The sequence below is a fragment of the Enterococcus sp. M-BR2 genome (assembly GCF_056612775.1).
In genome coordinates, this window is record NZ_CM152743.1 from 2,157,844 (window position 1) to 2,273,186 (window position 115,343).

The 115,343-nt window shown below is 38.4% G+C and carries 106 protein-coding genes, 9 pseudogenes and 1 riboswitch (2 of these 116 only partly in view); of the genes and pseudogenes, 83 read left to right on the forward strand and 32 right to left on the reverse strand.

The window, feature by feature from the left end; all coding sequences use genetic code 11:
* Both AC1F25_RS10525 and truA read left to right on the forward strand, forming a co-directional pair.
* Positions 1 to 485, forward strand: the 3' portion of a protein-coding gene (locus AC1F25_RS10525) for an energy-coupling factor transporter transmembrane component T family protein (RefSeq protein ID WP_002312339.1). The gene continues 313 nt to the left of window position 1, outside the view; only the last 485 of its 798 coding nucleotides appear in the window; its start codon lies beyond the left edge, outside the window; its stop codon occupies positions 483 to 485.
* 203 nt (positions 486 to 688) lie between these two features.
* Complete coding sequence (gene truA, locus AC1F25_RS10530) at positions 689 to 1,435, forward strand: tRNA pseudouridine(38-40) synthase TruA (protein ID WP_151668758.1); 747 nt, start codon at positions 689 to 691, stop codon at positions 1,433 to 1,435.
* Between the two features lie 182 nt (positions 1,436 to 1,617).
* Here truA and AC1F25_RS10535 read toward each other — a convergent pair whose 3' ends face one another.
* The 3 genes from AC1F25_RS10535 to rpmB all read right to left on the reverse strand — a co-directional run bounded on the left by AC1F25_RS10535 (position 1,618) and on the right by rpmB (position 4,859).
* Positions 1,618 to 1,755: a hypothetical protein gene (locus tag AC1F25_RS10535; RefSeq protein WP_002348066.1), complete on the reverse strand. Its 138-nt coding sequence runs from the start codon at positions 1,753 to 1,755 to the stop codon at positions 1,618 to 1,620.
* Positions 1,756 to 1,762: 7 nt separating this feature from the next.
* Positions 1,763 to 4,432, reverse strand: a complete 2,670-nt coding sequence (locus tag AC1F25_RS10540; protein WP_002313939.1) for a YfhO family protein — start codon at positions 4,430 to 4,432, stop codon at positions 1,763 to 1,765.
* Positions 4,433 to 4,670: 238 nt separating this feature from the next.
* Positions 4,671 to 4,859 carry a 50S ribosomal protein L28 gene (gene rpmB / locus AC1F25_RS10545; RefSeq protein WP_002290463.1) on the reverse strand — a complete coding sequence of 63 codons (189 nt, stop codon included), beginning with the start codon at positions 4,857 to 4,859 and terminating at the stop codon, positions 4,671 to 4,673.
* 269 nt (positions 4,860 to 5,128) lie between these two features.
* Here rpmB and AC1F25_RS10550 point away from each other — a divergent pair, with 269 nt between their 5' ends.
* From AC1F25_RS10550 to AC1F25_RS10605, 12 genes are all read left to right on the forward strand, one after another.
* Entirely contained in the window at positions 5,129 to 5,491 is a 363-nt protein-coding gene (locus AC1F25_RS10550) for an Asp23/Gls24 family envelope stress response protein (RefSeq protein ID WP_002290464.1), read from the forward strand.
* Between the two features lie 51 nt (positions 5,492 to 5,542).
* Positions 5,543 to 7,225: a DAK2 domain-containing protein gene (locus AC1F25_RS10555; RefSeq protein ID WP_002290465.1), complete on the forward strand. Its 1,683-nt coding sequence runs from the start codon at positions 5,543 to 5,545 to the stop codon at positions 7,223 to 7,225.
* A gap of 117 nt (positions 7,226 to 7,342) precedes the next feature.
* Positions 7,343 to 9,379, forward strand: coding sequence for an ATP-dependent DNA helicase RecG (gene recG, locus AC1F25_RS10560; RefSeq protein ID WP_151668759.1), 2,037 nt, complete (start codon positions 7,343 to 7,345; stop codon positions 9,377 to 9,379).
* Between the two features lie 48 nt (positions 9,380 to 9,427).
* Positions 9,428 to 10,429 carry a phosphate acyltransferase PlsX gene (gene plsX / locus AC1F25_RS10565; protein ID WP_002290467.1) on the forward strand — a complete coding sequence of 334 codons (1,002 nt, stop codon included), beginning with the start codon at positions 9,428 to 9,430 and terminating at the stop codon, positions 10,427 to 10,429.
* Positions 10,430 to 10,549: 120 nt separating this feature from the next.
* The gene (acpP, locus tag AC1F25_RS10570; RefSeq protein WP_002290470.1) at positions 10,550 to 10,792 is read left to right on the forward strand and encodes an acyl carrier protein; all 243 of its coding nucleotides are present in this window, start codon (positions 10,550 to 10,552) and stop codon (positions 10,790 to 10,792) included.
* Between the two features lie 267 nt (positions 10,793 to 11,059).
* Positions 11,060 to 12,064 (forward strand): ABC transporter ATP-binding protein, encoded by a 1,005-nt coding sequence (locus AC1F25_RS10575; RefSeq protein ID WP_002309832.1) that lies wholly within the window; start codon positions 11,060 to 11,062, stop codon positions 12,062 to 12,064.
* Positions 12,065 to 13,009, forward strand: a complete 945-nt coding sequence (locus AC1F25_RS10580; RefSeq protein ID WP_002309831.1) for an ABC transporter ATP-binding protein — start codon at positions 12,065 to 12,067, stop codon at positions 13,007 to 13,009.
* Positions 13,009 to 13,971, forward strand: a complete 963-nt coding sequence (gene opp4B / locus AC1F25_RS10585; protein WP_002290474.1) for an oligopeptide ABC transporter permease — start codon at positions 13,009 to 13,011, stop codon at positions 13,969 to 13,971. Before AC1F25_RS10580 ends, opp4B begins: the two co-directional genes overlap by 1 nt.
* Positions 13,972 to 13,997: 26 nt before the next feature.
* Entirely contained in the window at positions 13,998 to 14,912 is a 915-nt protein-coding gene (locus AC1F25_RS10590; RefSeq protein ID WP_002290475.1) for an ABC transporter permease, read from the forward strand.
* 26 nt (positions 14,913 to 14,938) lie between these two features.
* Positions 14,939 to 16,720, forward strand: coding sequence for an oligopeptide ABC transporter substrate-binding protein (locus AC1F25_RS10595; RefSeq protein WP_002290476.1), 1,782 nt, complete (start codon positions 14,939 to 14,941; stop codon positions 16,718 to 16,720).
* A 509-nt stretch (positions 16,721 to 17,229) separates the two neighbouring features.
* Positions 17,230 to 17,406: a hypothetical protein gene (locus AC1F25_RS10600; RefSeq protein WP_213385967.1), complete on the forward strand. Its 177-nt coding sequence runs from the start codon at positions 17,230 to 17,232 to the stop codon at positions 17,404 to 17,406.
* A gap of 62 nt (positions 17,407 to 17,468) precedes the next feature.
* Positions 17,469 to 17,615: an ATP-binding cassette domain-containing protein gene (locus tag AC1F25_RS10605; protein WP_280515148.1), complete on the forward strand. Its 147-nt coding sequence runs from the start codon at positions 17,469 to 17,471 to the stop codon at positions 17,613 to 17,615.
* A gap of 552 nt (positions 17,616 to 18,167) precedes the next feature.
* Here AC1F25_RS10605 and AC1F25_RS10610 read toward each other — a convergent pair.
* Entirely contained in the window at positions 18,168 to 19,385 is a 1,218-nt protein-coding gene (locus AC1F25_RS10610) for an IS110 family RNA-guided transposase (RefSeq protein WP_002334789.1), read from the reverse strand.
* Between the two features lie 497 nt (positions 19,386 to 19,882).
* On the opposite strand from AC1F25_RS10610, the gene rnc reads away from it, so the two are divergent.
* From rnc to gshAB, 5 genes are all read left to right on the forward strand, one after another.
* Positions 19,883 to 20,569, forward strand: coding sequence for a ribonuclease III (gene rnc / locus AC1F25_RS10615; protein ID WP_002287896.1), 687 nt, complete (start codon positions 19,883 to 19,885; stop codon positions 20,567 to 20,569).
* 19 nt (positions 20,570 to 20,588) lie between these two features.
* Positions 20,589 to 24,170 (forward strand): chromosome segregation protein SMC, encoded by a 3,582-nt coding sequence (gene smc, locus AC1F25_RS10620; RefSeq protein WP_479994094.1) that lies wholly within the window; start codon positions 20,589 to 20,591, stop codon positions 24,168 to 24,170.
* A gap of 8 nt (positions 24,171 to 24,178) precedes the next feature.
* Positions 24,179 to 24,988, forward strand: coding sequence for a Cof-type HAD-IIB family hydrolase (locus AC1F25_RS10625; RefSeq protein WP_002313942.1), 810 nt, complete (start codon positions 24,179 to 24,181; stop codon positions 24,986 to 24,988).
* An 11-nt stretch (positions 24,989 to 24,999) separates the two neighbouring features.
* On the forward strand, positions 25,000 to 25,998 hold the full coding sequence (gene ftsY / locus AC1F25_RS10630; protein WP_479994095.1) for a signal recognition particle-docking protein FtsY: 999 nt from the start codon (positions 25,000 to 25,002) through the stop codon (positions 25,996 to 25,998).
* Positions 25,999 to 26,184: 186 nt separating this feature from the next.
* Positions 26,185 to 28,452, forward strand: a complete 2,268-nt coding sequence (gene gshAB / locus AC1F25_RS10635) for a bifunctional glutamate--cysteine ligase GshA/glutathione synthetase GshB (protein ID WP_002329753.1) — start codon at positions 26,185 to 26,187, stop codon at positions 28,450 to 28,452.
* An 87-nt stretch (positions 28,453 to 28,539) separates the two neighbouring features.
* On the opposite strand, the gene AC1F25_RS10640 is transcribed toward gshAB, so the two are convergent.
* Entirely contained in the window at positions 28,540 to 28,992 is a 453-nt protein-coding gene (locus AC1F25_RS10640) for a YueI family protein (RefSeq protein ID WP_002316567.1), read from the reverse strand.
* Positions 28,993 to 29,141: 149 nt separating this feature from the next.
* Here AC1F25_RS10640 and AC1F25_RS10645 point away from each other — a divergent pair, with 149 nt between their 5' ends.
* From AC1F25_RS10645 to AC1F25_RS10660, 4 genes are read left to right on the forward strand one after another with little or no spacing between them, the layout of a single operon-like run.
* Positions 29,142 to 30,092, forward strand: a complete 951-nt coding sequence (locus AC1F25_RS10645) for an ABC transporter permease (RefSeq protein WP_002309823.1) — start codon at positions 29,142 to 29,144, stop codon at positions 30,090 to 30,092.
* A complete protein-coding gene (locus tag AC1F25_RS10650) occupies positions 30,085 to 31,044 on the forward strand; it encodes an iron chelate uptake ABC transporter family permease subunit (RefSeq protein ID WP_151668762.1) in 960 nt (319 codons plus the stop codon). Before AC1F25_RS10645 ends, AC1F25_RS10650 begins: the two co-directional genes overlap by 8 nt.
* Complete coding sequence (locus AC1F25_RS10655; protein ID WP_002312363.1) at positions 31,041 to 31,796, forward strand: iron ABC transporter ATP-binding protein; 756 nt, start codon at positions 31,041 to 31,043, stop codon at positions 31,794 to 31,796. Before AC1F25_RS10650 ends, AC1F25_RS10655 begins: the two co-directional genes overlap by 4 nt.
* 22 nt (positions 31,797 to 31,818) lie before the next feature.
* Positions 31,819 to 32,772 carry a siderophore ABC transporter substrate-binding protein gene (locus AC1F25_RS10660; protein ID WP_151668763.1) on the forward strand — a complete coding sequence of 318 codons (954 nt, stop codon included), beginning with the start codon at positions 31,819 to 31,821 and terminating at the stop codon, positions 32,770 to 32,772.
* Between the two features lie 139 nt (positions 32,773 to 32,911).
* Here the strand turns inward: AC1F25_RS10660 and AC1F25_RS10665 are convergent, their stop codons facing one another.
* Positions 32,912 to 33,208, reverse strand: a complete 297-nt coding sequence (locus AC1F25_RS10665; RefSeq protein WP_002290488.1) for a hypothetical protein — start codon at positions 33,206 to 33,208, stop codon at positions 32,912 to 32,914.
* 229 nt (positions 33,209 to 33,437) lie between these two features.
* Here AC1F25_RS10665 and AC1F25_RS10670 point away from each other — a divergent pair, with 229 nt between their 5' ends.
* From AC1F25_RS10670 to AC1F25_RS10680, 3 genes are all read left to right on the forward strand, one after another.
* Positions 33,438 to 34,019: a GNAT family N-acetyltransferase gene (locus tag AC1F25_RS10670; protein ID WP_002312367.1), complete on the forward strand. Its 582-nt coding sequence runs from the start codon at positions 33,438 to 33,440 to the stop codon at positions 34,017 to 34,019.
* Positions 34,020 to 34,082: 63 nt separating this feature from the next.
* Positions 34,083 to 34,439 carry an iron-sulfur cluster biosynthesis family protein gene (locus AC1F25_RS10675; RefSeq protein WP_002287910.1) on the forward strand — a complete coding sequence of 119 codons (357 nt, stop codon included), beginning with the start codon at positions 34,083 to 34,085 and terminating at the stop codon, positions 34,437 to 34,439.
* Between the two features lie 9 nt (positions 34,440 to 34,448).
* On the forward strand, positions 34,449 to 35,348 hold the full coding sequence (locus AC1F25_RS10680; protein WP_151668764.1) for a metallophosphoesterase: 900 nt from the start codon (positions 34,449 to 34,451) through the stop codon (positions 35,346 to 35,348).
* A 147-nt stretch (positions 35,349 to 35,495) separates the two neighbouring features.
* Here AC1F25_RS10680 and AC1F25_RS10685 read toward each other — a convergent pair whose 3' ends face one another.
* Entirely contained in the window at positions 35,496 to 36,281 is a 786-nt protein-coding gene (locus tag AC1F25_RS10685; protein WP_479994096.1) for a DeoR/GlpR family DNA-binding transcription regulator, read from the reverse strand.
* A 174-nt stretch (positions 36,282 to 36,455) separates the two neighbouring features.
* On the opposite strand from AC1F25_RS10685, the pseudogene AC1F25_RS10690 reads away from it, so the two are divergent.
* The 12 genes and pseudogenes from AC1F25_RS10690 (at position 36,456) to AC1F25_RS10745 (ending at position 49,145) form a co-directional block, all read left to right on the forward strand.
* A pseudogene (locus AC1F25_RS10690) lies at positions 36,456 to 36,767 on the forward strand (PTS sugar transporter subunit IIA).
* A gap of 15 nt (positions 36,768 to 36,782) precedes the next feature.
* Positions 36,783 to 38,444 (forward strand): annotated as a pseudogene (locus AC1F25_RS10695) (lactose-specific PTS transporter subunit EIIC).
* Positions 38,445 to 38,455: 11 nt separating this feature from the next.
* Positions 38,456 to 39,859, forward strand: a complete 1,404-nt coding sequence (lacG, locus tag AC1F25_RS10700; RefSeq protein WP_151668765.1) for a 6-phospho-beta-galactosidase — start codon at positions 38,456 to 38,458, stop codon at positions 39,857 to 39,859.
* 17 nt (positions 39,860 to 39,876) lie between these two features.
* Positions 39,877 to 40,305, forward strand: a complete 429-nt coding sequence (lacA, locus tag AC1F25_RS10705; protein WP_479994097.1) for a galactose-6-phosphate isomerase subunit LacA — start codon at positions 39,877 to 39,879, stop codon at positions 40,303 to 40,305.
* Positions 40,306 to 40,318: 13 nt separating this feature from the next.
* Entirely contained in the window at positions 40,319 to 40,849 is a 531-nt protein-coding gene (lacB, locus tag AC1F25_RS10710; RefSeq protein ID WP_002329748.1) for a galactose-6-phosphate isomerase subunit LacB, read from the forward strand.
* The gene (gene lacC, locus AC1F25_RS10715; RefSeq protein ID WP_479994098.1) at positions 40,846 to 41,772 is read left to right on the forward strand and encodes a tagatose-6-phosphate kinase; all 927 of its coding nucleotides are present in this window, start codon (positions 40,846 to 40,848) and stop codon (positions 41,770 to 41,772) included. The genes lacB and lacC overlap by 4 nt, the downstream gene beginning before the upstream one ends.
* 12 nt (positions 41,773 to 41,784) lie before the next feature.
* A pseudogene (gene lacD / locus AC1F25_RS10720) lies at positions 41,785 to 42,762 on the forward strand (tagatose-bisphosphate aldolase).
* A gap of 535 nt (positions 42,763 to 43,297) precedes the next feature.
* Entirely contained in the window at positions 43,298 to 44,026 is a 729-nt protein-coding gene (locus AC1F25_RS10725; RefSeq protein WP_002320687.1) for a WxL domain-containing protein, read from the forward strand.
* A 146-nt stretch (positions 44,027 to 44,172) separates the two neighbouring features.
* Positions 44,173 to 46,199: pseudogene (locus AC1F25_RS10730) on the forward strand (lectin-like domain-containing protein).
* A gap of 120 nt (positions 46,200 to 46,319) precedes the next feature.
* Entirely contained in the window at positions 46,320 to 47,417 is a 1,098-nt protein-coding gene (locus tag AC1F25_RS10735) for a WxLIP family cell surface protein (RefSeq protein WP_151669024.1), read from the forward strand.
* Between the two features lie 259 nt (positions 47,418 to 47,676).
* A complete protein-coding gene (locus tag AC1F25_RS10740; RefSeq protein WP_244843385.1) occupies positions 47,677 to 48,123 on the forward strand; it encodes a helix-turn-helix domain-containing protein in 447 nt (148 codons plus the stop codon).
* A gap of 107 nt (positions 48,124 to 48,230) precedes the next feature.
* Positions 48,231 to 49,145, forward strand: a complete 915-nt coding sequence (locus tag AC1F25_RS10745) for a hypothetical protein (RefSeq protein ID WP_002309805.1) — start codon at positions 48,231 to 48,233, stop codon at positions 49,143 to 49,145.
* Positions 49,146 to 49,237: 92 nt separating this feature from the next.
* Here AC1F25_RS10745 and AC1F25_RS10750 read toward each other — a convergent pair whose 3' ends face one another.
* Positions 49,238 to 49,972 carry an MIP/aquaporin family protein gene (locus tag AC1F25_RS10750; RefSeq protein WP_002290500.1) on the reverse strand — a complete coding sequence of 245 codons (735 nt, stop codon included), beginning with the start codon at positions 49,970 to 49,972 and terminating at the stop codon, positions 49,238 to 49,240.
* 325 nt (positions 49,973 to 50,297) lie between these two features.
* On the opposite strand from AC1F25_RS10750, the gene AC1F25_RS10755 reads away from it, so the two are divergent.
* The 6 genes and pseudogenes from AC1F25_RS10755 (at position 50,298) to AC1F25_RS10780 (ending at position 54,699) form a co-directional block, all read left to right on the forward strand.
* Positions 50,298 to 50,708 carry a CidA/LrgA family protein gene (locus AC1F25_RS10755; protein ID WP_002312390.1) on the forward strand — a complete coding sequence of 137 codons (411 nt, stop codon included), beginning with the start codon at positions 50,298 to 50,300 and terminating at the stop codon, positions 50,706 to 50,708.
* Positions 50,701 to 51,402: an LrgB family protein gene (locus AC1F25_RS10760; protein ID WP_002290504.1), complete on the forward strand. Its 702-nt coding sequence runs from the start codon at positions 50,701 to 50,703 to the stop codon at positions 51,400 to 51,402. Before AC1F25_RS10755 ends, AC1F25_RS10760 begins: the two co-directional genes overlap by 8 nt.
* Positions 51,402 to 52,982: pseudogene (locus AC1F25_RS10765) on the forward strand (helix-turn-helix domain-containing protein). The gene AC1F25_RS10760 and the pseudogene AC1F25_RS10765 overlap by 1 nt, the downstream one beginning before the upstream one ends.
* A 19-nt stretch (positions 52,983 to 53,001) precedes the next feature.
* A complete protein-coding gene (locus AC1F25_RS10770) occupies positions 53,002 to 53,223 on the forward strand; it encodes a DUF2829 domain-containing protein (protein ID WP_002290506.1) in 222 nt (73 codons plus the stop codon).
* Positions 53,220 to 53,981 carry a 3-oxoacyl-ACP reductase gene (locus AC1F25_RS10775; protein WP_002312393.1) on the forward strand — a complete coding sequence of 254 codons (762 nt, stop codon included), beginning with the start codon at positions 53,220 to 53,222 and terminating at the stop codon, positions 53,979 to 53,981. The genes AC1F25_RS10770 and AC1F25_RS10775 overlap by 4 nt, the downstream gene beginning before the upstream one ends.
* A gap of 208 nt (positions 53,982 to 54,189) precedes the next feature.
* Positions 54,190 to 54,699 carry a QueT transporter family protein gene (locus AC1F25_RS10780; protein WP_086311287.1) on the forward strand — a complete coding sequence of 170 codons (510 nt, stop codon included), beginning with the start codon at positions 54,190 to 54,192 and terminating at the stop codon, positions 54,697 to 54,699.
* Between the two features lie 74 nt (positions 54,700 to 54,773).
* On the opposite strand, the gene AC1F25_RS10785 is transcribed toward AC1F25_RS10780, so the two are convergent.
* Both AC1F25_RS10785 and rpsD read right to left on the reverse strand, forming a co-directional pair.
* Entirely contained in the window at positions 54,774 to 55,313 is a 540-nt protein-coding gene (locus AC1F25_RS10785; RefSeq protein ID WP_151669021.1) for a biotin transporter BioY, read from the reverse strand.
* A 139-nt stretch (positions 55,314 to 55,452) separates the two neighbouring features.
* Positions 55,453 to 56,064 carry a 30S ribosomal protein S4 gene (gene rpsD / locus AC1F25_RS10790; RefSeq protein ID WP_002294265.1) on the reverse strand — a complete coding sequence of 204 codons (612 nt, stop codon included), beginning with the start codon at positions 56,062 to 56,064 and terminating at the stop codon, positions 55,453 to 55,455.
* Between the two features lie 261 nt (positions 56,065 to 56,325).
* On the opposite strand from rpsD, the gene AC1F25_RS10795 reads away from it, so the two are divergent.
* From AC1F25_RS10795 to AC1F25_RS10830, 8 genes are all read left to right on the forward strand, one after another.
* Complete coding sequence (locus AC1F25_RS10795) at positions 56,326 to 57,177, forward strand: formate/nitrite transporter family protein (protein ID WP_002316577.1); 852 nt, start codon at positions 56,326 to 56,328, stop codon at positions 57,175 to 57,177.
* 28 nt (positions 57,178 to 57,205) lie between these two features.
* A complete protein-coding gene (locus AC1F25_RS10800; protein ID WP_002309795.1) occupies positions 57,206 to 57,841 on the forward strand; it encodes a DNA alkylation repair protein in 636 nt (211 codons plus the stop codon).
* A gap of 19 nt (positions 57,842 to 57,860) precedes the next feature.
* Positions 57,861 to 58,634, forward strand: a complete 774-nt coding sequence (locus AC1F25_RS10805) for a Cof-type HAD-IIB family hydrolase (RefSeq protein WP_002309794.1) — start codon at positions 57,861 to 57,863, stop codon at positions 58,632 to 58,634.
* A gap of 286 nt (positions 58,635 to 58,920) precedes the next feature.
* Positions 58,921 to 59,718 carry a TIGR00282 family metallophosphoesterase gene (locus tag AC1F25_RS10810; protein WP_002290518.1) on the forward strand — a complete coding sequence of 266 codons (798 nt, stop codon included), beginning with the start codon at positions 58,921 to 58,923 and terminating at the stop codon, positions 59,716 to 59,718.
* Entirely contained in the window at positions 59,693 to 60,109 is a 417-nt protein-coding gene (locus AC1F25_RS10815) for a YlbF family regulator (protein WP_002348044.1), read from the forward strand. Before AC1F25_RS10810 ends, AC1F25_RS10815 begins: the two co-directional genes overlap by 26 nt.
* Positions 60,093 to 62,738, forward strand: a complete 2,646-nt coding sequence (mutS, locus tag AC1F25_RS10820) for a DNA mismatch repair protein MutS (RefSeq protein WP_479994099.1) — start codon at positions 60,093 to 60,095, stop codon at positions 62,736 to 62,738. Before AC1F25_RS10815 ends, mutS begins: the two co-directional genes overlap by 17 nt.
* A 17-nt stretch (positions 62,739 to 62,755) precedes the next feature.
* Positions 62,756 to 64,864 (forward strand): DNA mismatch repair endonuclease MutL, encoded by a 2,109-nt coding sequence (mutL, locus tag AC1F25_RS10825; protein ID WP_002309791.1) that lies wholly within the window; start codon positions 62,756 to 62,758, stop codon positions 64,862 to 64,864.
* A 20-nt stretch (positions 64,865 to 64,884) separates the two neighbouring features.
* Positions 64,885 to 65,445, forward strand: a complete 561-nt coding sequence (locus AC1F25_RS10830; protein ID WP_479994100.1) for a Maf family protein — start codon at positions 64,885 to 64,887, stop codon at positions 65,443 to 65,445.
* Positions 65,446 to 65,529: 84 nt separating this feature from the next.
* On the opposite strand, the gene treP is transcribed toward AC1F25_RS10830, so the two are convergent.
* Complete coding sequence (gene treP, locus AC1F25_RS10835; protein ID WP_479994101.1) at positions 65,530 to 67,518, reverse strand: PTS system trehalose-specific EIIBC component; 1,989 nt, start codon at positions 67,516 to 67,518, stop codon at positions 65,530 to 65,532.
* Between the two features lie 222 nt (positions 67,519 to 67,740).
* On the opposite strand from treP, the gene treR reads away from it, so the two are divergent.
* The 10 genes from treR (at position 67,741) to AC1F25_RS10885 (ending at position 74,833) form a co-directional block, all read left to right on the forward strand.
* Positions 67,741 to 68,454, forward strand: coding sequence for a trehalose operon repressor (gene treR / locus AC1F25_RS10840; protein WP_002313961.1), 714 nt, complete (start codon positions 67,741 to 67,743; stop codon positions 68,452 to 68,454).
* A 76-nt stretch (positions 68,455 to 68,530) separates the two neighbouring features.
* The gene (gene msrB / locus AC1F25_RS10845; RefSeq protein WP_002309788.1) at positions 68,531 to 68,977 is read left to right on the forward strand and encodes a peptide-methionine (R)-S-oxide reductase MsrB; all 447 of its coding nucleotides are present in this window, start codon (positions 68,531 to 68,533) and stop codon (positions 68,975 to 68,977) included.
* A gap of 168 nt (positions 68,978 to 69,145) precedes the next feature.
* Positions 69,146 to 69,748, forward strand: coding sequence for a Holliday junction branch migration protein RuvA (gene ruvA / locus AC1F25_RS10850; protein WP_002309787.1), 603 nt, complete (start codon positions 69,146 to 69,148; stop codon positions 69,746 to 69,748).
* Between the two features lie 12 nt (positions 69,749 to 69,760).
* Entirely contained in the window at positions 69,761 to 70,762 is a 1,002-nt protein-coding gene (gene ruvB / locus AC1F25_RS10855; RefSeq protein ID WP_002309786.1) for a Holliday junction branch migration DNA helicase RuvB, read from the forward strand.
* 28 nt (positions 70,763 to 70,790) lie between these two features.
* Positions 70,791 to 71,369: a TetR/AcrR family transcriptional regulator gene (locus AC1F25_RS10860; RefSeq protein WP_002290530.1), complete on the forward strand. Its 579-nt coding sequence runs from the start codon at positions 70,791 to 70,793 to the stop codon at positions 71,367 to 71,369.
* A 52-nt stretch (positions 71,370 to 71,421) separates the two neighbouring features.
* Positions 71,422 to 71,904 (forward strand): low molecular weight protein-tyrosine-phosphatase, encoded by a 483-nt coding sequence (locus AC1F25_RS10865; protein ID WP_151669023.1) that lies wholly within the window; start codon positions 71,422 to 71,424, stop codon positions 71,902 to 71,904.
* Between the two features lie 116 nt (positions 71,905 to 72,020).
* The gene (locus AC1F25_RS10870; protein WP_002289815.1) at positions 72,021 to 72,395 is read left to right on the forward strand and encodes a hypothetical protein; all 375 of its coding nucleotides are present in this window, start codon (positions 72,021 to 72,023) and stop codon (positions 72,393 to 72,395) included.
* 697 nt (positions 72,396 to 73,092) lie between these two features.
* Positions 73,093 to 73,692: a hypothetical protein gene (locus AC1F25_RS10875; protein WP_047929629.1), complete on the forward strand. Its 600-nt coding sequence runs from the start codon at positions 73,093 to 73,095 to the stop codon at positions 73,690 to 73,692.
* 91 nt (positions 73,693 to 73,783) lie between these two features.
* Entirely contained in the window at positions 73,784 to 74,482 is a 699-nt protein-coding gene (locus AC1F25_RS10880; RefSeq protein WP_047929630.1) for a hypothetical protein, read from the forward strand.
* Between the two features lie 168 nt (positions 74,483 to 74,650).
* Entirely contained in the window at positions 74,651 to 74,833 is a 183-nt protein-coding gene (locus tag AC1F25_RS10885) for a hypothetical protein (protein WP_047929631.1), read from the forward strand.
* On the opposite strand, the pseudogene AC1F25_RS10890 reads toward AC1F25_RS10885, so the two are convergent.
* From AC1F25_RS10890 to AC1F25_RS10900, 3 pseudogenes are all read right to left on the reverse strand, one after another.
* A pseudogene (locus tag AC1F25_RS10890) lies at positions 74,789 to 74,999 on the reverse strand (hypothetical protein). The gene AC1F25_RS10885 and the pseudogene AC1F25_RS10890 overlap by 45 nt on opposite strands.
* Positions 74,993 to 75,104 (reverse strand): annotated as a pseudogene (locus AC1F25_RS10895) (AbrB/MazE/SpoVT family DNA-binding domain-containing protein); the annotation flags it as partial. The pseudogenes AC1F25_RS10895 and AC1F25_RS10890, both read right to left, overlap by 7 nt.
* Before the next feature lie 341 nt (positions 75,105 to 75,445).
* Positions 75,446 to 75,901, reverse strand: a pseudogene (locus tag AC1F25_RS10900) (transposase); the annotation flags it as partial.
* Between the two features lie 147 nt (positions 75,902 to 76,048).
* Here AC1F25_RS10900 and AC1F25_RS10905 point away from each other — a divergent pair.
* Positions 76,049 to 77,008: an IS30 family transposase gene (locus AC1F25_RS10905; RefSeq protein ID WP_002336308.1), complete on the forward strand. Its 960-nt coding sequence runs from the start codon at positions 76,049 to 76,051 to the stop codon at positions 77,006 to 77,008.
* A 511-nt stretch (positions 77,009 to 77,519) separates the two neighbouring features.
* Here AC1F25_RS10905 and AC1F25_RS10910 read toward each other — a convergent pair.
* The 10 genes from AC1F25_RS10910 to brnQ all read right to left on the reverse strand — a co-directional run bounded on the left by AC1F25_RS10910 (position 77,520) and on the right by brnQ (position 84,777).
* Positions 77,520 to 77,762, reverse strand: coding sequence for a hypothetical protein (locus tag AC1F25_RS10910; protein ID WP_479994102.1), 243 nt, complete (start codon positions 77,760 to 77,762; stop codon positions 77,520 to 77,522).
* Positions 77,734 to 78,087, reverse strand: coding sequence for a hypothetical protein (locus AC1F25_RS10915; RefSeq protein ID WP_479994103.1), 354 nt, complete (start codon positions 78,085 to 78,087; stop codon positions 77,734 to 77,736). The genes AC1F25_RS10910 and AC1F25_RS10915 overlap by 29 nt, the downstream gene beginning before the upstream one ends.
* Before the next feature lie 205 nt (positions 78,088 to 78,292).
* Entirely contained in the window at positions 78,293 to 78,445 is a 153-nt protein-coding gene (locus AC1F25_RS10920; protein ID WP_002335130.1) for a cyclic lactone autoinducer peptide, read from the reverse strand.
* A complete protein-coding gene (locus tag AC1F25_RS10925; RefSeq protein WP_002313964.1) occupies positions 78,417 to 79,016 on the reverse strand; it encodes an accessory gene regulator B family protein in 600 nt (199 codons plus the stop codon). The genes AC1F25_RS10920 and AC1F25_RS10925 overlap by 29 nt, the downstream gene beginning before the upstream one ends.
* A gap of 91 nt (positions 79,017 to 79,107) precedes the next feature.
* Positions 79,108 to 79,860: a LytR/AlgR family response regulator transcription factor gene (locus AC1F25_RS10930; RefSeq protein ID WP_002309780.1), complete on the reverse strand. Its 753-nt coding sequence runs from the start codon at positions 79,858 to 79,860 to the stop codon at positions 79,108 to 79,110.
* Positions 79,861 to 79,874: 14 nt separating this feature from the next.
* Positions 79,875 to 81,038, reverse strand: a complete 1,164-nt coding sequence (locus tag AC1F25_RS10935) for a GHKL domain-containing protein (protein ID WP_230078823.1) — start codon at positions 81,036 to 81,038, stop codon at positions 79,875 to 79,877.
* A 306-nt stretch (positions 81,039 to 81,344) separates the two neighbouring features.
* The gene (locus AC1F25_RS10940) at positions 81,345 to 81,923 is read right to left on the reverse strand and encodes a hypothetical protein (RefSeq protein ID WP_002309778.1); all 579 of its coding nucleotides are present in this window, start codon (positions 81,921 to 81,923) and stop codon (positions 81,345 to 81,347) included.
* A 104-nt stretch (positions 81,924 to 82,027) separates the two neighbouring features.
* A complete protein-coding gene (locus AC1F25_RS10945) occupies positions 82,028 to 82,417 on the reverse strand; it encodes a hypothetical protein (RefSeq protein ID WP_479994104.1) in 390 nt (129 codons plus the stop codon).
* A 68-nt stretch (positions 82,418 to 82,485) separates the two neighbouring features.
* Complete coding sequence (locus tag AC1F25_RS10950) at positions 82,486 to 82,887, reverse strand: hypothetical protein (protein WP_253736194.1); 402 nt, start codon at positions 82,885 to 82,887, stop codon at positions 82,486 to 82,488.
* 537 nt (positions 82,888 to 83,424) lie between these two features.
* The gene (brnQ, locus tag AC1F25_RS10955) at positions 83,425 to 84,777 is read right to left on the reverse strand and encodes a branched-chain amino acid transport system II carrier protein (RefSeq protein ID WP_479994105.1); all 1,353 of its coding nucleotides are present in this window, start codon (positions 84,775 to 84,777) and stop codon (positions 83,425 to 83,427) included.
* Positions 84,778 to 84,923: 146 nt separating this feature from the next.
* On the opposite strand from brnQ, the pseudogene AC1F25_RS10960 reads away from it, so the two are divergent.
* A pseudogene (locus AC1F25_RS10960) lies at positions 84,924 to 85,527 on the forward strand (TMEM175 family protein).
* 153 nt (positions 85,528 to 85,680) lie between these two features.
* Here AC1F25_RS10960 and AC1F25_RS10965 read toward each other — a convergent pair.
* From AC1F25_RS10965 to AC1F25_RS10980, 4 genes are all read right to left on the reverse strand, one after another.
* A complete protein-coding gene (locus AC1F25_RS10965) occupies positions 85,681 to 87,030 on the reverse strand; it encodes an amino acid permease (RefSeq protein WP_002293445.1) in 1,350 nt (449 codons plus the stop codon).
* Positions 87,031 to 87,198: 168 nt separating this feature from the next.
* Positions 87,199 to 87,939 carry an amino acid ABC transporter ATP-binding protein gene (locus AC1F25_RS10970; RefSeq protein ID WP_002293446.1) on the reverse strand — a complete coding sequence of 247 codons (741 nt, stop codon included), beginning with the start codon at positions 87,937 to 87,939 and terminating at the stop codon, positions 87,199 to 87,201.
* 12 nt (positions 87,940 to 87,951) lie between these two features.
* A complete protein-coding gene (locus AC1F25_RS10975) occupies positions 87,952 to 89,544 on the reverse strand; it encodes an ABC transporter permease subunit (protein WP_002293447.1) in 1,593 nt (530 codons plus the stop codon).
* A 137-nt stretch (positions 89,545 to 89,681) separates the two neighbouring features.
* Positions 89,682 to 89,856: riboswitch (Lysine riboswitch) on the reverse strand.
* A gap of 256 nt (positions 89,857 to 90,112) precedes the next feature.
* Positions 90,113 to 90,409, reverse strand: a complete 297-nt coding sequence (locus tag AC1F25_RS10980) for a hypothetical protein (protein ID WP_002293448.1) — start codon at positions 90,407 to 90,409, stop codon at positions 90,113 to 90,115.
* Between the two features lie 175 nt (positions 90,410 to 90,584).
* On the opposite strand from AC1F25_RS10980, the gene AC1F25_RS10985 reads away from it, so the two are divergent.
* The 8 genes from AC1F25_RS10985 (at position 90,585) to AC1F25_RS11020 (ending at position 99,791) form a co-directional block, all read left to right on the forward strand.
* The gene (locus tag AC1F25_RS10985) at positions 90,585 to 91,310 is read left to right on the forward strand and encodes an NAD-dependent protein deacylase (RefSeq protein WP_151668956.1); all 726 of its coding nucleotides are present in this window, start codon (positions 90,585 to 90,587) and stop codon (positions 91,308 to 91,310) included.
* Complete coding sequence (locus AC1F25_RS10990; RefSeq protein WP_025477129.1) at positions 91,303 to 92,145, forward strand: chorismate mutase; 843 nt, start codon at positions 91,303 to 91,305, stop codon at positions 92,143 to 92,145. The genes AC1F25_RS10985 and AC1F25_RS10990 overlap by 8 nt, the downstream gene beginning before the upstream one ends.
* A 2-nt stretch (positions 92,146 to 92,147) precedes the next feature.
* Complete coding sequence (locus AC1F25_RS10995) at positions 92,148 to 92,669, forward strand: transcription repressor NadR (protein WP_002341084.1); 522 nt, start codon at positions 92,148 to 92,150, stop codon at positions 92,667 to 92,669.
* Positions 92,670 to 92,818: 149 nt separating this feature from the next.
* The gene (locus tag AC1F25_RS11000; RefSeq protein ID WP_479994106.1) at positions 92,819 to 93,094 is read left to right on the forward strand and encodes a hypothetical protein; all 276 of its coding nucleotides are present in this window, start codon (positions 92,819 to 92,821) and stop codon (positions 93,092 to 93,094) included.
* 335 nt (positions 93,095 to 93,429) lie between these two features.
* Positions 93,430 to 95,508, forward strand: a complete 2,079-nt coding sequence (locus AC1F25_RS11005; RefSeq protein WP_479994107.1) for a hypothetical protein — start codon at positions 93,430 to 93,432, stop codon at positions 95,506 to 95,508.
* Between the two features lie 216 nt (positions 95,509 to 95,724).
* Positions 95,725 to 97,653 (forward strand): hypothetical protein, encoded by a 1,929-nt coding sequence (locus AC1F25_RS11010; protein ID WP_479994108.1) that lies wholly within the window; start codon positions 95,725 to 95,727, stop codon positions 97,651 to 97,653.
* 388 nt (positions 97,654 to 98,041) lie between these two features.
* A complete protein-coding gene (locus tag AC1F25_RS11015) occupies positions 98,042 to 99,292 on the forward strand; it encodes an IS110 family RNA-guided transposase (protein WP_119364931.1) in 1,251 nt (416 codons plus the stop codon).
* A 100-nt stretch (positions 99,293 to 99,392) separates the two neighbouring features.
* The gene (locus AC1F25_RS11020; RefSeq protein ID WP_479994109.1) at positions 99,393 to 99,791 is read left to right on the forward strand and encodes a hypothetical protein; all 399 of its coding nucleotides are present in this window, start codon (positions 99,393 to 99,395) and stop codon (positions 99,789 to 99,791) included.
* Between the two features lie 249 nt (positions 99,792 to 100,040).
* Here the strand turns inward: AC1F25_RS11020 and def are convergent, their stop codons facing one another.
* Positions 100,041 to 100,604, reverse strand: coding sequence for a peptide deformylase (gene def / locus AC1F25_RS11025; protein WP_002309767.1), 564 nt, complete (start codon positions 100,602 to 100,604; stop codon positions 100,041 to 100,043).
* A gap of 249 nt (positions 100,605 to 100,853) precedes the next feature.
* On the opposite strand from def, the gene rpsO reads away from it, so the two are divergent.
* The 5 genes from rpsO to AC1F25_RS11050 all read left to right on the forward strand — a co-directional run bounded on the left by rpsO (position 100,854) and on the right by AC1F25_RS11050 (position 107,548).
* On the forward strand, positions 100,854 to 101,123 hold the full coding sequence (gene rpsO / locus AC1F25_RS11030) for a 30S ribosomal protein S15 (RefSeq protein WP_002289282.1): 270 nt from the start codon (positions 100,854 to 100,856) through the stop codon (positions 101,121 to 101,123).
* A 187-nt stretch (positions 101,124 to 101,310) separates the two neighbouring features.
* Complete coding sequence (gene pnp / locus AC1F25_RS11035; protein WP_151668952.1) at positions 101,311 to 103,437, forward strand: polyribonucleotide nucleotidyltransferase; 2,127 nt, start codon at positions 101,311 to 101,313, stop codon at positions 103,435 to 103,437.
* Positions 103,438 to 103,629: 192 nt separating this feature from the next.
* Positions 103,630 to 103,896: a GlsB/YeaQ/YmgE family stress response membrane protein gene (locus AC1F25_RS11040; protein WP_002293441.1), complete on the forward strand. Its 267-nt coding sequence runs from the start codon at positions 103,630 to 103,632 to the stop codon at positions 103,894 to 103,896.
* A 143-nt stretch (positions 103,897 to 104,039) separates the two neighbouring features.
* Positions 104,040 to 106,031: a KUP/HAK/KT family potassium transporter gene (locus tag AC1F25_RS11045; protein WP_002309765.1), complete on the forward strand. Its 1,992-nt coding sequence runs from the start codon at positions 104,040 to 104,042 to the stop codon at positions 106,029 to 106,031.
* A 215-nt stretch (positions 106,032 to 106,246) separates the two neighbouring features.
* Positions 106,247 to 107,548 (forward strand): hemolysin family protein, encoded by a 1,302-nt coding sequence (locus AC1F25_RS11050; RefSeq protein WP_151668951.1) that lies wholly within the window; start codon positions 106,247 to 106,249, stop codon positions 107,546 to 107,548.
* Positions 107,549 to 107,676: 128 nt separating this feature from the next.
* On the opposite strand, the gene AC1F25_RS11055 is transcribed toward AC1F25_RS11050, so the two are convergent.
* The 3 genes from AC1F25_RS11055 to AC1F25_RS11065 form a co-directional block, all read right to left on the reverse strand.
* Positions 107,677 to 109,047 carry an MATE family efflux transporter gene (locus tag AC1F25_RS11055; protein WP_002293436.1) on the reverse strand — a complete coding sequence of 457 codons (1,371 nt, stop codon included), beginning with the start codon at positions 109,045 to 109,047 and terminating at the stop codon, positions 107,677 to 107,679.
* A gap of 181 nt (positions 109,048 to 109,228) precedes the next feature.
* Positions 109,229 to 109,552 (reverse strand): DUF960 domain-containing protein, encoded by a 324-nt coding sequence (locus AC1F25_RS11060; RefSeq protein ID WP_002289744.1) that lies wholly within the window; start codon positions 109,550 to 109,552, stop codon positions 109,229 to 109,231.
* A 325-nt stretch (positions 109,553 to 109,877) separates the two neighbouring features.
* Entirely contained in the window at positions 109,878 to 110,486 is a 609-nt protein-coding gene (locus tag AC1F25_RS11065) for a 50S ribosomal protein L25/general stress protein Ctc (protein WP_151668950.1), read from the reverse strand.
* 328 nt (positions 110,487 to 110,814) lie between these two features.
* On the opposite strand from AC1F25_RS11065, the gene AC1F25_RS11070 reads away from it, so the two are divergent.
* The 6 genes from AC1F25_RS11070 to AC1F25_RS11095 form a co-directional block, all read left to right on the forward strand.
* Positions 110,815 to 111,531, forward strand: a complete 717-nt coding sequence (locus tag AC1F25_RS11070; protein ID WP_002312433.1) for a 16S rRNA pseudouridine(516) synthase — start codon at positions 110,815 to 110,817, stop codon at positions 111,529 to 111,531.
* Positions 111,532 to 111,543: 12 nt separating this feature from the next.
* Complete coding sequence (locus tag AC1F25_RS11075) at positions 111,544 to 112,239, forward strand: YjjG family noncanonical pyrimidine nucleotidase (RefSeq protein ID WP_002313975.1); 696 nt, start codon at positions 111,544 to 111,546, stop codon at positions 112,237 to 112,239.
* 83 nt (positions 112,240 to 112,322) lie between these two features.
* Positions 112,323 to 112,952, forward strand: a complete 630-nt coding sequence (gene udk, locus AC1F25_RS11080) for a uridine kinase (protein ID WP_002289751.1) — start codon at positions 112,323 to 112,325, stop codon at positions 112,950 to 112,952.
* 338 nt (positions 112,953 to 113,290) lie between these two features.
* A complete protein-coding gene (locus AC1F25_RS11085; protein ID WP_002293431.1) occupies positions 113,291 to 113,893 on the forward strand; it encodes a TVP38/TMEM64 family protein in 603 nt (200 codons plus the stop codon).
* Between the two features lie 21 nt (positions 113,894 to 113,914).
* Positions 113,915 to 114,403, forward strand: coding sequence for a GNAT family N-acetyltransferase (locus tag AC1F25_RS11090; protein WP_002293430.1), 489 nt, complete (start codon positions 113,915 to 113,917; stop codon positions 114,401 to 114,403).
* Between the two features lie 324 nt (positions 114,404 to 114,727).
* Positions 114,728 to 115,343 carry the beginning of a hypothetical protein gene (locus AC1F25_RS11095; protein WP_025478031.1) on the forward strand. It continues 758 nt past the right edge of the window, so only the first 616 of its 1,374 coding nucleotides appear in the window; it begins with the start codon at positions 114,728 to 114,730; the stop codon falls past the right edge of the window.

Below are 115,343 nucleotides of genomic sequence, written 5' to 3' on the forward strand. Positions count from 1 at the left end.
TTGGTGTGATGAACGGTCTCTTTATTTTCTGCCGATTCGTGTTGATTATTTTTATGTCGACGCTACTCACGCTTACTACACCGCCTTTGGAATTATCTGATGCGATTGAGTACTTGCTTCGTCCATTGAAAGCCGTACGGTTCCCAGTCCACGAAATTTCTTTGATGCTGTCGATTGCTCTTCGTTTTGTGCCTACATTGATGGATGAAACAGAAAAGATCATGAACGCTCAGCGCGCGCGTGGTGTTGACTTTGGTGAAGGCAATCTAGTTCAGAAAATGAAAGCAGTCATTCCTTTGCTGATTCCTTTATTTGTCAGCAGTTTCAACCGAGCGGAAGATCTTGCGACCGCTATGGAAGCAAGGGGCTACAAGGGCGGGGAAGGAAGAACGAAATATCGTGTCTTGCATTGGCATAATAGAGACACGATGGTTATCATTGCTTTTATATTATTAACCGTGCTGCTGATCTTTTTAAGAGGATAAACGTTCAGTGGACCGCTATCTATCCTTTTCTTGCTAATCTATTTGCAAGAAAGTATGCGAGCAGTGTATGACAAGAAACATTAGGGTCTGTGGCAGACTAATGTCACAGGCCTCTTTCTTTTATTTGAAAAAAAGAACAAACAACATTATCTGGAAAAACCACTATTTCTAGACAACTTTTTAGAAACAAAGGAGAGAAAACCATGGTACGTTACAAAGCAATCATTGCATACGACGGAACAAATTTCAATGGGTTCCAGAAACAGCCAAATGGACGTACTGTTCAAGAAGAAGTAGAAAAAACATTACAAAAAATGGCAAATGGGAAAGAAATCACGGTCTTTGGTTCGGGAAGGACAGATGCCGGAGTACATGCAATCGGGCAAGTGATCCATTTTGATTATCCAGAAGAACGCCCGTTAGAACGAATGCGTTTTGCGTTAGATACCCAGTCACCAGAGGATATCGCTGTAAGACAAGTAGAAATCGTTTCAGAAGAATTCCATGCAAGATATTTGGTCAAAGAAAAAACTTATCAATTTCGAGTGGATATAGGGAAACCACGCAGTCCTTTTCGACGCCATTATGCAAGTTATTTTCCTTACCCTCTTGATTTGGAAAAAATTCAGCGGGCACTTCCTGATTTATTAGGGACCCACGATTTCACCTCTTTTTGTGCATCAGGAAGCTCGATAGAGGATAAAATACGTACGATCTACGAGGCTAAGATGGAGGTTAATGAAACAAAAGATGAATTGTTGTTTACTTTTAGGGGAAATGGCTTCTTGTATAAGATGATACGGATCTTAGTAGGAACGCTTTTGAAAATTGGCAATGGCCGATTGCCTGAAGATAGTATCCCAGATATTATTGCGAAAAAAGATCGTAATGCAGCAGGACCTACAGCACACCCTGAAGGACTTTATTTGTATGAAGTGAAATATGAATAAGAGGTTGTGAAAAAGCGGTTCTGCATCAAGTAATAAGAACAGCCAAACCAAAATAGTTTCTCATATTTTGCCATTTGTTGAGCTAATACCGAAGGACAGCTGATTGAACACTGTTTAAGGAAGAGGTTGTGAGCCTGCCATTTAGCTCTGAGTCACAAGAAACAATTTCAAAAAACAGCTTCTCACGTTTGATGAATATCACAACTTGTGAACGAAGCATGGATAAGTGAACCTTCTTTTTGCCACACTACTTTTTTGTAACTAAAAACGATGGAACGTTGTTTTGATTGCCCTTGGCAGACAGTCTGAACAGGTTCCATCGTTTCTTTATTTTCTTCGTCTTCTTCTGTGTGTATTTCGCGGTTTTTCTTCTATTGTTGGATCAATCGTGCCATAGAAGGGTTGATTGCGGTCAAGGTACCAGACATAGAGAATAAACAATGCAATGCATAGTACAAAAAGGATTGCACCTATTATAAATCCTTCAGGCAAGTAGCTGAAAGTAACCGTGTGTTTACCTGCTGGAACTTTTAGCATCAAGAATGCGTTTTTGAAGTTGCTGACTTTGACTGGCTTCCCATCGATTTCGGCTTTCCATCCTTTGTCGTAAGGAATAGTCGTCACCAACATAGAATCTTCTGCGGTATCTACAGTTCCAGAAGCTTTTCTGCCAGAGGCTTCCATTTCGACACCTTTTTCTTTGATCTGATTCATTGCGGCTTGATAGGCTACAACATCTAGACCAACGACTTTCGGCTCCATGAAACTTACTTCTTTCGTCCCATAAAAACTTGCAGTAAATGTCACCGTTGTCTCTTGGGGATAATAGCCAAGATCATAGTATTGTCCAGAAATATTGATTTGCGTTTTCCTCGATGTACCATTGACAGTAATCGTTGCACTAGAACTTTCTAATTGTGCAAAATTGGTTGGGAACAAACTTAAGTAAGCTTGTGTATTTGCAGGTACATGGACTTCCCATGTGAGCTCTTTCGGTTGATTGTCTGCCGTCTCTGAATAAGTCACACCAGTCGTTGTTTTTGTGATTGTCGTATTTAACTGATTCTTCAAAGTAGGCGTATAGAATGTAAAATACTGTTCATTTAGACCAGATAATGTATTGATCAAGTTTGTCTGACTAGTTAAATTATCTGTTACGGGCTGCTCAATATCATTAACGGATAACGGTGCGGTAAATGCCAGTGGCAATGCATTGACATTCTGATACAGTGTATAGTCGCCGCTTTGACCAGCTTGGCGGAAGCCATATTTGCTGAACGTGCTTTCGTTCTTAGAAATGTTGTATTTGATCCCTGTAAAGCCATCCATCAGCAAAGTATTATTATTGTAACGGATATTCAAATTTGTCCCTCTTGAACGAAACCCTAATGTATCCAGATAAGAGGAAGAATTACGATTTCTTATAGAAGAAAACAAGCTGATGCCACTGTAACCGTAGTTGATCGAATCGTTTGGCGATACCGGATCCAGATTTTCTAAGCGGTAAAACGAGTCAGAATCTTCTTTTGTTTCATTTACAAGAGCTTTCAAGTCAGGAGAAGGATCCGTATATAAACTGCGGGAAGCATAATTCCAATCATCAAGGATACCATGGATCATGCTGTTCGTATTGACTAGAGCCTCAGCAGACATGATCAATAACAACAATATACTTAGATGATTGAAGGAAAGTTTTTTATGCTGATAAAATCCCACAGCAAAAGCATAGATCCCTAAGAAAACAACTGTCAATACAAAGGAGGTCATCGTCACATAGGTGTAGCTTCCTTCAGGTTTGATGCCCCATGCCACCGCAAAGAGAGCAGCTACGACCAAAATGATTCCTAACAACAGCCCACGATCGTCTTGTTCTATCTTTTCCCATCCTTTTCCTGCAAGCAGGAGAACTAAGAAAGAGAACAGATAGGCATAACGGAATAAAAACATATTCGGTGCATGCATACCATGCCAGAACAAATTCAATGGGACAAGATAAAAACTTGCGATAAGTATGGCGAAAAGACCACCGTACAAAAACTTATTTTTCAACGGTACTTTCCGACTGGCAAAATAAAACAAGCAAAGGACCAACGGAAGTAGACCTGCGTAAATGAACGGAATCGAACCGTATTTTGTGGTGTCATAAACACCAATCATGTTTTTCATGATCAGATCCAGATAAGAAGTCGCTTCTGTTTTCAACGTAGTGATTTGACTCAATGCTTCGCCATTTGAGCGAAGATCCAGTACTGCTGGCAATACAATGATCATTGAAGCGCCGCCTGCCAGTAAAGAAGTGATCCCATAAGGAACAATCGATTTTTTGTATTCTGACCAGTTTGTCAATAGACGGGCAATAAAATATAAGAAAGAAAAGACACCAATCATGAAGCCCATATAAAAACTGGATAGAAACAAGAGCAAATAGCTGATGAATAAAAGTTTCGGCCGTTTCAGATCCATGACACGATGAATCCCCAAAATCACTAATGGAAGATAAACAAATGCATCCAGCCACATGATGATCTCCGAATGTGCAGTAATGAATGAGATCAATGCGTAACTGACGCTAAGTGCAACATGCCCCCAGCGAGGAATCTTGAACGTGCGTGCAAGAAACCAAAAAGCTAATCCGGCACAGCCGACTTTAAGCAAAGTCAGAACATAAAGTGCATCTGGCATCATCTGGTTTGGAAAGAAGAAAACCAGTGGCGTGAAGATCCCGCCGAGATAATAAGAAATCAAAGATAGATAATTCAAGCCCAGAGAAGCATTCCATGTATAGAAAATACTTTGCTTTCCAAGAAGGACATTTCGGAAGCTTGCATGAAAATTAGAAAATTGTGAAAAGGCATCACTTGCCAAAATACTTCTGCTGCTCCCGGGATAGATCCCGATACTTAAATAAACAAGTGCTAAAATCAAAAACGGAATCAGGAAACTAGCTGCTGCGTAGCGTCCGTTTTCTCTAAAGAATGACTTTAAGTTTTTTTTCATATTTATTTTCCACCAAATTTCTATGAAGTTGTATTTAGTTTATCATATCCTTGTTTTTCTCTGCTTAAAAAGAGTCTAGTTTTCATAAAAAAATAAAATTTGGGAATAAATAACTTCACAATTTGTTCGTATAACAAAAATAAACACAAAAAAAGGGGAGGAATCAAAAATTCCACCCACCAAAATTTTTATTAAATAAAAAACCGTTCACTATCTGAACGGTCCAAGTATCATTCAATTAAACGCGTTCAACTTTTCCTGATTTCAAAGCACGAGTTGACACCCAAACTTTTTTAGGTTTTCCGTCGACCATAACGCGAACTTTTTGTAAGTTAGGTTTAACAGTACGTTTTGTTGAGTTCATAGCGTGTGAACGGTTGTTTCCACTTTTTGTCTTGCGACCTGTAAAGTAACAAACTTTTGCCATGGTAATTTCCTCCTTTGCCTTGATTTGGAGCAATAGAATAATTCAGCTCATACCAGACTAACATATCATATAGATTGGAAATTTGCAAGTACATTTTCATGGATACAATTGACATTTGTGAAGAATAATTGTAAATTAAACAGGGTTATACCTGAAATTTTGCAAGGTTTTTGAGTACTTTGGGTAACTGCCTTTTATTTCAAGTTGCGCTATGATAAAATATGATAGAAGAAAAATGGGAGTATTTTACCCGTTAAGGAGGCTCATTCATGGCTGTAAAAATTCAAACGTCAGCTGGAACCATTGAAATTACCAATGATGTAATTGCAACAGTTGTTGGTGGCGCCGCGACAGATGTGTTCGGTGTTGTAGGAATGGCCAGCAAAAATCAAATTAAAGATAATATTACTGAGATTTTGCGTAAAGAAAATTACTCAAGAGGAGTAGTTGTCCGCCAAGAAGATAATGGTATTGCTGTAGATGTTTATACGATTATCAGCTATGGTACGAAAATCTCTGAAGTTTCTCGCAACGTCCAAGAAAAAGTGAAATACAATCTAGAGGCATTATTAGGTGTAGCTGCCAATTCGGTTAATGTCTTTGTACAAGGTGTTCGTGTACTGCCAGACTAGGCAGGAGACTGGCTGATAACTCAGCAGTCGATCTGAAGGAGGATTATCTAGGTGAGTGTAACAGAAATAAGTGCAAGCCAGTTCCAGGAAATGGTGCAGGCTGGTGCGAATCGTCTGCAAGTAAATGCAGAATACGTCAATTCATTAAATGTATTCCCTGTGCCAGATGGTGATACGGGAACAAATATGAATCTATCTATGACTAGTGGAGCGAAGGCAGTAGTAGATTCAACCTCAGAAAAAGTAGGAGAATTAGCAGCAATGCTTTCAAAAGGATTGTTGATGGGTGCGCGCGGAAATTCCGGCGTTATTTTGTCTCAATTGTTCCGAGGATTTTCTAAGCAAATTCCAGATGTTGTCTCATTAAATGCTTCTGATCTTGCTGCAGCATTCACTCATGGTGTTGAAACTGCGTATAAAGCAGTAATGAAACCAGTAGAAGGAACGATTTTGACAGTAGCTAGAGAAGCAGCAAAAGCTGGAGAAAAGAAAGCTAAGAGTACAGACGATGTCGTTGAAGTGATGACAGCTGTTGTAAAAGGAGCAAAGCGTGCTTTAGCTAAAACCCCAGACTTGCTTCCAGTCCTAAAAGAAGTCGGTGTTGTAGACAGTGGAGGACAAGGATTGCTGTTTGTTTATGAGGGCTTTTTAAGCGCATTGAATGGAGAATTCCAAGCGGATGAAACATATGAACCTTCTCCAGCAGAAATGGATGATATGGTCAATGCAGAGCACCATCGCAGTGTCCAAGGACAAATGGCGACAGAAGATATCCATTTTGGTTATTGTACAGAAATCATGGTGAAAATCGGTGAAGGACCTACTGTTGATAGCACGTTCGACTACGAAGAGTTCCGTAACTATTTAGATGGTATTGGAGATTCTTTACTTGTGGTCAATGATGACGAGATCATCAAAGTTCACGTGCATACAGAAAACCCAGGAGAAGTCTTGAACTATGGACAAAAATTCGGTTCATTAGTCAAAATCAAAGTCGACAACATGCGCTTGCAGCATGAGACGATTTTGGAACATGATGAAGAAGTGAACGAGTTTGCGAAAAAAGAAACACCACGTATCCCGTATGGTATCGTAGCAATCGCTGCTGGTAAAGGCGTCCAAGAGCTGTTTGAAAGTTTAGGCGCTAATTATGTTATCAGTGGTGGGCAAACAATGAACCCAAGTACGGAAGACATCGTTAAAGCGATCCAAGAAGTGAACGCAGATAAAGTGATTGTCTTACCGAACAACAAAAACATCTTCATGGCAGCTGATCAAGCGGCAGAAGTAGCAGATATCCCAGTAGCAGTCGTTCCTTCAAGAACGATTTCTCAAGGATTGACGGCTATGCTTTCATTCAATGATCAAGCTTCTTTAGAAGAAAACAAAGAAACGATGACAGAAATGTTGTCTAGCGTCGTAAGTGGTCAAGTCACTCACGCAATCAGAGATACCTCAATCGACGGTGTAGAGATCAAAGAAGGCGACTTTTTAGGCATGATTGATGGAAAAATCATGATCTCTAACCCAGATATCACAGCAACAGCGTTAAGTACACTAGAACAAATGATCAATGAGGACACAGAGATCGTAACGATCTTAGCAGGTGATGAAGGAACAGTTGAACAAGCAAATGAATTTGCTGAGAAACTAACAGAAAAACATCCTGATTTGGAAATCGAGATCCACCAAGGAGATCAGCCTGTCTATCCTTATCTATTTTCTGCTGAATAATTCCTGTGACAGAATATCTTTCTAACACAGTATTCATTCATAAAAGGCCTTCGGTTAGTGATCAGGTATGATCACTGACCAAGTCCTTTTTTTGTTAAAGGAGGGAGGAAAAAATATATGCGTTCTTTAGATGATCCAATCACTATGCTGGCAGGAGTCGGAGAAAAAAGAGCAGCTAGTCTTGCCAGCTTGGGTATCCAAACGATTGAAGACTTACTGACTTATTATCCTTTTCGCTACGAAGATATTCAGGAAAGAAATCTAAACGAGATCCAAGATCAAGAAAAGGTTACTTTGAAAGGAATCGTAGTCTCTCCTCCTGTGATGAATCGATTTGGTTATAAAAAAAGCCGATTGCAATTTCGTATGATGCAAGAACATGATGTGTTCAACGTTTCTTTTTTTAATCAACCTTATCTAAAAGAAAAAGTCATTTTATCGGAGGAAATCGCCGTATACGGTAAATGGGATGCAAAGCGTAAAGCCTTGAACGGGATGAAGATTTTAGGTTCTCAAACAATGGATGACTTTTCGCCGATATATCACGTCAATAAATCGATTCGTCAAACGACATTAGTTGATCTAATCAAAAAAGGGTTCCAAGAATACGGCACATTGATCGAAGAAAACCTGCCGAACAACCTTGTGGAGAAATATCGACTACTTGACCGAGCTTCCGCTGTAAGAAGTATGCACTTTCCGAAAAACCACGAAGAAAATCACCAAGCCAAACGACGTGTCGTTTTTGAAGAATTCTTTTTATTTCAAATGCGTCTTCAAGGATTGAAAAAAGCAGAAAAAGCAGAAACAAATGGCTTGGAGATCCTTTATGATGTCCAAAAATTAAAAGAATTTACTCAAAAGCTACCTTTTGAACTGACAAATGCCCAAAAACGAGTAACGAATGAAATCTGTCGGGATCTTCGCAGTCCTCAACATATGCAGCGACTTTTGCAGGGAGATGTAGGTAGCGGAAAAACAGTGGTTGCCGCAATTGCATTATATGCCACCGTTACAGCGGGTTTCCAAGGTGCGTTGATGGTGCCTACCGAAATCTTGGCACAACAGCACATGGAAAGTTTGCAACAGCTGTTTGATCCCAATGAAGTAACGGTCGCATTGCTTACAGGGTCAACGAAAACAAAAGAACGACGTGAACTCCTTGAAAAACTAGAACGAGGAGAAATCAACGTCGTGATCGGTACACATGCATTGATCCAAGATGGAGTTGAATTTCAGAATTTAGGTCTAGTTATTACGGATGAACAGCACCGTTTTGGTGTGAATCAGCGGAAAGTCCTTCGTGAAAAAGGCTGGCGACCTGATGTCTTGTTTATGACAGCCACTCCGATCCCTAGAACGCTAGCTATCACAGCGTACGGTGAAATGGATGTATCGATCATTGATGAACTTCCAGCTGGGCGTATCCCTATTGAAACACGCTGGGTAAGAACACCTCAATTAGACAGTGTACTGGATTGGACAAGGAAAGAACTGGCAAGAGGACATCAAATGTATGTCATCTGTCCACTGATCGAAGAATCAGAAGCATTAGACGTAAAAAACGCAGTGGAAATCTATGAAAAACTTCGTGAACTATTTGCGCCAAAATATGAAGTTGGCTTGTTACATGGTAAAATGAAGAATCAGGAAAAAGAAGTGATCATGGAAGCTTTCAAAGATAACCAGATGCAGATATTAGTTTCTACTACGGTAATAGAAGTAGGGGTAAACGTGCCAAACTCAACCGTCATGCTGATTATGGATGCGGATCGATTTGGTTTGGCACAGCTGCATCAGCTTCGTGGACGTGTTGGACGCGGAAGTGATGCTTCCTACTGTATCTTAGTTGCTAATCCCAAAAATGAACTAGGCGTGGAACGGATGAAAATCATGACAGAGACCACCAATGGTTTTGTACTAAGTGAAAAAGATCTGGAATTACGCGGTCCCGGTGAAGTATTCGGCTTCCGACAATCTGGTTTACCTCAATTTGCGATTGCTGACTTGGTGACGGATGGAAATGTTTTGGAGGTAGCCAGAGAAGAGGCTGCAGCTCTTTGGCAGATAAAGAATTGGCAGATGCTGCCTGAGTATCAGCCTCTAGCACAAAGCCTCCAGATAGAAAATCAGGATAATCGTTATTTCGATTAGCAGACTATGCTATACTTTATAATGATGATGGAAAAAGGAGTGGGAACAATGAAAATTGCCGTAGATGCAATGGGCGGAGATCACGCACCTCAAGCAATTGTAGAAGGCGTGGCTTTAGCTCAGCAAGATTTTCCAGAAGTAGAATTCTTACTTTACGGAAAAGAAGCAGAAATCAAGAAATACTTAACAAATGAAAAAAACATCACGATTATCCATACAGACGAAAAAATCAATAGTGATGATGAGCCAGTAAAAGCGATCCGACGGAAAAAGACTGCTTCAATGGTCCTTGCTGCACAAGCAGTGAAAAACGGCGAAGCGGATGCTATATTTTCAGCAGGGAATACAGGTGCGCTGCTAGCAGCGGGTTTGTTCATCGTAGGACGTATCAAAAATATCGAACGCCCTGGCTTGATGTCTACCTTGCCAGTAGTAGGAAAAGAAGGTGCCGGTTTCGATATGCTGGATCTTGGCGCTAACGCAGAAAACAAACCAGAACATTTGTTGCAATACGGTATTTTAGGTTCTTTCTATGCACGTAAAGTCCGAGGGATCGGACGTCCCCGCGTTGCTCTTTTAAACAACGGAACAGAAGCCACAAAAGGTAGTGAAGTGACGAAAAAAGCCTATGAACTTCTTCAGAATGAAACCAGTTTGAATTTCATTGGAAATGTAGAAGCGCGCGAGTTGCTCAATGGGGTGGCTGACGTAGTAGTCACAGATGGATTTACAGGCAATGCTGTTTTGAAATCCATTGAAGGAACGGCAATGAATATGATGGATCTATTAAAATCCGCTATTCTAAACGAAGGGATCAAAGGGAAAATGGGCGCCATGCTTTTAAAAGACGGCTTGCGTTCTTTAAAATCTGAAATGGATTATTCCAAACATGGCGGAGCTGTTTTGTTTGGCTTGAAAGCACCAGTCATTAAAACCCACGGAGCAACAGGTCCTGATGCTGTCCGCTATACGATCCGCCAAATCCACACGATGCTTGAAACAAATGTAGTAGGGCAGTTAGTCGAACAATTTGAAAAAAGCGAAGAATAATATTCAGATAGCTGAGGCAATCCGGTTCGTTAAAAAAAGGTGGACAATCCTGAAAAATGTCAGTAAAATTAGCCATGGTGTAGGTAATTGACAAGTGTATGATTCTTGGAGGTGAAAAAGTTGACTCGCGAAGAAGTATTTAACAAAGTAGCGAAAATTATTTCAAATCATTTTGAGATAGATACCGATAAAGTGTCGGATGAATTGAACATCAAAGATGATTTAAAAGCTGATTCAATTAGTATTATGGAGTTCGTTTTAGAACTTGAAGATGAATTCGGTACAGAAATTTCAGATGAAGACGCTGAACAAATTGAAACAGTTGGCGGTGCAGTAGATTATATCAGCAGCCATCTCAAATAATTTCAATAAAAGCAAAGAAGGATAAAAAGTTATATGCAACTTTTTATCCTTCTTTTTTTAATCTTTCTGACACGGAAAAGACATTTTTCTGATAATTCTGGCGATAATTAGAAATTATGTTGCAAAGTAAAGCGGTTTTCTATATAATTATTAATAATTCATTACACAAAGATAAGAATAACCTTTGTTATAAAACGCTTTATCCTGTGTAATGTTCTTTCTTTACTAAGAAAAACTTCCGTTTAGGAAGCAGAGAGGGGTATTCGATTGTCAGATAATCAATTATTAGAAGTTCAGAACCTACATACAGGCTTCCGACTCAAAGATGACTATTATGATGCAGTAGATGATGTTTCATTTACTTTAGACAAAAACGAGATCTTAGCAATCGTTGGGGAATCTGGGTGCGGGAAAAGTACATTAGCTACTACGATTATGGGATTACTTGATCCTAATAACACAAAAATTACAGGTGAAATTTTATATAACGATCTGAATTTAATCGAACTGAACGAAACGCTTTATAATAAAATCCGCGGAAATGATATCGGAATGATTTTCCAAGATCCGTTGTCTGCATTAAATCCTCTCATGAGAATCGAAGACCAGATCAAAGAAGGACTTTCCTATCACACAAAGATGAATGCAGAACAGCGTCAAGCTCGTGCACTGGAATTACTAGAACAAGTAGGGATTCCTAATCCAGCAAGAGTTGGACGTCAATATCCCCATGAATTATCAGGCGGTATGAGACAACGTGTCATCATCGCGATCGCAATCGCCTGCAAACCTCCAATCGTCATTGCAGATGAACCGACAACAGCCCTAGATGTAACCATCCAAGCACAGATTCTTGATTTACTGAAAGATCTTCAGGAAGAAACAAAAACAGGAATCATCCTGATCACTCATGATTTAGGAGTCGTAGCAGAAATGGCTGATCGAGTGGCAGTGATGTATGGCGGACAGTTTGTTGAAGTAGCGGGTGTAAAAGAACTGTTTGATCATCCGAAACATCCTTATACGCGCTCTTTATTGAACTCTATACCTCAAGAAGGAAATCATGATGCAGAACTCCATGTGATCGAAGGTGTGGTTCCTTCTCTGAAAAACATGCCTCGTAAAGGGTGCCGATTTGCTCCACGTATTCCGTGGATACCAGCAAGTGACCACGAAGAAGATCCTATCCTTCATGAAGTCGCTCCGAACCATTTGGTACGTTGCTCTTGCTACAAGCATTTCCACTTTAGAGACGAAAAAGGAGAGGTGTAGATGACAGAATTAATCACGATCAAAGACCTGAAAGTTCATTACCCTATTCGCAGTGGATTCTTCAATCGAGTAACGGATCATGTATATGCTGTAGATGGTGTGGATTTTATTATCGAAAAAGGAAAGACGTATGGTTTGGTGGGAGAGTCCGGTTCCGGAAAATCCACTACAGGAAAAGCAGTCGTTGGTTTAGAAAAGACGACAGCTGGACAAATCATGTATGAAGGAAAAGATGTAACGAAGCGAAGCAACCGAAAAAAAATGGGTTATAACAAAGACGTACAAATGATTTTCCAAGATTCAATGTCTAGTTTGAATCCTAAAAAACGAGTATTGGATATCATTGCAGAACCTATCCGAAATTTTGAACGGTTAAGCGATCAAGAAGAAAAGAAGAAGGTAAAAGGATTGCTAGATATCGTTGGGATGCCGGAAGATGCACTTTACAAATATCCTCATGAATTTTCAGGGGGACAACGCCAACGTCTAGGAGTAGCCCGCGCTGTTGCTACTAATCCAAAATTAATCGTGGCCGATGAACCGGTATCTGCTCTGGATCTATCTGTTCAAGCACAAGTATTGAATTTCATGAAACGGATCCAGCAAGAATACGGTCTCAGCTATTTATTTATTTCTCATGATTTAGGTGTAGTAAAACATATGTGCGACAACATCGCAATTATGTACAAAGGTCGATTTGTAGAAATCGGTACAAGAGAGGACATTTATAATGACCCGCGCCACATCTATACGAAACGTCTGCTTTCAGCAATTCCGCAAATCGATGTAGAAAATCGGGAAAGCCACAAAGAAAATCGCCGAAAAGTAGAACAAGAGTATATCCAAAACCAAAGAGAATACTATGATGCGACTGGCCGAGTCTACGATTTGCGTACGATCACAACTACACATAAAGTGGCGTTGAAAGATGGAGGTGCGAGCTAATGTGGAAAACGATTCTGCGACGTGTTTTATTGATGATCCCGCAAGTTATTATTTTAAGTGTTCTGATCTTCTTATTAGCCCAAGCGATGCCAGGGGATCCATTTACTGGTTTGATCAACCCAAACCAAGATCCGGCAGTGATCGAACAAATGCGACAATCAGCTGGATTGAATGACCCATGGTATGTCCAGTACTTCCGTTGGATCGGAAATGCTTTGCAAGGCGATTTTGGTCAAAGTTTCTTATACAAACGCTCTGTTGCTGACCTAATCGGTGAACGGATCATCAACACGTTATATCTATCGATCTTGACAGTTGTCCTTACTTATTTGATTGCTGTGCCTCTAGGGATGCTAGCAGGCCGGTATCAAAATTCGATCTTGGATAAGATCGTCGTGATTTATAACTTCTTTAGTTTTGCTGTTCCGTTATTCATCTTCGGCTTGATCATGCTGTTTGTTTTTGGTTATCGTTTAGGCTGGTTCCCAACAAGCGGTTCTCAAACACTAGGTTTGCAAGGGGGATTTATCACTCAGTGGATAGATCGCTTGAAATATATTCTGCTACCATCGATTACCCAAGCATTTCTGGCGACTGCCGTTACGATCCAATATCTGCGAAGCGAAGTAATCGATTCGAAGTCGCTTGATTTTGTCAGAACAGCCCGTTCCAAAGGGGTACCGACGAATAAAGTATTCAGTAGACATATCTTCCGGAATGCAGCGTTGCCGATGGCTTCGCAAATGGGGTATGAAATCACTTCGTTGATTGCTGGTTCTGTAGTTATCGAAAAGATTTTTGGCTATCCAGGAGTCGGGAAACTATTTATTGACTCTATTGGTCAACGAGACTACACCGTGATCACATCCTTAGTATTGATTTTAGGAATCGCGACGCTAGTGGGGACGTTACTGTCAGATATTATTATGAGTATCGTTGACCCGCGTATTCGGATTCAATAAAACCAATCAGAAAGGAGAATGGATCGATGAGTGAAAAAAACAATACAGCAGTTCAAGAAAGTATCCCTCCTATGGGGATACGAATGATTGCTCGAGAATTTAAAAAAGATAAAATCGCTATTTTTTCATTAGGTTTGCTAGTGGTTTTATTATTAGTGATTTTTATCGGTGCGATGCTGACCGATCAAGATAAAGTGATGTATGTTAGTATTTTTGACAAATATGCTGCCCCAGGAGCAGTTTCGACACAAGGACAAAAGTTCATTCTGGGAGCAGATGAAGGCGGACGTGATGTATTAGGTCAATTGATCATAGGTGCTAGAAACTCTGTCACGATCGGATTTGCGATCACGATCCTTACTTCGATCATCGGGGTTGGATTAGGGATCATCTCTGGCTACTACGGAGGGATCATTGACAACATCTTGATGCGAATTGTTGATTTTATCATGATTCTACCGATTATGTTGATCATCATCGTCTTCGTTTCGATTATTTCCAGATACAATGTCTGGTCCTTTATTTTCATCATGAGTGCATTTTATTGGGTAGCTAAAGCCCGATTATTCCGAAGCAAGACATTATCTGAAGCAAGAAGAGATTATGTCAGTGCCTCAAAAACAATGGGAACAAGTGATTTTAAAATCATGTTCCGCGAAATTATGCCGAATCTAAGTTCATTGATCATTACGAACTTGACAATGAACTTTGCGGCAAACATCGGTATCGAGACAACTTTGACTTTCTTAGGTTTCGGTTTGCCGGCAAATGTACCTAGTTTAGGTACACTGATCGGTTATGCAAGTAATGGAGAAGTCTTAGTGAATCGGCAATGGATCTGGTTACCCGCATCAATCCTCATTTTAGTTTTGATGTTGAGTATCAATTATGTTGGACAGGCATTCAAGCGTTCTGCAGATGCACGCCAACGGTTAGGCTAGTTATAGAAGCGAAGGGGGAAATAGGAATGAAGAAAACGATTTTTGGATTTGCAACGCTGATGTCTGCTGTTGTTCTTGCAGCATGCGGGGGCGGAGGTACAGATACTTCTGGAAATAACTCTGGAGGCAACAGCAATAACAAAGAGGAATTAACTTTTCCAATCGCAACAAAAAACAATGATGATGCAATCGAAGACGGTGAATTAGAAGCTGCGGTCGCAACGGACAGTCAGTTCAAAGGATTGTTCCAGTGGGAGTTTTATCAAGATTCTTTTGATGCAGCTTTCATGGCTCCTTCTCATGAAGCGTTATTTGCAAGTAACGATGATTTCCGAATCACCGATGATGGAGCAGCTACGCTTGACCTAGATCAAGATACGAAGAAAGCAACAATCAAAATAAAAGACAATGTCAAATGGTCAGATGGTGAAGACGTAACAGCTGATGACGTGATTTTCCCATATGAGATCATCGGTCATAAAGATTACACTGGTATCCGATACGACGATACGTTCCGTAATATCGTAGGGATGGAAGAGTATCATGATGGAAGTGCCGATACGATCTCTGGTATCAAAAAAGTGGATGACAAAACAGTTGAGATCGAATATAAAGATGTAAACCCAAGCATGCTGCAAGCTGGTGGCGGGATTTGGTCTTATGCAGCACCGAAACATACATTGGAAGGTATAGCAATCAAAGATATGGAATCTAGCGATCAAGTACGTAAAAACCCAGTAACTTTCGGACCGTACTACATGAGCAACATCGTAGCTGGAGAATCTGTGGAATACTTGCCAAATGAGCATTACTGGAATGGTACGCCTAAACTGAAAAAAATCACGATGAAATCTGTACCAACAGCCAGTGCAACTGAAGCATTGAACTCTAAATTATACGATATGATTTTCCAAATGCCAACAGACACATATGATACGTATAAAGAAATTTCCGGCTATACAAATTTAGGTCGTGAACAAACATCTTATACTTATCTAGGATTTAAACTAGGTAAATGGAACGCGGAAACAAAGAGTGTAGAATACAACCCGGATTCAAAAATGGCAGATAAATCATTACGTCAAGCAATGGGCTATGCTTTAGACAATGATGCAGTAGGCGAACGTTTCTATGCAGGATTAAGAAGCAATGCCACTTCATTGATCCCTCCAGTATTCCAATCTTATCATGATGATGAGTTGAAAGGATTCACGCAAGATTTAGACAAAGCGAAAAAACTATTGGATGATGCCGGCTACAAAGATGTGGACGACGATGGGTTAAGAGAAGACAAAGATGGAAACAAATTAACCATCAACTTTGCTTCGATGTCTGGTGGAGAAACAGCGCAACCATTGGCAGATTACTATATCCAACAATGGAAAGAAATCGGTTTGGATGTCCAATACACAACAGGTCGTCTGATTGAATTCAACTCTTTCTACGATAAATTAGAAAACGATGATCCTGAAATCGATGTTTACCAAGCTGCTTGGAATACAGGAACTGATCCAAATCCAAGTGGACTATGGGGACCGAATGCAGCATTCAACTACACTCGTTATGAATCAGAAGAAAATACAAAATTGATCAACGATATCAGTTCAAGCCAAGCATTTGATGAAGACTATTTGAAAGAAGCCTATCAAAAATGGCAACAGTATGCGTTTGAAGAAGCATTTGCGATTCCAACGTTGTTCCGTAACGAAGTATTGCCAGTGAACGACCGCGTCAAAGACTGGGATTGGTCTTATGATGTACCAAACCCATGGGCAAATGTTTCTGTTACAGCAGATTCACGTTCATAATCAATAAAAATGACCGAAAAAGGGCGATGTCCTTTTTCGGTTTTTTTAATTATCGTTATTTTTGATAGCAAATAAAAATAAATGTAGTTTTTTAAAACTTTATTTTAAAAACACGTTGAACATAAATGTGTTATTATATATAATTTAAATAGATTTTAAAGAAGGAAAATGTATAAAATGTGTGTTATTTAATTTAAGTTGAATAAAAATTATTGTTATTTTAAATTGATGGGAATTTTTCGCGTAGTTAATAAAAGAGAAGGTTCACACTTATCTCTTTTTAAAATAAAAAAAGGGGGACCGAACGACTGTCGCCTTTGCTTGTTCAAGTATGTTTCAATAGTCACTCGTGAGACACTTTAGGCACTCAAAAAAGGGAGCGGATACAAATGAAGAGAAATGTGAAAAAGATGATAGCAAGTTCATGTACACTTATTGCCTTGAGCAGCTGGATCGCACCAATCAATGCCGTTAGTGCGGCTGATCCAACCGCTTCTTTCTTCTAAACGATGAAAAAAATCTATCGCTTCTTTTTTCTATTCACAGTCACCAGTTTTTTATATGCTATTTCTTTTGTTGGAACCGAAATGATCAAATCAGCGATTCCAGAAATCCATTCATCGATCATCATCGAAGCAGCGAGTGGTGAAGAAAATCAGCAGGAAATGTACCAGACGATTACTTGACCTTGGTCTCAAAAGAGGAGCAGAAAATCAAAGAATCCCTCGAAAAATTTCAGGTAGACCATTTGATAGACAAAAAAATATTTCTCTTAAGCGGAGGAGAACAGCAGCGAGTTGCTCTTGCTCGTTTATTTTTGAAAGAACCAAAGATCATCTTTGCAGATGAGCCAACAGCCTCTCTTGATCAAAAGAACAAAGGAATCGTCCTTTAAGCATTACAAGAACTGAATGCAAAAGGAGCTACGGTCCTTGTGGTCACCCATGATCCAACATTGGCAGCAGAATTCGATTATGTGTTGGACATGAATGAATGGAAGAAATCAATCCAATAAACCTTATTTATGTGTTCATTCTGTTGGTTTTGTCTGATAGTTTACCAGTGATTGGACTGTTTTTTCAATCGTTTTATTGAAAAGTCATCAGCCAAAGATTCACCCACGATGGATAAAATGGTGTGTGTTCATTTCGCTCCTTTTTCAAGTGTTACTAACGGTGTTTCTTCTATTGAGCATTCATGTTTCAGAGGTTCAGCTAGGACCCGTCCAAGAAGTCATTGAAAACATACGAGAATAAGGGATTGTACAAAAAAAGGAATGTGACAATAGTCGTGTCACATCCTTTTTTCCTACGATTAGTCAAGTAAAAGATGTAATAAAAATAGCTCGTAAACAAAAGCGAAAAAATCAAGGCACACCAAATAAAGCCCCGTTCGTAAAAAAAATTTTCGATCTGGGCAAAGAAGTGGTATACTGTAAGTGGTTTAGTTAATGGTCCACTGAGACCGCGTACGCATAGTCGTACTCTGTATGTGCCCTAACCATAGCGTGCATACATTTCAGAAGCTTGTTCATACAAGCAACTGTGGCAACCTTCTCTTTCTTAGGGATAGGTTGCTTTTTTAATTTGTAGTAATAATCGACAATATGATTAGGAGCTGCGCGTTGCTGGCGAATCATATTTCGAATGGTGAAGAAAATAATTTTCCGTGCTTTGGGATTACCACGCTTATTGATGCGGTCTTGGCCAGTATACTTACCTGATTGATACCGTCGGATGTCGATTCCGACAAAGGCATTCAATTGTTTATGGGTTTTAAATCGTGTGATATCTCCTAATTCACCGAGCAATAAAGCGGCTGTGAGTGCGCCAATCCCAGGGAACGTTTGGTACAACAAAAAGCAAGGAGAGCCTTCGGCTTTTTTGATCATTTGTGTCGCTAGTGCTTCTTTTTGTTCGAGTAAATCTTGGAGAAGTTCGGCGTAATAGATCGTTTTTTGACAGTGGATACTGTCTTTTTCAACAGCTGGATAGGCACACTGTGCATAGTGGATGATTTGATCTGCCTTTTGCTCGGCACGATTCGCGGAGATTTTTTTCCGTGTTTCGTTGATCAGTTTATTTTTTATTTTTGTCCGAGTAGATGCCAATACAAAATCTGGATGGGGAAAAAGACGGATCAATGTCAATGCGTAAGGGGTCAGCCTGTTTGAAAAGAACTGTTCAAGCTCTGGAAAAGTCAACTGAAGGCAGTTGTGTAAATCCATGCGCAGACGAGTGATTTTCTTCTCAATTTCTTGATAAAAACGGGCTAAATCGCGCATCTCTAAGTAAAAATTGCTTTGTACTTCTTTTGGCTGACGTTGATTTTTAAGATGAGTCTGTGCGAGCCGATGGGCATCCGATTTATCTGTTTTCCAACTGCGTAAGGTGTTTTCTTCCATCTGCTTTTTCGCTTCTAACGGGTTTAACAAACAGTAAGAAAAGTGATGATCTTGAAAGAACTTTTCGACTGGTCTGGAATAAATCCCCGTTGCTTCAAAAACAATCAATGGACGTTCAGGCAAGTGCTGGATCTCTTCGAGTAATGCATGAAATCCTCTTTGAGTGTGTTCGATCTCGTCTTCAAATAAGCAGGTGTCGTCTTTGTATAGGACACTGTAGCTGTGTCCCATTGAAACATCTAATGCAAGAATGTAAGGCATTTGTATTCCTCCTTTTTAAGTGTTGAAAGAACTTTACTGCTTCATTTCGATTCCAATTTCCTATACACGGGCTCATGGCCCCAACATACGTAAATCTGATTCTAAAATGACAGTAAAGAAGTTCGGTTTTTGATAGGAACTCGTAGTCCTCAAGGCTTTGTTCGAACTTTCTTTCACTCTTCACTATAATCTAAAAATAGAAAATAGAGGAGAACATCATTCGTCAATGATGTTCTCCTCTAATCTTAGTATGTTTTGTATGAACAGTGTTCAATCAGCTATTCCACGGTATTCGTTCAAGAAACGGCAAAATATGAGAAGCTGTCTTTTTGTTTATTTCTCTAATACTCCGAACTAAACGGCTTTTTCACAACCTCTCGTCAATCACTAGGATTATTAAAGCTTTACTTACCTTTTACCCGAACCATTTCAAATTTAACAAAAAACCAGTATAATAAGGAAGTATCGAAAAAATATCCATAAAAGGAATGTGGAAAATGGACAACCAGCTGACAAAAGAACTAAAAGAAAATTATAACATCGTTTTTCACGATCTAAATTTGCTTGAACAAGCTTTTACCCATTCATCCTATGTGAATGAGCATCGCAATCTGCAATTATCGGATAATGAACGACTTGAATTTTTGGGAGATGCCGTTTTAGAATTGATGGTTTCTCAGTATTTATTCCGTTTATATCCTCATTTGCCAGAAGGAAAATTGACAAAAACACGAGCAGCGATCGTTCGCGAAGACAGCTTATCGAAATTTGCCAAAGAATGTCACTTTGATCAATATGTTCTGTTGGGCAAGGGAGAAGAGAATTCAGGAGGACGTACGCGACCAGCATTGCTTTGCGACCTATTCGAAGCTTTTTTAGGCGCGTTATATCTTGACCAAGGATTCGACACGACCCATGCGTTCATCGAAAAAGTGATTTTTCCTAAAGTCAAAGCAGGTGCTTTTTCACATGAGATGGATCATAAAACAAAATTGCAAGAAGTCTTACAAAAATCAGGTGATGTATCGATCGAATACCGATTGATCAATGAAGAAGGTCCAGCTCATGAACGAGTATTTTGGATCGAAGTTTATGTAGACGATCAATTGATTGGCACTGGACAAGGAAAATCGAAAAAATTAGCAGAACAAGCTGCGGCGGAAAATGCATTAGCAGCACTGTAAAAGTAAGTGAGGGAAAGCTTTGTATTTGAAACGAATTGAAATAGCCGGTTTTAAATCATTTGCAGACAAGACAGTCATTGATTTTGAAAACAGCGTCACAGCAGTGGTTGGACCAAATGGCAGCGGAAAAAGCAATATTACAGAAGCTATCCGCTGGGTATTAGGAGAACAATCTGCTAAAAGTTTGCGAGGCGGAAAAATGCCGGATATCATCTTTGCCGGTTCCGATACCCGAAAGCAGCTGAATATTGCAGAAGTCACAGTGATTTTAGACAATAGTGATCATTATCTGCCATTGGAGTACAATGAGATCAGTGTAACCCGCCGTTATCGACGGACTGGGGAAAGCGAGTTTTTCATCAATAAACAAAGCTGCAGATTAAAAGATATCCAAGAATTGTTCTTAGATTCTGGATTAGGAAAAGAATCATTCTCAATCATTTCTCAAGGAAAAGTAGAAGCGATTTTCAGTAGTAAACCGGAAGACCGTCGTGGGATCTTTGAAGAAGCAGCTGGTGTGTTGAAATACAAGCAGCGGAAAAAGAAAGCAGAACAAAAGCTTTTTGAAACAGAAGACAACCTCAGCCGCGTCCAAGACATCATCCATGAATTGGAAGAACAGTTAACTCCTTTGGCCGCCCAGAGTGAGGCAGCAAAGGAGTTTTTACAGCTAAAAGAAACACTGACTCAAACCGATGTTTCTTTGATGGTTGCTGAAATCAAGACAGCAAAAAAAGATTGGGACAACAAACAAGCACAGCTTGCGGAATTCAATCTAGAATTAGGTAAACTATCTGAGTCGATCCAAGAACAAGAATCCATTTTGGCGAAGCAGCGTAAAGAAAATGCGCAAGCCGACCGTCTGATCGAAAAAAATCAGCAAGTATTATTAGATCTTTCGGAAAAACTGAAGCAGACAGAAGGACAAAAAGATGTTTTGCAGGAGCGGACAAAGCATACACAAAAAAGCTCGCAAGAATATCAAACTTCATTAGCAGAAGCACAAAAAAAGGTTAAACATTTTGAAAAGCTTCAAGAAAGCTTGATGAAAGAAGCAGCAGAAAAAGAAACAGAGATCCAAAAAGCTGAAGCAAATCTCATAAAAACACAGCAAGAATTAGAAAAATACCAAAAATCAACGAAAGAATTATTGGCAGAATTAAGAGATCAATATGTTGATTTAATGCAAGAACAAGCAGCTGTAGGAAACGAACTGAAGTATCTGGAACGTCAATATGTACAAGAAACAGCAAAAAGCAAGCAGACGTTAGCCAAGCAATCGGAAGTAGAAGCATCAGTAGACCGATTGATCTTACAGAAAGAAGAATTGATACAAAAGCAGGCGCAGCTAAAATCATCTTTAACTGAAACAAAAGAGAAGTTAGAAATGATCCAACGAAACGGGAAAAAGTTCCAAGAAGCATTAGCAAAAGAACAGCCTAAAATGTATCAATTGATGAATCAAGTCCAGCAGCTGCGTGCTCGTCAGAAAAGCCTTCAAGAGATCCAAGAAAACTATTTTGGTTTTTACCAAGGCGTTCGATTGGTCTTGCAGCATAAACAGCAGCTTTCCGGTATTGTCGGAGCAGTAGCTGAACTGATCGACGTCCCTGCAGATTTCACGTTAGCCATCGAAACAGCTTTAGGTGGAGCAGCTCAACATGTTATCGTTGAAAATGAAAAAGATGCTCGGCAAGCCATCACGTATTTGAAACAGCAAAGAGGAGGAAGAGCAACATTCCTTCCGCTGACGACAATCAAACCAAGACAGTTACCAGCTCATATATTGACACAAGCGGCAGCTATAGAAGGGTTTATAGGGATTGCCAGTGAACAAGTTGCTTATCCTGATCAAATCCAAACAGTGGTTCAAAACCTGTTAGGAACGATCCTTTTAGCAAAAGACTTAACTAGTGCCAATGCGATCGCACAAACGATCCGCTATCAATACCGAGTGGTTTCCTTAGAAGGTGACGTGATGAATGCCGGAGGATCCATGACAGGTGGAGCGAACAAACGAGGAAACCAAGGCAGTTTGTTTGTACAAAACCAAGAATTGAAACAGTTGACTAGTGAATTCGAAGAAGCAGATAAACAACTTCAAGTGCAAGAAAAGAAAGTTCAGGAGCTGCAACAAGAAACAGCTCGTTTAGCCGAAGAACAAGAAGTTTTGCGTACACGAGGCGAACAATTACGTTTTGAAGAACAAGAAGCGACAAATCAGCTGCAAAACATCATAAACGAACTTGAACGTTTTGAAAAAGAAAAGCAAATCTCAACTTTTGAGACACGTGAGCTACAGCAGTTTATCGAAGATTACGAAAAACAAACGAACGAGTTGAAAGACAAACAAACAGATCTTGAAACGCAACGTCAACAAATCGACGAAGAAATCAAATCTTTAAGTCAAGAAAGTGACCAGATGGAAGCCAGAAGAGCACAAGTGCAAAGTCAAAAAGCACAAGAACAAGCAGATCTTGCTGTCTTGAAAGAGCAGTTTAATCATCTGCAGATCCAGCTCCGCGGTGCCCGAGTCCAAAAAGCAGAGGCAATCGAACGCCAAGAAGCGATAGAAAAACAGTTGGCGACATTGACAGCAGACTTTTCTGATCATGAAGTCACAGAAGAAAGTTTGGAAAAACAAATTAACGAATTATCTGCTCAGCGAGAAACATTAAAAGCCGAGTTGGCAAAAGCCAAAGAGCAGCGAGATAGAAGGCAAAGGGAGATCGATGAGCTTGAAGCAGTCTTGGCAGAGCGTAATCGTGAGCAAAAAGCACGACTGTCGGAACAATCCAAATTAGAAGTCCAAAAAGACCGAGCTGAAATGATTTTAGATAATCATTTGACCTATCTGCAGTCAGAATATCAGCTGACATTTGAGAAAGCTTCCCACGACTATCAAGAAACAACCAATATTGAAGACAGCAGAATAAAGGTTGCCTCCTTAAAAGAACAAATTGAAAAACTGGGGCCAGTAAACTTAAATTCAATCGAACAATACGAACAAGTCAGTGAAAGACATACCTTCTTAGCGACACAGCGAGATGATCTGTTAGCAGCGAAAAACCAGTTGTTTGAAACGATGGATGAGATGGATGATGAAGTGCGGACAAGATTCAAAGAAGTATTTGAAGCTATCCGTCAAGAATTCAAAATTGTCTTTCCCAATATGTTTGGCGGCGGTAAAGCTGAATTAGTACTGACAGAACCAACTGATCTGCTGAAAACAGGTATTGAGATTGAAGTACAACCTCCTGGCAAGAAACTGCAAAGTTTAAGTTTGCTTTCCGGAGGAGAACGAGCACTTACAGCCATTGCGCTGCTCTTTTCTATTATCCGTGTCTGTCCTGTTCCGTTTTGTATCTTAGATGAGGTAGAAGCAGCGTTAGATGAAGCAAATGTAAAACGTTTTGGTCGTTACTTAAGCGACTTCCAAGATGACACACAATTTATCGTAGTCACACACCGCAAAGGAACGATGGTCGCAGCAGATGTACTGTACGGAGTGACGATGCAAGAATCCGGTGTATCAAAAATCGTTTCTGTACGGATGGAAGATATCAATGAAGAGGCGAAAATCAACGAAACGAAAGTGTAGGAACGAAAATGATCAAATTAGTAGCAATCGATTTGGATGGTACATTATTAAATGAACAAAAGCTGATTTCAGATGAGAATAAACAAGCATTAGCACAAGCAAAACAGCAAGGGGTCAAGATCGTTCTATGTACAGGACGCCCCTTAGCGGCGATGGCGCATTATCTGCAAGAATTAGGGCTGGTAGATGAGGGTGATTACAGCATCACTTTCAACGGCGGTTTAGTACAAAAAAACGATACTGGTGAAATCATGGAAAAGAAAGTGATGGAAGTATCAGATATCCAACGCTTATACAAATTGGCTCAGCAATTGGATCTGCCACTAGATGTTTTGTCTGACAATGTGGTTTTACAGCTGCCTAGTGCCCCAAGAAAGCAATCCTTGTACAATGTGTTGAATAAGCTGCTGCAATTCCAACCAGCGGATATAAGCGATATTACAGATGAATTTGTGCTTAATAAGGCAGTAATCGCTTATGACCAAGAAGAATTAGATCCTAAAATCAAAGAAATACCAGTAGAATTCCATGAAATGTATGAGATCATCAAAACGAGAAGTATGCTTTTGGAATTTATGCCAAAAGGTGTCACAAAAGCTTATGGTATTTCTTTATTGGCAAAAGATCTTGGTTTGAAACAAGAAGAAATCATGGCAATCGGTGATGAAGAAAATGATTTACCGATGATCCAATACGCTGGTCTAGGCGTAGCGATGGAGAATGCTGTGCCTTTCGTCAAAGAAGCAGCAGATTTTGTGACAGTCAGCAATGAAGAAAATGGCGTAGCCAAAGTGATCCAAAAATTTGTATTAGATTAGGGGGGAGTCAAATGGGATTTTTTGATAAAATCAAGCGTGCTTTTACTGGCGAAGAGAAAACGGAAGAAGTTGAAGTACAGGAGAAGTATGACAAGGGTTTAGAAAATACGCGTAAAACATTTGGTGAACGGATGAATGAGCTGTTTGCCAATTTTCGAACAGTCGATGAAGACTTTTTTGAAGAATTAGAAGAAACACTTATCGGGGCAGATGTAGGTTTTGAAACAGCGATACGAATCACCGAAGCGTTACGTCAAGAAGTGAAACTCAGAAATGCGAAAAAATCGGCAGAAGTTCAAAATGCGATCATCGAGAAACTTGTGGATCTCTATGAAGCGGAAGGAATCAATGAAGTAAATGAACTAAATATCCAAGAAGACGGACTAACAGTTATTTTGTTTGTCGGCGTCAATGGTGTAGGGAAAACAACAAGTATTGGTAAACTTGCTCATCAGTTCAAAAACGAAGGTAAAAAAGTATTGATGGCAGCAGCAGATACCTTCCGTGCTGGAGCAATCGACCAATTAGTTGTCTGGGGCGAACGCGCTGGTGTTGAAGTTGTTCGTGGCAATGCAGGCGGCGATCCAGCAGCTGTCGTATTCGATGCTTTGGAAAGAGCAAAGACAGAGCAGGCAGATGTTTTATTAGTTGATACTGCAGGCCGACTGCAAAATAAAGTGAACTTGATGAACGAATTAGAAAAAATAAAACGAGTAATCCAGCGGGAATTACCAGAAGCACCCCAAGAAACACTACTTGTATTAGATGCAACAACTGGTCAAAACGCGATGGTTCAAGCAAAACAATTCAAAGAAACAACAGATGTGACCGGTCTTGTTTTGACAAAATTAGATGGTACAGCAAAGGGCGGTATCGTACTTGCTATCCGTAATGAACTGCATTTACCAGTGAAATTGGTCGGGTTGGGTGAAGGCATCGATGACTTGGAGCCGTTTGATCCAAACGATTTTGTCGTTGGATTATTCAAAGGATTACTAAAAGAAGAATAACCCATGTCTAAAAAGCAGGAGCTGTAACAAAAGTTGCAGCTCCTTGTTTGAATGATTGTTTTTAACATAGCTGTGTTTTTGATGCCTTCATTTTTATACTTATTTGTAAGCGGTTCTCAAACAATTTCGTTCTTTTTCTTAGACTTTTTGATTATAATTAGATTCATATGAATTGGAGGTCACTTAATGATGAATTTTAAGCAATTATTATTGCATGTCAATGCGCGCCCTTTTATCGACCAAGCTCGATTTGGTATAGAACGGGAAGGACAGCGGGTTGATCTTGCAGGAAATCTAGCAAAAACCGATCATCCAGCAATCTTTGGCGATCGATCCTATCACCCCTATATCCAAACAGATTTTAGCGAAACACAAACAGAAATGATCACCCCTGTTACCGATTCTATTCCCGAATTATTTCAGTATCTGGCTGCTGTTTATGATGTGACTGCTCGTTCTATACCGAAAGAAGAGATGATCTGGCCATTAAGTATGCCACCTGCCTTACCGGAAAAAGACGAAGAAATCATTATTGCAAAATTAAAAAATTTCGAAGATGTTTTATATCGACGTTACTTAGCAAAAGAATACGGGAAGCGAAAACAAATGGTGAGCGGTATCCATTTCAATTTTGAATTTGGCGATGAGTTGCTAAGAACATTGTTCAGCCATCAGGAAGAATTTCAAGATTTTTCTGAATTCAAAACAGAACTTTATTTGAAAACAGCGAGAAACTTTATGCGCTATCGCTGGATGATCACTTATTTATTCGGTGCTTCACCGATGAGTGAGAAGAACTATTTTATAAATGAATCACATCCGCAAGAACCTGTTCGCAGTATTCGCAACAGTGCGCTGGGGTATACGAATCATCCAAATGTGAAAGTTTCCTATGCTTCTATGAAACAGTATTTAGCAGATATTGAGCGAATGATCGAAGAAGGGAAACTTTCAGAGGAGAAAGAATTTTATACACCGCTTCGTTTCCGAGGTGGAAAGAAAGTCGCAGATTTAGCAACAACAGGCGTTCGTTATATTGAATTGCGGAATATCGATCTGAATCCTTATGCAAGGCTGGGAATCAATCCAGAACAAGTTCGTTTCTTACAATTATTCCTGATGTATATGCTATGGACAGAAGAAAAAGAAGACAGTGACCAATGGGTGGCAGAAGGTACGACTCGAAATAACAAAGTAGCACTAGAACAACCATCACATCAGACTGAATTTCATCAAGAAGGTAGAGAAATTCTTGAAGGGATGAAGCAAATGCTAGCTGAATTGGATTGGTTGGATTCTCTTTATTTAGTGGAGGAAGCATTGACTCAAATGGATCATCCCGAACAAACGTTAGCAGCAAAACTCTATCAAGAAGCACAGCTATCGAGTCAGCAAGAAGTTGCTGTGGCATTGGGGCATCAATATTATAAAGAAAGTCATGAACGTCCCTATCAGTTGGCCGGTTTTCGCGAAATGGAACTTTCTACTCAGATATTTATGTTCGATGCCATCCAAAAAGGCGTCCAAGTCAAAGTATTAGATGAGTCGGATCAATTTTTGCGTCTGCAATTCCAAGACCATGTAGAATATGTGAAAAATGCAAACATGACAAGTAAGGACAGCTATATCGTTCCACTTATCATGGAAAACAAAACAGTAACGAAAAAAGTTTTAAAAGAAGCTGGGTTCCGAGTACCAGGAGGCGCAGAATTTTCATCCATGGAAGAAGCCGTAAAAGCTTATCCAAGATTTGCCGATCAGGCATTTGTGATCAAACCTAAGTCCACAAATTACGGATTAGGTATCACGATTTTCAAGGAAGGGGCTGATCTGGAGGATTATCAAGCAGGATTGGCGATTGCTTTTCGTGAAGACAGCTCGGTTTTAGTAGAAGAATTTATGCCGGGAACGGAATATCGTTTCTTTGTAATCGGTGGAGAAGTCCAAGCCATCATGTTGCGAGTCCCTGCTAATGTTATTGGTGACGGTATCCGAACAGTGAAAGAACTTGTTGAAGAAAAAAATAGTGACCCTTTGCGTGGAACGAATCATCGTGCACCGTTGGAATTGATCCAATTAGGCGAATTAGAACAATTGATGTTGAAAGAACAAGGGTTAACGATCGAATCAGTTCCCCAAGCCAATCAAATTGTTTATCTAAGGGAGAACTCAAATATCAGTACGGGCGGTGATTCGATCGATATGACTGATGAATTTTCTGAAGCTTACAAAAAAATCGCCGTTTCTGCGGTAGAAGCACTAGGAGCTAAAATCAGTGGTATTGATTTGATCATACCAGATAAAGAAATCGATCCTACAACCGATAAAAAAGCATACGGGATCATCGAAGCAAATTTCAATCCAGCGATGCATATGCATGTTTATCCTTTTGCAGGAAAAGGCAGAAGATTGACGATGAATGTATTGAAATTGTTATATCCTGAAATATTTTAAACGAAAAAGCTTTTGACAGATTGTCCTATTTGATGTCAATCTGTTCAAAAGCTTTTTTGCATGTAAAAATTTATGTGTTTTTTCGTTTTAAAATAAACGATCCCAGAAGCTTTTTTTCTTTTTTGGTTTTTCTTTTTCAGATGGCGAAGAGTTTTCTTCTGGGTATTTTTTTTCGATATCGATCACAGGTTCATTTACTGCTTCTTTTGCTGTTAAGAGCAATCCGAATTCCTCAGGATTTGCAGTGACGTAATCGTTGACTACAGTAAATCGGCTATTGTTTTTCGTTGCTAGCTGGATATATTGGTTTTGGACAGAAAGGGGTAGAGCCCCATTCAAGAGTATGGAAGCATCTGGATGTTTTTTGAGTTCTTTTAAAAAGTTTTCTTTGTTTTTCGGGTGGATCATTTCAGCAACAGTCATACTAAGATAGCAACGTTCCCTGAATGTCCCTAAATATTTATGCTGTTCTTCAGGGTTCACTAAAGGTGTACCATAAAGTCCCTTATCCAAATGGCTTTTTACATCATCTTGTGCCATAAAAAATACCCTCCTTCTTCTCTTTGTCTTTCTTACGATTATAGCATATTCCCAATAATACCTAAAACATATGAAAAAGCGGTTGCTTTTGTTCAACGATTCACTTAAAATAAGAATGAAAATCATTCTCAATTAGAAAGGTGGATTGGATGCGCTACGGACGACTAGTAGCATTATTAGTTATTTTAAGTAGTATTTCATTGTTCATTGGAGTATCAAATGTACAATTGTCAGAATTGCTCCAGTTAAATGGGCAAAGTTTACAAATTTTGCTAGCGACTCGTTTGCCGCGAACGATTTGTTTGATCCTTGTGGGAGCGACTAGTAGTATTTGTGGGTTGATTATGCAACATTTGACCCAAAATAAATTTGTTTCACCAACGACTGCGGGCACGATGGATAGTGCGCGTTTAGGTATTTTAGTGGCCATGATTTTCCTACCTGGTGCATCCTTGATCGTCCGATCCTTGACTGCATTTTGCTTTGCTTTTGCAGGAACATTGCTTTTTTTATCCCTTACGCGATTGTTCCCCCAGAAAAATCAATTGATGCTTCCGTTGATTGGGGTCATGTTAGGGAATATCATTGGTTCAGTTGCTACTTTTTTTGCTTATCAATTCCAGTTGGTACAAAATATGACTTCGTGGCTTCAAGGGAATTTTGCGACTGTGATACGAGGAAATTATGAGTTACTGTATGCTGTTGTTCCATTGCTGCTCTTGGTTTGGCTATTTGCTTACCAATTTACGATTATTGGTCTGGGCGAATCGTTTGCAGTAAATTTGGGAATAGATTACCAGAAGATGCAGTTTTTAGGCATTGGCTTGGTTTCATTGGCTAGTGCAGTCATGTTGATCATGGTGGGAAGCATTCCTTTTATCGGAGTGATTATTCCGAATCTTGTCTCTAGAATATATGGAGATCAAGTGCACAAAACCATTGGCGTAACTGCTTTAGCAGGTAGTTTGTTCTTAGTATTTTGCGATCTTGTCGCTCGTGTGTTGATTTTTCCTTATGAAATACCAGTCAGTGTGATCGTTGGAATCATCGGTGGGGCTATCTTCCTTTGTCTTCTGATAAGGGGGCGACGATATGCTTAAAAAAAAGCCGTCTATTTTTATTGGTATGCTTGTTCTTGTTCTATTTGTTACAGGAGTGTACTTGATGATCTATACATATGGAAACTGGCATTTTGCGTGGGTATTGAGGAGCAAGAAAATTTTTGCATTTATCCTTGTCTCGCTAGCTGTCAGCAGTGCTACGATCAGCTTTCAGACAATTACGCATAACCAGTTTTTGACTCCTTCCGTATTGGGACTTGAGTCGTTATACGTCCTTGTCCAAACGGTCCTTTTCTTCTTTATCGGAGGAGTGACGATGCTTCAGCAGACAGGTACAGGTTTTTTCTTATTGAACGTTGGGCTGATGGTCGGGTTGAGTCTGTTGTTATTTTTCTTTCTTTTGAAAAAAATGAAAGCAAATCTTTTTTTGTTACTGATGTCAGGGATGATTTTAGGCACGCTTTTTGGTAGTGTCAGTACCTTTTTACAAGTCATCATGGATCCAAATGAATATGATTTGCTTCAAGGGAGATTATTTGCAAGTTTTGGCAATATCCAAAGCCAGTATCTTTTGCCTGCTTCTTTGATCATTATCGGCTGCTGGTTCCTGTTATTTCGATATCGACATGTGCTAGACGTTTTCCATCTTGGGAATGAACAAGCTGTAAACCTTGGGATAGACACAGATCGATTTGAATTTTTTATTTTATGTTGTGTCAGTCTTTTGACAGGAACAGCAACGGCTCTTGTAGGTCCAGTTACTTTTTTAGGGTTTATTGTCGCAAATGTCAGTTACCGTATATTTTCTACTTATCGTCATGGTCTGCTATTTATCGGAAGCTTTCTAATAGCTATGCTGTTTCTGACAGGCGGACAGCTCGCAGTAGAGCAGATTTTCGGCTGGAATACAACAGTGAGTGTCGTTGTTGAATTTGTCGGAGGAATTTATTTTGTCACAAAATTGATTCGCGAAAGGAAGAGTATCCTATGATCGATTTACAAAAGGTCAATAAACTGTACCATGGAAAATCAGTGGTCAAAGATGTACAGTTAACGATTCCTGAAAAGAAGTTGACTGCTTTTATCGGTCCAAATGGTGCTGGAAAGTCAACAGTGTTGTCGATGATCAGTCGTTTGATACCAAAAGATACAGGTGAAATCTATTTAGACCATAACGAAGTAAAGGCTTGGAAATCCAATGAATTAGCCAAAAAATTGTCGATCCTGCGACAATCGAATGAAATAAATGTCCAAATCACCGTGAAAGAATTAGTAGAATTTGGACGATTTCCTTATACGAAAGGAAAATTGACGACAAAAGATCAGAAAATCGTTCAGGAATCACTGGAACACCTCGGGCTAGAAGAAATAGCAGATCAATCGATTGACACTCTTTCAGGAGGTCAACTCCAACGTGCGTATATTGCAATGGTGCTAGCGCAAGACACGGATTATATTTTACTGGATGAACCTTTGAACAATCTAGATATGAATTTTGCGGTTCAAATCATGCAGATTTTAAAAAATTTAGTACAAAAAATCGGAAAAACGATTGTTATTGTTCTTCATGATATCAACTTTGCTGCAAGTTATGCAGACGAAATTATTGCAATGAAAGATGGGAAGTTATTCACGCAAGGAACGACCCAAGAAATGATAAAAAAAGATGTATTGGATGAATTGTACGAAATGGACATACGGATTTGTGAGATTGAAGGCCGCAGATTCTGTCTTTATTTCTAAAACTAACATTAGGAGAGAAGAGATGAAAAAATTAGTAGTAGGTATCTTGATTCTAGCATCATTTGGTTTAGCAGCATGTGGAAATAGTAACAATACCAGTCAGGCAGACACAAAGAAAAGCAGTACGCAAGCTGAAACGGCATTAACGATAAAAGACAGTAATGGTGATCAAATCGAGGTGCCAAAGAATCCTGAAAAAGTCGTCGTATTCGATAATGGTTCTTTAGATACGATGGATGCTCTTGGTGTTGGAGATAAGGTAGTTGGAGCAGCTACGAGCAGCCTTCCTGAGTATCTTTCCTCCTATAAAAAAGTGGAATCAGCAGGTGGGATCAAAGAACCAGACTTAGAAAAAATCAATCAACTTCAGCCAGATCTGATCATCATTTCTGGTCGGCAAAGAGATTTTAAAAAAGATCTAAGTCAAATCGCTCCGACCATTTTCCTTTCTTTAGATGCGAAAAAGCCATGGGAATCTTTCCAGCAAAATGTCACTACTTTAGGGGAGATCTTTGGCAAGCAAGAAGAAGCCAAAACTCAATTAGAGGAATTATCCAATGCAATCGATCAGACGAAAAAGAAAGCAGAAGCGTCTGACAAAAAAGCACTAGTCACACTTGTGAATGAAGGGCAATTATCAGCCTATGGATCAGGTTCTAGATTTGGTTTCATCCATGATTTATTTGGCTTTGAACAAGCAGATGATCAAATCGAAGCATCCACTCACGGTCAAAGTGTTTCTTATGAATATGTGCTAGAAAAAAATCCGGATATCTTATTTGTGGTAGACCGAACAAAAGCTATCGGTGGAGACGATAGCAAAGATGATATTTCTGCCAATGAACTGGTAGCACAAACGAATGCTGGTAAAAATCAGCAGATCATCTCCCTTGAACCAGATGTCTGGTATTTAAGCGGGGGCGGTTTAGAATCAATGAAACTGATGATTGAAGATGTGGATCAAGCATTTAAGTAGAATCAATAATAATCGAAAAAATTGAACCGACCTCTAAAAGTTAGATTTTCCAGCTAATTTTTAGAGGTCGATTTTTATGTGTTTGGGCAATCTTTTTTCTTTAATACTAAGGTCAGAGCGCTGATTTCATAAACTCTATTCACGCATGTGTCTCAGCAAGCGGTTGATAGTTGATGATCTGCATTTTTCGATAAAAATCGGCGGGAAGCTTACTCCAACGTTTTAATAATTGATAGAAATAACTTTCTTCTGCTTTGATCTTATACTCGCTTAATATCAATCCAAAACTATTCGTTTGTTTTGCAGCTAATTTTTTATAGATATCCAATGCTTTTGTTTTATCTTCATTGACAAAAAGTGTTTTTACTTCAATATAAGAACCCTCGATGTTTTGTGTTTCTTCGATAAAATAGATACTTTTTATATATTCTTTCATAGTGATTCCTCCAAAGAAGTCTTTTTATTTGATAAGTTTACTTTACCGAAGAGTTGTTAATAATCCGTGAACAAAAAGTTATTCTTTTTCCAATAGTTATTAAGGGATGTTTATTTTTTTGAATATATTTTGTTATTTAAGGAATGGATAAGGTTGGACAAATAACAGGTTGCTTTTTGGGGCCTGCTTCGCTATAGTAGATAAAAAATAACGAAAGAAGCGGATTTAGATGGGAGAAGAAATTAAAACAGACCTTGTACTGGCAGAAAATCAATGGATAGAAACAGAACGACTTATTTTACGACCCGTCACTTTAGCAGATACAGAGGATGTATATGAATATGCAAGTGATGAGGTAACGACACGGTTCCTCTTTCCCGCAAACCAATCATTAGCTGAAACAAGAGCAAATATTGCTACATCCTTTATAAAGGACCCTTTAGGAAAATATGGTATAGAACTAAAAAAATCAGGTAAACTGATCGGAACGACAGATATCCGTGTGAATGACCATAATGGGACTGCCGAAATTGGTTATGCGCTAAATTCTGCCTATTGGGGTAATGGCTATATGCCTGAAGCTACCGCTGCTTTGCTGAAACTAGGTTTCGAACAATTAGATCTTGTAAGGATCTTTGCTACCCATGACGTGAGAAATTCCAATTCGGGACGGGTAATGGAGAAGTTACATATGAAAAAAGAAGGATTGATCTCAGATGCTGAGCGAAGAAATGGTGAAGTGGTTTCTTTAGTGATAAGAGGAATCACAAGATCCGAATGGTTGGCTCTCCAACAAACAGAAAACAGCTAAAACCAGACAAATTAGTTGCATCTGATGAATAAAGTGATTATTCTATGACGTGAGGTGATACAGATGAAATTAGAAGTGACAAAAGAAGCACAAGAAGTATTGAAAAATAAATTAGAAGCAGATGATCAACTGTTATTAGATATCGAAAACGGCGACGGTCCATTTGCAGAAAGCCAAGTCAGTTGCCAATTAGACACGGCATTTCGATTGATCATTGTCAAAAAAGATACACAAACAGATCTAAGTCTTTATTCTGTAGTGGCTGATACACCAGTTGGACCAATCAAAATCAAAGACAGTGCAATACTTTACATGGATGATCCATCAACACTTGCTTTAGAACCAACTTATAATAGTTTACAATTAAAAGGACCCAGCGGCTTGAGAAAAGGCAACTTGCAAGTTGTTCGAAAAGACTAGAGGGATAAAATGGGAAAATTGGCAATCATCAGCGACTTACATGTGGACATCAATAAATTCGGCGAATCAGAGCTGAGGCAGCTTTGGCAAGTTTTGCAAAAGCACAAGATCACTCGGCTTCATCTAGCCGGAGATACGGCCAATAAAGTAGATCGTTGCCTAGCTGTTGTCGAATTTTTCGTCAATAAAGGATTATCTACGACCTTTCATTTCGGCAATCACGAGTTGGCAGATGTGCCCAATGAACAGATGATGGACCATTTTCCAGACCCACATTTTTTAAATGAACGGTATATTGCTTTAAATGAGCAGACCGTTCTTTTAGGGATGAATGGCTGGTACGACTATCAGTTTTCTGAATTGAAAGATTACGATGCAATCGTACGAATGAAACGTTTGTATTGGTATGATCGATTCATCCAGCGTGGGAAAACAGATCTCGAGGTCAATGCAGAAATGCTTGCAGCTGCAAAAAATTTGCTAGACCAGTTGGAAGCAAAAAAACTTGAGGTCATTCTATCCACTCATTTCGTTCCTAAACGAGCATTTATCGTGTATCAATCTGCTCCTTATGAGCGTTGGAACAAATTAAATGCGTTTTTAGGATCAGAATCATTCGGAAAATTACTAGACCATTACTCAAATATCAAACAAGTAGTTTTTGGTCATACGCATCGGCGGTTCGAAGATCAGTTGATCCATGGAGCAATTTATAGTTGTCGACCATTCGGTTATTATTATGAATGGCAACTGACTCGTGATTTTGTTTTGAAAGAACAGTTGTTAGACAGCTATGATCCTATGAAATTACGTGTACTCTTGCGTGCCCATCGCCCAGCTTTTCATGCCTATCAAACACAACATTTGCAAGAAGAATTTGAACAAGCGATGACAATCATTTCGTATTGAAAGAAACAGTTACACCTGTGTATGATTGATCGATAAACCATTCTAGAAAAACAAAAAAACTTGGTACACGAATGTTGTACCAAGTTTTTTTGTCTTTCTATATCTATGGCATCATGAGAGAAAGCAATAGCGGAAAATTCATTCTATTCAAGATAAATCAAGTCGTCCCTTAGAAGATAATATAGGGATCTTCTTTTCAAATATTTCTTGATCTTCCGCAGTAATCATTGAGTCAGTGATTAGGTAGTCAGCGTCTTTTAAAGAATAAAAACTGTAAAAATCTTTTTTATTTATTTTGTGGTGATCAGCAACAATAAATCTCTGTTCAGCAATATTCAACGCACATTTTTGAGTTAATCCTTCGTCTTCATTTGAAGTATAGATAGCAGATGTATCTAATCCATTTACTCCGATAAAGCTTTTCATCACATGGATTCCTGAAATAAAATCATTTGCAATCGTCCCCACAAATGCACCAGTTTTACTCCGATAAGAACCGCCAATCAAAATCAATTCAAATCTTGAATCATGTTTGAATTTGTCGAATACATGTATGGAATTCGTGATAATCTTGGCATGGTTCACGGTTAAAAACTCATAGACCAGTTCGATGGTTGTACCTGCACCCAAAAAAACAGTCTCGTCTTCGAATATATTCTCAGCAATGATCTTTGCACTCTCCAATTTTTCATTGAGATGGATATGTTGTTTTTCTCGATGGCTTAGCTCAGTAAGTATATCGTTCTTATTGTCTTCAATAATTCTTGCACCGCCATGTACACGAATGATCAGTCCTTTATCTTCTAATTCTTGAAAGTCTCTGCGAACAGTCATGTCAGTTATTTTAAGTTCATTGACGATGTCTCTTACTTTTAAGAATTTATATTGGCTCAATAAATCCATCAAATACTTTTGACGTTCTTCTTTTATCATTTTTTTCTTGCCCCTCGTTCAAGTCCTTCTTTTATGTCCGAATTAAACATATTATATTTTGAAAATAAAGTCAATTTTAAACAGTAAATCTGCTATTGACAGGAATGGATTCTTCTTTTATGATATGTTTGGAAGAAACAAAAACAAACAAAAATAAACAAAAAGGAGAAGTCGATGAATAAAGAAGAAGCAGCAATGATTGGATTTGAAGTAGTTGCATTTGCAGGAGAAGCACGATCCAAATTAATGGAAGCGCTTGAATAAGCGGAAAAGAAAAATTTTGAGCAAGCAGAGCGGCTAGTAGAAGAAGCTCATACCAGTTTGATGCAGGCACATAAATCTCAAACACAAATGTTAGCAGCTGAAGCAAACGGTGAATCAGTCGAAATCGGTTTTATCATGGTCCATGCACAAGATCACTTGATGACGACGATGTTGTTGAAAGATACGATCAGACATTTATTCAATATCTACAAAAAAGCGTAAGGGGGCAGAAGCAGTATGAAACAGCTGATACAAACAATCGAAAAGATGAAACCTCATTTTGAAAAGATTTCGAATAATCCTTACTTGAGAGCGATTAGAGATGGCTTTATCAGCCTTATACCAGTGATTCTTTTTTCAAGTTTCTTTTTGTTAGCTGCTTATGTTCCAAATGCTTTCGGTTTCCATTGGGATACATCAATCGAAACGATTCTAATGAAGGCTTACAACGGATCAATGGGTATTCTAGGTTTGCTTATGGCAGCTACTGTGACAAAAAGTTTGACGGAGACTTTTAATAATAAACTACCTAAAACCAATCAAATCAATCCTACTTCAACGATGATCGCAGCATTTATTGGATTTGTGATTATTGGCGTGGATGCGATTGAAGGCGGTTTCTCTTCTGATTTTATGGGAACAAAAGGATTGTTGACAGCTTTTGTAGTCGGATTTATTGTCCCAAACGTCTATCGTTTCTGTGTCAAAAACAATATCACTGTAAAAATGCCTGAAGAAGTTCCAGGGAATATTTCGCAGACATTCAAAGATCTTATCCCAATCACGTTAGCAACTGTCTTTTTTTGGTTATTCGACTTAGGGTTCAGGCATTTAGCAGGAACAGGATTCTCAGAAAAGATTATTGAATTGTTCCAGCCAATTTTTAGTGCTGCAGATGGATATTTAGGACTGGCATTGATTTTTGGGGCAATGGCTTTTTTCTGGTTTGTCGGTATCCACGGACCTTCTATCGTAGAACCTGCAGTTGCGGCAATCTATATTACAAATGTTGAAGCGAATCTTCAGCTCTATCAAAGTGGTGAACATGCACCACGGATTCTTTCTTAAGGGATCCAATATTTTGTCGCTACTTTAGGTGGTACAGGGGCTACGCTTATCCTAACATTCATGTTTGCTTTTTTGGCAAAGTCGAAGCAAATGAAAACGATTGGTCGTGCTTCTGCTATCCCTGTGTTATTTGGTGTGAATGAACCGATCCTATTTGGTGCACCAGTTGTTTTGAACCCGATTTTCTTTATTCCTTTTGTGACTGCGCCAATCTTAAATGTGTGGATTTTTAAGTTTTTCGTTGATACTTTAGGGATGGATGGATTTATTTATAATTTGCCATGGACAACGCCTGGACCAATTGGTTTGATTTTAGGAACAGGATTTGCTGGATTAGCAGTTTTATTAGTCATACTATTACTGATCGTTGATTTTTTAATATATTTTCCATTTTTCAAAGCATATGACAATGAATTAGTGGCAAAAGAAACCCTTGAGGAAGTAAAGGCTGAACCGATTTTTACAGAAGAACCTCCTATAGCTGAACAAGTGACTACAGGGTTAATGGAAGAAGGTGGTCAAAAAAATGTATTGGTTCTATGTGCAAATGGTGCAACAAGTTCTATGTTGGCTAATGCAATCAAAAAAGGTGCTAAAGCTCGAGCTATCGATATTGAATCTACAGCAATGGCTTATGGGCAACACAAAGATTTAATCAATGAATTTGATTTGATCGTTTTAGCTCCACAAATGGCTTCAATGTTTAAAGAATTGGAAGAAGATGTAAAAAATTACAAAACAAAAGCTGTTTCTACTAGTGGAGCGGAGTATGTGGCTTTAGCGAAAGCGCCGAATCAAGCAGTAGATTTTGTTTTTAAGAATTTAATTTAAGGAGGTAAAGAATGAATAAGTTTCCGGAACATTTTGTTTTTGGTGCTGCGACAGCTGCTTTTCAAGCAGAAGGTGCACTATTAGAAGGAAATCGAGGGAAGAATTATTGGGATGATTATTTAAAAGAGCAAGGTATGTTTGATCCAAGTCTAGCAAGTGATTTTTATCATAAATACCCAGAAGATCTAGAATTATGCCGTACATTCGGTATCAATGGTCTTCGTATTTCTATTGCTTGGTCACGGATATTTCCTTCAGGTGTCGGAAAATTTGATCCATCCGGTGTCCAGTTTTATCACAAATTGATTGATGAATGTATAGCTAATGGAGTGGAACCCTTTGTTACCTTGCATCACTTTGACACCCCTTTATCTTTGTTCGAAAAGGGCGATTGGCTTTCTCAAAAAACGATTATTGCTTATGTTGATTTTGCGGAGTTTTGTTTCAAAGAATATGGGAACAAAGTAAATTATTGGATCACGTTCAATGAGCCTTGGTCTGTAGTAGCTGGTCAATACATTATTGGTCATTTTCCACCGAATATAAAATACGATCTTCCAAAAGCAATCCAAGCTATGCATAACATGATGGTTGCTCATGCAAAAGTAGTTGAAAAGTATAAAAAGGCGGAGTACCTAGGAGAAATCGGTATTGTCCACATCTTGGAATCAAAATATGGTATCACTAATCATCTTGAAGATACACGTTCTGCAAGAAAAGAACATATTTTAGCAAATCAATTTTTATTAGACGCTACTTATAGGGGACATTACGCTGAAGATACTTTGGAGAACATTGAAGAAATTCTTCGCGAAAATGAAGGAGTGTTGAAGACTACACGTGAAGAATTTGAGATATTAGCTTATGCAGCTGATCAAATTGATTTTATTGGAGTCAATTATTATGCTAGCCATTTCGTAAAAGCTTATATTGGTGAATCTACTACCCATCACAACGGTACGGGAGAAAAAGGAAGTAGTCGTTTTGCATTGAAAGGGGTTGGAGAAAGAGTCAATAACCCTGAAGTTCCAACAACAGACTGGGATTGGCCAATTTATCCGCAAGGGCTAGAGGATATGTTGGTCTTTATCAAGGAACGGTATCCAAACTATAAAAAAATCTATGTAACAGAAAATGGAATGGGCGAAAAAGATGTGTTATGTGACAAGCAAGTGCAAGATGATTCTCGAATCGCTTATATTTTCGTACATTTGAAAGCCATTTTAAAAGCTATTGAGCGCGGGGTAAATGTAGAAGGTTACTTTGTATGGTCATTGATGGACGTGTTTTCATGGACAAATGGCTATAAGAAACGCTATGGTTTATTTTATGTCGATTTTAAAAATCAAAATCGATATGCGAAAAAAAGTGCCTATTGGTATAAGAAAATCAGCAACAGCAAATTGCTTGAATAAGGAAGAGAGGTAAGAAGATGCGTATAGTAATCGGTTCGGATAAAGATGGAATGCAACTGAAAGAAGTGATCAAGAAAGATCTAATCGAAAAAGGATTTATGATAGCAGATAAAAGTGAGACACCTTCTGAAGATTTTGTAGCATCTGCTTTAGCCGTCGCGAATGATCTAATGAATAATGAAGGAAGTTTAGGTATTACAGTAGACAGTTACGGAGTAGGAAGCTTCATCTCAGCAACAAAAGTCAAAGGGATGATTACAGCAGTAGTTTCAGACGAACGTAGCGCTTATATGACTAGAGAGCACAATAATTCTCGCATGATTGCTCTTGGGTCGAAGATCGTAGGAGAAGAGTTAGCGTTATCAATCGTAAAGGAATTTTTACAAGCAACTTACGCAGGTGGTAGACATCAAGTTCGTGTAGATATGTTGAATAAAATGGCATAAAAAAGGAGAAAGTATGAAAATCGCAATTGGTTGTGACCACATCGTCACAGATACTAAAATGGCTCTATCAGATTTTTTGAAAGCAAAAGGACATGAAGTATTAGACATAGGAACCTATGATTTCACACGGACTCATTATCCTATTTATGGAAAAAAAGTAGGAGAAGCAGTAGTGATGGGAAAAGCAGATCTAGGGGTCTGTTTATGTGGGACCGGGGTAGGAATCAATAATGCAGTAAACAAAGTTCCAGGTATTCGGAGCGCATTAGTGCGTGATATGACAACAGCTATCTATGCAAAAGAACAATTGGATGCAAATGTGATCGGGTTTGGCGCTCGGATTACTGGAGAATTTTTGATTTGTGATATTCTTGATGCTTTCATTCAGGCAAAATATCAAGAAACGGATGAGAACCAGCAACTGATTGCTAAAATCAAACAAATCGAAAAAGCTAATGAGTATCAAATTGATCCGAATTTTTTTGATGAATTTATCGAAAAATGGAATCGCGATGAATACCAAGATTGTGAGGCTAATCAATGATTCTAACGATTACGATGAATCCTTCAATCGATGTTTCTTATCCATTAACAGAATTTAGTTTAGATGCAGTCAATCGTGTGAAAAATGTGAAAAAAACAGTCGGTGGGAAAGGATTGAATGTCACACGCATTTTGAAACAATTAGATGCAGAAGTGATGACGAGTGGATTAATTGGTGGGGTTTTAGGGGAAGAAATCAAAGAGAGGTTAACACAAGATAATATCCTTCATGAATTTTTGTCCATCAAAAGCGAAACACGAAATTGCATCGCTATTTTACATGAAGGTCAGCAGACGGAAATCTTAGAAAGTGGACCAATTGTTTCTACACAAGAGGCTTCTGACTTTCTCAATCATTTAGGAAAATTGGCAGTAAAAGCTGATGTTATTTGTTTTTCTGGTAGTTTGCCTCAAGGACTTCCGATAGATTTTTACCAGCAAATGATACAAGTCTGCAGACCCAAGCCGGTCATGTTAGATTGTTCTGGCGAAGCATTGATGACAGTACTTAAAGGAGAGTCTAAACCGTATTTGATTAAGCTAAACATACAAGAACTAGCGGAGTTATTAGATCAGCCTATCACTACAGATGTGAAGCAACTGAAAGTAGCTTTATCGAATCCGTTATTTGCTGGTATTGACTGGGTTGTAGTCTCGATGGGTAGAAAAGGTGCATTTGCTAAACACTCGAATCGATTCTATCATGTGATGATTCCTTCAATCAAAGCCGTAAACCCTGTAGGTTCTGGTGATGCAATGTTAGCTGGTTTAGCGGTTGCTATTGAAAAAGAAAAATCAGTTGATGTGGTGCTTAAGCAAGGAAATGCTCTGGGAATACTAAATGCACAAGAAGAAACCACGGGTTATATTGAGTTAGTAAATTATCATACATTAATTAAGCAGATACAAATAAAAGAAGTCTAGGAGGATATCAATTTGAATGAAGAAAAACGACGATTTATCAATCGCTTATGTAGTAGCGAGGGGATAATTGGTGCTTTAGCAATCGATCAACGTGGTGCATTGAAGAAAATGATTGCTCAATTCAAGGGAAGTGAAGCAGAAGACACAGAGATTGTAGAATTTAAGAAAATCGTTGCCTCTGAATTAACGGAATATGCATCATCTATTTTATTAGATCCAGACTACGGGCTACCTGCTGCTGATGTAAAGAACGAAAATTCAGGATTATTGTTAGCTTATGAGAAAACCGGCTATGATACCTCCACTCCTGGACGCCTCCCAGATTTGTTAGCTTCTTGGTCAGTCAAGCGCTTGAAAGAAGCTGGTGCGGATGCATGTAAAACCCTGCTATATTATGATATTGATGAATCTGAAGAAATCAATCATCAAAAGCACGCCTTTATTGAACGAATTGGTTTGGAGTGCCAAGCAGAGAAGTTACCATTCTTTCTAGAATTGCTGTCTTATGATGCAACCATTCCTGATTAAACATCGAAAAAATATGCACGCGAAAAACCCCATAAAGTGATTGAAATGATGAAAGAATTCTCTAAAACACGTTACGGGGTGGATGCACTAAAAGTAGAAGTGCCAGTCAATATGAAATATGTCGAAGGGTATGGGATAGATGAAGCTATTTATACAAAATCAGAAGCAGCAGCTTTTTTCAAAGAACAAGCTGAATCTACTCCTCTGCCTTACGTTTTTTTGAGTGCTGGTGTAACCTCTGGATTGTTCCAAGAAACCTTACATTTTGCAAAACATGCCGGTTCTACTTTCAACGGTGTTCTTTGTGGTCGTGCCACTTGGGCTGATGGAATCAAACATTATGTCCTTGATGGAAAAGAGGCAGCAATTGAATGGATGAATACACAAGGACGAGCAAATATAGAAAGCTTAAATACCGTATTGAAGGAAACCGCGACACCTATTGATTTTAATAGGTTCTAATATTTTTTCTGTTATTACTACGGGAGTGATGGAATATCATCAACGACAAAGAAAATCCCTGTTAATTATAAGGATAAGTAAGAGCAGTAGATCCATTTATTGTGGATATGCTGCTTTTTTGCTGTGAAGAATAGTTAGCGAATGTTTATTTGATCGATCGATTCATAACATAGGGAGTACTAGATGCAAGCGTTTATTCTTTTTTTATCTGATACTGTCAAAAAATAATATAATATGTATTTTTTATTTACTTATAATAACTATTGATTGCAGTCTTGACAGTCAAGTCATATTTGATGGATGGGGGTGTGAGATGTACAAATGATTTTAAAGACTATGACAGCTACAGTTCTAATTTTAATTGCATCAAGCGGCAATAGAAAAATAAGAATCAAAACGGACTGATAATCATCTAACAACTAATCGACATATATGAGCAGATACGGAACGATATTCTTCTCTCTCATAAGTTCCGTAAAGCAAACATGTGCTATGGATCGATTGTATATTTATTAAAAAAGAAAGAGGAATGGCAATGATGAAAAAAGAAACTATATTAGTGGCAACGATGTTATTCAGTATGGCAGTAAGTACGACTTTCGTCTCTGCAGCTGAAGTATACCCAAAGGAATATAACACAGACGGAACAATCACATTTGAAGCAGGAGATGAGGGAATAACTCCTCCAGTTGATCCGGAAGATCCTGATCCCAACGTCCCTGTCGATCCAGTAGACCCTCCAAGTCCTGGAACAGGAGGAGCATTATCGATTGACTATGGATCAAAATTCAAATTTGGGACTCAAAAAATTTCTACTGCAGATAAAACGTATTATGCATCTGCTGATGAAATGACTGATGGTTCTAAAAAACCGACATATGTCCAAGTGACAGATAAAAGAGGAACACTATCTGGGTGGAAATTAAGTGTAGCCCAACCAGAACAATTTAAAACTGCCAGTGGGGACGAACTAGTTGGAGCACAGCTGAAGTTTACGAAAGGGCAAGCTGTTTCTTTGGTTGATCCAACATATACACCTGAAACGGTCAATTCTGAATTAACGCTGACACCAGGAGGAAATAATACGTTAGCAATCAATGCTAAATCAGGAACAGGTGTGGGGACTTGGGTCTATCGATTTGGTGCGAATGAAAATGAAAATAAAGATGCGGTACAGCTTTCGGTACCTGGTACATCTGTCAAGTTAGCGCAACAATATTCTACTAAATTAATTTGGACATTAGAAGATACACCCAATAACTAGTTTACTTACAAGAACAGTTGAAAATAAGCATGCAGTCAAACGGTTTTGTGAAGACAATCTAAACAAAGGTTGGTAAAGGCCAAGCTATATTAGTTTGGACAGGAACAGTTCATCTGGGAATTCAACAATCAGGAGGAAAAGATATAGTGAAAAAGAGAAGGATCGTGCTCATTTTAAGCAGTCTATTAGCGACTAATATCTTTCCGATTATAGGGTATTCTTTGGAATCGAATCAGTTGGTCAGTGATAATAGAAGAGTCGAAGAAAGCAAAGAGACTTCGACACTCGATCGTTTAACAGAATCCAGCCAGATCCAAGAAAGCAGTGAGAATTCAAGTACTACTGACAGTAAAGAGACCACTGACAAAGAAGAATCTGAAGAGTTAATCAAACAGCCATTGGAGAATGCCCCGACTTATCGAGTGGGGCTGCCTGATGATCCCAATATTATTTCTATTGATAAGATTTTTCAACAACCTATCGGTACTAGCACGTCCATATTGGAAAACGGGAAGCTATTGCAACTGAATCCAGCAGAGAGGTCTCAAAGAGGAGCTATTTGGTCAAACAATAAAATCGATTTACGCTCAGATTTTACATTTAAATGTTATTTATATTTAGGAAATCAACGAGATAAAGCAGGAGATGGTATGACTTTTACATTGACTGGTGATTCTAGAATGGCTAATGATCCCAGCCAAGTTATCGGTTCCCCAGGTATGGGAATTGGTTCTTATTCGACTCGATCAGGACAGCCTTATGTCGCAATGCACTCTCGATTGAGTTCGACACATATAAAAATAGTGGTTCTTCTGATCGAATGGATCGTGAAATAACTGCCGATAATAAGGGACATGGGCATGTCGCCTTTGTCACTCCTAAACCAAATAACAACAATTATTCCGGAGAGCATACTGGCGTAACAGTAGCACCTACCTTTCTCTCTGATGGTACATGGCGTACATTAATCATTCAATGGGACGCGTCTCAAAGAAGTCTCACCTATGATCTGGAAGGTGTCGGTCGCTCTTCTCACATTGTACCTGATCTCATCAGTCAATTCGGTTCTACACAAGTAAATTGGGGATTTACTTCTTCAACAGGTACATTTTTTCAAGAAAACGCTATTGCTATGACGCAACTTCCATCTAATGTGTCATCAACAGCTGATGTAAAAGTCAATGATAGTGATTATGGGGCCATCGCTGAAGTTGAAATAAACGATAAGATAACTATCAGAAATACATTGAAAGTTACTGGGAATTTTCTTGAAGATAAGAAATTGGAGACTAGTATAGACCTAGCACAAGAATTAAATATTCCTGAGCGTATCTTGATCAACGGAAATCAAGTTGATACCAAAGATATCCTGATAACAGGAAACCGAGTCACACTCAATCTAGGAGATTATTTTGTTCTTGGAGATACATTGATTATTGAGTTGGAAACAGATTTGCGAGAAGTCATTCCCGAAAAGGTACTCACTATGCACTTTGAATATCTTGAGGATGCAAAGTTAATTGAGCAGTCAAATGATATAAATCTGACGATTGCGAAGCTGAAGGAAATAGATGTCCATGTTTACTATAAAGAGAAAGAGAGTCAAAATGATCTCGCAGAAATGAAAACAATCACTGGAAAAATCGGAGAGAATTATAAAGAATTTCCTATTGATATTGAGGGATATGTTTTTGACTCTGATTCAGCGAATACAGAAGGTGTCTTTTCCGAAAATACAGCGGATATCTATTTTTATTACAGAAAAGGAAAGCTTTATCTTTCAGCGGCTCCTCAGTATGTTGATTTTGGGCAACACAAAATATCCAATAAACCATTAAGTGTATTTGGGCAGTTCTCAGGTGGATTGAAAATCATGGATGAACGGGCTTCTGGAGGTTGGACATTACAATTGAAACAAGAAAAAGTTCTTACAAATGGAACGTTTGAACTCCCGGAAGCTCTTTCGTTTGTTACTTCTGAAGAGACAACGGTTATAGGGTCATCTGCTGTTACGATTTTTGAAAGTGACCAAAAAGGCGAAAGTGATTTGTCTGCTATTTTAGATTCTACATCTCAACATGGAATCAGAATAGATATTCCTGTAGAAAATCAAAGGATTGGAACATTTGAGGGGAAACTATCCTGGATTCTTGCAGATGTTCCAGAAAATTAATAAAAAGAGAAGATGAGGACAAAAGCATGGTGCACCAAGGACAACAGGAACCATAAATACTTATTTCCTGCACAGCTTAAAATGGCAGAGACACGCTTTTGTTCCCATCTTTTCTTACATATGATGAAAGGAGCGATTTACTTGAAACCAAAACAGCAATTATTTGTAACACTCCTAGTTATTATAGGGACACTTTTTAACCATTTACCAGTGACAGCTAGTGCATTCAATTTTTCGGTGACGCCAATAACTTCGGAGGATCAAATCGATAAAAGAAAAACTTATTTCGATCTCCAACTTGTTCCAGATCAGGAAGTAGAATTAAAAGCAGAATTGAGAAATGATACGGAAAAAGAAGTGAAAATCGACATTTCTGTGAATAGCGCAACGACTAATTCAAACGTGATGGTTGAATATGGAAAAAATGAGATTGAAAAAGACGAAAGTCTAATCTTTGATCTGATCGACTATGTGAGTTATCCAGAGACAGTGACACTGGAACCTAAAAGCGTTCAAACCGTGGTTTTTCATGCTAAGATGCCAAAAGATCGATTCGATGGTGTATTGGCCGGTGGGATCACATTCAAAGAAATTGTGACGGAAAAGGATCAAACAGAAAACAAGGATCAAAGCTTATCGATTGAGAATGAATACGCCTATACTGTTGCCTTGTTAATGCGACAGACACTGAATAAAGTTGCTCCTAAATTAGTTCTCCATGAAGTTAAACCTGATCAAATCAATGCAAGAAATGTCATTTTAGCAAACGTTCAAAATGATCAAAAAACCTATATCAATCAGGTAGTTATTGAAACAAAAATTACAAAAAAAGGGCATTCTGAAGTTTTATATCAGGAGGAAAAAGAAGGATTGCAGATTGCGCCGAATACAAACTTTTCTTTTCCAACAGCTTTGAATGGTCAGCCACTAACTCCAGGCGAATATCATCTCACAATGACCATTCTAGGAAATGAAAATGAAAACGGAAAATTCTCAAGAAAAAAAGAAAATACCATCATCAACTATACCGACCAATGGATATTTGAAAAAGCGTTTATGATAGACGAGAAAGAAGCCAAGGAATTGAATACGAAGGATGTGACGATTAAAAAGGCCAATAATTGGATCTACATCTTAGAAGCGCTGATTTTCTTGTTGTTCGTTTTAATACTTATCCTTTGGTTTATTTTGAGAAAGAAAGAAGAGAAAGAAAAGTAAGATCAAAATAATAAATATTTTCCTTATTGCGTGATATTTACGTTCTTTTTCGATAGTATAAAACGCTTTTGTATTAGCGTAGATGCCTATAAGTAAATGATATAATCATTATAATAGGTCTAACAGCAAGAATGGTCAATAAACGGATCCTCCAGTTTGTGTAGCGTACAGTTGGGACGATGTAGGAAATACGAATAAGAAGGGATAGTAGCAGTGAAAGAATGGAAACAGCAATATACGTAGAAAGAGCTGATCGCTAATGAATTATGAGTTTTTTTTAAGCAAGGAAGATTATAGAAGTTATTCATTACTTAAATATTTAGAAGCAAGCTCAAATTTATCAGAATCAATCTCGGATATTCAAGAGAAACTATCGTTATCGACATTTCTCTTGAAAAAAACTATCGATAAGCTAAAACATGATTTACAAATGTTCGATTTAGAGAAAAACTTTCGTCTAACTGTTAGTGAATTGGTGATATGTTTGGAAATCAATGGTAAAAGTTCTAGTAATGCCCTATTATCTCGCTATATAACAGATTCTTTATCCATGAAAATGGTATTGGCTTTCTTTCAGGAAAAATATATCTCAATAGAAAATTTTGCTGAACAGCATCATGTGAGTTATTCTGTGGCTTATAAAGTATTGCAAGGGCTGAAAAGAAATCTAAAAAAGTATCAAATTTTTTTGAGAAGAGAAAGTTGACAGGAAATCCTAAAAACATCCGCCTTTTTTTATATAATCTTTTTAACTCAACAGAAATAAGTGTTGAAAAGTTGTATGCGCTACCTATAATTATAAAAACAGAAAAAATGGTAAAAAATTTAAATCGGTATTATCCTCTTTCCGCTTATGAAAAAAAGAAATTATTCCACTTTTTAGCAATCAATCTATTGTCTGAACAAGAAGATTCTTTAGATATTGCCAACAATCAGCCGCTGTTTTTCTCAGATATAGGATTTTTCTATCTAAAAGGAGTACTGGAGACAGAATCAGTTGTTTTTATCTGTAAGACACTCTCGTGGCTTTATCTCCATGATAAGTTAGATCAAAAGTATTTGAGGAAAAAAGAAGATGAAACAATCGAATGGTTGAATGAGCGGTTCATTGAAAGTTTTGAAAAACGGTTCAAACGGTTACCGAAAGAAACGAGAAAATCGATCCAAAATGAGTTAACCAAAATACATTTTAAACTTTTGCATTATACCCTTAATAAATCGGATGAATTTCCACTAGATATTTCTTTTTTTAATCAAAACTATCCTACATTTTATTGCTATCTGTTAGAGTATATGAATGATCTAATGTCAAAACACAAAGAGTTGCTTCAAGATAAATTTTTTCTTTTTTTCAGTTATTTATTGTTATTGATCAATCACATACCCGTTCAACTGGTTTCTGAGCCAGTAAAAATCATCATCGATTTTTCTTATGGTGCTGCCTATAATCGATTTATCAAGAAAAATTTAAGTTTGTATATTAATCTGAATACGGAAGTGATAGAGGCTGGAAAGTCTGATTTTCCGGATGTTATAATCACGAATAGAAACAATTTATATGAAGAAAGTGTGTCCCAAGTAGTGGTTTGGCTTGATCCGCCAAGAGCAGTAGACTGGGGGAACCTTACAAAGATTTTGTTGACTATCCAAGAAGAGAAATACAAAGACAGCAAAATTGACAAGCAAATAGACGATTTTCCTGAAGAAATCATCGACAGGATCGAATAGTGAATTTCTTTTAGAAAGTCCGTCTGCTTTTTCTAAAAATAAAAAAACTTGGTACGCAATCGCTGTACCAAGTTTTTTTATTTAGCTTTTAATTAAGCCATAAATAATAATTTATATAAGAATACTGCTACGACACCAGCACAGATAGGTGCAACAACGGGTACCCATGCATATCCCCATTGAGAAGAACCTTTATGTTTCAATGGAAGTAGTGCGTGTACAAGACGTGGTGCAAAGTCACGAGCTGGGTTCAGGCCAGGACCTGTAGGACCACCAAGTGAAGCAACTAATGTCCATACAAGGAAACCAAGTGCTAAGTGAGCTGTACCAAGGTTATCTTGGAAGAATGGTGCTTTTGTAATACCTAAAGCTCCAAAGAATAAAACGAATGAACCAAAGAATTCATTGACGAAACCATTGAATTTAGAACCAACACTGTTGATTGTTGAGAATGTACCTAACACATGGTTTACATCTTCTGTTTGGTCGTAGTAAGGTTTGTAACAAGCCACTACGATCAATTGTCCGATCGCTGCACCAATCAATTGTGCAATGATATAAGGAACAACTTCAGCCCAAGGGAACAATCCGTTAGACGCTAAGGCGATCGTAAATGCTGGGTTGATGTGGTTACCGCTGATTCCGCCAAAGATCATTGCCGGCATCATAACCCCAAATCCATATCCGACAGCAATCAGCATCCAGTCGCTGCCATATCCTTTTGTACCTTTTAAATCTACGTTTGCTACAGCACCGTTACCTAGCACGATTAGTAATGCTGTACCAATCATTTCCGCCGCAAGACGGGTCATTAGTGAGTAATCCATAAATACCTCCAAATGTTATAAAAATGCAAAAAAAAAGAAACATCAACACGAAAAGCCTCGGTGCAGTGTTTCGTGTCGGAAGGATTTCTGCAGTCTTAACAAATGTGAATAAAAAAATGATTTCCATTACGTATAAGAAACCAGACCAACAGCAAAACTCCAACTCTTTTTAAAAGTTCTCCACAAATCACCAAGCTTAACTATAAATATACCAAAAAAAAAACGTTTTTTTTCTCAAAAATTGTATCTTAGAAACAGCATGTTTTGAAACTTTCAGAAAAGGTTTGTTAGTAAAATGAAAGCTATACGTAAGGAGTGTTGTTTGATGAAATTTTTTCAAGAGTTTTTCATTATTATTTTCTTTTCTGTATTAGGAGAAGGTATCCGAATTTTTGCTCATTTACCTATTCCTGGGAGTATCTTAGGTATTCTTTTTTTATTTTTAGCATTTGAAATGCATCTTGTTGATCCTGAAAAAATCGGAGCAACTGGTGATTTTTTATTGAATAATCTAGCTATTTTATTTGTTCCAGCTGGTGTAGGTTTATTGGAATATTTCGATGATATCGCTTCGATATGGCCTATTTTACTGGGGGCAGTCGTCGTGTGTTCCATCGTCACGATGGTCGCAGCGGGAAAAACGGCAGAAGGGGTAGAAGCTTTGCTAGGCTATGTCCGTAAGAAAAAAGCAAGCAGGGTATCTGTAAACGAAATGGAGGAGAATCAAATTGACTGAGTTTTTTGTGAATCCATTATTTGGCTTAAGTTTGACTTTAGGAGTGTACGTATTATCTGACAAATTTTTGCGGAAATATAAACTGCCTGTTTTGAATCCTCTCGTATTATCGATTGTTGTTATTATCTTATTTTTGCATTTTTCTGGCGTCAGCTATAAAGAGTATAATATCGGCGGCAATTTTTTGACTATGCTGATTACTCCTGCGACAGTGGCACTTGCCATCCCGCTTTATAAAAACTTCCGTTTGCTGAAAGAAAATTTTTATCCTGTAATGGCTGCGATTTTAGCAGGAATAGTCGCAAATTGCTTGGTTAGTGTAGGGATCGGTTATTTTTTCTCTCTTCATAAAGAGATGGTCATCTCATTACTACCGAAATCTGTAACGACGGCTATTTCTGTCGATTTGTCTCATACGATGGGCGGGGTGAATGCCGTGACTCTTGCAATTGTTGTCTCTACAGGTATTTTTGGCTCGCTGATCGCTACTCATATTTTCCGCTTATTCAAGATTGAAAGTCCCGTTGCTCGCGGTGTGGCGTTAGGAAGTACTTCTCATGCTATCGGTACAGCAAAAGCAATCGAGATTGGCGAAGTAGAAGGGATCATTTCAGGGCTTGCGATATGCGTAAATGGGATATTGACCGTTTTGTTGCTACCGTTATTCTTTCAGCCTTTTGCTGGCTTGTTTTGATGCGAAAACCACTATTTTATGCTACAATAACCAAAACGTTCTAGCATAAAAAAGGAGGGAAAGACGTGTATTTGTCTTCCGAGTATCTTAAACAATTTGATAAAGATCTATATTATAAGATTCTCCTCCTAGAAAGTTTTGAGGATCAAGCTTGGCATACTGCTGCACAATTAGCGCAAGTTGTTCAGCTGGATGCCCGCAGTGTGTCGAAATACCTAAACGAGCTGTCTAAAAACTATCAGCAGTTTAGCGGTAAGACGCACCCTTTGTTTACAAAAAATCACCGTTCTGGTTATAACTTTTATGATGCGCTCGATTCGATTGAACATGAGCGTTTTTTGATCTATCTCGTGCAAAGTACGCTGAAATTCCAGCTGCTGCACGACATTTTTTTTGAAGAATTCCACACGATTTACCAATTTGCGCAAAAGCATTACATTAGTGAATCCACTGCTCATCGAAAAATCAATGAATGGAAACAGCAACTGCAAACTTATGGCATTCGTCTGCAACGAGGTACATATATCGCGCAAGGCGAAGAAGAAATCATTCGACTTTACTTGCATATGACATTCTGGCAGTTGTTTCGAGGGAAAATCTGGCCGTTTGAAACGATTTCTCAAATGGACGTAAAGAATATGGCAGAACATATCATGGCTTTTTTCAATGTTCGTTTGAATGAAATCAAAAAAAGACGTTTGGAATACATGCTAGGTGCCTTTTTTTTAAGAAAATCACAGAAGCATTATGTGGTATTGAATGAGAAAAAAAGACGGCTGATCGCAGACAATCTGTTGTTCCAACGATTCTGCCAAGTCATGGAGCCGGTATTTCCTAATTATTTTCAAGTAGAAGACGAATTAGGCGCATTATTTCTTGTTCTGATGACGCGTGAAGAATATTATAGTGATCCTAAGATACGGAAGAAAATTTTTGATTTCCATCAACAAGCAGAAACACCGCCTTTTGCAGCTCTTTCTGAAGCAAAAGCAGCTCTTTCTCTTTATCAAGAAGAGCAGGAGCTACCAGCGGAAGATCTGACCTTTGAGGCAGAAAACTATTTGTTCAGTAGTCATTTTTTCGCCTATCTTTTTCCTAACGCAAAAGAAACGATTGATGGAAACAGTAGTGACTTCATTAATCATTTAGTCATTGAAAACAAGGAATTAAAACAATGGTTAGTACGCTTTTTTGAAAGCAGACACAAACAGCCTAATCATCTGGCGTTTAAAAATCATGCGTTTTTGATGGGACGGTATCTGACTGTGTTTAAAACATTAGGAGCCTTTACTCCACAGCTTCCAAAGATCACGATCCTCTTGATGACAGATTTTCCATTATTTGAAGAGCAACTGTTAGAGGAGGGGTTACGGACGTTTTTCCGTAATGATTATCAGCTGATTTTTCTACCAACGGATTATCGGGGAAGAGAAGTAGATCTTCTGATTTCAACAAGTAAAGTTCATCGAAAACCGTGGGCGGATCTTGACTATTTTATTGTGACCGAAGAATTAAAATTGATAGATTACATTCAGCTATCTCAAAAATTTGAAATGATTCAAAAACAATCAAAACAATAACAAAAAAAGGAGAATAAAGATGACATTTGAAGAAATTTTACCAGAATTGAAAAAAGGTGCAAAGATTATTCGTAAAGGATGGAGTGGATTTGAGCTGTATGTTGTTCTCGTATCCGATGATGAATTTGATGGCTGTCCGGTGACGCCCTATTTATTGATCAAAACAAGTGATGAAGGTTTTTCTAGCTTTGCTCCTACAGTTTGCGATATTTTAGCAGATGATTGGGCGATCGTAGAATGAAAAACCGTTATCCAGATTTAGCTAAACAGGTCGTATTTATTACAGGAGCTGCTTCTGGTATTGGTGCCGCGCAAGCCCAAGCTTTTCTGGAACAAGATGCCTTTGTTTTTGGATTAGATCAAAAATTTGGAAAAATGGAAGAACTTTCTTTTCGATTTCCTGAAACTTTTGCCTACGCACTAGGGGATGTCCGACAGAGGAAGGAACTCCAACAAGCGGTATCGAAATGCCAGAATCATTTTGGTGAAGTTACAATTTTATTGAATACTGCGGGGGTACTAGATGCATACAAATCCTTGATGGAAACTGACGAATCGCTGTGGGATCTGATTTATGAAACGAATGTGAAAAGCATGTATCATCTAACAAACATCATCCTTCCTGATATGATCCGCCGAAAAAGCGGAACAATCATCAACATGGCTTCGATTGCGGGTTTGGTTGCTGGCGGAGGTGGGATTGCTTATACAAGTGCGAAACATGCAATCGTCGGTTTTACCAAACAACTCGCTCTGGATTACGCAGAGCAGGGGATCCGAGTAAAAGGAATTGCTCCAGGAGCCATCCAAACGCCGATGAATGCGGCTGATTTTGAAGGGAAAGGTGAGATGGCAGAGTGGGTGGCAAATGAAACACCAGTCAAGCGATGGGCACAGCCGGAAGAAGTAGCGGAGCTGACATTATTTCTTGCCTCTCCTCAAGCAAGCTATATACAAGGAACGATTATTCCAATCGATGGTGGCTGGTTGCTAAAATAACCTTGTGTTTTTTTCAAGCTTCTGTATGATAAGAAATAAAGAGAGAACCAAATGGTTGATGATAAAAGAAAGTCGATGATTGTTCCCGGCATTTGATGTCGGACAGCTTTTTCACAACCTTCTGCGGCACTTCAGTTGGAATTTTCTTCCCATCCTTTGGTCGCAGTCATTACCAAGATAAAATTATCTTGCAAAGGAGAAATAGAACATGGAAAAAAATAATACCCGTTCAGCCAAACGCTGGACAACGACAGATGTGACTCGGATGGCGCTAGTCACTGGTTTATATGTGGCAGTGACGCTGGTTTTGTCTGTTTTTAGCTTTGGAGTGATTCAGATTCGTCTCTCGGAGATGTTCAACTATCTGTCCTTGTATAACAAAAGATACATCGTCGCGGTAACAGCAGGAGTAGCTTTGGCTAATATTGCTTCTCCTCTTGGACTGATAGATGTTGTAGTAGGAAGCGTCAGCACGCTGATTGTATTGCTTATCAACTATAAAATCACTAGTCGCATCAAAAACATGAAAATCAAAATGGCAGTGACAGCATGCGTATTCGCTTTTTCCATGTTTACAGTAGCTGGTCAGCTAACGATTTTATATCAACTACCTTTTTTCTTGAATTGGTGGGTGATTGCTTTAGGAGAATTGGCATCAATGATTGTCGGTGGGATAATTATTTATTGGATCGGTAAAAAAGTAGATTTGACAAAATAAAGATCTGTTTAAATTAAAATATGGCAGCGTGGAAGAGACCGGATGTTGAGTCTTCTTCCATGCTGCTTTTTTGTTCAATTCGTTCGAAGAAATCGATTTAGCCGTTTCTTCAACAAGACACCGATATAGGCTGCTCCAGTTGATTTGATTGCTTCCGGCAGTAAAAAAGGCAGCAGCCCACTGGCAAATGCAGTTGTAAAAGTAAGGTCGCCACTTATCTTCAGCCAGATCATCCCACAGACTAATGCGGCAAGAGAACCCATTAGATTGGCAAAGATTGCGTACAAGTAATGAGCGTCTGTTTTTTCGATCATCCAGCCAGTTAGCCATGTTTGAAAGAGAAATCCAATCAAATATCCGCCAGTTGGACCAAATAAAACAGCTATGCCGCCAGTCATCCCTGAAAATACAGGAAGACCGATCAAACCCAGTAAAAGATAAACCGTAACAGATATCAATCCCAATTTTCTTCCGAGAAAAGTGGCTGTCAGTCCAATAGCAAATGTTTGCCCTGTCAAAGGAACCAAACCAAAAGGAATGGTCATCTGAGAAAGGACAGAAATAATCGCGGCAAATTCCGCAGCAAGTATCAATTCTTTCAATGTTCGGTTCATAATACCCTCTTTTCGTTAACTTAATATTTTTTCTTGGTTAACGAAATTGTAAAACAAAGTGATTGCTTTGTAAATAGAAAATAAAAAAAAAGACCAGCTATCCAATAGATAGCGGCCTTTTTCAAGAAAGCTTTTGAAATTATAAGCTTTGGTTGTAGTATTCAACGACAAGAGCTTCGTCGATTTCTGGATATAGTTCGTCACGTTCTGGTAAACGAGTTAATGAACCTTCCAATTTTTCAGCGTCAAAGCTTACGAATGCTGGACGTCCAACAGTTGCTTCTACAGCTTCTTTTACTGTTACGATGTTTTGTGATTTTTCACGAACTGAGATCACTTGACCCACTTCTACGTGGTATGAAGGGATATCAACGCGTTTGCCATCAACTAAAATGTGACCATGGTTAACTAATTGACGTGCTTGACGACGAGTCGTTGCAAGTCCTAAACGGTAAACAACATTGTCTAAACGTTGTTCTAGTAAGATCATGAAGTTAACACCGTGTTTACCTTCTTTGATTTTGCTAGCTTTTACGAACAAGTTACGGAATTGACGTTCGTTCATTCCGTACATGTGACGAAGTTTTTGTTTTTCAGTTAATTGCATGCCGTATTCTGATTGTTTGCCACGGCTGTTAGGTCCGTGTTGACCTGGTGCGTAAGGGCGACGTGCTAATTCTTTTCCTGTGCCTGACAATGAGATGCCTAAGCGACGAGAAATTTTCCATGATGGTCCTGTATAACGAGACATTAAAATTTCCTCCAATGAATATAAGTTTTTGGAGTAAAATAATCCGTTGAAAAATTCATAATCATATAGTTTGTTCTTCAATCTTCACCTTTGCAGCCGCGGTTACACAATCGAACCCGAGACGGGGCAACAAACTAGGGATGAGTTATTATTTTTCTGCTGCATTATTTTACACAAACTACAGTATATGATAGATCATCCATGAATGTCAAGATAATTAGTATGTAAAAACGCTTTACAAACCTAGGCTCTCTTTATAAAATGAGAAGGTATGTGCAAATGGAAAAAAGTGAAGGAAGTTTAAGGAGAAAATCAATGAATCCGGTATCACCATTATTTGAGAAAATCGATGCTTCAATTGAAAAGAAGGCGAACCTTTTTGAAAACAGCTTTTCACGTTACGCTGTTCGAGCGGTTCTTGCCTGTTTGTTTTTGACTTTAGGAACGGCTGTGGCATTTGCGATTGCGATGAAGGGGGAAGATATCGCGCACGGTCTAGGAAAGATTTTATACGCATTTATGTTCAGCTGGGGGCTGGTCATGATTCTATACATGAACGCCGAATTAGGAACATCGAATATGCTTTATATGACCGTGGGTGTTTTTCGGCAGAGACTTGCTTTAAGTAAGGCAGCCAAGATTCTATTTGCCTGTATTTTTTTCAATATGATTGGCGGTATGTTATGTGGATTTCTTATTTCTATGACTACGCCATTTCAAGATTTAACGTTGGACAACTTTATGTTAGAATCAATAGCAGTAAAACTAGCAAAACCTGCAACAACGATTTTGGTGGAAGGGATGTTTGCGAATATCGTTGTCAATACCGCTGTACTGATTAGCATGCGGATGAAAGAGGATGCTGGGAAAGTAATCACGGTCGTATTCATTATTTTCATTTTTGCTTTTTTAGGATATGAACACGTGATAGCGAATTTTCCTGCCTTTACGCTTGCTTACTTTGCTTCTCATGGTCAGATGGATGGAATGACAGCCAGTAATGTGTTACATAATTTGTTTTTTGCTTTGGCAGGGAATTATATTGGTGGCGGTTTAGTGATGGGACTGGGTTATGCTTGGCTGAATCAATCAAAATCATCCTATGTGGACTAAAAAGTCGTTCATTAAGGGAGGAAATACTATGGAAGTGTTAGTTTTTCCAAAAAATGAAGAAAAAGCGTTACAAATGGAAAAGTACATGAAAAATCTCTTTCCTTTTGCTGGAGTACCTAAGCCGGAACGCGCTCTTTTGCAACAGCCGTTATTGGATGAAAGCAAACATTTATCTGTTTCTGAAGTTTTAGCTTTTGTTCATTACTATTATGAACAAATCGAAAGAGAATATCAGTATGTGGCGATCGATTTAGTCCAAAAAAACATCAAACGGTTTACCTTTGAAGAGCTAGTTACATTGTTACCACTAGTCCAGAAAAAAGAATGGTGGGACAGCATCGATTCTTGGAGAAAAGTATACAGTACATGGTGTAAATCCCATCCAGAGCAACGTAAAGAAGTCTTTCAGTTGTTCGAAAAAAAGGAAGATTTCTGGTTGCGTCGAATAGCAATCACGTTGCAATTAGGTTATAAACAGCAAACAGACACAGCACTATTGATTCGAGCAATAGACGAAGACCGTCAAACAAAGGAATTCTTTATCCAAAAAGCAATCGGTTGGGCATTGCGTGATTATAGTAAGACCGATGCTGCTTGGGTAAAAAGTCAGCTGACAACAGATTTGAGCAAGTTAGCTGTTCGAGAGGCAAGCAAGTATTTATAAGAAAGCGAGACGACAAGAGATGAGACGCAAATTATTTGCTTTTGATATTGATGGAACGTTGTTAGATTCAAATAAACAAGCTTTAGATAGCACGAGAGAAGCATTGGAAAAATTACGCAAAGCCGGTCATCTGGTCACGATTGCTACAGGGCGGAGTCGATTCCATGCGCAAGAAGTCATTCGAGATCTGGATTTTACGAACTACATTTTATGTAATGGAGCGGCCGGTTTTTTAGACCATGAACAAGTATATAAGAATTTACTAGATCGCGAACAGTTAGATGCATTCGTCCAGGAAGCGCATCATGAACAGATCGACACAGCTTTTGTCAGCTTAGACAATATCAAACGTTCTTCTTCCAATGATGTAACGGTGATGGAAGAGGCGATGCATTCTTTCGGCGCTGTCTTGCCTGAACTAGATCAATTTTTTGCAGAGGAACAAGAAATCTATCAAGCGTTAGCATTTTTCGATCAAACCTATGATGGAAAATTCTCTTCATATGATAAGATCCGATTTGTCCGTTGGCATGAGAACAGTGTAGATGTCGTTCCCCAAAACGGTTCTAAAGCGGCGACGATCCTACACTTAGCAGAACAAGTAGGTATCCCGCATGAAGATATTATCAGCTTTGGTGACGGACAAAATGACCGTGAAATGTTGCGTATGTCAGGAATCGGAATAGCTATGGGGAATGCTGTGCCAGAAGTACAAGCAGAAGCCAAGATGGTCACTGATACAAATGATCAAGATGGCATCTGGAAGGCATTGAAAGAGTTAAGTGTGATTTAAAAGAGGTTGTGAAAAAGCTGTCCTGCATCAAGTAATAAGAACAGATTTATGAAAATTGTTTCTCAAATTTTTGAAAAATTTCGGCTTATTTCTGAAGAAGCAGCAGATGGAACAACGTTTATTCGGGAAATGGGACTGTGACAAGATTTTTGCCACAGTCCCATTTATTTATTTTATTTTTCAAATCTAAGAAATATCAGGAAAGTGTTCCTTTTGTTTGACCTTTTCTTTCTTATTGAAAACAACTATAATATAGAGTGATGTTAAAAGAGAAGAGGAATTTAGTGTGCGGGTATTGTTTATTGGTGATGTAGTAGGTTCAATGGGACGAGAGATGATTACTGAATATCTTCCTAGGTTGAAGAAGAAGTATCGTCCGCAAGTAACGATCGTAAATGGTGAGAATGCCGCTTCTGGACGTGGAATCACAGAAAAAATCTATAAAAAATTTTTGCAAGACGGTGTAGATGTCGTGACGATGGGAAATCATACGTGGGACAACCGCGGGATTTTTGAGTTTGTAAATGAAGCCAAAAAGATGGTTCGGCCGGCAAATTTTCCGGAAGGGACGCCTGGACAAGGGATGGTCTTTGTCAAAGTGAATCAGATCGAATTGGCAGTAATCAACATGCAAGCTCGTTCTTTCATGGTGGACTTGGATGATCCTTTTCGTAAAATGAAGGAACTAGTAGAAGAAGCTAGGAAACGTACGCCAATCATTTTTGTAGATTTTCATGGAGAAACAACAAGTGAAAAACAAGCGATGGGCTGGTTTTTAGATGGGAAAGTTTCAGCAGTGGTCGGTACACATACACATGTCCAGACAAATGATGCGCGAATTTTGCCAAAAGGTACAGCGTATCTGACAGACGTTGGGATGACAGGACCCTACGATGGTATTTTGGGTATGCGCAGAGAACCTGTGATCGAAAAGTTTCTGACCGCATTACCAAAACGTTTTGAAGTTGTCGAACAAGGCCGATCGATTTTAAGCGGCTGTATCTTAGAATTGGATGATACGACAGGTCATGCAAAAGAAATCCAGCTGATTCAAATCAATGAGGATCGACCGTTCATGGAGTAGAAAGAGAGGCAGTTTTTTGCAGCAGGAGCCGGAAATTCAAAAAGAAGTAAGGAAACTGACAAAACTTTTAAGAGAAAATGAAACGATCATTCGCTACAAAGCACTTGAAGAAAAGATCCAGCAAAACCAGTATTTAGCTGAGTTGAGAGAGAAAATCAAACAAGCGCAAAAAGAAGCTGTTCATTTTGCCCACTATGACAAACCAGCAGCAGAACAAGAAGCAATCAAGCGAGCGGATCAATTCATGAAAGAATTTGATCAGCATCCGCTTGTTATAGCTTATAGAAAACAGCTGTTGGAAGCAGATGATCTGCTTCATCATTTAACAACGATGATACAAGAAGAAATCAATGGACAAATAGAGGAGGAAAAACATGCCTCAAAAAACTAAAAACACTCCTATGATGGAACAATATCTAAGCATCAAGGCACAATACCAAGATGCTTTTTTGTTCTATCGTTTAGGAGACTTTTATGAATTATTTTATGAAGATGCGATCAAGGCATCACAGCTTTTGGAATTAACGTTGACGAGCAGAAATCGAAATGCAGAAGAACCTATTCCTATGTGCGGTGTACCTCACCATGCAGCACAAGGATATATCGATACCTTGATTGAAAAAGGCTATAAAGTAGCAATTTGCGAGCAGGTAGAAGATCCAAAGACGACTAAAGGGATGGTCAAGCGCGAAGTGATTCAGCTAGTCACTCCTGGTACAGTCATGGACAGCAAAGGATTGTCGGCAAAAGACAACAATTTTTTAACAGCTGTAGTTAGTCAAGGAAATGAATTTGGCTTTGCTTATGCCGATCTAAGTACGGGAGAATTGAAGACGGCTCGGTTGCATGATGAAGAAGCTGTTTTAAATGAAGCCTCTGCATTGCAGACAAAAGAACTCGTATTAGGTAGTGAGATCACTGATACCCTTCGTGAACAGCTAAGCGGGCGTTTAGGGCTAGTCTTTTCTCAACAAAATGAAATGGAAGAAAATGCCGAATTTAGCTTTTTGACAAGTGAACTAGTCGATCCGCTGGAAAAAGAAGCAACTGGTAAACTATTGACTTATTTAGCGGTGACACAAAAGCGGAGTTTAGCTCATATCCAAAAAGCAGTAGAATACCAACCAGATCATTTTTTGAAAATGGATTATTATTCAAAATTCAACCTAGAATTAAGCCAATCTATTCGGACTGGGAAAAAGCACGGCACCCTTCTATGGTTATTAGATGAAACAAAAACAGCAATGGGTGGCCGCTTACTAAAACAATGGCTAGACCGTCCGCTTATCCAGGCAAAACAAATTAAAGCAAGACAAGAAGTGGTCGCTTCTTTGCTAGACAGTTATTTTGAACGTATCGATTTGCAGTCAGCATTAACGAAAGTCTATGATCTGGAACGCCTAGCAGGTCGAGTAGCTTTCGGTAATGTCAATGGGCGAGACTTGATCCAGTTGAAAACTTCTTTAGAACAAGTGCCAATGATCAGAGGGTTGATTGAAGGAATTGATCAAGGTCAATGGCAAAGTCTGCTTTCAGAAATGCAACCGATGGACCATCTCGTCCAATTGATTGACCAAGCTATCCAAGATGATCCGCCGTTACAAATAACGGAAGGAAACATCATCAAAGATGGATTCAATGAGCAGCTCGATACGTACCGTTCTGCTATGAGAAACGGAAAGAAGTGGCTAGCAGAACTTGAAGCAAAAGAGCGTCAAGAAACAGGAATCAAGAACTTAAAAATCGGATTTAACCGCGTTTTCGGTTATTATATAGAAATCACAAAAGCAAATCTTGGGAATGCAGAACTGGAGAAGTATGAACGAAAACAAACCTTAGCAAATGCAGAGCGTTTCATCACACCAGAACTAAAAGAATTGGAGACACAAATCCTCGAAGCAGAAGAAAAATCTGTTGATTTAGAATATCAGTTGTTTTTAGCTGTGAGAGAAGAAGTCAAAAAGGCTATCCAACCGCTACAAGTACTTGCAAAAGCAATCAGCGCAGTAGATGTGCTACAAAGTTTTGCAACAATCAGCGAACGCTATCAGTATGTTCGGCCAGAACTTGTCAGTGACAAGCATCAGCTTCTGATCAAAGACGGACGACATCCTGTAGTAGAAAAAGTATTAGGACATCAGGAATATATCCCTAACAGCGTAGAAATGGCAGAAGACGAAATGATTTTGCTGATCACAGGACCGAATATGTCTGGTAAAAGTACGTATATGCGCCAGTTGGCATTAACTGTTCTGATGGCGCAAATGGGCTGTTTCGTTCCGGCAAAACAAGCAATTTTACCTATTTTTGATCGGATTTTTACCCGAATTGGTGCAAGTGACGACTTAATTGCTGGACAAAGTACTTTTATGGTAGAGATGATGGAAGCCAATCAAGCCCTACGTTATGCGACGCCAAACAGTTTAATTTTGTTTGACGAACTCGGGCGAGGAACAGCAACCTATGACGGAATGGCGTTGGCCCAAGCAATCATCGAATATATCCATCGTCATGTACAAGCAAAAACACTCTTTTCTACCCATTATCATGAACTGACGGTACTTGAAAAAGAACTTCCGCAGCTTAAAAATGTCCATGTTGGAGCTGTTGAAAAAGACGGAGAAGTTGTCTTCTTGCATAAAATGATGGATGGACCTGCGGATAGAAGCTATGGTATACATGTGGCAAAAATCGCAGGATTGCCTGCCAATCTACTTGAGCGAGCAGCAGATATCCTGCATACGCTAGAAAATGGCGATAACGGACACCATACTGTTCCAGCTGAAATAGGAGAGAAGACTAAAACAGCCAAACAGGAGCAAATAAAACCACCTGCAGAAAAAGTAAACCAAGACCCTATACAAGACAGTGTCAAAGAAGAAACCCAACAACTTTCTTTATTCGGTGAATTATCCGAAAATGAAACAGAAGTCATTGAATCACTGAAGCAAATAAATTTACTAGAAATGACGCCAATGGATGCACTAAACACATTATATGAATTACAAAAACAACTGTAGGAAGAAGGCGGATATCGATGGCCAAAATCCAAGAATTATCTGAACGTTTAGCTAATCAGATCGCTGCGGGAGAAGTAGTGGAACGACCAGCTTCTGTCGTGAAAGAATTAGTGGAAAATGCAATTGACGCCGGTAGTACTCAGATTGATATCTTAGTTGAAGAAGCGGGACTGCGGACGATCCAAGTGATTGATAACGGAGAAGGCATTTTGGCAGACGACGTAGAGAATGCCTTCAAGCGGCACGCGACAAGTAAGATCCATAATCGTGACGATCTTTTTCGCATACGAACGCTGGGCTTTCGAGGGGAAGCTTTGCCAAGTATTGCCTCTGTTTCTGAGATGATTCTGGAAACGGCGAATCAGGAAGAAAAACAAGGTACTTATCTTTTGCTCAAAGGTGGCGAGGTCATGGAGCATCGGCCAGCACCTCTGCGTCAAGGAACGAAGATTACCGTCAGCAACCTGTTCTTCAATACGCCAGCCCGCTTGAAATACGTGAAAACACTGCATACAGAATTAGCGAACATCGGGGACATCGTCAATCGTCTGGCATTAAGTCATCCAACAATTGCTTTTCGTTTAGTACATGATGGAAACAAAATGTTGGCAACTGCTGGAAATGGCGATCTGAAACAAACGATTGCGGGAATCTACGGATTATCTACCGCTAAAAAAATGTTGAAAATCGAAGGAAAAGATCTAGATTTTGAGTTATTTGGTTATGTTTCATTGCCAGAGGTGACTCGTGCCAGTCGGAATTACTTATCGACGATCATCAATGGACGTTTTATCAAGAATTTTTCCTTAAATAAAGCAATCGTTGCAGGTTATGGATCAAAATTAATGGTCGGCCGTTTTCCTATTGCTATATTGGAAATCAAGATGGACCCGCTTTTAGTCGATGTAAATGTCCATCCGACGAAGCAGGAAGTCCGGTTGTCGAAGGAAAAAGAACTAACAGAGCTAATTAGTAACGCTATTCAAAAAGCATTGTCACAAGAAAACCTGATTCCAAGTGCCGCGGATAATCTACGGTTCAAGAAAAAAGTACCAGATCAGCCTAAAACGGAACAAATCGAAATCGATTTGTCCTATGCTTTTGAAGAAGAAAAACCTAAAAAGCCAAGTAGTTTGAATTTTGACCGAGAGACAGGAACCTTTTTTGTAGAAGAACCAAAGAGCACATTTGTTGACAGATCTGTTGATAAGTCTGTGGAAAATGTTGAAAACTTTTCTGGCTTTTCTGAAGGAAACACTAGTTATCCAGAAAAAACAGCGAAAACGGTGGATAAGTTTGGTGAAAATGTTGATAACTTTGTAGAAAAAACAGTGGAAAAATCTGAAAAGAAAGAAATTCCTACTGTGGATAACACGAAAGAAACAAATAAAGAACAGATAGATATATCCTTAGAAGAGAATGAACAGATTTACGAGGAAGAATTGACACTGCATCCTGAATTTGATTTCACTCACGGAAACGACAAAACATTAGAACAAGCGATCAAGAAACTAGAAACGGAAACACCAGTTCAACGTTTTCCTCAATTGGAATATTTTGGACAGATGCACGGAACGTATCTTTTTGCCCAAAGTAGCGACGGATTGTACATCATCGATCAGCATGCTGCTCAAGAGCGTATCAAATATGAATATTTCCGGGAAAAAATTGGGGAAGTATCTGATGATCTACAAGAATTACTTGTTCCATTTGTGTTGGACTATCCAAACAGTGATGCTTTGAAACTAAAAGAGCAAAAGCATTTGCTAGAAGATGCAGGGATTTATTTAGAAGAATTTGGTCAAAACAGCTTTATTGTACGGGCCCATCCTACTTGGTATCCCAATGGTGAAGAAGAATCGATTATTCGCGAGATGATCGACATGCTATTGACGACAGGAAGTGTGAGCGTAAAAAAATTCCGTGAAGCAACAGCAATCATGATGAGCTGTAAACGATCGATCAAAGCCAACCATTATTTGAATGAAGCACAAGCACGTGTGCTGCTGAAAGATTTAGCACAATGCGAAAATCCATTCAATTGCCCCCATGGCCGCCCAGTATTGATTCACTTTACCAACTCGGATATGGAAAGAATGTTCAAACGGATCCAAGATCCGCATTAAGTCAGAGAGAAGAGGGAAACATGAAGATTATACTAGCGTCCCAATCACCAAGAAGAAAAGAGTTATTGGCTCACATCGTTTCAGAATTCGAGATCGAACCTGCTGATATTGATGAAACGCCATTTCCAGACGAACTGCCAGTCGATTATGTACGCAGAATGGCTGAAGAAAAAGCACGAACTGTTTGGGAACAAAAAGAAAAGAAAGACAGCTTAGTGATTGCTAGCGACACGACTGTTGTTCTCAACCAGGAGATCATGGGTAAACCAGAAGATATGGCTGAGGCTGAAGTCATGTTGAAAAAATTAAGCGGGGAAACACATACTGTATACACAGCAGTTGTTTTAAAAACAAAGGAGCGAGAAGAACGAATACTAGCAGAAGCACATGTCACTTTTTATCCACTGACAGATGAAGAAATCAATCGTTACTTGGAGACGGGAGACTATGCGGATAAAGCAGGGGCATGCGGCATCCAAAATGCTGCCAGTGTATTCGTCAAAGAAATTTCTGGAGATTACTACAGTATCGTAGGGTTTCCGATTGGTGCTGTCAATCAGGCACTGAAAACATTCAATTAAACAAAAAAAGCGGACTATCTGATTTTCGATTGAAATCCATGATAGCCCGTCTTTTTTATTGAAAAGATTACTTATCTACTCTGACTAAGATTTTACTTCAGCGTTACCGACTGCTTCGCCTGGGCGAACAAGTCCTGATTGGTCAAGGGATAGACCAGCAACTTTTTCGTTATTAGTTAAAGCAACAATAATGTCAGTTTTCTTACCAGCTTGTTCTATTTCTGGCAATTCCATTTCAGCAATCAGAGTTTCTGGTGTGACAAGATCTCCTTCTTTCACGAATACAGTGAAAGGAACGCCTTTTAGTTCAACGGTATCTAATCCCATGTGAACGAGTACTTCCAGCCCCTCATCAGAAAGAATACCAATGGCATGTTTTGTTTCAAAAACACTCGTCACTTTACCATTTACTGGTGCATAGACTTTGCCATTTGACGGTTCGACAGCATAACCGTCACCCATCATTTTTTGTGAGAAAACTGGGTCATTTACTTCAGTAATTTCCTTGATGTTCCCAGCAGCCACTGCGAATAATGTTTCTTTTGTTGCAACTGCCGTACCAGTTGCTGAAACAGGTTCAAAAGACTGTGGCATTGCTGTTGCACCATTCGCTGTTTGAAGCTGTACATCAGCAGCATTTTCAGGAACAGCAGGATCAATCTTATTCAAGATTCCCTGGCGTCTAAAGACGATCGTCAAGCCAAATGGAATGATGATAGCGATGATCATTGCGATGATGAAAGGTACCCATGTTTCTGCTTGGATAGCTAGTATTCCTGGTAACCCACCTACTCCGATCGCGTTTGCTCGAACATCCATCAAGTTGGCAAACATGCCAGCTAATCCAGAACAGACCATTGCTGCGACGAAAGGATAGACGTATTTCAAATTGATCCCGAACATAGCAGGTTCAGTTACGCCTAAGTAACAAGAAATCATTGCTGGAATCGAGATTTGTTCTTCTTTTTTGTTTCCACGATGCAAGAAGACGATGGCTAAGACTGCAGAGCCTTGGGCGATATTTGATAAAGCAATCATCGGCCATAAATTCGTTGATCCGAAATCTGCAATCAGCTGCATATCAATCGCATTGGTCATATGGTGGAGACCAGTAATTACTAAAGGTGCATACAGGAACCCGAATACAGCACTAAACAACCAGCTGATAGAAGACGTCAACCCGGTATTTACGATAGTTGAAATCCAGCTTCCGACTGTCCAACCGATAGGACCTAAAATAACGTGAGCAGCTAAAACAGTTGGTAACAATGAAAACAATGGAACAAAGATCATTGAAATCGACTGAGGGATATATTTGCGGAAGAAGATCTCTAGATACGCTAACATAAACCCTGCCAGCATAGCTGGAATAACTTGTGCTTGATAACCGATCATTTGGACTTGAGCAAAACCAAAATCCCAAAATGGAATATCTGCTGCAGCTGTGGAAGCTACACTATAAGCATTTAATAATTGCGGAGAAACTAATGTAATTCCTAAAACGATTCCTAATATTTGTGTAGTACCCATCTTTTTCGCAATACTCCAAGTGATACCTACTGGAAGAAAATGGAAAATTGCTTCACCTGGCAGCCATAAAAAGGCATTGACGCCATTCCAAAATTGCGAGTGTTCAACGATCGTTCCACCAAGACTTTCAAACTGGATACCTTCAAGTACATTTCTGAAACCAAGGATCAATCCGCCGACGATAATTGCAGGAATCAGTGGTGTAAAGATTTCTGCCAAGACGGCAATGGCGCGTTGTACGGGATGAAGGTTTTGTTTTGCTGCTGCTTTTCCTTGTTCTTTAGAAACCCCTTCAACTCCGGATACTGCAACGAAGTCGTTATAAAAAGTAGAAACATCATTTCCTATGATGACTTGGAACTGCCCAGCATTCGTGAACATCCCTTTCACACTAGGAATATCTTCGATTGCTTTTTGATCTGCTTTTCCAAGATCATTTAGGACAAAACGCATACGAGTTGCACAATGACTAACTGCAGCAATATTTTCTTTTCCGCCGATATCATGTAGCAGTTTCTCGGCATCTGCTTGATACTTTGCCATATCAATAAACCCCTTTCTTTTAACTTGTCTATGCAAGTTACTTCTTCGTTTACTATACTTTTTTTCGGGAAGAATTGCAAGCGTTTTATCCAAAAACGTCCAGAAAAATGATATCGTTTTAAAAAGCATAAAATAAGCTTTTCTTAAAAAGAGGAACATTGAAATACAAAAAGAGCTGTAGTATAGTGAAGAAATGATGGAAGAACGAGTGAGGGAAAAAACATGAACAAGTTCAATGAAATTTTTTTAGATTTGGAACAGAAAATTTTAGCGAAAGAATATCCTCCGCATTCGCTTTTGCCTAGTGAGAACCAATTGATCAAAATCTACGGTGTTTCACGAGAAACAATTAGAAAAGCACTGAATCTTTTGACGACGGAAGGATATATTCAAAAAAAACAAGGAAAAGGGTCGATCGTACTAGATCGAAACCGCTTTGATTTTCCTATTTCTGGGCTGACAAGCTATAAAGAGCTACAGGAAACCCAACGTATTCCAAGTGAAACGATCGTTCATACGTTAGAAGAAACAGAAGTAACAAAATCACTGAATGAGATTACTGGCTGGGAGATTGGTGCACCTGTCTGGCATTTGATACGCGAAAGAAAAATCGATGGTGAAGTGGTTATATTAGATACTGATTATCTATTAAAGGAGATCGTTCTTCATTTAACCCCAGTACAAGCACAAGGGTCGATCTATGAATATTTTGAAAATGAGCTTTCTTTAACGATTGCTTACGCACAAAAGGAAATCACAGTAGAAGAAGTAACAGATATCATGAAAACAACGATGGATCTTCACGATGACACTTACGCAGTAGTCGTCAGAAGTCTTGTTCATTTGGAAGATACCCGCTGTTTTGAGTATTCTGAGTCGGTACACCGATTAGATAAATTCCGTTTCGTTGAGTTTGCCCGGCGCCGAAAAGTGTAAATGATTCGAAAGAAAGCAAATTGTTGGCATCTGTCTGCTTTGGCGCTATGATAGGAACACAAAGGGGGCATTTTTAATGGATAAACCAACAAGACCAGAAAAAGAAGAACTGAAAGAAAAATTATCACCGATGGCTTATGCAGTCACACAAGAAAATGCAACAGAACGTCCATTTACCGGAAAATACGATGATTTTTACGAAAAAGGGATCTACGTCGATATCGTCAGCGGCGAACCGTTATTTAGCTCTGCGGAAAAATATGACGCTGGTTGTGGCTGGCCATCATTCAGCAAACCAATAGCGAAAAGACAAGTACGTGAAAAAGCCGATTTTTCTCATGGCATGCATCGAATAGAAGTCCGAAGCAAAGAAGCAAACTCTCATCTCGGACATGTATTTACCGATGGCCCAGTAGATAAAGGCGGTCTGCGTTACTGCATCAATTCTGCCTCACTAAAATTCATTCCCTATGAAAAGATGGATGAACTCGGTTATGGCGAATACAAATCACTGGTAGAATAATGAAAATATAAAAAGAGCGGTACAATACGGGGATTCACTCGATCGTCCGCTCTTTTTTATTCAAGCGATTGCTATTTGAAAGAAACGCTCCCCAGACTCCTTTTTTCACAAGGTGAAATGTGCTACAATAAAGGGAACGTATGTGTGCAAAAGAAAGAGGACTAGAATATGTATGAATATCTGACAGGTGTGGTTACCTTTATCAACCCCTATTACATAGTAGTAGAAACCAATGGTATCGGCTACCAGATCGCACTAGGAAATCCTTACCGCTACAGCAGCAAACTAAATCAAAAAATAAAAATTTATGTCCATCAGGTGATCCGCGAAGATGCACATCTTTTGTATGGATTTGATTCTTTAGAAGAAAAACAACTGTTTTTGCGATTAGTCAGTGTTTCAGGAATCGGTCCAAAAAGTGCTCTTGCGATCATGGCAAGTGAAGACCACTCCGGTTTGATCCAAGCAGTGGAATCCAGTGATGTCACTTATTTGACAAAATTTCCAGGGGTAGGGAAGAAGACGGCGCAACAAATGATCTTGGATCTAAAAGGAAAATTTGGTGAGCTGAGTATCGATACGCCCTTCAGTCTATTCGATGAAGCAACTACAAAAGACGCTACCGCTCTATCTGAAGCAATGGAGGCTCTCTCAGCTCTTGGTTACAGTGATAGAGAAATCAAACGTGTAGAAAAACAATTAAAAGAAGTCGATAATCAGACAACGGATGAGTATTTACGCCAAGCACTCAAGCTGATGATGAAAAAATAAGGAGGAGACCAAATGACAGATGAATACTTGTTATCACCAGAAACTGGCGAAAATGAACTGAGTTTGGAAAAATCTCTTCGTCCGCAGTTGCTTTCTCAGTATATCGGGCAGAGAAAAGTCAAACAAGAGCTTCAGATCTACATCGAAGCTGCCAGAAATCGGGAAGAACCATTAGATCATGTTCTGTTGTATGGGCCTCCTGGATTAGGGAAAACGACGATGGCTATGGTCATTGCTAATGAGATGAACGTGAACATTCGTACGACAAGCGGCCCCGCTATCGAACGTCCGGGTGATTTAGTAGCGATCTTAAATGAACTGGAAGCAGGGGATGTCCTATTTATCGATGAGATCCATCGATTGCCTAGAGTAGTAGAAGAGATGCTTTATTCGGCCATGGAAGATTTTTATGTAGACATCATGGTAGGACAAGGACCAACCGCACATCCGGTCCATTTTCCTCTTCCTCCCTTTACTTTGATTGGGGCGACGACGCGAGCAGGTATGCTTTCTGCACCTTTACGCGATCGATTTGGCATCATTTCACATATGGAATATTATGACGAACAGGATCTGCAGGAGATCGTTTTACGTTCTTCGGATATTTTTCAAACAGAGATCATTGAAGAAGGGGCATTGGAAATTGCTCGCCGATCGCGAGGAACGCCTAGAATCGCGAATCGCTTACTCAAACGGGTTCGTGATTTTGCACAAGTTCAAGGAGACGGGAAAATCGATCGTCCTATAGCAGATCAGGCTCTTACTTTGCTACAAGTCGATCAAGCTGGTTTGGATTATGTTGACCAGAAATTGTTACGGACGATGATCGAATTATATGGCGGCGGACCCGTAGGATTAAGCACGCTTTCCGTAAATATAGGAGAAGAACGAGAAACAGTCGAAGATATGTATGAACCGTACTTGATCCAAAAAGGATTTTTAAAGCGTACACCTAGAGGGCGAATGGCTACGGCTTATGCTTATGAACATTTCGGATACGACTATCATATGTGATTTTTGCTTTTAGATTGGAGGAAAATGAATGAGTGATACAACACGTACGAAACAATTGATCAAAAACGTATTGATTGATTTGTGCCAAACACAATCTTTTCGAAAAATCAGCGTCCAAAAAATCGCAAATGAAGCAAAAATCAATCGTCAAACATTTTATTATCATTTTACAGATAAATACGATTTGCTTCGTTGGGTCTATTGTGAGGATGCCTTGCATTATTTAGACCCGCAATGTCTTACTCTTGATAATTGGGAAGAGCAAGCATTGAAAATGCTGAAAGCAATTGCTGAAAAGAAAGAGTTTTACGCAAATACTGTGCTTTCTGACCAAGAAATTTTACAAAAAGAATTCTCTCAACTAATCCAAAAATCTTTTATCAAGATTTTTGAGCAAATGGATGAAGAAAGACAGCTTTCTGCAAAAGATAAACTATTTTATGCTCGTTTTTTTTCTTACGGTTGCAGCGGCGTGTTAGTCAATTGGATCACGAATGAATATGAAGAAACACCGATGGAAATCGCTATGCAGCTTTTCCGTTTAGCTAAGGATACGGAATTATACTCTTATCGTCTTTATGCAAAAGAAGAGTTGGAAGAACAGTAATAGAAATAATCTTTCGTTGAAAAAGCCATGATCGTTAAAAGGAGATGGGAAAATGACAAAAATTTTATTTGTTTGTTTGGGAAATATTTGCCGTTCACCAATGGCAGAAGGCTTGTTGAAGAAACGAGTAGCATCAGAAGGAAAGGAAGCAGAGTTTTTTGTGGATTCTGCTGCTACAAGTACGTATGAAGTTGGAAAGACACCGCACCCTGGAACGAAAAAAATATTAAACCAAGAAAATGTAGATATGACGAATATGGTTGCTCGTCAAATCACACCCCACGATTTTGAAACTTTTGATTGGATCATTGGCATGGATCAAGAAAATGTAGAAGAACTGAAAAGAAGAGCACCACGATCAGCACAGGAAAAAATCCATTTGTTTTTAAGTAGCATCCCTGGAAAAGAAAAAGAAAATGTTCCTGATCCATACTATACCAATAACTTTGATGAGACATATCAATTGATCACAGAAGGGTTAGATCATTGGTGGAACATTTGGATGGATGAAAATAAAATAACAAACACTTTCTAAGATTAGCGCTTTCTTTTTTTAGAGACGTTAGAGCATTTCCTTGTTTTTTTGTAAAATGTTAGGTAAAATAAGATTAATTAAGTAACACTTTCTTAGCTAAAGGAGGAGTGCATTCGATGAACGAAGAGACAGTATCACCAATGAAGAAGCTTACGAAATTAGTTACTCATACCTCGTATCAACTTTTTGATTCTTTTGTAAATGACACTGAAGAACATGCTAAGAATGTACGATTGCAAGGAAAGTTTATTCTTGAGCTGCAAAAAGCTGCGACTGAACATAGTTTAGTTATCTTACAAGTAAGAGCGAATCGTTTGAGTAGCAAGTATGAAACGATCTCAGGTTGGGTGGCGACAAAAACGGTCGAAAAAGACCGAGTAATGATCCGCCTACAAAACGAAGAGCAGCAGATCCGCATGGTTCCCGTAGAACAAATTGAAAAAATAACAATCCTTTCGCCAGCAGGAGAACAGGAACGGTTATCAAAATAATTTATACCAGATAGAAAAGCACGTATGAGCTTGTACCATCAATCATTACTAATCAAAAATAACCGAATGCTTTAAGCGGATATCGATAAAACGAAACGTTTTACGATGAGTATCACAGCATGAGAGCATTCGGTTGATTAGTTGAATCGATTGTATGGGACAAGTTTTTTTGATAAAAAAAGGTCCTGCTAGCCGGGGAGCTAGCAGGATAAGGAGTTAAAAATGAAAAAGTGTTGTTAGGGTTGTTTGTTGGTATGCTTATATAATAGTCATTAGTTGTGAATATTTTGTGACGAAAGTTTTCGAAAGTTGTTAAGTTTTTTTGCGAAATTTATTTTTATATCATGTATTTGTCTAAAATTTTATACTATAAAAAGATACGTTGTGCAATCAGCTACCCTTTGGTATTAGTGCAAAAAACGGTAAAATAGCTCCTTATATTTTGCTGTTTTGCTTTTCTAATACTTAAGCCAAGGCGCTGATTTCACAACCTTTTTTTACAAATCAAGCGATTCCCATGAGTCAAGAACTATCTTTTCTTCAAAAAGAAATAATAGGAATAGAAGCCTTGATAGTTGCGATAAAATAAAAATGGATAGATAAAATTCGAGAGAAACATGTATTGACGTAGCAGATGAAAGGGTCAGATTTGTTAGTGTATCAGGAGTGCCGTTAGAAGAACAAAAGGAGAGAAAAGATGGAATTATTAGAAAAAGAAAGTATTGATTTTTATTTGGAGCGTGATTGGACCGTGTTACGGTATGCTTTTTTCAAGGAAGAAGAGTATGACGGGCTAAATAGTCATCAGGAGGCAGTTTTAGAATTTCTCAATTACTCAAATAGATTGTGTGTTGCCAGGTCATGGCGGATTAGCGAAAGGCTTCTCGTAGTTTCTAAAAAAATATATGCACAAAAACTTTACGAATTCAGAGAAGAAAAAATCAACTATACGGATATCCGATTTTTTAACAAGATGAAAGAGTATCCTATTTATGTGAATAAAGAAATGATGAAGGCGGAAAGAATCACGCCTGAATCATTCTGGGCTGAGGATGGTATCTATCGGACTTCTTTTCTTGATGCGCCTCAAGGAGCGGCAGGAACGGAAGAAGAATTTAACCAGTTGAATGATCGTCTTTTCCCAGATAAAGATCATCTGCATATTTACCTTTGGAATAATGAATTTACGAATTATTATAATAATGGTCGTTATTGGGATGGCGCTTATGTGTGGTCAGTGTATGACGAAAAAAGAAAGCGATTTACTGTTTTTGATGCTATATTGGTATTGGATTGAATTACTTCATAATAGTGAGATAGCGAGAATCTACATCTTTAAAATCCTCATGTAATGAAACGAGAGGTAGTAAAAATCGGAGGAGGACAAAATGAAACTTTTGAAGGAGGTAACAGATCAATTATACAAGAAGTATATTCTAGATTTAGATTATGTTATTTTATCTGTATCAGATTATCAAGGATTAGATAGCCATCAAGAAGCTGCAATCATATTACTGAAATATGTAAATAATGAATGGTATAAAGGTGTTAGAGGGACAAAAACTATACGTAAACCTACGCCGTTTGTAGAGTTCATATTCCAAAAATGGTTACAGCAAAAAATGAAAGGTAAACCATCGGGTATGACTTTTCGTGAATATTTTCGTGAGCGTCGGAGTTTAAAAAGAACTGTAGATAACTATTGGCGAACGGAAAAGCCGATAAAAATGAGATTAGTACATACCGACTGGATATCTTTTGATCATGTGGCTGGTTACCCAATTTATTTGAATAAAGAGCGAATGATTCCATCGCCCATCGATTTTGAAGAAATGCTTCAGCCAGAAAGTCTTTATGAAAAGGTTTTTTTTGAAACGCCTTATGGACTTTATGTAACAAAAGAAGAATATTTAGAGCTGAATAATTATTTGTTCCCTAATAAAAAGAACTTAGTAGCCTATAGCTGGAATGACAGTTGGTCTAGTTATTTCACACCTGGGAGAGGATGCCGTGGAGCGCATATGTGGACGATTTATGACTCTTTAGAAAAGAGGATGGTTGCCATTGGTACTTCAACGACGGATTAGTTTATATTTGTAAGAGTTAGCTAATATTACTGAATATAAAATGTATCAAAATAAAAAACCCGCGTTGCGGGTTTTTTGTAGACTGTAGACAAAGAAAAAAATTTCTTTGTTCTACAGTTTTTCTGTTACAATTAAAGAAAACGTTTGCTTTTAGAGGAGGAATGTATAATGATGTCCAAACAAACAATGGATAGTCGGATGGAAGAAGCCAAAATTTCGCTAGATGCACTTGTTCCTAAAAATCATTTGGTCCGTAAAATTGATAAATCATTGTCATTTGATTTTATTTATCCAGCTGTCTTCTTTTTATTGGCTTACTTTTTGAAATACTGTTATAACTTTCACAAATAACTTCTCAACCAAACTCTCATGCACTCTTTCCAAAAAAATATACGCTCTGACTTTCATAAACAATTGTCGTTAGTTGATCTAACAGTAATTTTCCTGTTTGTTCATGTCCAAATTGAGGAACTGTATTCAATAATAGATTATCACCTTGTCTAGGTTTTCTCACCATTTTTCATTACCTATAGCTTCACCTAAATTTTTGAATTACCATGTGATTTCTTTCGTCAGTGTAATTTTCAAATAACTGTTCAATCGTTAGCTCATTTTCTAAATTTACTACGAGTATTGTGCCCTGATTAATTTGATTTATTAATAAAATTTAGTTAATAGAGTGATAGAAAAAAGCTTCTTACAAACCGATTTCTCCCTTAAATCCTCATTATACAATGATTCTTTCTAATCGACTTGAGGAACTATATCCATTGGAATAGAATAAACTACATCAAATATACTGATAAATTTTCTTGATAGAAATATATTAGTGATGTTAGTATCATATCTTAAACATCTTTTCGTAAAGACAGAAATAAATTAAACTTATCTACGAGAAGATGTTGTAAACGGCCAAGTTAAAATGTAGAAAAGGGGGTGCGGACGTTTTCTTGCACCTTTATTCTATAAAATACCTAACTGTTTACGATAATCTATCGAGCTAAGTCCAACCAGCGAGCATTTGATTTGTTTCTGATTGTACCAAAGAATATACTCGTCTAACTCAGCGATGAATTGATCAATAGAGACCAATTTCCAATCATGACCATAAAAAAATTCATTTTTAAGACGACCCAAAAATCCTTCACAGGCTGAATTGTCTGGAGAATATTCTTTCTTTGACATTGAACGAATTAAATTGCCTTGTTTCATTCGTTCAATCCATCCTGGCCAGCGATAATGTGCTGCCCCACGATCAGAATGAACAATAGGAGAGTTCCCTGGACTCAAAGTAGCCACGGCGTTGTCTAACATAGAATTGACCATTTCAGCATTCGGTTTTGTACTTATAGTCCAACTGATAACCGCACCGTCAAAACAGTCGATTATAGGTGACAGATACACTTTTCCTGAAGGAATGTATTGTTTATTTTTCTCTGTAGATAATTTATTTCTAGCTAAGTAATATAATGACGCCGATTGTAAAATTAAGCTAGACAACTAAAAAAGTCATTTGTGCTACACTCAAAATAGTTCCGACCAAAGAATTATAAGGAGTGAGTACAAATGACCTATACCCATCTTACAACGGATGAACTTGTAATAATAGAGTCTTATTTCAAAATTAATCAATCTGTTGCTAAAACTGCCCATTGCTTGAATCGTTCAAGACAAACGATCCATAAAGTATATCTGTTCTTCAAGCAAGGAAAATCAGCCTTAGAATATTATCAACAGTATAAGAAAAACAAATCAAACTGTGGTAGACGTCCGCTTGTTTTACCCGAGGAACAATCAGAATATATTCAAAGAAAGGTTGTTCAAGGATGGACACCCGATGTGATTGTTGGTCGTGCAGCGTTTCCTATTAGTTGTTCTGCTCGTACCATTTATCGTATGTTCAAAAAGGGGCTATTTGATTCTTCTGACTTACCGATGAAAGGCAAGCGTAAACCGAATGGACATCAAGAAAGACGTGGAAAACAAACTTTCCGCCGCTCTATTCATGAACGTGAAAAGGATTATAGCCAATTCTCAAATGAGTTTGGTCACCTTGAAGGTGACACTATCGTAGGTCTGAAACATAAAAGTGCTGTAATTACCTTAGTTGAACGATTATCAAAAGTTATCATCACATTGAAACCGTGTGGTAGACAAGCGATTGATATTGAAAAAAAATTAAATCAATGGTTTGAATCTGTACCGAAAAACCTATTCAAATCCATCACTTTTGATTGTGGAAAGGAATTTTCAAATTGGAAACAGATCAGTAATGTCAATGATATTGCCATTTATTTCGCTGATCCAGGAACGCCGTCTCAAAGAGGCCTAAACGAGAATTCTAACGGATTGTTACGTAGAGATGGTTTATTGAAATCTATGGATTTCAATTCAGTAGATGAATTTTTTATTCAATCTGTCGCATCTAAACGAAATAATATTCCTAGAAAATCACTGGATTATCGAACACCTTTGGAAGTATTTTTGAGTTACGTAAGTATTGATGATCTGTCTAACTTAATTTGACAATTAAGATGAATAAAAAATAGAGATCAAAAACTTAAAAGTTTTTGACCCTTTTGATTTATTTCTTTTACTTACTTCTTAAAACTATCTAAAATCATTTTTTTTACTTAGATGTCGCTCATTTAATGTGAACCCAATAACAGCAACTAATAGCGCTATAACTGAAAGTATAACATCGTAAGAAGTTATATCATGAAATCTAAGTATAGGTGAAACTAATGTAACAAGACTGCACAAAAATATTCGTTCGCTCCTATGAGATTGCGGATCATACGTCATACTTTTCCATGTTACATTTACGATATTTTTGCGTAGCAAATATGTCCACAAAACAATCACTAATAGGATAGTTACGACAATTAGAATCCACGCAATCAAACCATAATACTTAATTTGCTGTATTAGAGAAGATGCTATTACCAAAAGTACATATAGTCCAATCAACCCTATATATCTCTTTTTCTTATTATTAGCCATCGCTAAACACCCTCTCTTTAAATGCACCGATTAATTAGGAAGCTTTCCAAGTTACATGATCTAAATACATATAAATTGCACCACCTGAAGGATGCGCCTGAACAGCTGTAATGGATTCTTTACAACGACTTCTAAAGCCATTGAAGCCAAGTCCTACAAAACCGCCAACAATACTACCAGGTATTCCACCTAGAGCGCTTGAAAAGATTGCTATTGCATCTCCAATTGCTCCCATTCCATAAGTTTTATTAAACATTGCAATTAAATTTTTTACCATCTGCTGTTGATGTATATCTTATTTTAACACCAATATAGATAATTGACGAAGTATATCGAAGATTAGGACTGTTTGGATCAAGAATATGTTCATTTCCATTCTCGTCAATTCCTATAATTTCAAAATTTTGAAAATCATTTTGATCTAAAATAGAAGATGCTCCCAATGTTTGGTTCAATGTTACCGGTAATGTAGTTGAATTTGTAGTCGTAGCAGTGGATGTTGGAACCTCTGCCGCTGAAGCAGTTACAGTTGGAACAACTGTCGATCCAATAATAGAAACACCCAGTGTAGCAACAACAATTTTCGACACAGTTTTTAACATAAGTACACCTCTTCATTATATAATTTTTAACTAAATCTCAGGACTAGAAATTTCTTTTTCATTCCTCTTTTCACCTCAGTATTATCCTAAAAAATAGTATTTGATAAAGAATAAATATTTAATAAAATAGAACACAAGCTCAGAAAACAACCTAGTTTTTTAACAGATTATCTTTGCTTCTGATAAATTGTCGTTTAACCTATGTCTATTTAACTATCTCTTTTAACTCGTCAGGCATATCAGGTTCATAAGTCGCTAAAAAACAGCAATTTTGAATTGAATGACTGAAAATACTTAGTGCTAGAGTTGCTAAACATCCTAAAAGAACTCTATTCAACTTTAAAACTTTTACCAACACGATACCTCCTCTTTAATTCATTAAGTAATACCAATAAGTTACTGATAAAAACTCCCCAAACCATGAATACCGTTAGGTCTGTAAAAGGTGATAAAACACAAAGAATTAGAATATTGATAGTTGTTAAGAGAGGTTTTATGCGACTGTGATTTCCTACATCCTTACCAACGTATTTAGTATATGAAGGAGCAAACCGCCATGTCACAGCGATGAAAGTAATCGACACAATAACCAACCCCAATAAAGAGAACCTAAAATTCATCCAGTTTAAAAGAACAGCTGAGATAGGGAAACTAAAAATCCCAAAGAGAGTACATATCAAGCTGTTTTCAAAATGAAATCCATAGTTATTATGTCTCAAAATGCAAAAAGTAACATGAGATAAAAGCGTTTCCAAAAACACCCCGAAAATAATAGCACTTAGATATATGGCGAGCGCTTTAGATAAATTAACAATTAGAATTGTCAATCCATAATTAATTTTGAGAGAATCTTCTCTAGAGAATTCAAAATAGTTTACCATTTTTTTTAAAAGCAAATCAGATAATCTCTCTTCGATACTATTTCCCATTGGATTGCTCCTCTCTTACAAAAACAATGATAATACAGAAATTGAATCGACAACGAAACTTTCAAAAGAAACGGTTTTCATTTCATAAGTGTTAAGATAATGTTTTTTGCTTCTCTTTTAATTTAAATAGTAACCCTTTTAGATAACGTACTGATACATTACATTTTTGTCCATCAATCATTTGAATTAATTTTGTTTTAGTATTGACTACTTCAATATTGTTAATATTAACCACAGTAGACTGGTGACAACGATAAAATGCACTGTTGTAAGCAGAAATGTCCTTGATATTTGCATAAAATTCTAATTGCCGATTAAGCAAATGAACACTCAATTTATGAGCTACAGGTGTTGTTTCAAAAAATAAAATGTCATCTATTACAAGCTTGATGTCTGTGTAATTACTGCGTATCAGGATAAATTCTCGTTTATCAGGAGAAAACTTACTAATCCGATCAACGGTAGTATTTATTACTTCGATTATCTTTGGTTTAAGTTCCTCTTCACTCTTTTTCTGAATGAAGTCTAAAGCTTCAACTTTATGCAAAAAAGAAAGAAACGCCATCTCAGTATGGCTGGTGATGAAAACAATTTTTGCATGCGGATAACTTTCTCTTAACTGAGATGCTAAGATTATCCCATTCATTTCATGATTTAGTTCAATATCTAGTAAAAATAAATAATCATGTTGTTCCTGCGTTCTCCACTTTAGAATATCGTTTGGAAGATCAGTAGAAAGTTCTAATCGAGCATCTAAATCTACCATCATCAAATAATTCTTTACAATACGTTCAATTGATTGCCGTTGATCCTTATTATCCTCGCAAATAAATATCTTTAGCATTTGTATTCTCCTTCTTAATTAACAGTTAAAATTTGACAAAACTTATTGTCCTGAATAGATGTTTCTAGGGATAAATGGGCTTCGTGTGCAACAATAGAATCAAGGTTAGATAAACCCAAACCTCTATTCGATCCTTTTGTTGAATACCCTGAAACCTTCAACTGGTGAAGAGGTGGTAAATTTTCAGATACCGAGTTTGAGATAATAAAACTTACACTTCCCATATCTTTTAAAATGGCACATTCAATAAACCCTTCAGATTTCGCCATTCGGGTTGCTTCTACAGCATTATCTAAAATAATGCCAAGAGAGCGAACTAAAACTAATTCATCAACAGCAACAGAATCGACTTCATTAAAAACAAAAATTGATACCTTAGTTCTTTTTGTATCCACTGAATTGAGTTTAGATAAAAAAATGCTCTTTAAAGAAACTACCTTTAGATTTCCTAACTCCGATAGTTCTAATGAATTATCAAAAATTGTTTTTGATGTTTCCAAAATATTCTGTTTAAAGTATTTCGTAAGTTCTTCAAGATTACCTCGCTCGATATAATTTCCCATTGAAATTAACATATTCTTATAATCGTGTTTAAATGCTCGAAGGTCACTATACTTTTTTTCAATGTCAGTCGCATATTGTTTAAGATAGTGTAAATAATTCTCAATTTCCTTATTTTTATAATACTTTCTTGCACTGAAAACAAAAATTGAAGCAGAAAAAAGAGATAAAAGAGAATACACGATGACGAAGTAACTATTGATCATTTCCATTTCTCGTTGATTTGTAACATGGCGCTCCATCGTAATTACGATAAAGTGTATGAGAAACGTTCCTGTTGCAATTAATGAAATCATCGGCATGTACAAATCATTCTCAAACAAAGAAGTCGTATTTACAAGCTTTCTAAAAGCAAAAGAAAGTAATAAAGCTACAATAACCGTATAAAAAAATCGGGTATATTCTCCTACATTTACATTGAACATAGGATTGATAAATAAAGTTAGATAGTCAGAAAATATAACAATGAGAATTGCAGAACTACTTGAAATCAAAGATTTATGTACCGTTGATTTGGCAACAAAAAAGTTCATTGCAATTAAATAGACCCACAAAAGACCAGTTGCAAATAATTCGAACTGTAAGTACACAAGTGAAAAAATTACAGCACTAATCACACTTAAAACAATAAATTTTCTATTTTTTTCTCGAAGTATTCTAAAACTTAAACTACACATCAAAAAATATTGGACAGATAATAAGATAATAGTTATCAACACGATCCACCTTCCCTAACATAAAATATGCACCCATTTATTACTACCACTTTAAACAGTCAAAAAAAATAATGTTATTTAACTCTATTGCATTTCTTTTCTTCACTTTTTCTATAAATATTCGTTTTCATTACAAATAATACAGTATATTTAATTATATTGCGACATAAATTAAATACACTGTAGTTTTTTTTAGGGATTATATTGTTATCTAATAGACTTACCATTTGGTCCTGTATAAGAGTACCAACCGATACCTTCATACTTCCATCCGTATTTCGTGATATTGTCACGTTCAGCGGCATTCAGCGTGTAGAAATGTTCGCCGTTGTAACGATTGTATAGACGATAAACTGGATCGTCACTTGTTGGAGCTTGCCAACCAATACCTTCGTAATTCCAACCAATTCTTCTTAGATTATCTCGTTCTCCAGTATCTTGAGTGTAGAAGTGTTCTCCGCTATTTGGATTATACATGCGATACATAGGTATTGTTCTTACTGCACTACGAGCAAACCGACTCATTTGATCTTGTTGTAACTCTTCTTTTGGTGCTTGAGTCGCTTCAGCTTCAGACTGTCCTTCTTTTACTGGCGCTTCTAATTTTACTTCTTCTCCATTTACAATTGCTGTTTGCTCTTCGCTAGAACTATTGCTAGTTACTGTTTGTTGCGTAGTGTCATAAGTTGCATTATTCCCTGCTTCTTCCGCGAGGGCATTTTGTGTAGGAATCGTCCAAGTTGATAAAATAGTTGCACAAATCAACACTGTCCATTTATTTTTCATTTGATTTAATCCTCCGTCTTTTCATTAAAAAATTATATGATCAGAACCTTAAAAAATAAAACCGCATTATCGCTTGCTTTTTTTAGTATATCTTCTATAACTGACTAAAAAGGCATGCATAACATGCCATCAGACTGTAGACAAACCTTGACACGAACCATTTCCAGTAAGAAGAATTGATCTTCGATGAACATTCGATCAGCTACCGAGGCATCACGTCCGATTACGCCAGTCCGAGCGCTTTCAGTAAAAAGAGAACCATAAGAGATCAGTTTACGAAAAGCCGGATGGTCATTGATCGAAAAGCGATAAGTACCATGATCCGTTGTTCCTGTCAAATATTCCCGCATCAATGCATGACTGGTCACGTCTTGCGCGTATCTTTTTTGCAGACCTTGCGAGAAATTATAGGTACTAGTAGTAGAATCAATTCCCGAAGTGGCAAAAGCGGCCAATTCTTGTTGCAGGGGCAGGATTATTGGAAGATAATTCATACAAGCTCGCATTCGTTTTGAGTAAGTCTGCAGTGGCGACGCCTAAGGAGGAACCTAATTGGTAAAAACTATAACCAAGTCCTGCTCCTAGGATAGCAGAAACTACTGCAACAGAAGCAGGGAGGGAAACCAATGTAGAACTTAATGTAGCACCAACAGCAGAAAAAGGAGAGGAAAGAGGAGAAACTGACGCCACCGGTTAAAGGAACCAATGCTGCGTTGTGCGGATCTGGTTCTTGGGTAGTGACAGGGATACGAGAGATAGACGGGAGTTCAGGAACAACTTCCGTCGTCGCATGTTGTTCTGCTTTAATCGTATACGTTTCTTGGGCGTGCGTTTGGACAGGCGTGGCAGCAAATGGCAGAAGTGTCAACACAACAAAAAACAAATGAGTGAGTTTTTTCATGTTTTCTCCTTTCAAGAACACGTGCGGCTGATCGACAAGGGGGTCTTTTGCACCTCCGTTCATTCGTATTCGCTTACACATTTAATTATTCTTGAAAAAACGAAAGAGTACAAGGCGTAATAGAAAAAATCAATTTAAAAAAATGTTTTTTATATTATTGGTGTTTCCTTCGTGTATTCTCATGGAAGACAGTAGTTATGTCAAATAATCGTTTGTTTTGGACGCATAATCGTTCACGTAACTGATAAAGAAAAAGAAGGGAGGAATTTATTTGTTTTGAAATTAACGTTATTTAATGTTTGCTTTTTTAATATGTAAAAATAACTTTATTTATAAAAAAGAGGTTGTGACTGAAGTGGTCAGCTTCAAGAAATAAGAAGGAATTGACGAAAATTGCTTCTCAAATTTTTGTAAAATATCGGCTTATTTTTCGAAGAAGCTACTTCTGGAACACCGTTTATTCGGAAAAAAAGGTCTGTGACAAGACTTTTGTCACAGACCTTTTGCTTTTTATTGATCCTGCGATTACTCGTCGCAATTTTTGTGAGAGCTTTTTCGCAAACTCTTTCTTAAAAAGTGTTCAAGAGACAACCTCTTTTATCAATCCGCTACTTCTTCTTTCTTAGCGAAACTCCAAATCAGTCCGATAACAAAACCGATAACTGCTGGTACGATCCACCCCATCCCCAATTTGAAAAACGGCAAGTAGCTTTCCGCAGCATGTAAAAGATTTTGAACGATAGGGGTTTGCTTAATAGATTCGGGGCAGGCATTCAACCCATCAAAAATCGAAGCAATCAACGTAAAATAGGTAGTCATCCGATAAACAGCTGTACGCTGCTTAAACAAAGGACCAACCAACACTAACAGAATCAATGTCATTGCTAATGGGTAGATGAACATCAAAACAGGCAATGAAAATTGAATGATATTCGTCAAGCCAACATTTGCCGCTAAACAGGGAAGGATACTGGCAAGTGCAACAAAAAAGGCGTAATTTCTTTGTGGGAACAAATCTGTGAATGTTTCTGCAAAAGCTGTAATCAAACCAATACCAGTCTTCAAACAAGCTAATATAACGATGAATGCTAATAAGATACTACCATAAGTGCCTAAATAATGATCAGCAATCTGAGCCAGCGTGATTCCGCCATTTTCACTTAGAGCAAAGCTACCTAAGCTCATAGCACCTAAATAAGCGAGCAAAGTATAAATGATTCCCATCAATATAATGCTGATCGCACCAGATTTGATCGTGTCTTTAGCAATTTCAGCAGGTTTTGTTACACCCATGTTTTGGATCGTCGTAACGATGATGATTCCAAATGCTAAAGCAGCAAGCGCATCTAATGTGTTATATCCTTGAGTAAATCCTGTGAAAAAAGCATGGTCTTGGTAATTTGGCTGAATAGGCGCTTGATTGACAGAGCCTAGTGGATTCATAAAAGCAAGGAGAAGCAATGCCCCTAATAAAGCCAAAAATGCAGGATTCAGGAATTTTCCAACATAATCTAATATCTTTGTCGGTTTTCTTGAAAACCACCAAGCCAGCACAAAAAATACAATACTGAAAATTGCTAGATATAGCGTCTGTCTGCTAGGATCGATAAATGGTGCTAAACCAATCTCGAAAGATGTGGTTGCAAGGCGAGGTAAAGCAAAAAACGGTCCGATAACTAAGTAAAGCAAGATGGTAAAAACCATCGCATATGTTTGATTTATCCGTTTTGCTAATTCATATACACCTGAGCTTTTCGATACACCAATGGCAATCACTCCTAAGAAGGGAAGACCGATACCGGTAACCAAGAAACCTAGATTCGCCCAAAAGGTAGCAGCACCTGCTTCTTGACCCAAATGAACGGGAAAGATAAGATTTCCAGCACCAAAAAATAGACCGAAAAGCATGGAGCCTATAAAAAGATAGTCTTTAAATGATAATTTTTTTGTCATACATAACTCCTTTACGGTTTTTTTAAAAGTAACAAAATTTCGAAAAATATGCAACAATTTTCAGAAAATTTCCTATATAAAACGATGGTTATTTAATAACACAAGTGATAAAATAAAAGCGCTGAATCATCTGAGGAGGAAACATCGTGACAAAGTCGAGATTAGAAGCATTTACTGATGGAGTAGTGGCCATCGTTTTGACAGTTCTTGTATTAGACATCAAGATTCCTGATCCATCTGGTATCCATTCTTTATGGGCCATCCGAAATACATTATTAGCTTATGCAATCAGTTTTATATTTGTTGCGGTAATCTGGGTGAACCATCATCGTATATTCCAGATGGCAGAACGCATCAATTACCGAGTGGTCTGGTCGAATATCTTTTGGCTCTTCTGGCTGACTTTATGTCCTTCCGTTACAAGTTGGGTCGGGCGTAACCCTGAAGCTTTTTGGCCTGAGATGGCTTATGTCTTAGTATACACGATGTGGAGTTTTTCTTTTGGTATATTGATGAGGCAAATCATGAAAGCAAATAAACCAGATTCCCATGTCGTGAGAGTTTTGTCAAAGGACCATCGAAGTTTTATCTCTATGTTTATTAACTTATGTTTGATTGCCGGTATCTTTTTTGTACCGATGATTGGGTTATTCGGACGTTTTTTTCGTATCTGGTATTTGGATTTTTTCCTATAAAAAAGCAGATGCCTATTATCAGCGGTTGTTTCCGGGGAAACAAAAAGAGCTGTGACAAAAATATTGTCACAGCCCTTTTTCCGAATAAACGGTGTTCTCCTGCCAACTCCTCGGTCACAAGTCACAATATTCAACAAACATGAGAAGCTGTTTTTTTGAAATTGATCCTTGTGACTCAGAGTGAAACGGCAGGCTCACAACCTCTTTCTTACTTCTTACGTTCATATTTCATATGATAGATCAGTAAGAGAAGCAAGAACCACACAGGTGTCAGTAATAAAGCGATTCTCGTATCTTTTCCTAGGAACAAGACGACACACACAAAGGCCATATAAAGAAAGACCAAATAATTACTCAATGGGTACAGCGGCATTTTAAATGAATGAGCTTTTTTGCCGATGATACTTTTACGATATTTCATATGCGTGTAGACAAGCATACTCCAAATAAACAAGAAACAAGTAGTGGCAATACTGCTTACGAGTGTGAATACTTCACTAGGCATCACGTAATTCAAGATAACCGAAATGAAAATGACGATCGTAGAAAATGTCAAAGCATTCCCTGGAACATGATGTGTTGTTAACTTTTTGAATTTTTTAGGAGCACTTCCTTCTTGTGCTAAAGAACGAAGCATACGTCCTGTACTGTATATGGCGCTGTTGCAGGCAGAAGCTGCTGCACTTAATACGACTAGATTGATCAAGGATGCAGCAATCGTGATCCCAATTTCCGAAAATACCTCTACAAATGGACTATTATCTGGATTCAAGCTATTCCATGGATAGATGGCCATAATGACAAAAAGAGAGCCTAAGTAAAATAAGATGATCCGGATAGGAATATTATTGATAGCTTCCGGCAATACTTTTTCAGGATTTTCTGTTTCCCCAGCGACTAATCCAACTAATTCGATCCCAGCAAAAGCAAAGGTCACCATTTGGAAAGCCAAGATGAATCCTTTAGCACCAGTCGGAAAGAATCCGCCATGAGACCATAGATTCGTGATGCTGGCTGTGCCAATATCTGTCGTATAGTGGGTGAGGATCATATAAGCACCTACGAGGATAAAGGCAATGATCGCTACAACCTTGATCAAGGCAAACCAAAACTCTAACTCACCAAACAATGATACAGCCACCATATTCAAGCAAAGAAGAAGACCTAATGCAATCAGTTCAGGAAGCCACTGAGGAACACCAGGTGCCCAGTAGCGTACATACATCCCAATGGCTGTTAAATCTGCCATTGCAATCGATACCCAGCAGAACCAATACGTCCAACCAGTGATGAAAGCCGCTTTTTTGCCAAGATATTCTGCAACAAAATCCAGAAAAGAATGGTTATTAGTGTTTGATAACAGAAGTTCGCCTAACGCACGCATAATGAAAAAACAGATACATCCAGTGATGAGATAGGCGAGCAATATCGAAGGGCCAGCTAGCTGGATAGACTTTCCGGAGCCTAAAAACAGCCCCGTTCCAATCGCTCCGCCAATAGAAATCAGTTGGACATGTCTATTTTTCAGTCCACGCTGCAGTTCTTGCTCTTCATTCATTTTTAAATCATCCTAACTAAAAAAGTTTATATTACTTCCATATTAAGAGAGTTTTCTGAAAAACACAACTAAGATTCCAAAATTTTCAGAAATTTACTATTTATGAGTAGGCGCAAAAAAAGAACTGCGGTAAACACCGCAGCTCTCTGTCCCAATCAGCGATTGATCCTAAGCATTTAAAATACGTGAAAGGAATTCTTTTGTACGTTCTTCTTTTGGATGGACAAAGATATCTTCTGGTGTACCTTCTTCTGCAATCACACCTTTATCCATAAAAATGACACGGTCAGATACATCTTTTGCAAATTCCATCTCATGCGTCACGATAAGCATCGTCAAGCCAGTATGTGCTAAGTCTTTGATCGTATTAAGCACTTCACCAACCATTTCAGGGTCTAACGCCGAAGTAGGTTCATCGAATAACAATACATCTGGATTCATCGATAATGCCCGAGCAATTGCGACACGCTGCTTCTGCCCGCCAGACAATTGTGCTGGTTTAGCTTCGACATAACGATCCATACCAACTTTTTCCAGATTTTCGATTGCTACTTTTTTGGCAGTTTCTTTATCTCGTTTCAGGACAGTTGTTTGTCCAGACATACAGTTTTCCAAGACGTTCATATTGTTGAAGAGATTGAAGGATTGGAAAACCATACCTAGATTTGTTCGATATTTAGGTAAATTATATTTAGGAGCTAATACATTTTCTCCATTATAAATGATCTCGCCGCCTGTTGGTTTTTCTAGTAAATTGATACAGCGCAAGAAAGTAGATTTACCAGAACCAGAAGAACCGATGATCGTCACAACTTCGCCTTTGTTGACTGTCACGCTGATATCTTTCAATACTTCATTTTCACCGAAGCTTTTTCTTAGATGGTTGATTTCAATAATTTTTTCACTCATGATTCTTCCTCCTTATTCCTGCAAATTTGAATTGTCGATTTCTTCAAGCTTTGTGTAAGCAGAAGGTCCATCGATTTTCTTTTCTACCGCACGCAGGATTCTGGTGATCGTAAAGGTCATGACTAAGTAGATGATCCCGACGATCGTAAATGTTTGGAAGAATTGGAAATTCGCACCGGAAGCAGAGTTCCCTTGGAAGAACAAATCAGCTACGCCGATTACACTTAAAACGGCTGTATCTTTGATATTGATAACAAATTCATTCCCCGTTGCCGGCAAGATATTCCGTAAAACTTGTGGAATAACAACTTTTCTCATCGTTTGGCCATGGGTCATACCAATGGCTTGCGCAGCTTCGAACTGTCCTTCATCTACTGCAAAAATCCCCCCACGGACGATCTCTGTCATGTAAGCTCCAGTATTGAGAGAGACGATAAACAAAGCGGCAATCGTTCGATTCAACGAAATACCAAAAGCGAGTGCCAGACCGTAGAAGATGACCATTGCTTGTACCATCATCGGTGTTCCGCGGAATATTTCGACATAGATAGATAGAAGTGCATTTCCGATTTTTTGGAAGAAGCGGGTCAGTGCATTTCCTGATTCAGGTACCGAACGGAAGACACCAATCAGTAATCCAAGTGTGGTACCGACAACTGTCCCGATTAATGCGATGAACAAGGTAAGTCCAGCACCTCGTAAGAACATATTGCCGTATTGTTTCCAAATCGTAGTGAAGTCAGAAATGATGCCGGGTTTTTCTTCACTATCAGTTGCAGCAGGCTGATCTTTGACTGCTTGGTCCATGATTTTTGTTCGTTCATCGTTAGAGATGCCAGAAAGAATCTGGTTTACTTTTTGGATATCTGGGTCGCCTTTACGCATACCAACAGAAATCTGAACATCTTCCGGGTTTGTCTGGAAGCCATCTGCACCACTGAATTCGAGCATTTCCAAGTCTTTGTTCACACTAGTTGCCGTTACACCTTCCGGACGTTCGCTGACATAACCATCGATCATTCCAGAAGCTAACGCTGTTCTCATGGCTGAGAAATTATCCATTGCTTGTTGTTTCTGCACATCCGGTATCTGATCGATCACAGTATAATGGAAGGTATTTAACTGAGCAGTAATCTTTGCTCCAGAAAGATCTGCTAAACTTTTTGCTTTTGCGTATTTGCCATCTTTCTGGACTACTACTACTAATTGTGATTCATAATATGGATCGGTAAAATCAATTTCTTTTCGTCGTTCAGCAGTAGGGCTCATTCCGGCGATGATCGCATCGATCTTGCCTGATTGAAGGGCAGGAGCCAGACCATCCCATTTTGTTTGGACGATGACTAATTTTTTCCCTAAACCATCTGCTACTTTTTTAGCGATTTGAACATCATAACCGCCGGCGTAACTATTTTGGCCTTGGATTGGCAAGGCGTTATTCTCGTCTGTTTGTTGAGACCAGTTGAAGGGTGCATACCCAGCCTCCATACCTACGCGAAACTCATCGCTCGGTGTTTTTTCATCTGCATTTGCCAGAGATCCCACACTGAATAGTGAGAAGACAAAAGCAAATAGTACGGCAACTGAAACCATATTTTTTTTCATTTTTTTCTCCCTTTCTGATTATATGATACACGAGCGGTCTAGATGAAATGCGGTAAAGCTTTATCTGAAAAAATAAAAAGCGACCGATTTATAGATATAAAAAGGCCGCTAAAATTCCATAAGGTGATAAACCTCTCACAAAACATAGCGCAACTTAGCATCACTGCTAAGACAGTCCGCAAGCTCTTAACTTGCGTCCCAACATACACTTCAAGCAAAAAAGTGTACATTTCGGCGATCCTCCCTATTCCTGCTTCTCCATGTTTGCTTCACTCCACAGGGTTAATGATTCTCGCGACCTCTACCTCATTGATTGAGGCATCTCGTATTCAGTTATTTATACAAAAAAAAGTTTACGATACTCGAGAGGCTTTGTCAATCTATAACTGCTGTTTTTTGAAAATATACTGATAAATATAGAAATCTTTACTTTTACCGAAAAAACAATCAAAATGTGAATCATCTATCCATTGCAAACGATAGTATAATTATACACAAAAATGTATGTAACACAATAAAAAAAGAACTGAAACAGAAAATTTCCTGCATCCAGTTCCACCTCGATTATTTAAGCAGCCGCTTTCTTTGGCTCACGTCCTAGGATCGCTTGCAAAAGAACAACGACACCGTAAATGGCTAATATTAGATAAATCAAACTTGAGTATTGGGTGATTCCCCAGCCCCATGTTCGATAAACGGCTAATGTAATGGCTAAAACAATTGCGGCAATCACGTTGAATAAAGCAAAAGCCCAAAGATTTCCGTTTTCTTTGCGTACAAGGTAAAAAACAGAGAAATAAACACTTAACGCTAACCAGGCGATGCAAGCCAGAATAACGCCCCAGTAAATAAAGAATGGTAACATATCGATTCACCTCACTTTTATACAGCAGTATTGTAACACGTTTTCATTCTTTTGTCAGTGAGGATTGTGATAAATTGTTCAAATGTCCCTCACACTTTTTTATTCCTATTTTTCACACTTTTCAACAATAAATTTGTTTGAGTATGGGCTATAATGGAAAGTGAGGTGACAAAATATGAAACAAGGAACAGTAGACGAAGCAGCAAAAGAGATATTGACTCATCAGAAAATCACGTTTTTGACCGGTGCTGGGGTATCCACACCTTCTGGAGTGCCAGATTATCGATCACTGACAGGAATCTACCACGGAATGGAACAGCCGGAATACTTGCTGAGTCATCAAGCAATGGTGAATGAACCGGATAAATTCTATCAATTTGTCAAAAAGATCTATCATCCTGAAGCAAAACCAAATATTATTCATTTAGAAATGGCACATCTAGCGAAAGAAAAAAATATCTGGGTCGTTTCGCAAAATATCGACGGGTTGCACGCAAAAGCTAAGAGCCCGCAACTCGTCAATTTTCATGGAAGTTTGTATCAATGTCATTGTCGAAAATGTAAACAAACAGTAGACTGGAAAGAATATCTTCACAGCGACAAACATCAAGCATGCGGCGGACAAATACGCCCAAACATTGTGTTATATGGTGAAGGATTTCAAGATGAAGTCATTGAGCAGGCGGCTTACGCCGTCAGCCAAGCAGAGCTGGTCGTCATTGTTGGAACGAGTTTTCAAGTTCATCCATTTTGTGTTCTGGTACAATTTCGCCAACCGTCAGCCAAAATTTTAGTAATCAATCAAACGCCTGTTTATTTAGCGGAACCTTATACGTTTATTCAGGAAGACGGAGCGGTTGTTTTCAAAAAAATACAAGAATTAGGAGTAGACTATGACTGAATTCAAAACAGAAAAAGAAAAGATGATTGCAGGAGAGCTTTATTTTGCCAATGATCCTGAGCTGGTTGCCGACCGTATGTTTGCAAGAAGTCAAAGCCAAATTATCAACCAAGCCGAATCAGCGGAATTGCGATCCCAATTGTTGAAAGAAACATTTGGTCGTACAGGGAAAAAAATCTATATGGAGCCAGTTATCAATTTTGATTACGGATATAATATATTTGTCGGTGAGAATTTTTATGCAAATTTCAACTGTACATTTTTAGATGTCAGCACGATCGAAATCGGTGATAACTGCATGTTTGCTCCCAATGTCCAGCTGTATACGGCAACACATCCATTACATCCAGTGAAACGTAACAGTGGTTTGGAGTACGCAAAACCCATAAAAATCGGTGATAATGTTTGGTTAGGCGGAGGCGTGATCGTCACGCCGGGTGTCACGCTAGGAAACAATGTAGTGGTCGGCGCAGGTTCGGTTGTGACCAAATCTTTCCCCGACAATGTAGTGATTGCAGGAAATCCTGCTCGTATCATCAAGACAGTAGAGGAAGAACCGTTAGAAGAGTCTCTTGAAACATTACGTCAAAAGATTGATACGATCGATCGAGAATTAGTTGCTTTATTAGAAAAAAGAATGGATACAGTAACTAAAATAGGACAAGTAAAAAAAGAAGGAAACCAAGCAGTTTATGATGAAAAAAGAGAGCAGCAAGTATTGGATAAAGTTGCTAAACTGCTGAAAAATAAGGGATACAAGGAAACAATAACAAACACATATGTTGATTTGATGAAACACTCGCGCGAATACCAAAACAAAATGAAGGAGGAATAAGTGTGATCGAAGGAGAGGCACGACGAAAACAAATCATGCAAACCTTGGCAAATACAGAAAAACCAGTGAGTGCTAGCAAGTTTGCGAAAACTTTTGGAGTCAGCCGTCAGATTATTGTCGGTGATATTGCTTTACTACGAGCGGCAGGTAAAAGTATCGTGGCAACAGCAAGAGGTTATATCCTTGAAACAGAAGAAACCAATACTGGACATATCAGTAAAATCGCGGTCCAGCACGGAAAAGATCAAACAGAAGAAGAGTTGAGACTCATCGTTGAAAATGGCGGCGAAATCATTGATGTAATCGTAGAACATCCGCTTTACGGTGAATTAACAGGTACGTTGCACATTAAAACGCCACAAGACATCGATTCATTTATGAGACGTTATCAAAAGAGCAATGCTTCTTTATTATCCGAACTCACAGGAGGAATCCATCTGCATACGATCCGATACCCAGAAAAGCATATGCTGAAAACAATCAAGCAAAAACTAGCTGAAGCAGGTATCTTGTACGAAGGATGACTAGCTCCATAAAAAACAGTACCGAAGAACTGGCGAAATTTAAACGCCAGTTTTTTTATTTTCAAGAAAAAGGTGTTCGTTTTGTCTGCACAAAGTATTGTACGCTTTTTTTGTAACATAACTAGCAAGATAATGGGGGCGGATATGAAATGGATCCAAATAAGCAAGATCAAGGAGCGTTGGAAGCACAAAAAATCAAGCTGTATTATAACGAGGTTGGTGAGGAAAAGTTAGATCAATACATAGAGACGCTCGCGCACAGCCTAATTAAATTCATCCGAAACTTTGAGGACTCTGAATACGTATCTGAAAGATTAAAAAATTTTCTGAAAATTTTTCTGAGAATATTTACACTTACAATCGAAAGTGGCCATTATGGAATGACCTTTACAAAGCAACTCGCTCTTCTGAAGCACTCCATCTAGAAACAATTTTTAGAGATGCAGGATTTAACAAACCTTCCTTCGGTTCGCAAGACTTATCAGTAATATATAAGCAAGCAGAAGAGCTTTTAAATGAAAAAAAAGAAGAGCTGATAGTAGAGATACTAAAGGGAAATCCAAACGTTGAACTGTATATCTCTTATGATCCTAAGGCTGAACAAGGAAAGCTATTAAATAAGAAGCTGAAAAATGGCGAGTATAAAACAAAAGAAGAACGGATAGAAGCTTTAGCAGATGGGTATGAACATCGAGATGAAAAAGCGAAAGATATTGAGAAGGATATCATTCAAGGAGTAGATGAAACGGAAATAGGGGCTATGATACGGCTGATATATCCTCTTGAAAAAACAGTGAGAGATAGAGTGAATTTTTATAAAAACGACCACATAATTTTAGCACCATGGGCTAAAAACAAGGAACTTACTGATCTATGGAGCGGTGTGATTTCACCAAATGAAGAAAAATTCGTGGGATTAAAAGAAAGCCTGATCCATAAGAGTGAACAAGAAAAAATTTTATTGACTTATGGAAACGGAAAAGAATTCAACGCTACTTTTCATGATTTAGAAGAGAAGAATTACAAATGGGAAAGCTGTGAGAAGTATATAGAAATAATTGCAGAAATGTTAGAGGAGAAAAATGGGATACAAGGAAAGCTAAACCAAGATGTTTTTGAAAATTTCGACCAGTATATCCCTTCTACAAAAAGACAAGGACAACTATGGGGAGAATTTCAACGAGTCAGTCGTAAGTTTGAAGAATTCCATTTAGAGAATATAGTAGGATGGGATGAGTTCATGAAAAAAGCGTATCCTGAACAAGGGTTTAAGCATTCCTTGAATCAATGGTTTGGGAAAATGTCAGTAGAACTAGCAAAAGAAAACCCGAAAATAGAACTCGGTGTTTTTTATGATCCAGCTTGGGAAAGCGTAAAAAATTTAGAATTTTATACGCCAATTTCAAAAACAAAATGGAAAAAGCGTTTAGAATCGACAGAGAATGCTATTGCTAAAAAATTGCATCTGGCTGAAACTTCAGATACGTTACACCATTTATATCATAATGAGAGCTCATTAGGTGGTCGGATTTATTATTATGACAGAAAAAATGTGTTGACTAATGTAGCTCCTTGGGCCAAGTCAAAAGAGCTTGGTACAGTCTGGTCAAGAAGTAGTAGAGAAGAGACTTTGACATTTCTACTTCCACAGATGGATGGACAAAGTGATTTATCTGCTTCAATTAAACCGCAAGAGCACCGGAAAATCAGTTTATTTGTGTCAGAAACTGGAAAATATGCAGATGAGGATAATTTTCGACAGAAAAACCCTACAAAAGCAGAGCATACGATAGAGTCTATTGATGGCTATATTTCTGCTACGATAGGTGCAATCTTCAAAAAACAAAGGAAATTTTATGATCCAGATTTCAGACAACATTTTTATGAGAATTTTACAAAATATATCCCATCAGATAAAAAACATTGGGAGCTATGGGACGATTTCCAAAAAGTCAGTAGAAGCTTTGAGGAATTCAAATTAGAAAACATATATAAAAAATTAGATATCAATTTTGAAATACCAATGACGTGGTCTAAGGAATTAACCCTCATATCCTACTTGCATAAGATTAAAGGGGAGATAGCGGTAGAAATAGTAAAAAGAAATCCCATGACTGAATTGACACTTTTTTATGATCCGATACAAATTTATGCAGCATACGATGTTATTGGCTGGACTAATTCTGATTATTCTGATTATTCTGATAGTGATACTAGCAATTCTAGTGATAGTAGCAGGCGTAGCATAGATATCGATCAATATGCTGATAAGATAGAACGGCGTGGTACTGATAGAGCTGGTATATTAGATATTGAAGAAAAATTTGCAAAAGGAACGGAAAGGGAGAATGAAAAATGTCTCGGTAGGATACTCAGATATGCATTTCACAATAAATCAGAGTTAGAAGGAAGAATTGTTCTGTTTGATCGTCATAAACAAATTGTCGATAGATTACCATGGGAAAAAGAAGAGATTGCAGAAGCGTGGAGAAATGCATGCAAAAGTGTCGTTCTTACACCTAGCATTGATAATGAAAATAAACTTCATGAAAAGAAGGAAAGCGAAACAAGTTTACACCAATCAATAGACACTCAGGTAAAACATCGAAAGAGTCCAGAACAGTTGATAAAAAAACAGCCACAGCAGTTATCGAGTCTTTTAAAAACAGTGGGTATAAGGAATGAACAGCCATCAACAAGCACCGATCAACTAATAAGTGCTTCCACATCCCAAGTTGGACAACAAAGAATGGCACAAATCAGACAGCAAGAAGAGAGAGAAACTTCGGCTAATAAAAAGCCATGTGTACGAGAAATAATAAGATTCTATGAACGTTAAAAAGAGATAGACTTGAAAAAAATGCTAAAAACAATCAAGTAAAAACTAGCTGAAGCAGGTATCTTGTACGAAGAATAACAAGCACCATAAAAAAACACCGAAGAACTGGCGAAATTTAAACGCCAGTTCTTTTGTTTTCAAGAAAAAGGTGTTCGCTTTGTCTGTATGAAAGTAATGTATACTTTTTTATAACAAAATAATGGGGGCGGATATGAAATGAATCCTGAAAAACAAGAAGAACAAAGAATTGGCTTATGTATTGATAAGGAATCTGGGCGTAAGAGATTTGAAGGAGTATACTGTACTGATTATCTAACTGCTATAACAAATACTATGTTCGACCATGCGAAACAGCTTTCTGATAAGAAGTTCCAGCAGCACTTTTTTCAAAACTTCACGGAGTATCTTTCCCCTGAGATCAAAGGATGGGTTTTATGGGACGATTTCCAGAAGGTCAGCAGGAAGTTTGAAGAACTAAAACTAGAGAATATCTATAATAATCTAAATCTAACTTTTGATGGTACATCACAGCTTTCTGAGGAGGAAAGAGTCGAAAGAGTCGACGATTATTTGTACGACTTGAGAGGACAGATAGCCGTAGAAGTAGCAAAAACGAATCCAAGAATCGATTTATACCTTTACTATGATCCTGAACATACACATGCATTTGATGTGCGGACTTCAGATTCTATTTTTGTTAATCACTTAATGACTATAGTAGCAGAATGGAGCGATGGAGTAGCATTTGAAGAAAGACAAGTTGCTAATGGAGGTGAAGAGAGTTATCCCAGTCACACGCTCCGTTATGTTTATCATAACAAAGAAGAACTGGCAGGGAGGGTGTATTTATATGGAGAAGGGTATGATAACAGTATTGTTATGTACGATTTAAAAGGTAAGCTGACTAATATAATGCCTTGGGAAAGAGATAAGGATCTTGCTGTGACATGGAAAGAAGAATGTAGGATTACGAATCTTACGTTGGATCCAGCCTATGCAGCCAATCATTTACAGCAAAGCAGTACAGTAAGGCAAAACAGTGGAGAAGAAAAAGATATAAAAGAATTTGCTGATAAAAATCCAGTGTTTGAAAATGAACTTAGAGAAGGAGAGGAAAAGAATATTCCTTCCACTCCTGACGCTTCTGCTTCTGATCTTAAGATTGTAAACGAACAAGCCAAAAATTTAGAGAGTACTACCCCAAGCAGTACAGTAAGGCAAAACAGTGGAGAAGAAAAAGACATAAAAGAATTTGCCGATAAGAATCCAGTGTTTGAAAAAGAACTTAGAGAAGGAGAGGGAAAAAATATTCCTTTCATTTCTTACTCTTATAGTTTTGGTCTTAACTCTCTAGCTGAACAAGAACATTACAAAAGAATTGCCAGAATTGCCCCAAGCAGTACAGTAAGGCAAAGTGATAATCAAAGGATGTATATGATTTGTGGAGAAGAAAAAGATATAAAAAAATTTCTCGATAAGCACCCGATGTTTGAAAAAGAACTTAGAGAAGGAGAGAAAAAAAATATTCCTTTCACTCCTTACGCCTATGCTTCTGAATTTAAGTCTAAAAACAAAAAGCTTATTTTGTGGAACGAAATCAATTCAATTATAAATTCTCGTAGGGAATTTCAACCAGAAAACCTTACAATAAGAAAAAATATAGATGCCTGTTTTGAAAAGATAATGTTAGAAGTCGCAAAAGAACGATCTGATATAACGATCGTGATGTGTAACGATTACAGCATTGATAAAGATGTGAGAATTGTTAATGGAAGCCGGATAGACTCACGTGCTGCAGCTCTTCGTTATATTTATCATACGCCAGAGCTTAGGGAGAAAGTAGTTTTCTACAATGGAGCACAAAACAGAATGGCACCATGGGAGGCAAATCCCGAATTATGGAAAGCATGTGTCAAAGACTTTGGCATGGATCTAAGACCAAATGAACAGTTGACTCAGCCAAAAAGTACGGCAAAACAAGACAATAGTACGAGGACAGAGACGCTAGTAGAAATAAATCCTTTGGAAAATAGAGAGGAATCAAAGCAAAAGACAGATCAAACGATTCAGCCAAAAAATACACATCAAGACAAGCCGTCACAACTAAAGGATTTAGCTTCTCGACATAACCATCAATCCTCGTAAAATATATTTTGTCTAACAGTTTTCTTTCAAGGTGTCTATAAATCATAAAATTTATTGAATAACACATTCCTTCCGGAATTTGTTTCGATATTGTGTGATTTCTCAGAGTACAATGGATGTATGGAAAGGATCCAACGGGAATTTGCTACTCACCCCTGTAGTTTTGTCTACCTTGTAAAGTCTGTTACCCGTGCCACTGTTATCACTACCAACTCATTAGCTGTTTCGATAATGGACTAGACTTTCAAATAGTAGTTGGAAGGCAGCTTCTAGCTCTTTTATCACCGTATTCTATTAGGCGAGGTTGTGGCTATACAGTGAGTTTCTGGGGAATCCCACAGTATCGAAGCATTTTCCAAAATTTAAAATGAAAGGAGGTCCTTCTTCCATGAAATTATTTGTCGGTATTGACGTTAGCTCTGAAAAATTAGATGTTTGTTTTCTAACTGACGATGATCAACTCTCTATATTGTCTGAAATCCCTGTTACCAATGATATTGAGGGTGCCACATCCATACGAGATATGATTCTTGAGTTCAATGAGAATTATCACTTTAATCAGATTGTGATTGGTATGGAATCAACGTCCATGTACAGCTTTCACCCTTCCATGTTTTTTCACGAAGATGAGGAGCTGAAGAAACTCAATACACTTGTAACGATTGAAAATCCTTTTCGGATTAAACAGTTCAGTCGCATGTTTGATGAGGATAAAACTGATCGAAACGATGCATTAAGAATTGCTGACTTTTTGCGTATCCAACGATTCACAACTTCCCCTATCAAAGAAGAGAAATACATGGCTTTACAGCGTTTAACTCGTACTCGCTATCAACTCATTAAGCAATTAACTCGTACAAAACAACATTTTCTGGAAAATCTAACGTACAAATGCAATACGCTTGCTCGAGAAATGCGAGACGAATCGACAAGTCTTTTTAGTGCCACAGTCATTTCCCTTATGACAGAAGACTTCACCCTCGATGAGTTAGCTGAGCTTCCTTTGGAAGCCTTCTGTGACTTACTTCAAGAAAAAGGAAGAGGTCGGTTCAAGCAACCAGAAAAAATTGCCAAGGCGATTCAACGAGCTATCAGATCAAGCTATCGCTTAGGATCTGTAGCCCAAGAGTCTATTGATATTGTTCTGGGTGTTCTTGTCTGCGAAATACGGGCTCTTGAAAAGAACATCAAAGAACTAGATAAAGCAATCGAACAATTAGTGGTTGTTATTCCAGAATACCAATGCTTAACCAGTATTCCAGGCGTTGGTAAAGTCTACGCCGCTGGATTGATCGCTGAAATCGGTCAAATCGAAAGATTTGAAGATCAGACGAAATTAGCAAAATATGCTGGATTAAGCTGGAAAGTCAAACAATCCGGGAACTATCAGTCACAAAACACGCCTCTGACAAAACAAGGGAATCGATATTTCCGTTATTACTTAGTTGAAGCTGCCAACTCTGTAAAAAATTATCTTCCCGAATATAAAGCTTTTTATCAAAGCAAATATAAAGAGGTTCCAAAACATCAACACAAACGAGCTCTCGTCTTAACCGCAAGAAAATTTACGCGTCTGGTGGATACGCTACTACGTAACCATCAACTCTACACGCCCCCAAGGAGCGTGATAGATAAATAACACTTTGTTATTGACGCAAATCCTTGAAATGACCCGAAAAAATTTTGATTTTGGTCGGGTCTAGTTAAGTGCGCTTCAAAACAGGTGACTCAATAAAACTATGTTTCATTTTTATCTTGACTTATTACCATTAGACTTATCAGATATCATGCAAGCAGCTGATATACAGCATAAAGAAAATAATCAATCAAACAACTGGAAACAAGATAGTCCAACAAAGCAAAATGTAAGTACAAATACACAAAAAGAAATATCGTTGATAAAAGCAGAATCTTGGGCAGACAGCAATGAATCGAAGCGAGTGGGACAGTTAATAAAGACGTGGGAAACTCCCTCCCAAACGACGAGTGCAACCACATTAGATTCAAGAAAACAGGGGTTAGGGCAACTTCTAGAAGACGTAACGACACGTAAAAGTTATCCTTCTGGAGATAAAAAACAGGTAATTCCCAATAAAGCTTTATCTCTATCCAAGACACAGCCACATCTTGAATTTTGATTTCAGGAAATTTCATTTTAAATTTAGTAGCGAAACATAAAAAAGGGACTGTGACAAACGACGTGTCACAGCCCCTTTATTCCAAATATGTTCAAAAGCTTGCATCTGAGGTAATAAGCCTAACTAAACGAAAAATAGGAAGAGCTATTTTTGTTTGGCTGTTCTTATTACTTGATGCAGGACAGCTTTTTCACAACCTCTTTATAAAGCTTTCTTATGCCATTAGAATCGAAGGATCAATCCAAGTCTCTATTCGATCACCAATACGCCTTCTTTTAATGCAAATGGATTTTGATCGTTGATGTGGTCATAGAACATCACACCGTTGATATGGTCGATTTCATGTTGAACGACGATCGATTCATAATTCTTCAAACGAATCTTGTGTTTTTCACCATTCATATCATAATAAGACACAGTGATTTTGGCGTGGCGAACGACATATCCTGGTACTTCTCGGTCAACAGATAAACAGCCTTCGCCTTCCCCTAAACAAGCATCTTGAACAGAATGGCTCAAAATTTTAGGATTATACATAACAGTACTTAGAGAAGGTTCATCTACCTCTGGGTCTGCACTTGGTACGTGAACAGCAATGATTCTTTTAGAAATATCTAATTGAGGCGCAGCTAAGCCAACACCGCCTCGTAAGTGCAATTCTTCAGCTTTGATTGGATCTTGGCTGTTTTTTAAGAACTCAAGCATCTCTTTTCCTAAAGAGAGATCTTCTTCGCTTAATGGAAGAGAAACTTCTTCTGCAACTTCGCGTAAGGTCGGATTTCCTTCACGAATAATATCATCCATTGTAATCATGGAATATGTACCCCTTTCTTAGAAGACTATATTCAAGTCTATTTTCGCATTATAGTTTACCACAAAAATGGAAAAGTAGTAGTAAGATTGTTTGAAAACTACTTTTTCTTAATGATTAACCACTTGATTTCCAGCCCGGTTTCAGGTAAAGTATAGCTGTGTGCTCTAGGCGCACGGCCTGCCACTTGGTTAAGCGAATCACCAACGTTTTACTCAGTCGCAGGGGAATAATCGAAAGAGGTGAAAGAAATGGCAATTTCAAAAGAACGCAAGAATGAAATCATCAACGAATATGCTCGCCATGAAGGGGATACTGGTTCTCCAGAAGTACAAATCGCTGTATTAACTGAAGAAATCAACCACTTGAATGAACATGCACGCGTGCACAAAAAAGACCATCATTCATACCGCGGCCTAATGAAAAAAGTTGGTCACCGTCGTAACTTGTTAGCTTACTTACGTAAAACTGACGTTCAACGTTACCGCGAATTGATCAAACGTTTAGGCTTGCGTCGTTAATTTTAGTCAAAAAGAGTGGGATTCACATGAATCTCACTTTTTTTACTCGTATATCAATTAAGCAAAATTCCGTGATCAAGCTAGATGGACTCCTACTAACCAAATGAAAGCTGCTCAAAAAACGGCTTTCGGCAGTTTTCATTTGTTTAGTAGCGTCTTGCTTTCACGAGAAGGAAAAGGAGAAGTTATGTCAGAAAAACAAGTATTCAAAACGACATGGGGCGGCCGTCCCTTACAAATCGAAGTCGGTCAGCTAGCAAAACAAGCAAACGGAGCCGTTTTAGTCCGTTATGGAGATACAGTGGTCTTAAGTGCAGCTGTGGCCTCTAAAGAAGCAAAAGATACAGACTTTTTCCCATTAACGATCAATTATGAAGAAAAAATGTATGCAGCAGGGAAAATCCCTGGAGGTTTCATCAAACGAGAGGGTCGTCCAAGTACAGAAGCAACATTGACTGCCCGTTTGATCGACCGTCCGATCCGCCCGATGTTTGCGGAAGGCTTCCGTAATGAAGTCCAAGTAACGAACATCGTGATGAGTGTAGAAACTGACTGTTCACCAGCTATGGCAGCGATGTTAGGTTCTTCTTTAGCACTATCAATCTCAGATATCCCATTTGATGGTCCAATCGTGGGTGTAGAAGTTGGTCGTGTAAATGGTGAGTATGTCTTGAATCCAACGGTAGAGCAAGCAGAACAAACAGATATCGAATTAACTGTTGCTGGTACGAAACAAGCGATCAACATGGTTGAAAGTGGCGCGAAAGAAGTTTCAGAAGAAGACATGCTTGGTGCATTGCTGTTTGGTTTTGACGCTATCAAAGAATTAGTTGCTTTCCAAGAAGAAATCGTTCAAGCAGTAGGAAAAGAAAAAATGGAAGTCACTTTACTGCAAGTTGATGAAGTATTGAAAAAAGAAATTTTTGATGCTTCTTACGCTACAATGAAAGCAGCAGTAATGACCGAAGAAAAACTTGCTCGCGAAGAGAACATTGAGCAAGTGAAACTCGATATTCGTGAAGCTTACGCTGAGAAATTTGCAGGTCACGAAGATGAAGATCACTTATTGAAAGAAGTCAAACAAATCACGGAAGATTTAGAAAAAGATGTCGTACGTGAATTGATTACCATCGATAAAATCCGTCCTGACGGGCGTAAATTGGATGAAATCCGTCCATTGTCATCAGAAGTCAGCTTATTGCCACGTGTACATGGATCAGGATTGTTCACACGAGGACAAACACAAGCTTTATCTGCTTGTACACTCGCACCTTTAGGAGAGCACCAAATCATTGACGGTTTAGGGGTTGAAGTCAGCAAACGATTCATCCACCACTACAATTTCCCTCAGTTTTCTGTTGGTTCTACAGGACGTGCAGGATCTCCAGGACGTCGGGAAATCGGACATGGCGCATTAGGAGAACGAGCATTGGCACAAGTAATCCCTTCAGAAGAAGAATTTCCTTATACGATCCGCTTGGTAGCAGAAGTATTGGAATCAAATGGTTCTTCTTCCCAAGCAAGTATCTGTGCTGGCACGTTAGCATTGATGGACGCAGGGGTACCAATCAAAGCACCTGTTGCCGGTATTGCGATGGGACTTGTTTCTGATGGTGAGAACTATACGATCTTAACAGATATCCAAGGGCTGGAAGATCATCTTGGCGATATGGACTTTAAGGTTGCCGGTACAAAAGATGGTATCACTGCTTTGCAGATGGATATCAAGATCCAAGGAATCACAGAACAAATCCTAACTGAAGCATTGACTCAAGCAAAACAAGCACGTATGGAAATCTTAGAAGAATTGACTTCAACGATTGCTGCTCCACGTGAAGAATTAAGCCAATATGCACCAAAAATCGAAATGATCCAGATCGAACCTGCTAAAATCAAAGATGTCATCGGTAAAGGCGGAGACACGATCAATGGAATCATCGATGAAACGGGTGTAAAAATCGATATCGATCAAGATGGAAAAGTAAGTATTGCTTCTGCTGATGCAGAAATGATCAAAAAAGCCATCAAGATCATCGAAGATCTGACAAAAGAAGTCAAAGTCGGTGAAGTTTATCTAGGGAAAGTTGTCCGTATCGAAAAATTCGGTGCATTCGTCAACTTGATCAAAGGAAAAGATGGACTTGTCCATATTTCTCAATTGGCAAACGATCGTGTCAATAAAGTCGAAGATGTTGTTAAACTAGGTGATGAGATCCTTGTGAAAGTAACGGAAATCGATAAACAAGGACGCGTAAATCTGTCAAGAAAAGCAATGTTGAATGAAGATGGTTCAACGAAAAACGAAGCAAAATAATTTTAATTCTTATGAATATTGTGTTTTGTGATCAAGAAGTTGACAGGAGAACAACAATTATTCGAAAAAAAGGGAGGTGACGATTTTTGTCATCTCTCTTTTTTACTGAAGTTTCTTGGTGCATATTTTTGGAGTCCTTCTAAATAAAGCGTAAAATAAAAGTGAGATAAAAGGACGAAGGAGGGGAAGGCTATGCTGAACTTTTTATGGTCGTTGTTTATCGGCGGTGTGTTAGGTTTGATAGCTGGTGCCATTTTGGGAAAGGAGGTCCCAGGTGGTGTATCTGGAAATATCATTATCGGCTTTTTAGGCAGCTGGCTTGGCGAATTTTTACTAGGACCGCTAGGACCGGAACTTGGCGGTTTTTATTTGATCCCAGCACTATTGGGTGCAATTTTTTGCCTTGCGCTTTATTCATTTGTGGCAAGACGTATCAGGGAACGACCAAAGAAAGAATAATTTTATTCAAATAAGTTGACACTTCAGTGTGTTACTTGGATAATTAGAAGCAATTTAGGAAAGCGGGTGTCATGGATAAGAATATCGTCTATCATTCAAGCTTACCTAAAGGATATCCATATAACAAGAAATGAGGGGAAAACGTGGCAACAACGCACAATACCAAAAAAATATCAATGGCTGGCCTGCTTGTAGCGATGGGAGTCGTCTACGGTGACATCGGGACAAGTCCGCTTTACGTGATGAAATCGATTGTTGAAGATAATGGCGGATTGACAGGAATTAATCCTGATTTTGTTATCGGATCAGTCTCATTGATTTTTTGGACATTGACTCTACTGACAACGATCAAATATGTCGTGATTGCACTAAATGCAGATAACCATGGGGAAGGTGGAATTTTCTCACTCTACACACTTGTCCGAAAAGGTGGGAAATATTTGATTATTCCTGCAATGATCGGAGGAGCTGCCTTACTAGCAGATGGGGTATTGACCCCTGCTGTGACGGTAACGACTGCGATTGAAGGATTGCGGGGAATTCCGCAGTTTTTTGACCGGTTCGGTAATAACCAGAACGTGATCGTCATTATCACTTTAGTTATTATTTTTGTCTTATTCATGGTCCAACGCTTTGGTACAGATATTGTCGGAAAAGCATTCGGACCAATCATGTTCGCTTGGTTTACTTTTTTAGGAGTAATGGGGTTGCTGAATTTTAGCCAGGATTGGACAGTTATCCGTGCATTGAACCCTTATTACGCAATCCAGCTGCTTTTTAGTGCAGATAACAAATTAGGCTTGTTCATTCTTGGAAATATTTTCTTGGCTACGACAGGTGCAGAGGCGCTTTATTCCGATCTTGGACATGTCGGCAAACGAAATATTCGTTTGAGCTGGCCTTACGTCAAAATTTGTTTGGTCATCAATTATTTTGGGCAGGCTGCATGGTTATTGAATGTTTATCAAAACCCTGAAGCACAGCAAATCAAGAACTTGAATCCATTCTTCCAAATGATGCCTCAAAGTTGGATCGTGATTGGCGTTGCTTTTGCAACAGTTGCTGCGGTGATTGCTTCGCAAGCATTGATTACAGGCTCGTTTACGCTGGTTTCGGAAGCCATCAAGTTGAAACTGCTGCCTCGATTAAAGATCATGTATCCTGGGAACAGTATCGGGCAAATGTATATCCCAGCAGTCAATCTGATTCTATGGATCGCCTGTTCTCTAGTGGTCGTCACATTCCGAACTTCCCATCATATGGAAGCTGCTTATGGTCTGTCGATCACGGTGACCATGTTGATGACGACGGCATTGCTTTACTTTTATCTTATCCAAAATGGGCATTCTCGTTGGTTTGCATATTTAGTTACCTTTTTCTTTGGTGCAATAGAAGTCGTTTTCTTTATCTCAAGTGTCGTCAAATTCTTCCGTGGCGGTTTTGTAGCCGTTCTGATTGGTTTGATCATCTTAGTCGTGATGTTCATTTGGGAACAAGGGAACATTATCCGCGAATCGTCAACAGAGGATGTGTCTTTGAGGGATTATATCCCACAGCTTAAAGAATTACGTGATGATGCTTCTTTACCAATCTATCAGACGAATGTTGTCTTCCTAGTTCCTGATATGGCTGAAGATAAAGTGGGACGACAGTTCATCTATTCGATTTTAGATAAGCGACCTAAAAGAGCAAGAGTCTATTGGTTTGTTCATGTGGAAGTGACGGATGAGCCATATACGAAAGAATATCAAGTAGATATGATGGGCACCGACTTTATTGTCCAAGTGAATCTGTTCTTAGGTTTCAGGGTCCAACAGGAAATTAACGTATATGTTCGCCAAGTCATCCATGATTTGATGAAACAAGGTCGTTTGCCAAAACAGCCACAAAGATACTCTTTGACACCAGGACGGGAAGTTGGCGATTTCCAATTTGTTCTGATTGATGAAGTAGTCTCAAATGTGACAACTCTAGGAAAATGGCAACGTCAAATCATGCAGGCAAAACTGGCAATCAAAAAAATCGCTACCTCGCCAGAAACATGGTTTGGGCTAGAGTACAGCGAAGTAAAACATGAAACTGTTCCGCTTATCATTGGAAATACTCGGAAAACATGGTTGAAAGAGCGGTTGTGAAAGTAGCGCTTTGATCTAAATTCAGCTTTTGAATACCGTTTTTATCAGAGATCATGAAAAAGCTGTTTAGCAACAAGTAACGCAATGCTTTTAATAGGAAGGAGATGTGGCATTTTTCAGCCACATCTCTTTTTTTACTCCTAATATAAATACGCATTATTTTCAATTTTTTTGTAGAAAAAGGGTACAATAGAAAAAGAGAAAGGCGGGAGAATATGGTTATCAATTTCATTATTTTATTTTTGATGATCGCAATTACTTCATTTTTTGTAGCAAGTGAATTTGCTTTAGTGAAAATCAGACGATCAAAATTGGAACAATTAGAAAAGGAAAACGTGAAGAACGCCAAGCTAGCTCTTCATGTTACACACCATTTAGATAATTATTTATCAGCTAGTCAATTAGGAATTACGCTAACCGGGTTGATCATCGGGTGGGTCGGTGAAGGCTCTGTCGCGGCTCTACTGGAACCAGTGATCGGTAAACTACCTTTCAGTTCGGCTATCAGCAGTACAATCTCTGTGGCGCTAGGATTTATTTTAGTGACGTATATCGATGTGGTTATTGGCGAACTGCTTCCTAAGAGCTATAGTATCGTCAATACGGAGAAGGTCGTCTTGTTCGTAGTCAAACCGCTTCATTATTTTTATAAAGTAATGTTTCCTTTTATTTGGGTATTGAATCATTCAGCAGCGGGTCTAGGAAAGCTTTTAGGTGTGCGCCTCGTATCTGAAGGAGAAGAAACCTTGTCTCAAGAAGAGCTGACACTAGTCGCATTGAATTCTTATGAAAAAGGTGAGTTAACCAAAGAAGAATATCATTATTTGGAAAACGTGTTTGAATTTGATGATACCTTGGCAAAAGATATACAAGTAGATCGTACGTCTATGCAAGTATTCGAAGCTTCGGAAACAGTAAAAGAAGCGATAAAAGCTTCGATTGAGCAAGGACATACTCGCTATCCGGTGATTTTAGAATCCAAAGACAATGTTCTAGGTTATGTTACCTTACCAGATTTGATCAAGCAATCTTATAAAGATGATCAACTGACAGTAGAACATTTGATTAAAGAGCCAATCGTAACAACTGAAACAATCCCTATAAAAAAATTATTGACGATCATGCGAAAAAAAGGAAAACATATTGCTATCTTAAAAGATGAATATGGAGGGACAAGCGGCTTAGTAACGATTGAAGATATTTTAGAAGAAATCGTCGGGGAAATCCGGGATGAGACAGATTTGGACGAAGCGTTGATAGCGGAACAGTCAGATGGCTCTTATATCATCTCCGGCAAACTAACATTAGATGATTTTCAACGTTATTTTCATGTAGAGATTCCAGAGTTTGAAGAAACGAATTTTACTACACTTGCGGGATTTGCTTCTAGCCGATATAAAGAAATAAAAGCAGGTACGATCATTGAGATTGCCTCATTCCGTTTCACGGTATTAGAATACCAGCATGCGCATATCGATTATTTCAAAGTAGAGACCATGGAAAGAGATGCAGAATAAAAGAAAAAATGCTGTGACAAAAAATGTCACAGCATTTTGTTATCTAAAAAAACTGTTTTCGGTAAACGAAGAAGATATTTTCAATAAAAGTTTTCATTTTTAGCCGCACCGATTTCTTTTAATCAAGGTTACCTTGCTTCGGCATGTTCTAACGTGAAATGTTCCTCTTCACCCATATGTTTCAATTGTTTCATCGAACGCATGTAAGAGTAAAGCAACACTGCAACAGAGCCGATCCAAGCTAGAGGAGAAGCTGCTGCGGCTCCTGGATACCCCCACATTCCTGTAAGAACGATAGCTGCAAAAGAACGCATAAGCAATTCCATCATACCGGCGATCGTAGGAATCTTGCTTTGTCCAAGACCTTGAAGCGTGTAGCGTAAAATGAACAGGACTGCTAAGATCCAGTAAAGAGACCCATTGATATTGAAGTAGGTTTGTGCTAATTCAAATACATGTGTTTCTGATGGGCTAACAAACAGTTGAACAAAGAAATGTCCAAAGAAAATGACGATAGCACCTGCTAAAAGACTAAATCCGACACTCATCAATAAAGTTTGTCGTACACCTTGCAAGATTCGACCATATTCTTTTGCACCATAGTTTTGTGCAGTGAAAGTCGCCATTGCGATACCAAATGACATCATCGGTTGATTGGCAAATTGATCAATACGACCAGCAGCGGCTTGAGCAGCCACAACATCTGTTCCTAAGCTATTTAGTGCCGCTTGTAATACGATAGCACCGACAGCGATGATTGAAGACTGGAACGCCATTGGCAAAGCTGCATTTAGATGTACACGAAACTCTTCTTTATCAAAATTGAAATCTTTTTTGCGTAACTGTAACAAAGGCATTTTTTTCTTGATATACACAAGACACAGTACGCTAGAAGAAACTTGTGCGATTACGGTAGCAATAGCTGCACCTTCCACACCCATACCAAAATAGATAATAAAAATCAAATCAAGTACGACATTGATGATAACCGCAATGATCAGAAAGAATAATGGTGTGCGGCTGTCACCAAGTGCGCGAATGACATTAGAAAGCAAATTGAAACTGACGGATGCAAAGATTCCTAACAAAATAATTGAAATAAACGTTTGTGCTTGATCAATTATTTCAGGAGGAGTTTGCATCAACTGAAGCATCGGACGAATAAACAGGAGACTCAGGACGGTTAAAATCACAGTGACGACAAGACTAATAACAACACTAGCAGCAAAACTTTTCTTCAGACCCCGATAATCTTTTGCACCGTAACGTTGTGCAGTAATAATGGCTAAACCAGCTGTTAACCCTTGGGCAAAACCAATGATCAAAAATGTCAGGCTTCCAGTTGCACCAACCGCTGCTAGCGCATTTTTACCTAGTGTCTGACCCACGATGATCATATCAATCATATTATAAAACTGCTGAAAAACGTTTCCGATCAGTAAAGGAACAGTGAACAGCAAAATCAGTTTAGCGGGGCTTCCTTTTGTTAAATCGCGCATCTTTTAAACTCCTTATATCTTTAAAATTTAGTTAGTAGTATATAGCGTTTATCCTGAGAATACCAATTAGAAATCAATGATAATTGATGAAATTCCATAAAAAGAAGCCAAGAATTGAGTCAAAGAATCAACAACTTGGCCTGGTCTGTAAAATAAGGGACATCCACGTTTATCTATCACCTTAATATTGTCTGATCTCACTTGGTAAAAGGATCGTTTCTCTCGTACCGTCATCATAGGCGTATACTTGAGCAGGAAATTGGTTCGAATAGGCAAACGGCAAATCAATATCCATTTCCACATTGCTTCCTGCTTGAGAAAAATGCATCGTCACTTTTCCACGATTTTCGATCAAATCAAAGGTTAATATATTTTCTAATGGAATGACTCCCTTAAGATCTAGGTCAATAATAAACCATATACTGTCAATCAATTCATCTGGCAAACTTGATACTACACCAACTGAAGCGTAACGGTTGCGGCTGCTATCAAAACTTTCAAACATCTGGTTAACCTCCTTCGAATCAACGAATGTTTTTATTTTTATAATCAATCATAGGATAAACTAGAAATACTTACTTTAACGAGGGTTCATTCTAATAAAGAATCAGGAAAAATGCAACAATAATTGAATACTTTTTTTCAAAGTATAAATTTTTATAAAGGTACGATAAAAATATGCGAGGGAAAGCTTGGTAAATCAGGATTTTTCGTTTGCAAAGCTATTTACAAAAGTGGAAGCCCCATATGAAAATAAACGATTAGAAATAAAAAAGGCGTGTTAAAAGCTGCTGACCCGCCACTTCTAACACCACCTGATTGTTTCAGTATTATTCTTCTTTTGAACCGATTACTTCTGGTTCGCCGCCTTCACCTGTGCTTTCTTCTTCTTCACTTTGAGCGACTACAGCAGCAATTTGTTCTTCACTGTCGGTCACGAACTTGTAATCGTCGTTTTTTGGAAGATCGGCTACTGTAATAGAATCGCCTAATTCCAAGTTTGTCACGTCGACTTCAATTCGTTCAGGCAATTTGTCTGGTGTAGCAGACACGACTACTGTATACAAGTTTTGAGCTAACACTCCACCCGATTTAACACCAATTGATTCGCCAACAAGAACGACTTCTGTTTCGACTTCTGTTTCTTCCGACATGTTGACAGATAGAAATTCTGCATGTTCGAAATGATTAGTAAAAGTGTTCGTTTGAATCTTATGAACCAATGTATTGATTTTTTGTCCGTCAATGTCCATCGTGATAACTGTGTTTGCTCCATGTTCACGCAACAATTTGCTTAGTGTCAAACCATCGAATGAGATAGGGGTACTTTCTATTTTATACCCATAAACAACAGCTGGAACTTTCCCTTCGTGACGAAGTTTATTTCTTAATGAACGAGGACGTACTTCTCTTTTACTTACTTCTAATGATACTGACATAACCAAAATTCCTCCTTAAAATGTGACTGTCTGCTTTGGTAACGGACAGATTTTATTTAAGTGAATTCTAAAGGCTAATCTCGTGCACATCATCGAAGGCAGGGCGCTTAAAAAAACGCAAAAGGAGAGATGTGCGCATCTCCCCTTAGAAAGTCAGGATTCAACTTTTCTCCACCAGGTCATTACGCTGTGTATGAGAAATCCAATTCACTTTACTCTTTAACCGTAACGCGAACTACTGGTTAAGTCAAGGAATAACGCTGCTGATTTATTTGCAAGCAAACATATTCAAGGTATAATTCTTATTAGTAATAAGAAAGGAAACGGTATGCGCTTAGATAAATTAATAGAAGAAAAATTAGAAACGACACGTAAGGAAATGAAGCGGCTGTTTGCTTTGAAGCAAGTGATGGTCGATGGCACAGTCGAATTTCGACAAAATCGAAATGTAGACAGTTTGCTGCATCGGATTGAAGTAGCAGGTGAACATTTAGAAACAAATGAGTCCTATTATCTTCTCAACAAGCCTAAAAAAGCTGTGACTGCCGTGTCAGATCCAGAAAAGACGACGGTAATCGATCTGATTGCAAGTGCCGATCGTTTTCAGCCGCTCTATCCGGTGGGAAGACTGGATAGAGATACAACAGGACTATTGCTGATTACTTCGAATGGCCAATTGGGATATGAAATGCTCCTTCCTGAAAAAAAGGTCTCAAAGACTTATCAAGCAGTGGTGAACGAAAGGGTGACATCAGCAGACGTAGCAGCATTTGAAAAAGGAATCGTATTCGCTGATGGGTACCAGTGCCAGCCGGCTAATCTAAAAATACTCAAAGCAGACAAGCACCAAAGTACTGTTTTATTGACGATCCAAGAAGGAAAATTCCATCAAGTCAAAAAGATGTTTTTAGCCCAAGGAAAGAAAGTGATCGCATTGAAGCGGTTAAGCATGGGACCATTGGAATTAGATGAACAGTTGGCAGTAGGCGAGTACCGATCGTTGACGCTAGCAGAGATGAAAAAGTTAAGTATTTATTTTAAATAGGAGATCAAAAAGATGAGATATAATACTTTATTGTTTGATGTTGATGATACATTACTAGACTTTCAACAAACTGAAGCAAATGCTTTAAGTGCTTTGTTCGCAGAGCAAGGAATCACGTTGACACCAGAAATCAAAACGAGTTATAAGGCTTTGAATCATCATTTATGGCAGGAATTTGAAAAGGGCAGACTATCACGAGAAGAAGTAACAGGCAGTCGTTTTGGATTACTCTTCCAACAATTTGGGAAAACAGTAGATAGTCGCCAAATGGAGAAACGCTATCGTCACTACTTGAACCAAGGACATGACCTTGTTCCAGGGAGTCTAGAACTTCTGAAAAAGGTCCACCCTCACGCCGAACTTTATATTGTAACGAACGGTGTATCGCATACTCAATATCAGCGTTTAACAGATGCAGGAATGCTTGATTATTTTAAGGATATATTTGTCTCAGAAGCTGTCGGAGCGCAAAAGCCGATGAAAGAATTTTTTGATCATGTATTTTCCCGCATTCCTGATCTTGATAAAAAGCAGACGGTGATCATTGGCGATTCACTGACTTCTGATATCAAAGGAGGGAACATGGCAGGGATCGATACGATTTGGTTCAATAAAAACAAATTGCCGGAAATCGAAGAGATCCAACCCACTTATCGAATCGATTCTTTAGAAGAACTTTACTCATTATTGGAAATTGAAAAGGATTAATTTTCAGAAAAATATAGCATTTTCGTGTTTTTTCGCTATAATAGATTAGAATGAAAAAACGGATACGAAAGAGGTTTTAGTCAATGACAAAAAGCAAGCCAATTATCATTGGTGTGACGGGTGGGTCAGGAAGCGGAAAGACAAGTGTCAGCCGTGCGATTTTCAACAACTTCCCGGATCATTCCATCATGATGCTTGAACAAGATTCTTATTATAAGGATCAGAGCCATTTGAGTTTTGAAGAACGATTGAACACAAATTACGATCACCCTTTTGCCTTTGATAATGATCTGCTGATTCAGCATGTAGGCGACTTACTGAACTATAAAGCCATTGAAAAACCCGTGTATGACTATGTAGCGCATACAAGAAGTCAGGCAACGATCATTCAGGAACCAAAAGAAGTGATCATTCTAGAAGGAATCCTGATCTTAGAAGATGAACGTCTGCGTGACTTGATGGATATCAAGGTATACGTAGATACAGACGATGATATTCGTATTATTCGTCGTATCAAACGGGATATGGAAGAACGGGGACGCACATTGGACTCCGTGATCGAGCAATATTTGACAGTTGTTAAACCGATGTATCATCAATTTATCGAACCAACGAAGCGCTATGCGGATATCATTGTTCCAGAAGGCGGAGAAAACCACGTTGCTATTGATTTGATTACAACAAAAGTGGCTAGTTTCTTAAACCATAAATAGTGCGCAGTGAAACAGTTGAACGGACTGCGACCGTTTGAAAAGCAAGGATCCTGCTTTTTGAACAGTCACCAGTCAACTGTTTTTTTATTTATAACAAGAGGTTGTGAAATCAGCGTCTTGACTTGAGTATTAGAGAGAAAAAACGGAAAAATAGCTACTTATATTTTACCGTTTTTTGAGCTAATACCGAAGGTCAGCTGATTGAGCACCGTGAATCAGAGGTTGTGACAGAAGTAGTCAGCTTCAATAAATAAGAAGGAATTTTCCGAAGAAGCTACTTTTGCATCACCCCCTAAGGAGGCAGTTTTAGCAAATGAAAAAAGATATGAGGAAGAAAGATGTCTAAAAAAGCATCAGTTTTACAAAAATGTCTTCAGATCATGCCAATCATCGGTCTGTTGTTTTTCTTTGTGTTGATTCTCTATGCTTATCATCATGGGATTTTTCGTTCAAGCACCTCTTTGCAAGCGTTTATCCAGGAATTCGGCAAGTATGCAGTGATAGTATTTGTTCTGCTGCAAGTGATCCAAGTGATCATTCCTATTTTGCCGGGAGGGATCTCTTCGGTAGCTGGCATGCTGATGTTTGGCAATGGATTTGGGCTTTTATATAGTTGTATTGGTCTAGTGATTGGGGAAGCAATCGGATTTTTGCTTGTCCGTTACTATGGTGTAGCCTTTGTCCAGCTTATTTTATCGCCAAAAAAGTATCAAAAATTTGATGAATTGCTGACAAGAAAAACGAAAGATATCAAAAAAGTATTAGTCGTTACCTTGCTGCTTCCCTTTGCGCCAGACGACTTGATCTGTCTAGTAGCTGGTTTGACGAAATTATCTTTTAGAGAGTTTATGCAGATCGTGATTTTCTTGAAGCCGTGGTCGGTAGGTGTGTACAGTATGATCATGCTCTTTTTATTCCATCAAGCGCAAGGTCATTTATAATGTAAAAAAGGACGTGGGTGTATGGAAAAAATAAAAGTAACAGAAAATGAACTGGATGAGCTGATGGCAGTCATTCAAGAAGTATGGCCGGAAGCTTTTGTACCAATTATTGGTCAAAAACAAGTCGATTATATGCTGAAAACTTATCAGTCAAAAAAGCAGATCCAAAAAGAACTGGCAGAAGGCGTTTCTTATTTTTTATTAAAAAGTGAAGGAAAGACTGTCGGTTACACTGCTTATGAAGAGATAAAAGGTAAAATCTATTTAAGTAAATTATATTTGCTGAATAAAGCCCGTGGCCAAGGATTGACTTCTTCGGTTTTTCGCTGGTATGAAGAACTTGCTGCGCAAACAAAGGAAAAAGAGATTTTTTTACGAGTGAACCAGGGAAATCACCAAGCAATCGAGGTTTATAAGCATGAAGGGTTTGAGATTACAGAAGAACTTGTTTCAGATATCGGTCAAGGATTTCAAATGGTCGATTATAAAATGAAAAAAGCTCTCGCATAATCTTAGGAACTGTGTTAAAGTAACTTCATGCGACGGGTCGAGAAGGACTCTGGTTTACAGAGCTCCTAATTGATTTTGGAGGCACAGGATAATTGATTTCTATCTTTATCACCTGCCGGATGCAGGGGTGTCGGGCAAGACTTTTGTGGAGAAGGGCTTGTCTGCTTGAGTAATCAAGTACCGTAAAAATGCGGAAAGAAGCTTATGCTTCTTTCTGCATTTTTTTTTTTACAAGAATATATTCTGTAAAATTGGTTTATTTCCCCTTTAATGCTAAAATCGAAGAGCAGATTAGTTATAAGACTGTTTAAGGGAGCCATTGTCATGTTCGAAAAACTCAAACGATTTGGGCGCAATTTTACGCAAACAACGCCCTTTATTTTAAGCAATACGGTTATTTTGATTCCTTATCTTTTATTTTTGGGAATAACAGATTCGCATAATTGGCTGACGATTTTGCCATTTACGCTGTTTTATGCCTTTCGGATGACTGGGCTGTTTTTAGTCAATAGTCTACGATTTGGTCTAGATAGTTACACGTTGCTGATGATCGCTCTGCTGATGGGTGGTACTGGTTCATTACTTGGAATACTAGGCGTATTTTATTTTCCTTTGTTTTATTTTTCAAGTGTTCTTCTAGGGCTAAGTGCAGCATGGCTTGTACCTGCTAATATCACGGTCAATTTCCATGAGAAGACGCAAGGCTTTATCAATATGGATGGGAAAAAGTACTTATTTGCAGCTATCTGGCTATTCCTCCTGTATCAAGCAATCGGACTGCCTGCACCGACTCAGATTGCAGCAAGCTTTACGATTTATACACTTTTTTACGTCATGGCCTACCACACGGTCAGTCATTATCCGCGTTACGAACTGGATTTCAAAGATATGAAAAGAAATCTAGTGGCTACGCGGGAGCTTGTTTTATTTTTGGTGTTCT

Bases quoted from the DNA above. Each gene is read 5' to 3' on its own strand.
- truA (WP_151668758.1), top strand. From the start codon at position 689: ATGGTACGTTACAAAGCAATCATTGCATACGACGGAACAAATTTCAAT.
- AC1F25_RS10535 (WP_002348066.1), bottom strand. From the start codon at position 1,755: ATGGAACCTGTTCAGACTGTCTGCCAAGGGCAATCAAAACAACGTTCC.
- AC1F25_RS10540 (WP_002313939.1), bottom strand. From the start codon at position 4,432: ATGAAAAAAAACTTAAAGTCATTCTTTAGAGAAAACGGACGCTACGCA.
- rpmB (WP_002290463.1), bottom strand. From the start codon at position 4,859: ATGGCAAAAGTTTGTTACTTTACAGGTCGCAAGACAAAAAGTGGAAAC.
- AC1F25_RS10550 (WP_002290464.1), top strand. From the start codon at position 5,129: ATGGCTGTAAAAATTCAAACGTCAGCTGGAACCATTGAAATTACCAAT.
- recG (WP_151668759.1), top strand. From the start codon at position 7,343: ATGCGTTCTTTAGATGATCCAATCACTATGCTGGCAGGAGTCGGAGAA.
- plsX (WP_002290467.1), top strand. From the start codon at position 9,428: ATGAAAATTGCCGTAGATGCAATGGGCGGAGATCACGCACCTCAAGCA.
- AC1F25_RS10580 (WP_002309831.1), top strand. From the start codon at position 12,065: ATGACAGAATTAATCACGATCAAAGACCTGAAAGTTCATTACCCTATT.
- opp4B (WP_002290474.1), top strand. From the start codon at position 13,009: ATGTGGAAAACGATTCTGCGACGTGTTTTATTGATGATCCCGCAAGTT.
- AC1F25_RS10590 (WP_002290475.1), top strand. From the start codon at position 13,998: ATGAGTGAAAAAAACAATACAGCAGTTCAAGAAAGTATCCCTCCTATG.
- AC1F25_RS10595 (WP_002290476.1), top strand. From the start codon at position 14,939: ATGAAGAAAACGATTTTTGGATTTGCAACGCTGATGTCTGCTGTTGTT.
- AC1F25_RS10600 (WP_213385967.1), top strand. From the start codon at position 17,230: ATGAAAAAAATCTATCGCTTCTTTTTTCTATTCACAGTCACCAGTTTT.
- AC1F25_RS10610 (WP_002334789.1), bottom strand. From the start codon at position 19,385: ATGCCTTACATTCTTGCATTAGATGTTTCAATGGGACACAGCTACAGT.
- rnc (WP_002287896.1), top strand. From the start codon at position 19,883: ATGGACAACCAGCTGACAAAAGAACTAAAAGAAAATTATAACATCGTT.
- AC1F25_RS10625 (WP_002313942.1), top strand. From the start codon at position 24,179: ATGATCAAATTAGTAGCAATCGATTTGGATGGTACATTATTAAATGAA.
- ftsY (WP_479994095.1), top strand. From the start codon at position 25,000: ATGGGATTTTTTGATAAAATCAAGCGTGCTTTTACTGGCGAAGAGAAA.
- gshAB (WP_002329753.1), top strand. From the start codon at position 26,185: ATGATGAATTTTAAGCAATTATTATTGCATGTCAATGCGCGCCCTTTT.
- AC1F25_RS10640 (WP_002316567.1), bottom strand. From the start codon at position 28,992: ATGGCACAAGATGATGTAAAAAGCCATTTGGATAAGGGACTTTATGGT.
- AC1F25_RS10645 (WP_002309823.1), top strand. From the start codon at position 29,142: ATGCGCTACGGACGACTAGTAGCATTATTAGTTATTTTAAGTAGTATT.
- AC1F25_RS10650 (WP_151668762.1), top strand. From the start codon at position 30,085: ATGCTTAAAAAAAAGCCGTCTATTTTTATTGGTATGCTTGTTCTTGTT.
- AC1F25_RS10655 (WP_002312363.1), top strand. From the start codon at position 31,041: ATGATCGATTTACAAAAGGTCAATAAACTGTACCATGGAAAATCAGTG.
- AC1F25_RS10660 (WP_151668763.1), top strand. From the start codon at position 31,819: ATGAAAAAATTAGTAGTAGGTATCTTGATTCTAGCATCATTTGGTTTA.
- AC1F25_RS10665 (WP_002290488.1), bottom strand. From the start codon at position 33,208: ATGAAAGAATATATAAAAAGTATCTATTTTATCGAAGAAACACAAAAC.
- AC1F25_RS10670 (WP_002312367.1), top strand. From the start codon at position 33,438: ATGGGAGAAGAAATTAAAACAGACCTTGTACTGGCAGAAAATCAATGG.
- AC1F25_RS10675 (WP_002287910.1), top strand. From the start codon at position 34,083: ATGAAATTAGAAGTGACAAAAGAAGCACAAGAAGTATTGAAAAATAAA.
- AC1F25_RS10680 (WP_151668764.1), top strand. From the start codon at position 34,449: ATGGGAAAATTGGCAATCATCAGCGACTTACATGTGGACATCAATAAA.
- AC1F25_RS10685 (WP_479994096.1), bottom strand. From the start codon at position 36,281: ATGATAAAAGAAGAACGTCAAAAGTATTTGATGGATTTATTGAGCCAA.
- lacG (WP_151668765.1), top strand. From the start codon at position 38,456: ATGAATAAGTTTCCGGAACATTTTGTTTTTGGTGCTGCGACAGCTGCT.
- lacA (WP_479994097.1), top strand. From the start codon at position 39,877: ATGCGTATAGTAATCGGTTCGGATAAAGATGGAATGCAACTGAAAGAA.
- lacB (WP_002329748.1), top strand. From the start codon at position 40,319: ATGAAAATCGCAATTGGTTGTGACCACATCGTCACAGATACTAAAATG.
- lacC (WP_479994098.1), top strand. From the start codon at position 40,846: ATGATTCTAACGATTACGATGAATCCTTCAATCGATGTTTCTTATCCA.
- AC1F25_RS10725 (WP_002320687.1), top strand. From the start codon at position 43,298: ATGATGAAAAAAGAAACTATATTAGTGGCAACGATGTTATTCAGTATG.
- AC1F25_RS10735 (WP_151669024.1), top strand. From the start codon at position 46,320: ATGATGAAAGGAGCGATTTACTTGAAACCAAAACAGCAATTATTTGTA.
- AC1F25_RS10740 (WP_244843385.1), top strand. From the start codon at position 47,677: ATGAATTATGAGTTTTTTTTAAGCAAGGAAGATTATAGAAGTTATTCA.
- AC1F25_RS10745 (WP_002309805.1), top strand. From the start codon at position 48,231: ATGGTAAAAAATTTAAATCGGTATTATCCTCTTTCCGCTTATGAAAAA.
- AC1F25_RS10750 (WP_002290500.1), bottom strand. From the start codon at position 49,972: ATGGATTACTCACTAATGACCCGTCTTGCGGCGGAAATGATTGGTACA.
- AC1F25_RS10755 (WP_002312390.1), top strand. From the start codon at position 50,298: ATGAAATTTTTTCAAGAGTTTTTCATTATTATTTTCTTTTCTGTATTA.
- AC1F25_RS10770 (WP_002290506.1), top strand. From the start codon at position 53,002: ATGACATTTGAAGAAATTTTACCAGAATTGAAAAAAGGTGCAAAGATT.
- AC1F25_RS10775 (WP_002312393.1), top strand. From the start codon at position 53,220: ATGAAAAACCGTTATCCAGATTTAGCTAAACAGGTCGTATTTATTACA.
- AC1F25_RS10780 (WP_086311287.1), top strand. From the start codon at position 54,190: ATGGAAAAAAATAATACCCGTTCAGCCAAACGCTGGACAACGACAGAT.
- AC1F25_RS10785 (WP_151669021.1), bottom strand. From the start codon at position 55,313: ATGAACCGAACATTGAAAGAATTGATACTTGCTGCGGAATTTGCCGCG.
- rpsD (WP_002294265.1), bottom strand. From the start codon at position 56,064: ATGTCTCGTTATACAGGACCATCATGGAAAATTTCTCGTCGCTTAGGC.
- AC1F25_RS10795 (WP_002316577.1), top strand. From the start codon at position 56,326: ATGAGAAGGTATGTGCAAATGGAAAAAAGTGAAGGAAGTTTAAGGAGA.
- AC1F25_RS10800 (WP_002309795.1), top strand. From the start codon at position 57,206: ATGGAAGTGTTAGTTTTTCCAAAAAATGAAGAAAAAGCGTTACAAATG.
- AC1F25_RS10805 (WP_002309794.1), top strand. From the start codon at position 57,861: ATGAGACGCAAATTATTTGCTTTTGATATTGATGGAACGTTGTTAGAT.
- AC1F25_RS10815 (WP_002348044.1), top strand. From the start codon at position 59,693: ATGAGGATCGACCGTTCATGGAGTAGAAAGAGAGGCAGTTTTTTGCAG.
- mutS (WP_479994099.1), top strand. From the start codon at position 60,093: ATGCCTCAAAAAACTAAAAACACTCCTATGATGGAACAATATCTAAGC.
- mutL (WP_002309791.1), top strand. From the start codon at position 62,756: ATGGCCAAAATCCAAGAATTATCTGAACGTTTAGCTAATCAGATCGCT.
- AC1F25_RS10830 (WP_479994100.1), top strand. From the start codon at position 64,885: ATGAAGATTATACTAGCGTCCCAATCACCAAGAAGAAAAGAGTTATTG.
- treP (WP_479994101.1), bottom strand. From the start codon at position 67,518: ATGGCAAAGTATCAAGCAGATGCCGAGAAACTGCTACATGATATCGGC.
- treR (WP_002313961.1), top strand. From the start codon at position 67,741: ATGAACAAGTTCAATGAAATTTTTTTAGATTTGGAACAGAAAATTTTA.
- msrB (WP_002309788.1), top strand. From the start codon at position 68,531: ATGGATAAACCAACAAGACCAGAAAAAGAAGAACTGAAAGAAAAATTA.
- ruvA (WP_002309787.1), top strand. From the start codon at position 69,146: ATGTATGAATATCTGACAGGTGTGGTTACCTTTATCAACCCCTATTAC.
- ruvB (WP_002309786.1), top strand. From the start codon at position 69,761: ATGACAGATGAATACTTGTTATCACCAGAAACTGGCGAAAATGAACTG.
- AC1F25_RS10860 (WP_002290530.1), top strand. From the start codon at position 70,791: ATGAGTGATACAACACGTACGAAACAATTGATCAAAAACGTATTGATT.
- AC1F25_RS10865 (WP_151669023.1), top strand. From the start codon at position 71,422: ATGACAAAAATTTTATTTGTTTGTTTGGGAAATATTTGCCGTTCACCA.
- AC1F25_RS10870 (WP_002289815.1), top strand. From the start codon at position 72,021: ATGAACGAAGAGACAGTATCACCAATGAAGAAGCTTACGAAATTAGTT.
- AC1F25_RS10875 (WP_047929629.1), top strand. From the start codon at position 73,093: ATGGAATTATTAGAAAAAGAAAGTATTGATTTTTATTTGGAGCGTGAT.
- AC1F25_RS10880 (WP_047929630.1), top strand. From the start codon at position 73,784: ATGAAACTTTTGAAGGAGGTAACAGATCAATTATACAAGAAGTATATT.
- AC1F25_RS10885 (WP_047929631.1), top strand. From the start codon at position 74,651: ATGATGTCCAAACAAACAATGGATAGTCGGATGGAAGAAGCCAAAATT.
- AC1F25_RS10905 (WP_002336308.1), top strand. From the start codon at position 76,049: ATGACCTATACCCATCTTACAACGGATGAACTTGTAATAATAGAGTCT.
- AC1F25_RS10910 (WP_479994102.1), bottom strand. From the start codon at position 77,762: ATGGTAAAAAATTTAATTGCAATGTTTAATAAAACTTATGGAATGGGA.
- AC1F25_RS10915 (WP_479994103.1), bottom strand. From the start codon at position 78,087: ATGTTAAAAACTGTGTCGAAAATTGTTGTTGCTACACTGGGTGTTTCT.
- AC1F25_RS10925 (WP_002313964.1), bottom strand. From the start codon at position 79,016: ATGGGAAATAGTATCGAAGAGAGATTATCTGATTTGCTTTTAAAAAAA.
- AC1F25_RS10930 (WP_002309780.1), bottom strand. From the start codon at position 79,860: ATGCTAAAGATATTTATTTGCGAGGATAATAAGGATCAACGGCAATCA.
- AC1F25_RS10940 (WP_002309778.1), bottom strand. From the start codon at position 81,923: ATGAAAAATAAATGGACAGTGTTGATTTGTGCAACTATTTTATCAACT.
- AC1F25_RS10945 (WP_479994104.1), bottom strand. From the start codon at position 82,417: ATGAATTATCTTCCAATAATCCTGCCCCTGCAACAAGAATTGGCCGCT.
- AC1F25_RS10950 (WP_253736194.1), bottom strand. From the start codon at position 82,887: ATGAACGGAGGTGCAAAAGACCCCCTTGTCGATCAGCCGCACGTGTTC.
- brnQ (WP_479994105.1), bottom strand. From the start codon at position 84,777: ATGACAAAAAAATTATCATTTAAAGACTATCTTTTTATAGGCTCCATG.
- AC1F25_RS10965 (WP_002293445.1), bottom strand. From the start codon at position 87,030: ATGAATGAAGAGCAAGAACTGCAGCGTGGACTGAAAAATAGACATGTC.
- AC1F25_RS10970 (WP_002293446.1), bottom strand. From the start codon at position 87,939: ATGAGTGAAAAAATTATTGAAATCAACCATCTAAGAAAAAGCTTCGGT.
- AC1F25_RS10975 (WP_002293447.1), bottom strand. From the start codon at position 89,544: ATGAAAAAAAATATGGTTTCAGTTGCCGTACTATTTGCTTTTGTCTTC.
- AC1F25_RS10980 (WP_002293448.1), bottom strand. From the start codon at position 90,409: ATGTTACCATTCTTTATTTACTGGGGCGTTATTCTGGCTTGCATCGCC.
- AC1F25_RS10985 (WP_151668956.1), top strand. From the start codon at position 90,585: ATGAAACAAGGAACAGTAGACGAAGCAGCAAAAGAGATATTGACTCAT.
- AC1F25_RS10990 (WP_025477129.1), top strand. From the start codon at position 91,303: ATGACTGAATTCAAAACAGAAAAAGAAAAGATGATTGCAGGAGAGCTT.
- AC1F25_RS11000 (WP_479994106.1), top strand. From the start codon at position 92,819: ATGGATCCAAATAAGCAAGATCAAGGAGCGTTGGAAGCACAAAAAATC.
- AC1F25_RS11005 (WP_479994107.1), top strand. From the start codon at position 93,430: ATGATACGGCTGATATATCCTCTTGAAAAAACAGTGAGAGATAGAGTG.
- AC1F25_RS11010 (WP_479994108.1), top strand. From the start codon at position 95,725: ATGAATCCTGAAAAACAAGAAGAACAAAGAATTGGCTTATGTATTGAT.
- AC1F25_RS11015 (WP_119364931.1), top strand. From the start codon at position 98,042: ATGAAATTATTTGTCGGTATTGACGTTAGCTCTGAAAAATTAGATGTT.
- AC1F25_RS11020 (WP_479994109.1), top strand. From the start codon at position 99,393: ATGTTTCATTTTTATCTTGACTTATTACCATTAGACTTATCAGATATC.
- def (WP_002309767.1), bottom strand. From the start codon at position 100,604: ATGATTACAATGGATGATATTATTCGTGAAGGAAATCCGACCTTACGC.
- rpsO (WP_002289282.1), top strand. From the start codon at position 100,854: ATGGCAATTTCAAAAGAACGCAAGAATGAAATCATCAACGAATATGCT.
- pnp (WP_151668952.1), top strand. From the start codon at position 101,311: ATGTCAGAAAAACAAGTATTCAAAACGACATGGGGCGGCCGTCCCTTA.
- AC1F25_RS11040 (WP_002293441.1), top strand. From the start codon at position 103,630: ATGCTGAACTTTTTATGGTCGTTGTTTATCGGCGGTGTGTTAGGTTTG.
- AC1F25_RS11050 (WP_151668951.1), top strand. From the start codon at position 106,247: ATGGTTATCAATTTCATTATTTTATTTTTGATGATCGCAATTACTTCA.
- AC1F25_RS11055 (WP_002293436.1), bottom strand. From the start codon at position 109,047: ATGCGCGATTTAACAAAAGGAAGCCCCGCTAAACTGATTTTGCTGTTC.
- AC1F25_RS11060 (WP_002289744.1), bottom strand. From the start codon at position 109,552: ATGTTTGAAAGTTTTGATAGCAGCCGCAACCGTTACGCTTCAGTTGGT.
- AC1F25_RS11065 (WP_151668950.1), bottom strand. From the start codon at position 110,486: ATGTCAGTATCATTAGAAGTAAGTAAAAGAGAAGTACGTCCTCGTTCA.
- AC1F25_RS11070 (WP_002312433.1), top strand. From the start codon at position 110,815: ATGCGCTTAGATAAATTAATAGAAGAAAAATTAGAAACGACACGTAAG.
- AC1F25_RS11075 (WP_002313975.1), top strand. From the start codon at position 111,544: ATGAGATATAATACTTTATTGTTTGATGTTGATGATACATTACTAGAC.
- udk (WP_002289751.1), top strand. From the start codon at position 112,323: ATGACAAAAAGCAAGCCAATTATCATTGGTGTGACGGGTGGGTCAGGA.
- AC1F25_RS11085 (WP_002293431.1), top strand. From the start codon at position 113,291: ATGTCTAAAAAAGCATCAGTTTTACAAAAATGTCTTCAGATCATGCCA.
- AC1F25_RS11090 (WP_002293430.1), top strand. From the start codon at position 113,915: ATGGAAAAAATAAAAGTAACAGAAAATGAACTGGATGAGCTGATGGCA.